Here is a 115,343-nt window from a genome sequence, read left to right on the forward strand (position 1 = left end):
AAGGGCATATGCGGATTAGCTATCACGAAACCACCGTTACCCTAGCAGACGGAACACAGGTTAACCTGCGGCAGCCCAGCTATAGCATCGATGAACTGAGCTATGGGCCACTGCATCCACAGGCAATGTTGTCGCCTAGATTAGCCCCGCCGATGCTTGGTTTAGGGCTACTGGAAGCGATTCCTGCCAGTGCCATCCTCGCCAACAGTGACCCTGATGATCTAAACGATGATGGTATCTCCGGGCGCCCCAACTGGGTCTGGGATGAACAACAACAGCAAACGGTTATCGGTCGATTTGGCTGGAAAGCAGGTAACCCAAGTGTACTGCAACAAACCGTTAGCGCCTTGAGCGGTGATATCGGCATTGCCACGCCCTATCGACCATCCCCCTTCGGCGACTGCACACAGCATCAAAGCCGGTGCTTGCAACAGGCCGATGGTAATACTCCACAGCAGGATAATAGCGAAGCCTCAGCCGAACTGGTACAACACTTGGTGTTCTACACCCGTAACCTCGCACCACCGGTTCGCCCTACGGCCAAACAGCCTGAAATACTCAGGGGAAAAGCGATCTTTCAACGTAGCGGCTGCAGCAGCTGTCACCAGCCTCACTTTAATACCGGCCATCGAAGCGATCTTCAAGAACAATCTAATCAGCTTATCTGGCCTTACACCGACCTACTGTTACACGATATGGGTGAAGGTTTAGCCGATCACCGACCGGAATATAAAGCCACCGGACAAGAATGGAAAACCCCGCCTTTATGGGGCCTAGGACTGACAAAAGCCGTCAATGGCCATCGTTTCCTGCTCCATGACGGCCGCGCCCGGTCACTGCTGGAGGCCATTCTTTGGCACGGCGGCGAAGCCAGCCCCGCGCGACAGCAGGTCATTAATTTAGCAACATCAGAGCGACATGCGCTTATCACTTTTTTGGAGTCATTATGAACCAAGCCTCTTCTCCTTTGTGGCCAACCCTTTTAGGTGCTGCCGTTTTGCTAACATTTACCGGCGTACTGCACGCGGCACCGACCGAGCAACAGTGGCAAACGGTTAACCATGCGCTAGTCGATGAGCATATTATCCCTCGTTATCAACACCTCGCAGAGAGCAGCGCAGCACTGGCCACCCGTACTGAGCAACTGTGCCAACAACCGGATCAAGCGCACCTCAACGCCGCACAACAAGCCTTTCATCACACCATGGATGATTGGCAAGCTGTACAACATATTCAATTTGGCCCGATAGAAAACCTGATGCGTAATTTCAGTATGCAGTTCTGGCCGGATAAGAAAAACCTGATCGGCAAACAGTTAAACATACTCCTCGCCGAGCAAGATCCAGCCACTCTGAAAACCGATGCCCTATACAAAGCCAGTATCGGTGTTAAGGGGCTTCCGGCACTGGAACGCTTACTCTTTACGGGCCAACTGAGTGAGCTTGAGAACAACAGTTATCGCTGTCAGTTGACCAGCACCATTGCCGCCTATGTCGCAGAAAATAGCGCCGCGACAGTGACCGAATGGCAACAAGAGTACAGTGCTTCGGTGTTTAATGCCGGCAGTGAAGACAGCTACTATGACAACCATCAAGAAGCCGCCGTTGATATGCTCAAATCATTGGTTGAGCCGGTTGAAGCGATCCGCGACCAGAAAATACTTCGGCCACTGGATAACGGCGAAAAAGTGCGTCCCCGCCGCAGTGAATCTTGGCGCAGTGAACGTTCAATACGCAATATTCAGCTGAATATGGCTAGCCTGCAAAACCTCTATGCGGGTAACTCCCATAGCGTCGATAGCTTATTGCGCGAACAGGGTGCCGCCGCACAAGCCGACCAGATTAGCGCCCTATTTAGCCATATCATCGGCCAACTGAAGAACGTTAAGGGGCCTTTAGCCACCAGCCTTTACCAAGCGGAAACCGTCACCCAGCTGCAACAGATCAGCACCGCTTTGAAACAACTGGATGCAGAGCTGAATGCCGCTATGCAAACACTCGATATTCAACTGGGATTCAATAGCCGTGATGGAGACTAATCGTCGTCGTTTCTGCCAACTGCTCGGCAGTGCGCTGTTATTGCCGTCACTACTACCGGCCGCGGCGCTGGCCGGTAATGCTGCGCCAACGGCCAAACCACTGTTCGCCTCAGCGGCACAAGACCCTGCCGGTGAATATCATCTTTATCTGATAAGCGAGCAGGGCGAAGTGCTATTCGACCATCTGCTACCGGGACGTGCACATCATACCGAAGCACACCCGAATCAGCCTTTGCTGGCCAGCATCGCCCGTCGCCCCGGCCGCTTTATCGATATTATCGATTATCAACAGCAGCGCTTGGTAAAACGTATTCTGGCAGAAGAGGGTCGACACTTTTTCGGCCACGGTATTTTCTCAGAAGATGGCCGCTGGTTAATCACCACCGAGAACGAGCTAAGTACAGGACAGGGTAGGGTGGTGATCCGCTCTTTAGTAGACGATTATGCCGTGATTGCCGACTATCCCAGCCACGGAATCGGCCCCCATGAACTCGTTCAGCAACCTGGCAGCTCGGTATTGGTCGTTGCCAACGGCGGCATCTTGACCCACCCGGATCATGGCCGAGAAAAGCTTAATCTCGACAGCATGCAGCCCTCACTCGTGCGCCTAAACCTCAATACCGGCGAATTACTGGAACAACAGATGTTACCAGCCCAGCAGCATCAATTGAGTATCCGCCATATCGATACCACGGCACAGGGAAGCACCGCCATTGCGCTGCAATATCAAGGTAATATCGGCGATAACCCAGCGTTGGTGGCGATTCATCATCCGAACCAACCCATAACTCTGCTGCAAGCACCGGACGCGATCAATATAGCGATGAAAGGCTACTGTGGCAGCGTCCGCTGTGATCTTAGCGGTCGTTATGCGGCGGTATCCGCGCCACGGGGCGATCTGATTTCATTCTGGGATCTAGATCAACAAACATTTATCTCCTCGGTCAAGAGTCGAGATGGTTGTGGTCTGACCGCTACCACCAACCCGGCTGAGTTCATTATCAGTGCGGGTACCGGCCGCTGCATCCGCCATAACCTTGAAACCGGGAGTACCACCCGTATGCCACAGACCCTCAAGACCGCTTGGGATAATCACCTGACGACCGTGCAGCTCTGACGCTCCAGCACTAGCTAAACAAACCCAACTAACGCCTGCAAACAGACCAGAACTCAGCTTCTGTGTCTGTCTGCGGGTGCCTTTTAGCGCGCTGAATAAAGGAAACACCATGAAAAAGACATTACTAGCCTCACTAATCACCGTCGCAATCGCCACGGCTCCCAACGCACAGGCCGATGATATGCAGGCGGAACTAGCCATACTGAAACAACGTATTGCTCAACTGGAATCCCAATTGAGTAACACCATGGCCGAGCAAGCGACGGTCAAAAAAACCGTCCAGCAAGCTAGCGACAGCCCTATCACGGTCAGCGGAAGCGCCGAGTTTCTCGCCACCGGCTCTAACCTGCCTGATGACAGTACCGAAAGTGATCTGGATGTCGACAGTGTCGAACTGACCATCAATGCGGCAGTGAATGAATATATGACCTTGTCTACCACCCTGAAGTATGAAGATGACGGTGAAGATCAGGATTTTTTTGTCGATGAAGCGATTATCTCCATCAGCACTGCCGATAACCCTTGGTCACTGATCGCAGGACGTACCGCCACCCCATTCGCCGTAGTCAACGGCAATGCTTGGACAGACCCGCTGACAGATGATCTGACCGACAACACTGACGATTTGCTTTATATTGGCTTCGGTCAAGGTATTTTCAGTGCCGGCGGCTATCTGTTTAAAGGGCAGAGTGATGAAAGCAATGTCGAGAACCTAGGCCTAAACGCCGCCCTAACACTCGATAACGGCCTTGCCGTGGGTGTGGGCTACCTGAACAATATCCGCAACACCGACCCGTTCCAAGCAGATAGCTTAACCGATGGCGACAAAGTCAGCGCTTCACGTATTAACCTAAGTTATGAAATCGAAACCTTAGCGCTGTCTGCTGAATACCTAAAAACTGAGAGTTTTAAAGAGCTAGCAGGGCGCCCACAGGTGGCTGTTTGGCACCTCAGTGCCGATTATGGCACTCATATATTCGGTGCGCCGGGTAATCTATCATTGGGGTACAGTAAAACAGACGATGCCGAGCTATTGACCGACGGAGGGGACGCCCTCTTTGCCCAATCAAGAGTGACCTTGGGCGCATCCCGCGAGCTACACGAGAATGCCGAACTGATTGTCGAGTTGGTTAAAGAAGAGGATTACGCCGGTGACGATATCGATACACTGAACTTAGTGTTATCCACAAGCTTCTAAACATTATTAATCAACCTATCGCCCGGTGACATCAGCACCGGGCTTTTAGAGCCGGCCCCTACTTTTAGAAGGCGTCCTCGGTTAGCTCCATCACCTCAAGTAACCATTCGCGAAACATCCGCATTCCATAGGTTAATTGACGATCTTTCGGATATACCAGATAAAACGCCTTACCAGTCAATAATTCAATATCCACCGGCGCCACTAGCTGGCCATACTGCAGTTCACGGGTGATCAACGCCTTATCCGACAAGGCAATGCCTAATCCTTCCAACGCCGCGCCGAGAGCTAGCTGAGTACTGGAGAATGACAAGCCTTTCTCCTCCCCAGTCATGGCAATACCGGCCTTCTGCAATAGGCGCTGCCACTCATTCCTGCGACTGGTCACATGAATCAGGGTCTGCTTTTTCAAATCCGCGAGGGTCTCTATCTGATGCTCTTCCAACTTTCGAGGACTACAGACCGGCACCACAATCGAGCGATGTACTAGATGAACTTCAATATCGTCATCATCCGGTGGATCACCAAAGTAGACCGCCATATCCAGATCGGTATGGTCAAAATCGATACGGTTAACTGCGCCGGTACTCAGGCGCAACTCTACGTCGGGGTAAAGGGCTTGAAAGTCCTTAATACGGGGCATCAACCAACGGCTTAAAAAGGCCGGCGGGGCTTCAAAGGTGAGCGAACTGGTATTCGGCGCCGAGATTAAGCGTCGGGTGGCGGCATCCAATTCATCCAATGCGTGGGACACGGCGACCAAATATTTCTCACCGGCAACCGTAATCTGTACCTGACGTTTTTCACGCTGAAACAGCTTTAATCCAAGAAACTCTTCTAAGGATTTTATCTGATGACTAACCGCCGATGGCGTGACAAATAACTCATCAGCAGCCTTATTAAAACTGCCTAAACGCGCGGCAGACTCAAAACTACGTAAAGCATTTAAAGGGGGCAAGCGTCTGATAGGCACCTCAATAGGTGAATTTAATTCACACTTAAGCTGAAAAACTGTCGTTTGTTCTTTGGTCACTGCGACCTTAGTATAACCATCAACGCAATGATGATCCAACCGCAACACACTATATACATTGAATACGGATAAATACGAAAGCCTATTCAACAATGTCCAAGGTTGGAAAATCGAGTCACCAAGGTGACACATAAATGAATTTTATTGGTGATAATATGAAGACGACAGAATACGGTTTTAAAGTTGATACATTAGGTGATGTCGATACTGCATACTACATCCAGCAGGGTCGTGATGCTCGCAATGAATACATTGCTGAGCGTATGAACGCTTTGACTACTTGGCTAAAAAGCCTGAAGCCAGCGCGTCAGCAAAAGAGTTTTAACAGCACTCGTTCATTCGGGACCGTCTAGGTCTAAACGAGACTCCTTTGGGGCCACTTTATGTGGCCTTTTTTTATACCTGCCAAATAGCCCCTCAATCTGATCGAATCCAATCGTAAATTACGATCACCTCCTATCGAGGCACTTACGCAAAACCAGCGCGAGCAGCAATAAGCCATCAGCTAACAACAGAGCAATAGCGTTATACACATCGCGATTATGTGCGCCTTAGGCACGTTAACGCCAAGGGGGGACAAGACAAAAATAGAAATAGAGATAGCATTAATAACGTATAGCAGATATGTCTTTAATGACTGGATGAAGAACGATTGAAAGATAAAAAGAACAACATAAGGAAGGTCATACGTTGGTGCAGATGGGGAGACTCGAACTCCCACGCCCTTTCGAGCACTAGCACCTGAAGCTAGCGTGTCTACCAATTCCACCACATCTGCAAATCAACTTACTACGTATAAGAGCGCCCTCTTGCTATGTGTATAGCAATCTCTTTCGAAGCTCAACTGCCCAAAGCAATTGGTGCAGATGGGGAGACTCGAACTCCCACGCCCTTGCGAGCACTAGCACCTGAAGCTAGCGTGTCTACCAATTCCACCACATCTGCTCCGAAAGAGGAGCGCATTATAAAGATGCCTTTTTCATTTGTGAAGTGCTCAACCCCACTTTTTTATGTTTTTATTGCTCTGACAGGCAGTTAGAGAAGCTATCCGCTAATGAATGCAGGTAATCGATGTATCCACCATGCTGTACTTCAATATCTATCGCCAAAGGATCGAGACGACCTACACGAATATCCAAGCCACGAATCAGGCTATCTACCACGGGGGCTTTAAACTGCGGCTCAACAAAAATACAACGGCCTTTGTCTGTTTCCAACGCTGAGCGAATCTCCGCCAACCGCCGAGCACCGGGCTTACGACCAGGATCAACGGTAAAATAGCCTAATTGGTTCAGATCATAGTGCTCGACGAACCCCGAAAAGGCATCATGAAAAACATAGAAACCAGCGTTATAAACGGGCTTAAGCTGCTGCTGTAATTGCTCATCAGCCTGCGCCAGACGGGCGGCAAAATCCTGATAAGCCTGCTCAAACAGCTCCGCTTTCTGTGGATACAGCACAGCTAATCGATCTTTAATTTTTTCCGCCGCTTCCAAGGCCAACTCCGGTGTCATCCAGAAATGCGGATCACCATCATGATGATGTTCATGCTCATCAGCGTGCTCACCTTCATGCTCATGAGCATCGTCATGGCTGTCTTCGTGTTCGTGCTCTTTCCCATGTTCATCATGCTCACTCGGTTCTAGCAATGCGAGGGCAGGGCGTTCAAGCTGACTAACGGTTTTGGTTAAAAACAACTCCAGATCTTCACCACCCCAGATAAAGAGATCAGCCTCATGGATATCGGAGACGGAAGAGGGTTTTAAAGAGTAGTGATGTGGTGAACTACCCGGTGGCAAGAGCACACCAACTTCAGCCAAATCGCCTAACATATCCACGGCAATTAACTGAATCGGTTTAATGCTGGCGAGTACCTTGACTGGCTTAGCCTGTAGGGCAGGCATCCAACCAATTAAAAAACTGAATAAAAAGAGTGAGCTATAGCGAGCTAATCGGCTAAACAAAGAGGCCATGTGAATGCATTCCGGTTATAAAATTAAGCTGTCATTTAATGAGCGCAAAGTTATAATATAACAATTAATAGATCAACTGGTATTTTTATGGCGTCTCAACACAGCCCCAATGTTGCCTATCAAACCAATCATGACCATAACCACTGCATCACAACAGCCCTCGAACACGCCCAGCAGGTGTGTAAGAACAATGGTCAACGGCTGACAAAAATTCGTGAACTGGTGCTGAAGCTAATCTGGCAAAGCCACAAGCCTCTGGGGGCATATGACCTTTTGCCGGCACTGGCCAAAGCGGGCTTTAACTCTGCACCACCCACGGTTTACCGTGCCCTCGATTTTCTACAGGAGCAGGGGTTAGTTCACCGGCTAGCATCATTGAACAGCTTTATCGGCTGTACTCACCCAGGTCAGCAGCATCATGGTTACTTCCTCATCTGTTCCCTATGTGGCAATACCGCTGAAATGGAATCCCAAGAGTTACAGAGTAGTATTCTGCACTGCGCTAACGCGGCTGGCTTTTCAGTAGAACAAGAACAGGTCGAAATTTTAGGGCGCTGCCCCAACTGTCAGGAGTCCGCATGAGTCTGGTTGATGTCAACAACCTCAGTATTATCTACGGCGAGAATAGCGTTGTTAGCAATGTTTCCATGCAGCTAAGGCGTGGCGAGATCACCACCTTGATCGGCCCTAACGGCGCCGGTAAAACCACCTTAATCAAAGCTATTTTGGGATTAATTACCCCGAGTTCAGGTCAGATTACCCGTTCCGAAAGTTTGCAGATCGGTTATATGCCCCAGAAGCTACATATCGACCCAACCTTTCCGTTAACAGTAGAACGCTTCTTGAAAACCGCCGCGTTTTCCAGCACTCAAGACCGTTTACAAGCCCTAAAAGCGGTCGGTGCAGAGAAGTTACTAAAACAATCGGTACACAGCCTGTCCGGCGGAGAAACTCAACGTGTCATGTTGGCCCGCTCACTGCTACGCAAGCCAGACCTACTCGTACTCGACGAACCCGCACAGGGTGTCGATGTTAACGGGCAGATAGAGCTATATAACCTAATCGCTCAGATCCGTGATCGGTATGGCTGTGCCGTGCTGATGATCTCCCACGACCTGCATTTGGTTATGGCAGCCACCGATCAAGTGGTCTGTCTCAATCATCATATCTGCTGTTCAGGCCACCCGGCACAGGTCAGTAACGACCCCTCCTATATTGAGTTATTTGGCATCCCCGGCGCTGAAAATTTAGCGTTTTATAGCCATCACCATAACCACCAGCATGATCGACGCGGTGAAATCATTAATGCTAAAACCGACATCTCAGAAATACCCGGAGAAAACCATTCGAGCCACTGCGGAGGTGATCACTGATGCCTGATTTTCTGCTCTTTGCTCTCGTTGGCGGCCTAGGTGTGGCTATGATTGCCGGCCCCCTCGGCGCATTTGTGGTTTGGCGCAGGATGGCCTATTTCGGCGATACCTTGGCGCATTCCGCACTGCTCGGCGTTGCCATGGGCGTTCTATTTGATCTTAATGTGAACCTTGCCGTGGTCAGTTGCTGCCTGCTGCTAGCCTTGATTCTTGTCAGCCTGCAACGACAGCATCTAGTGGCCACCGATACCCTGCTGGGTATTATGGCCCACAGCAGCCTATCTCTCGGTTTAGTGGCGATTGCATTGTTGGATGATGTGCGAGTGGACCTGATGGACTATCTGTTTGGTGACTTGCTCGCCATTTCACCGACCGATCTGTACTGGATCTACGGCGGGGGCTGTATCGTATTATTGCTGATCTGGCGACTCTGGAACTCACTCTTAGCCATCACCATCAATGAAGAGCTCGCTCAGGTCGAGGGGGTTCCCGTAGCACGCGTACGGCTGACCTTGATGCTCCTAATCGGCGTCGTCATTGCTATCGCCATGAAGGTCGTCGGGATTCTGCTGATCACATCGTTGCTGATTATTCCGGCGGCGAGCGCCAGACGGCTAGCTAACTCTCCGGAACAGATGGCCATCATTGCCAGCTTGCTAGGGATGGTTGCCGTGGTGCTGGGGCTATACGCGTCTTATCAATTTGATACCCCAGCAGGCCCCTCAGTGGTAGTCGCAGCACTGATTCAGTTTCTGCTGCTGTATTCGTTACCTTTTCGCCGTACCGTATGATTCACTACCTACAACGGGCACGCAAACAGGATCATCAACAGGTGTGGGCACTTGCCTGGCCGATGATTCTGTCCAACATTACCGTTCCCTTGCTTGGGTTAGTAGATACCGCCGTGATCGGCCATCTACCCGATCCGAAATATCTCGCCGCCGTGGCCGTTGGAGCGATGATCTTCTCGATTCTTTACTGGTCATTCGGTTTCCTACGGATGGGCACCACGGGGCTTACTGCTCAGGCTCTAGGTAATGAAGCACATGATCAAAGCCGGCTAGTATTGGCTCAATCGCTGGTGCTCGCAGGCCTAATCGGCCTAACCATTTTCATCCTGCAATATCCGCTGCTGGAAATTGCCCTTAATCTAATCGGCGCAGAACCTGCGGTCACCGTAGAAGCCCGTCTCTATGCTGAAATCAGAATCTTCGGTGCGCCCGCTGTTCTGGCTAATTACGCCTTATTAGGCTGGTTTTTAGGCAATCAAAACACCCGCATCCCGTTAATACTGCTCGTCATCACCAATCTGCTCAATATGTTGTTGGATCTGATTGCCGTCTACGGACTTGATATGCATACCGACGGGGTCGCCCTGGCCACGGTTATCTCTGAATATGCCAGTCTACTGCTAGGCTGCTTTTTTATGCTGCGAATGCAGGCCCGATTGCCCGGCAAAACACCTTGGCTAAAGCTCAAGTTTGTTAGCAATTACTATCGCCTTATCAGCCTTAATCGCTATCTTTTTGTACGGACGCTAGCACTGTTATTAACTTTAGCGTTCTTTACCTCTCAAGGCGCGAAGCAGGGCAGCACCATACTCTCAGCTAACGCGGTATTACTGAACTTCTTTATGCTTATTTCGAATGGGCTGGATGGCTTTGCCCACGCAGCCGAAGCGCTCAGCGGTAAGTTTTATGGCGCCAAAGATAACCGCGGCTTTCACCGGATTATCTCGGCAACCCTTAGCTGGTCGCTGATCACGGCGCTACTGTTCACGCTGTTCTTTTGGGTCGGCGGCAATTTTATTATCGCCTTACTAACGGATATTCCAGAGGTTAGGCAAACAGCCGCCATCTACCTACCCTGGGTGATCATACTCCCCTTGGTCGCGGTATGGAGCTTTCTGATCGATGGTGTATTTGTCGGCACCACTCAGGTTAAAGCAATGCAAAATACCATGTTAATCTCAGTGCTGGCGGTCTTCGCTCCGGTCTGGTATTTCTCTCAATCCTGGGGTAACAACGGCCTATGGCTAGCGTTTCTAAGCTTATTTGTGGCCAGAGGCGTAACCGGTGGCTATGTCTTTTTTAAAGAGTTTAAACCTGAGGATAAATAATGAAAGGCTGAACCGCTCGATACCTGTCATACATTATGATATACCTCCTTCTATCCCGTTCCTCTAATACCACCGAGTAACAAAGGTAAACATTCGACCTGAAGAACGGAATGATAAAAATGATCTTTCTAATAGGAAGATGTTGACCATCTGCCTTTACGACTCTGATAAAGATGGCTAACGCCCTAATCCACGACTATGTTTTCTTTGATGGATTAAACCTTCAAGGACTCATACCATGCGTCAGCTCGTCTCACTAGGCAGTCTAATACTCAGCCTAACGCTCTCTGCACCCAGCACTGCACTTCCTCTCGACCGCCTCAAGCTCGCCGAAGGCTATCAGCTGTCGGTCGTCGCAAAGATAAGTAACGCACGCCAGATGGCACTGGGAGAGCCTGGCAGTCTATTTGTGGGCAGTCGCCAAGCGGGCAAGGTTTACCGGCTGCGTGATACCGATGGGGATGGCATCTATGAGCAACGAGACGTTCTGCTGCAGGGCTTAAATATGCCCAGCGGCATCGCTTATCGTGACAGTCGCTTGTACATTGCCGCGGTTAACCAGTTATTACGCTTAAATAATGCCGATCGCGTCACGGCGCAAACGGCCAACACCGAGCTGATCACTAATCAATTACCCAACATTAGCCATCACGGCTGGAAATACCTCAAGTTTGGCCCTGACGGCGATCTCTACTTCAATCTGGGCGCCCCCTGTAATATCTGTCTCAGTGACGATCCGCGCTTTGCCTCCATTATGAAACTTAACCTCAGTAACAACACTCAAGCTATCGTCGCCCATGGCGTGCGTAATTCGGTTGGTTTTGCTTGGCACCCTGATACCCAGGAACTCTGGTTTACTGACAATGGTCGAGATAATCTCGGAGATGACCGCCCGGATGATGAGCTGAATCGGCTGACCGCACTTGGGCAGCATTTTGGCTACCCCTTTATCCATGCGGGAGACATTCCCGACCCTGACCTCTATCAGCAACAATCATTCAGTGCTTTTCAGCCGCCAGCATTAAAGCTCGGGGCACATGTTGCGCCCCTTGGTTTGACATTCTACCAAGGCGATCAATTTCCAAATAGCGATCAGAATACTCTATTTATCGCACAACACGGCTCATGGAACCGTAGCCAAAAAGTCGGTTACCGAGTGATAAAAGTGGATACATCGGTGACACCGCCCACTCAACAGGTCTTTATTGATGGTTGGCTAAACGGAGAGCAGGCTTGGGGGCGACCGGTCGATGTTCTGACCGATCGAGACGGCAGTCTATTGATTTCAGATGATGCTGCCGGGGTGATCTACCGGGTCAAATATCAACCCGAATGAGTCTCAATTTTAGAGTGAAAAGCCTTCCGCTAGCTCGCGGCAAGGCTGATAACGTAAGCAGTCGACCTCATGGTCATTGACCATCCCGGTCGCCTGCATATAGGCATAACAGATCGTCGGCCCAACAAATTTCATACCCGCTTTTTTTAGCGCTTTGCTCATCGCGCGTGACTGGTCAGTTTCTGCGGGCACCTCGGCATGACTGCGCCAGCTGTTCTGCAGCGGTTTGCCGTCAACAAACTGCCAAATGTAATTGGCAAAACTGCCATGCTTGGCGACCAGTTCAACAAACACCTGCGCGCTTTTGATAGAAGCCTCAACCTTCAAGCGATTACGTACAATACTAGGATCGAGCAACATCTGGTCGATCTTCGCCGCGGAAAATGCCGCCACCGTAGCGGGATCAAAGCCCTCATACTGACGACTATAACCCTCACGTTTTTGTAGAATGGTGCGCCAGCTTAAACCCGCCTGTGCGCCTTCGAGCACCAAAAACTCAAACAACGACTGATCATCGGTCTGTGGCACACCCCAGACTTCATCATGATAATGTTTTTCTAACTCGGTGGATGTTGCCCATGCACAGCGGTGACACATACCCACCTCCTTAGCTAATAACAAACGATTTAATGTTTAGTGGAACTCGGGTTCGATACGAAATTTAGCGGTTGTGCAGGTTCAAGCTCAACCTTACCACCCCGATTAACCCGGGTATCCAACTCACCTTTCGGCTGATCGGACCCATCCAGTGCCATCGTATCGCTAAAATCACACTGTACACATTCACGGTATTCATGGCTGTCATCGCGATACATTTTCAGCGTATCCATCTTGCCACAACGGGGACAAACCGCACCGGCAATAAAGCGTTTTACAATCGTCATATTTTTCTCACAGACTGGCTTAGCACAAAGGCATAGGGACGCCCCTATGCCTTGCATTATGGCCTTGATTATACCCTAAACGACAGCAGCGTCAGCCAAGTGCACTCACAACCCATTTATGGTTCACGGATCTAAGCGGTAATGCCCGAATGACGCAACAACGCCTCGACACTAGGCTCGCGCCCACGGAAGGCGACAAATAGCGCCATTGGTTCTTTAGAGCCGCCCATTTCGAGAATGTTTTCACGGAATGACTGACCCGTTTGCGGGTTAAAGACCCCTTCTTCCTCAAAGCGAGAGAACGCATCGGCAGACAAAACCTCCGCCCATTTATAACTGTAGTAGCCCGCCGCATAACCACCGGCAAAGATATGGCTAAAGCTATGCTGGAAGCGATTAAATTCAGGCGGTGTCACCACCGCCACTTGGCGGCGAATACGATCGAGTACGGTCTGAACTTTAGTGACACCCGCTTTATATTCCCGGTGTAGCTCAAAATCAAACAGTGACAGTTCAAGCTGTCGGACCATCATCATGCCCGATTGAAAGTTTTTCGCGGCCAGCATTTTATCCAACAATGCCTTAGGTAGGGTGTCGCCGGTCTTATAATGCCCGGAAATTAACGCCAACGCTTCAGGCTCATAACACCAGTTTTCGAGGAACTGACTAGGCAGCTCGACCGCATCCCAAGCAACCCCATTAATACCGCTCACATCGGCGTACTCGATGCGGGTAAGCATATGGTGCAAACCATGACCAAACTCGTGGAAGAGGGTAGTCACCTCATTATGCGTTAACAGTGCTGGCTCATCACCCACCGGTGGATTGAAGTTACATACCAGATAAGCGACCGGCAGCTGTAAGACACCCTGATCGATCCGCCGCACACGGCAATCATCCATCCAAGCACCACCGCGCTTTTTCGCCCGGGCGAATGGATCCAAGAAGAAGCGAGCGATCACCTCACCTGCACGACTCACACTGAATAAGCGAGCATCTTTATGCCAACGGTCAAACTCTGTTACTTCTTCAATCTCGATATCAAACAATTTACCAGTGATCTGGAACAGCCCTTCTAGCACCTTCGGCATCGGGAAGTAGGGACGCAACTCCTCCTGCGAAATCGCATAACGGGCCTGTTTTAGCTTCTCGCCATAGTAGGTAAGATCCCAAGATTGCAGCTCCGGCTCACCGAACTCTTCTAGGGCAAAATCCTGTAGTTCTTGATACTCTTTTTCCGCCTGCGGTTTACTCATCTGAGCAAGATCATTCAAGAAGCTAACCACCTGCTCCGGCGTATCGGCCATTTTGGTTGCCAGGCTGTAAGCTGCATAGTTATCAAAACCAAGCAACTGGGCCAACTCAGCCCGCAATGCCAAAATGTCCGTCATTATCTGGCTATTATCCCACTGACCCGCATTGGGCCCTCTGTCAGATGCGCGGGTGGCGAAGGCTTCATACAACTCACGGCGCAGCTCACGGTTATCCGCGTAGGTAATCACGGCAAAATAGGAGGGGAAATCTAAAGTGACCAACCAACCCTCTTCACCTTTCGTCTGGGCTAACTGCTTAGCCGCCGCTAAGGCACTATCGGGTAATCCGGCCAACTCTGTCTCATCACTGATCAATTTACTCCAGCCATCGGTAGCATCCATGACGTTTTCAGAGAACTTCGTGGTCAGCTCGGACAATTTTTGCTGCAACTCGCCATACCGCTGCTTCTCGTCCGCGCCAAGCGCGATACCCGACAGACGAAAGTCCCTCAGAGTATTGTCGATAACCTTGCGTTGAGCCTCATCCAAATCACCATACGCATCACTGTTCGCTAGGGCTTCATAGGCTTCAAATAGCCCCTGATGCTGACCCATTTCGGTCCAGAACTGAGATAGCTTCGGCAAACAGGCATTGTAAGCGTCACGCAGCTCATCACTGTTGACCACCGCATTCAAATGGGACACGGGCGACCACGCTTTAGCCAGCCGATCATGGCTTTCTTCCAATGGCACCACTAAATTATTCCAATCGGGTGCGCCCTGATTGTCCAACACCTCGGCTACCACCGCGCGACAATCGGCCAATAACTGATCGACTGCGGGCTCAACATGTTCCGGCTTTATCTCAGAAAATGGCGGCAACAGATGGTTTTGCAGCAACGGGTTAGACATAGAAAACTCCTGTACAGGGATATAAATAACAACACTAGTTACTAAATGGGGGAGCAATGAGCTATTTTCAATCACTCAACAGTGTTTATTATATAAGCCACACAACGCATCCGACGGAGAGAAGCAGATGAGTATCCGAAGCTATCAGGGCATCACCCCACAACTGGGTCATAACACCTTTGTCGATCCAACGGCAATCGTACTCGGGGATGTCGTGCTCGGTGATGATGTTTCAGTCTGGCCCTTAACGGTGATTCGCGGAGATATGCACCGTATTCGCATCGGCGATCGCACCAGTGTTCAAGACGGTTCGGTGCTACATATTACCCATGCGGGCCCCTTTAACCCTGATGGTTTCCCGCTACTGATTGGCGATGATGTCACCATCGGCCATCAGGCGATGCTTCACGGCTGCACCATCGGCAACCGTGTTCTGGTTGGCATGGGCGCGATGGTCATGGACGGCGCGATCGTCGAAGATGAGGTCATCATTGGGGCGGGCAGCCTAGTGCCGCCAGGTAAAACCCTCAAAAGTGGTCATCTGTATGTTGGCCGCCCCGTCAAAGAGGTGAGACCGCTCACCGAAAAAGAGCTGAGTTTCTTTACCTATACCGCGGGGAACTATGTAAAACTTAAAGATAAACATCTGGCAGAAAAGTATTAACTGGGAACTCGGTTGCCTTGCTCGAAAAAGATAGGCGGGGTATCTGCTTTTCTTTTTCGAGCCACGCCTGTAAGCCTTAGCCTACTTATTGATCCGGGCGATGCGCCGCACTTTTTAACTGTTCATAATCAAGCCCATAAATAATACGCGGCCTAGGCTTATATTGATCAGAGAAAAGGCTTTTCGTGTTATCGATAAGATCACTCTCAATGCCCATCATATCGAGGGCAAAATAAAAGAAACTATCCAGCATTGCCGGCGCAGATTCATTCTGTTTGAGCTGATTCACTCGGCCGCTACGGCTAGAGCTAAAATGATCTGACAGCCATATAACGAACGGTACTTCCACCATGTTCGAGGTGACATTATCAGGGCCGTGGCCTTTGAAGTCGGTAGTGTCAAACACCTCTTCACCATGATCCGCCGTGTACGTCAGGCTATAAAACCCGTTCTCAAGCTGTGCTTGCTCGGTAAGCTTCTCGATAGCGGAATCGATAATCCAATCATTGAATAGAATGGAGTTATCGTAACTGTCGATATAACCTTTCTGGGCGTCAGAAAGCGCATCTTGATAGCCAAAATAGGGGGCGCTATTAAATAGGGAAAAACCTTCAGGGTAGCGTTTGTCATATCTTAAATGGCTACCCATCAGATGAATAAATATGGCTTTTTTCGGTGCTTTTGACGCAATAGCCTGATCGAGCTTGGGCAATACATGGCTATCGAAGCGGTCGATTTCATTGCCATAAAACTCATTACTGATAAATATCGTATGTTTAGCCTGGTGCCCAATGGCCGAGTATGTGCCTCTAAGGGGCTGTTGGTTTGAGATCCACCAAGTTTCGAACCCAGCCAGATTTGCGGCATCAACCACACTCAGAGAGTCAGTATAATCTTGATGATCTAAGCTATCGGCGCTGGTAAGCGTCATTCTTAATGAGGGCAGCGTCTGGGCATAATTAGACACCACATTATCGAAGAGAAGCAGATCGTCTCTTCGGCCCAGCGCGGGGTTTGTTTCCCTTGGATAGCCATAGAGAGACATATGGGTACGACTAGCAGATTCGCCAATAATAAACACATAGGTCTGCGGCAGATCTTCATTATTGGTAAAGGTATATGGCGTATCCTTAGCTAACTGCTCACGCTGCTTAATTTCGTTGTCTAGCGACAAACTGCCCTTCAAAAACTCAGGATAGGCCCCGACAATACCGGGTAAACGCTTAGAATACTTATGCTTTATAACGATGCCATCAACAATCAAAACGCCAAACAGAATAAAAAAACCAACGGCTAGCAACTTATGTTTTTTCTTCTCGCTTAAACCAGGAGCGATAAAATATTTTAGCAGCAAAAAACTAATGACCAGATAAGCAAGAATGATCACCAGTGAAAAGATCGAGAAGTATGACTGGATAAATTCAAACGCTTCTGAGGCATTCGTTTGGGCTATTGCCTCTACCGAAGTTGTGGTGAATATACCTTTAAATTCAATAGCATAAGAAATATCAACGATTCCGGTGAGAGTAAATAAACCACCCAATAAGATAAACGGAAGGCGAAAAGTGATCAGGTACGCCAGCGCCCACAGCATGATTAGCCAACCAACACGGTTTATTAGCTCTCTTTCACTGTATTCGACAAAGATAAATTCGATGACAAACGGAAAAACCAGAATAAAAAGAAAAGTAATCGCGGGATGCGAAGACCACCCTTTTAACTTTACGTCCATGAGTTAAAGCCTAGAGAATATATGTGCGAGGGGTCGTATTCTAATAACGTAGAGTTGGCCCATAATGGGCTGATTTTATTTTGATTACAGAAATATTACAACATCGTTAAGGAACGATATTCATCGTTTATGCGCGAAAACGCAGGCTTCATTAACTAAGTCGCTATGGACTATTTCGCTTAGTCACACCATTCACACCGAGGAATTGGGTAGCGCGACGGCTGGCCATCAACGCCCCCTTTACCGAAGTTACGCCTTAGCTTTGGCGATCTCACGAAGGCGTTTAACCACCTGAGCATTAACCGAACGCTGGGTGAACGAGCCATCTTCTTTCAATTGACCCGCCTTGCGGCCCATAAGTAGTTCTAAGCATTGATCCACCGTGGCAACCCCGTGAATACAGAATTGACCTTCCGCCACCGCATCAACGACTTCACGCTTAAGCATCAGGTTGCGAATGTTGGCTTTGGGAATAATAACCCCTTGAGTACCACTGAGACCTCGGGTTTTACATAGATTGAAAAAGCCCTCAATCTTTTCGTTTACACCACCGATGGCTTGTACTTCACCGTATTGGTTGATCGAGCCGGTAATGGCGAACTGTTGTTTGATAGGAATATCAGTAAGCGCAGAGATCAGTGTACAAACCTCGGCCATTGAAGCGCTGTCGCCATCAACATAACCATAGGACTGTTCCAATGCGATACTCGCAGACAAAGTTAACGGAAAATCTTTGGCGTATTTATGCCCCAAATAACCGGACAGAATCAGCACTCCTTTTGAGTGTATCGGCTGGCCCAGCGTGACTTCCCGTTCAATATCAACAATCCCCCGATTGCCCGGATGTACGGTAACGGTAATCCGCGCCGGAAAACCGAATGACACATCACCCACGCCCAGTACCGTCAAACCGTTGGTGCGACCGGAAGCCTCACCATCGGTATCGATCAAGACCGTTTTATTAAGAATGCTGTCGAGAATCTTCGATGAGATACGGCTGGTACGGCGCTCTTTCGCCTGCAACGCCATTTCTACGTGCTGGTCATTGATGATATCGTCTCGATTGCGAATACGCTTGTAATCCGCCTCACAGAGCAGGTCCACCAGCTCGCCAACGTGAGCCGATAACAGTTCCTGATCTTCAGTCAATCGCGAGCTATGCTCCACCAAGCGGGCGACCGCCTGCCGATTCAACGGTGCCAACCCCTCTTCATCCGCGAGGGTTTTCATCAACCGAGCATAATTACGGATAGTCGCGGGTTCACGTTTTACATCCTCATCGAAATCCACCACCACCCGGAACATTTTCTCAAAATCGTGATCCAGTTCCTGCAACAGGTAGTAGGTTTCCCGAGTACCGATCAACACCACTTTAACGTTCAAAGGAATCGGCTGGGGCGCCAGTGTAATAGTGCCCATACCGGTCATCTCTGACATCGGGTTTTCAATGCGGATCTCATGGGATTTTAACGCCCGCTTGAGGGCCCCGTAGACAAAGGGCTGTTCCAGAAGTTTTTCTGACTCCAACACCAGGTAGCCGCCATTGGCATGGTGCAGAGCACCGGCACGAATCAACTGAAAGTTTGTGCTTAATGCCCCCATCTCAGAGTTGTATTCGATACGGCCAAACAGATTATCGTAGGTCGGATGGGTTTCATAAACCACCGGAGCGCCTTTGGTTTTCTGGTTGTCCACCAGCATATTAACGCCAAAGGTATTTTCCATATATTGCCGTCGGGCAAGATCGGTGCGCGCCTCATTAGGCTTATCTTCTTCGATAATATCCAGGGCATTTTTTACTAAATTAGATTCCAACTGACTTAGATAATCAGGCACCCCAGAAAAATTATGGTATTTCTCACGTAATGGCTGAATCAGAGGGGCCACTGCATTACGGGCAGTTTCACGGTCTAATACCTTCATTTTATCACCGGCTTCGCGACGCCATTTCGGCATGCTTGCCAGCTCTTCATTGAGGTATTCTTCTAGCTTGGCGATATTACGAGTAAATTCATCACGAATATCTTCCGGCAATTGAGAAAAAGCCGCTTCATCCATCCCTTGGCCTTCAGACACCGGCGTGAAGCCGATGCTACCCGCATCCCGATACACGGCGATACTGTGTTCGCGGGCTTGGCTATCGACCTTTTCTATTGCTTGATCATAGAGACGATTAAAATCACGCTCGACCTTACTTTTCTTACGCTGATAGGCAGGGCTTTCAAAGGCCGCAGGCAGCTCAGTGAGAATACCTTCAATAAGATGTTTGATATCCCGCTTAATGATCCAACCCTTACCTGCAGGTAGCTGAATCACCAGTGGATTACGGTTTTCTTCAAAATTATTGAGATAGCACCAATCACTGGTTTTTTTCACTTCTTTTTTAGCAATCGCACGGATGCTTTCGATAGCAAAGGAAAACCGGCCGGTATGAGGATTGCCCATGACAAACATATTATAACCGGGGCGCTTCATGCCGATGCCGAACTCCATCGCTTCGACGGCACGTTCTTGGCCAAAAAAGCCAGCATAGGGTTCAAGGGTTTCAGTTGTTTTGAAAGGCAGCAACTCAGTGTTGCAGTGCCGATACAGCTGGTCGGGGGAGAGGCGGGTCTCTTTTTCCATAACGGATCATTCCTGCGACTGGAGTTGACACCTCTGTTATAACCCGATGAGAAACTCCGCGCAAGGAACGATTGTCATACGACTTACTTCGCTAGGAGCTGATGTCTAAGCTCTTGAATTAATTCGGAAGTATCAGGACGTACACCGCGCCATATGGAAAATGACTCGGCCGCTTGCTCTACCAGCATCCCCAAACCGTCGATCGCTTTTGCCGCGCCATGGGCCTTAGCCCAACGATTGAAAGGGGTAATCTCCGCGCCGTACATCATATCGTAGCACCAAGCACCATCACGTAGCAGATCATCAGGCAACGGAGGCACTTCACCCTGTAAGCTAGCCGCGGTACCGTTAATAACGAGATCAAACTGCTGCCCCTGTAATTCGGCAAAGCTGCACACCTCGATATGACCTAGAGCGCCAAACAGTTCAGCTAATGCCTCTGCCCGGGCAACGGTGCGGTTGGCGATAACTAATCGTGCGGGTTGATGAGCAAGAATAGGCTCTAAGACACCCCGTACAGCCCCACCAGCGCCGAGGATCAGTAGGTCTTTGCCACGAATCTCGCCACCGTTATTACGCCTGATATCCGCAACTAAACCAAGCCCGTCAGTGTTATCACCACACAATTGACCAGCAGCATTACGGTAAAGTGTATTAACAGCACCCGCCAATTTGGCCCGCTCAGAATGCCACTCGGCTTTTTGCCAAGCCTGCTCCTTAAATGGGACGGTGATATTCAAGCCTTTGCCATCACTTTCTGGTGATAAAAAGTTATCCACAGCCTGATTGAAGCCATCTTCCGGCACCAGCACAGAGTGGTACTCTAAATCCTGATCCAGCTGTTGCGCAAAAGCCTTGTGGATAAGTGGCGACTTAGAGTGTTTGATCGGATTACCAAATACCGCATAACGATCCGTCATATTAATCCTCCAACCAGTTCTGCGGTTTAAGGTAATAGGTATAGAGTTCTGCTTCTTCGGAGTCAGGCTCCGGTTTCCAATCATAACCCCAACGCACTTCGGGAGGCATCGACATCAGAATAGACTCCGTCCGCCCACCGGATTGCAGACCGAACAGTGTTCCGCGGTCAAAGACCAAATTGAATTCAACATAACGACCCCGACGGTGCAGCTGAAAGTCTCGCTGAGGTTCGCCATAAGGTATATTTTTACGTTTTTCGACAATCGGACAATAGGCAGGAGCGTAAGCATCGCCAATCGAGCGCATCAACGCAAAGCAGGTGTCAAAATCCGGCTCGCTCAGATCATCAAAGAATAAACCGCCAATACCGCGGGGCTCATCACGGTGCTTAAGATAGAAATAGTCATCGCACCATGCTTTATAACGGGGATAAACATCTGCGCCAAAGGGATCACAGGCATCTTTGGCGGCCTGATGCCAAGCGCGACAATCTTCTTTATAACCGTAATAGGGGGTTAAATCAAAACCGCCACCAAACCACCAAACCGGCTCTTCGCCCTCTTTTTCAGCAATAAAAAAGCGCACATTAGCGTGTGATGTTGGTACATAGGGATTATGAGGATGAATAACGAGGGAAACGCCCATCGCCTGAAAAGTACGACCCGCTAATTCAGGACGGTGTGCCGTCGCAGAACCGGGAAGTTTATCGCCAAACACATGAGAGAAGTTAACACCGCCTTTTTCAACAACAGCACCATCCACCATCACCCGTGTCCGACCACCGCCGCCAGCTTCACGCTGCCAACTATCTTCGACAAAGCTAGCCAGACCATCGACTTTTTCTAGCTGCGCACAAATGTTATCCTGCAGGTTCAGCAGATACTCTTTTACCGCACTGATATCAGGTGCTGACATACTCTCTCCTTTTACTTAACAACAGAGTTAGTCATCACCTACTGCTGCTCGAATTAACGTCTTACGGGCTTATCGCTGTCCAAACGGAAAATCTTTGTTGGCCGGCTGAGGGCACCAAGTTTACCTGGCACGATAACATCCACTTTATCTTTAAAGTGAATACTCACTTTTATTTTATCCCTTGCAGGATCTCGATCTGAATAATTTGCCGATGTCGACACAATAACTGATCCGAAGGCATCACAAAGATTTTTCACTTGATAGTGATCACTTACTCTCACGGCAACTGAGGCATGATCACCCTTAACCCAGTAGGGAATAAGATTATCAGGGTCGGGCAAAATCCACGTCACCGGGCCAGGCCAAGAAGCCACCACGCGCGCGTGCTCTTCTGGCGTAAGATTGTCCAGCAAAGGCTTAATCTGATCAACCGTAGAGGCGACCAAAATTAAGCCTTTCTGAACGGGCCGACGTTTAATTGCCAGTAACCGATACACGGCCGACTCATTGAAAGGGTCACAACCGAGCCCCCAAACCGCTTCGGTCGGGTAGGCGATAACACCTCCTTGATGCATCGCCCTGACGGCCTGACGAATATGCCACCAGCCCATATCGATCAGATCTCGCCGTTAGCCAGTCTTTCTTGCAACGCCTTATCTTTTGCAATGACGGCATCGGTATTAGCTTGACGATCGGCTTTAATTCGCTCGGCCAGCGCGGGATCTTGCACCGCAACGATCTGAGACGCCAAATAAGCTGCATTTTTAGCGCCCGCTTTACCGATTGCTACGGTTGCAACGGGAATGCCACCTGGCATCTGTACCGTCGACAACAGCGCATCGAGACCGTCGAGTGAAGATTCAATTGGCACACCAATAACAGGCTTGGTGGTATTCGCCGCAACCGCACCGGCGAGGTGAGCAGCCATACCGGCAGCGCAGATAAAGGCAACCGCGCCACGTTGATCAGCATCCTTGACATAATCATGGGTTTGTATTGGTGTACGGTGAGCTGAGCTTACCTTCATTTCAAAGGGAACTTCCAGCGCACGCAGCACATCAGCCGCAGCCTTCATAGTTGGTAGATCGGAGTCAGACCCCATTAAAATAGCAACAAATGGTTTAGTCATGATTACCTTCGGAATTTATTAAATTAGTCGGGAAACGTGGCAAATTACGCTAAAAGTTTAGAACATTCAACCACGTAAAAAGACAGGTTTTACGTAGCTAACGGGGATTCAGATCAACCGTTGATAACCATCAGGGGTATTTTCAATATAACCCACTAATTCCATGGCCACCAGCTGTGGTAATAGGGTCGCTGCAGGTATTCCCGTGATACCGATTAACTGCTCCAGCGACACTAACTGATAACCCATTTGATCCAATAACTTAGCCTCGCTATCATTCAATTTTATCGACTCAGCCTCCGGCCGTTTTTCAGCATAACAGTAGCTACCTAGCAGGCTCGCCAGTGGCTCAATAATCTGCGCACTGGTTTCAACCAACGTAGCGCCTTCACGAATTAAATCGTGGCAACCGTGGCTCTGAGGGTTATTCAACGCCCCCGGAAGGGCAAATACTTCCCGCCCTTGCTCTAGCGCCAACCGGGCGGTAATCAACGAGCCACTACGACGAGCGGCCTCAATGACTAACACGCCGGCACTCAGACCACTAATAATGCGATTGCGGCGGGGGAAATTATGCGCCAATGGAGGCATCTCTAAAGGGTATTCTGAGACCAGTGCGCCCCCTTGCTTAACAAGGTCCATCGCTAAGGCTTGATGCTGGCGTGGATAGATATTACTTAACCCTGAACCGAGTACCGCCACCGTTGGTTTTGCTAAATCGACCGCCGCTTGGTGGGCCGCCCCATCAATACCCCGAGCCAGACCACTGGTAATGGTAATACCCGCCGCGGTTAAATCCCGAGCGAAAGCACCACTCAACGCTATGCCATTACGGCTAGCAGAACGGCTGCCGACAATTGCTAACTGAGGAAGGTGTAAAACGGTTGGATCACCGCTGACATAAAGTAGTAACGGCGGGTCTGCAATCTCTTTAAGCAGTTGAGGGTAATTCTCACAACGATAACTGATTACGTGGTTTTCGGATGGCTCCAACCAGCGATCGATGCTCTGTAGATATTCAGGATCGGGCCAGTCACCTGCCTGGAAGGCTTTGATATGTTGGAAGGTTTTGGCGGGTAATTTTAATGATCTTAGCTGCTCATGCGGCCAATACAGCAGTGAGCGATCGCCTGCTGCACACTCAGGCGTACGTTGCTGTAACAACCGATGCAAAACCCCGGCACCAACGCCGGGAAGTTCTGCTAAGGCAATCCACTCTCTAAAATATTCCTGCATGGACACTCCTTGTCCAGCGGCACATCTACGATGTTAACGGCCTAGAATTACTCTGGGCTGTGAACCTCGTCACCGATAGAGACCACATCGGTCGCTTTCAGTATCAGTGCATAGCTGACCTTGTCATACGCTTTGAAAATCATCATCAAGCCTGATTTTTCCGATGGCAGGGTGATCACCTCTTTGGTGAGCGGGTCTTTCAACACCTCACCAGCACGGAAAATAGTTAACACATGGCCTGGGGAAAGCCCTTCACGAGCCCCTTGGTTAATAGCAACCACATCAAATTGTCCCGCCTGACGCACACCGCGTAACACGGCAAGAATACGTCCATTGATATCTTCTTCAGGGGCTTTAGGGTAGAAGATCGACTGAATCGATTCTTTCGGGCTAGGGTAAACACGATCCAATGCTGAAACTTCTTCTCTGGTTTTACGCAGATCCAGCGTGATGATGTCGGCTTTCTTGTTCGCCACCACCGCATCGCCAATTTTAAACATCTCGTATCCTAGGTGCTCTTGCGTCACAGGATCGATATATTCCTTGGCTGGGCGATAAATATTCTGACGCGTATAATCACCGACGAGCGCTCCTCGAGCATACACCCGATCGCCTGCACCGGCGACAATACGCTGCGTTGTGCCACCCACAATATAGGGTGCCGCCGTCAGCTCATCACTATCCATCACGATATTATCGGACAGAAAGCTAATGATGTCTTTAAGGGGAATTGCCGGAATCGCGTCTTTGAGGCGGGTCACCTTAGCTTTAGGGCTCAACCGGGTGATGCCATCATTAATGACGAGGCGGGGCTGTCCATCAACCCATTTCAGGGTTAGCACATCGCCAGGGTAGATAAGGTGTGGATTCTCAATCTGCTGATTGTAACCCCACAGCTGGGGCCACTTCCAAGGAGTCTTCAGGAACATCCCTGAAATATCCCAAAGCGTATCACCCTTAACGACCACATAAGTTTTCGGATAATTGTCCTGCAACGCTAGGGTATCTTTACGAACCTCGGCCTGAACCGGGGTTACTAATGCAATACATACCACCAGAGCGCCCAGAAAACCTGCTACCAGTTGTTTCATTATTTAATCCTTGTCTCCAGACCGCCATGTTTTTGAAAGTCTATAACAGTATCGGCAATACATTGTGTATCTATATCAGTATAATAGGAAGATTATTGATTCTAGCGCTCTTTTTTTTCAACCTTTTTGTTTTCAAGCGACCATGTCATTACTTCCAATACTCGAATTTCCTGATCCACGCCTGCGCACAATTGCTGAGCCGGTTACCGAATTTAACGATGAACTGCGCATACTGGTCAAAGATATGTTTGAAACCATGTATGACGCACCCGGTATCGGCCTAGCTGCAACGCAGGTTAACGTTCACCAGCGTATCATTACTATAGATACCTCTGAAGAGAAAGATAACCCTCTGGTGGTTATTAATCCGCAAATAGAGGTGCTGGCTGAAGAAACAGAACGCATGCAAGAGGGCTGCCTATCAGTGCCAGGCTTCTATGAAGATGTTGTTCGGCCTAATAAAATTCGTCTGATTGCTCAGAACGAGTTCGGTGAAGAATACACCCTCGAAGCCGATGATTTGCTGGCGGTCTGTATTCAACACGAGATAGACCACCTTGAAGGCAAGCTGTTTGTCGATTACCTCTCTCCCTTGAAACGTAATCGAATCCGCAGCAAACTGGATAAACTTCACCGTCAGAAGGTCTGAAGTATGTCAGATACAGCCAAACCACTGCGTATCCTGTTTGCCGGTACGCCAGATTTCGCCGCGTCAAGTTTACAGGCACTACTCGATGCCGGTCATAACGTCATCGGCGTCTACACCCAGCCCGACAGACCTGCCGGACGTGGCCGAAAGCTAACCCCTAGCCCGGTAAAAAAAGTCGCGCTCGAAAATAATCTTCCTGTTTATCAACCACTTAATTTCAAACAAGAAGATGACCGACAACAGCTGGCCTCATTGCAGGCCGACCTAATGGTGGTTGTGGCTTACGGGCTATTACTACCTAAAGCAGTGCTTGAAGCGCCCTCGCTAGGCTGTATCAACGTACACGCATCATTGCTGCCGCGCTGGCGGGGCGCCGCACCTATTCACCGCGCACTCTTGGCGGGCGATCAGGAAACAGGCGTCACCATTATGCAGATGGATGAAGGACTGGATACCGGTGCGATGCTCCTGAAACGCACCTGCCCAATCCATTCAACCGACACCAGCGGTGAACTACATGACCGTTTGGCCAACATCGGTGCACAGGCTTTATTAGAAAGCCTGCCGAGTATTGCTGACCGCACTATCGAGCATGAAGTGCAGGATAATAGCCTGGCCTGCTATGCCCATAAGCTGGAAAAAGCCGAAGGGCTGATCGACTGGCAGAAACCGGCCAGCGAGATCGCCCGACAGGTGAAGGGGCTTTCTCCATGGCCCGTTGCGTTCACCACCCTAAACGGTGAGACGCTGCGCGTTTGGTATGCCGAAACCAGTGAAGCAACCAGCGACGCCCCCCCCGGCACAGTGGTTGGCTGTGATAAAAAAGCGATTATGGTCGCCTGCGGTAACGGCATTGTACGACTACTAAAGATCCAACTACCCGGCAGTAAAGCGATGGACACCAGCGCTGTACTGAACTCGAAGAAAGAACTCTTCAGTAACGGAACGGCGCTAGGTCTCAGCGAATGAACATCCGTGCCATTGCTGCTCGCGCCCTAGGGCCTGTTATCGGCCGTAAAGAGTCGCTGAATACTGCACTCCCCAGAGCACTACAGCAGTGCTTAGAGGGCGATAGAGCGCTACTACAACAGATCTGTTATGGCACAATGCGCTCACTCCCTCGACTATCCTGCTTCGCCCAGCAACTGCTCAAGAAACCTTTCAAACCTCAAGATCAAGATCTTCACGCGTTGGTATTACTGGGTTTCTATCAGCTACTCGAGATGCGGGTACCGGCCCATGCCGCGATCAGCGAAACCGTGGAAGCCGCAGCGCAGCTCAACAAAGGCTGGGCAAAAGGGTTGCTAAATGCACTACTGCGCAACCTACAACGGGAACAGGAAACGCTTTTTGAACAATTAGCCGAGCAGCCTGAATTTCATTACAACCACCCCCAGTGGATGATCTCCAAGCTAGAGCATAATTGGCCGGACAATTGGCAAGATATTCTGATTCAGAATAACCAACAGCCACCGATGACGCTCAGGGTTAATCAGCAGAAAACCAGCCGCGACGCCTATCTTCAAGAGCTGCATGATGCCGATATAACCGCATCCGCCACCCCTTATTCTGCAGTTGGCATACAGTTGGATAGCCCGGTTGATGTCGCCATACTCCCAGGCTTTGCCTACGGCTATGTCAGCGTTCAGGATGAAGCCGCGCAGCTCAGTAGCGCACTGCTGGACCTGCAACCCGGTCAACGGGTTCTAGACGCCTGCGCCGCACCAGGCGGGAAACTTTGCCATATTCTTGAGCACCAAGCATCGCTCGAACAGGTTACTGCGATCGAACTGGAGGCCAACAGAGCCACGCGTATCGAAGAAAACCTCAGCCGTCTTAATCTTGATGCTCAGGTGATTATTGCAGATGCTGCTACCAATTCATGGTGGGATGGGATTCAATATGACCGCATACTGGTTGATGCCCCTTGCTCAGCAGCGGGCGTCATCCGTCGCAACCCAGATATCAAGCACTTACGTCAAAGCGAAGATATTAAAGCGCTGGCGGAGATACAGTTATCGATTTTAAAAAACTGCTGGCAGCTACTAAAACCCGGTGGTCGACTACTGTATGCTACGTGCTCAGTCTTTCCTCAGGAAAATGAACGGGTCGTGGAACGTTTTAGCAAGATACACATGGATGCACGCCACCTTCCGATTGATGCGGAATGGGGCACCGAGCGGCCATTTGGCCGCCAGCTTTTCCCACAGCCGCAAGGACATGATGGCTTTTATTATGCAGTACTGTTAAAAGATCAGAATTAGGACGGGCGATCCCTGCCATCTGATCGGAGAGTTATTAATATATGAAAATTATTATTCTTGGAGCAGGGCAGGTCGGCGGCACACTCGCCGAAAATCTTGCCAGTGAAGCGAACGACATAACGATTGTCGATACTGACTTTACCCGGCTAAGGGAACTCCAAGACCGCTTGGATATCCGCACGGTCGAAGGCAAAGCCTCACACCCCTCTATTCTTGAGCAGGCTGGGGCGCGCGATGCCGATATGCTGATCGCAGTGACCAATAGCGATGAAGTCAATATGATCGCCTGCCAAATAGCCCAAACCCTTTATAACACACCGACTAAAATAGCCCGTGTTCGAGAGCATGATTATCTGCTTAAAAACAAAGCAATCTTCACGGACAAATCGATCCCTATCGATGTTTTGATTAGTCCGGAAGAACTCGTCACCAAACATGTACGTCGCCTAATCGAACACCCAGGCGCACTACAGGTGCTCGACTTCACCGACGGTATCGCTCAGCTCGTGGCGGTTAAAGCCTATTACGGTGGCCCACTGGTTGGTCGGGAAATATCTTATCTTCGCTCCCATATGCCCGCCGTAGAAACCCGTGTAGCAGCAATCTTCCGCAAAGATAGGCCGATCATTCCGAAGGGCGAAACCGTTATTGAGGCGGATGATGAGGTCTTCTTTATCGCCGCTAAGAAAGATATTCGTTCCGTGATGAGCGAGCTACGCCGACTCGATCGCCCCTATAAACGGATCATCATTGCCGGCGGCGGTAATATTGGCGCACGGTTAGCGCAAAACATCGAAGATAAATATCAGGTTAAAATCATTGAGCGTGATATTCGCCGTTGCAACAGCCTAGCCAAACGATTGGATAACACCATCGTGCTGCAAGGTAGCGCTTCTGATAAAGAACTGTTGCTGGAAGAGAATATCGAAGACACCGATGTATTCTGCGCACTAACCAATGATGATGAAGCCAACATCATGGCATCAATGCTCGCCAAACGACTTGGCGCACGCACCGTCATGACCCTGATTAACAATCCAGCCTATGTCGACCTTGTGCAGGGCGGGGTAATTGATATCGCCATATCTCCCCAACAAACCACCATCGGCAGCCTACTCACCCACGTTCGCCGAGGCGATGTCGCAGCGGTTCACTCATTGCGACGCGGTGCTGCAGAGGCTCTTGAAGCGGTTGCTCATGGCGATAAGCGCACCTCAAAAGTTGTCGGCAAAACGATCGAAGAAATCGATCTTCCTGCCGGCACCACCATCGGCGCCATCGTCCGTAACGATGAGTTCCTTATCGCCCACGACGATATTGTCGTTGAAAATGGCGACCACGTGATTCTATTCCTAGTTGATAAACGTAAGATTAGTGAAGTCGAGCGCCTGTTCCAGGTTGGCCTTGGCTTCTTCTGATCGGAGACAATCATGCATTACCGGGTAATCCTCCGAATCCTCGGCCTGCTGCTGATGATATTCAGCATCACCATGCTGCCACCGCTAGCCATCTCTTATGGCTATCAGGACGGCTCTCACACGGCCTTTATCTTCGGTTTTATCATCACACTACTCACCGGCTTCATCATTTGGGCGCCGGTTTATCGGGTGCGAGAAGACCTCAGAACCCGTGACGGCTTTCTCATCACGGTATTATTCTGGGTGGTGCTCGGGCTCTTTGGTGCGATTCCTTTTATGCTCTCGGAAGACCCAGGGCTATCGGTGGTCGATTCGGTCTTTGAATCACTTTCGGGGTTAACGACCACCGGGGCGACGGTGATGACCGGTATTGATGCGCTGCCAAAATCGATCCTATTTTATCGCCAACAACTGCAGTGGCTTGGTGGTATGGGGATTATCGTCTTAGCAGTGGCCATTCTGCCAATGCTCGGCATCGGCGGCATGCAGCTCTACCGCGCCGAAACACCAGGCCCGGTAAAAGACCGCAAGCTCACCCCGCGGATCACAGAAACCGCCAAAGCGCTCTGGTATATCTATCTCTCACTTACCGTCGCTTGCGCACTGGGATATTGGCTGGCGGGTATGACCCTCTTTGATGCGGTGGCCCATAGCTTCTCCACCGTCGCTATCGGAGGCTTCTCGACCCATGATGCCAGCATCGGCTATTTTGACAGCCCCCTAATAGAGGCTATCTGTACCTTCTTTATGGTGATGTCTGCAGTTAACTTCGGACTGCATTTCTTTGCTTGGCGACAACGCTCGATCAGTCACTACTTCCAAGATCCGGAGTTCAAACTCTACCTCACCATCCTCTTTAGCATTACCTGCCTATCGGCCATCGTGTTAATAACAACCCAAACTTATCCGCCCGGCGAGTCAATTCGCAAAGCGATATTTGAGGTTGTTTCGATTGCTACCACCACCGGATTTGCTACAGCAGACTTTGCTAAATGGCCCGTCATGTTACCATTCTTACTCTTTATGGCAGCTTTCGCGGGCGGCTGTGCAGCCTCCACCGGCGGCGGCATGAAGGTAATACGAGTGTTACTGATTCTGAAACAGGGCCAACGAGAGATACGCCGCCTCATACATCCAAATGCGGTGATCCCGGTTAAGCTCGGCCGCGAACCGATTCCCGATAGAATCCTTGAAGCCGTATGGGGGTTCTTTTCGGTGTATATGATAGTCTTCGTGTTAATGCTGATCATCCTGCTCGGCACAGGTCTCGATCAGGTAACCGCATGGTCAGCGGTAGGCGCCACACTGAATAACTTAGGCCCAGGACTGGGTGAAGTAGAAACCCATTACGGCGATATCAATGAGCCCGCCAAGTGGGTGCTGACCTTTGCCATGCTGCTGGGTCGACTAGAAGTATTCACCTTACTCGTACTCTTCACGCCCGCTTTCTGGAAACGTTAGCGGTTGATAACTTAAATTAACGCAACAAAAAAGGGGCTTTCAATACGCCCCTTTTTTACACTCCACGCTCTATCAATAGCGCCTAGAACCATCAGCACAATGCTGGAAGCGTTTATATTCCCACTGATACTGCTCGGGTATTTGACGCACACAGGACTCAACAGCTGCATTCATTGCCGTCGCGGAAACCAATAGATCCTTATCACTTATCTGTTCCGGGGCGCGCTGGAAAAAGATCTCGAAGCCCTCACCATTCGGCAATCGTTTAGCATAGGCCGAGATCACAACGGCACCTGTCTGTGCTGCCAGTTGCGGCAACAATTTCATTGAGTAAGCCTCTTGACCAAAGAAGGGGGCAAATACTCCACTACCGCTATCAGCTTCTTGGTCTGGGAGTACGCCCAGTAACTCACCCGCCTTTAATGCTTTCATCGCCATACGCACGCCACGAACATTGGCAGGGGCAAGCTTTGAGCCTACCCGCGCACGCTTCTTCTTAATCAACCGATCCATCAACTCAATTTTAGGTGGGCGATACATCGATGTCATCGGTGATTGAGTGCTCAGATAAAGCCCTAGCACTTCCCAGTTACCCAGATGAGGCGCAATCAGAATAACGCCTTTACCTGTCGCCAACGCCTCCGTCAAAATCTCTTTATCATGTATCTTACGAATTTTCTTAATGACACGATCAGGGCTCCAGATCCAAGCCATTCCCATCTCACCCGCAAGCCGACCGGTTTCGATAAGGCTCTGCTCCACCAAAGCATTTTTAGCCGCACTGTCTAATTCAGGAAAGCAGAGATCAATATTCGTTTGAGTAATTTTATAACTCTTACCCTGCTTGCTATAGGCTCGCCGCCCCAGCCATTTACCAATCTTTTGCGCTAACGAGAAGGGCAGAACAGCAAGCAGATATAACACAGCAACAGAGAGCCAACCTTTAAGATGTTTCACGTGGAACCCTTCTATACATCAAAACAACAGACACACCCCAAAGCAGAGCACCTAACGCTGCAATTATATAATAGCGCCTCGACAAATGACCAACCCTGAGAGCAACGCAAGACAGATACCCGCAAACTTACTCACATGAAAGATAAAGATTCACTCAAGGCCCGCTGAGGACTCCACAATAAGGCAGAAAAACAGCCCCATTGTTACATGCGCCCGATCCTACTGCCGCTATTTCGTGTATAATTCCGCTCTATTTTTGTACAAACAGATTCATAATGGTGATCTCAGTGACAGATAAAGCGAGACCGGATGCCAGCACCTTTCAAGGGCTGATCCTGGCACTGCAAGAGTATTGGTCAGAGCAGGGCTGTGTAATAGTGCAACCACTGGATATGGAAGTTGGCGCAGGCACCTTCCATCCATCAACTTTTCTGCGCGCTATCGGTCCCGAAACTTGGAACTCCGCATACGTGCAACCAAGTCGCCGTCCTACCGATGGCCGCTATGGCGAAAACCCAAACAGACTACAGCACTACTATCAATTCCAAGTAGTCATGAAACCCTCTCCCGACAACATCCAGGAACTATACCTTGGCTCGCTCGAGCGCATGGGTCTGGACCTGAATGTCCACGATGTTCGTTTCGTCGAAGACAACTGGGAATCACCAACACTGGGCGCTTGGGGTCTAGGCTGGGAAGTATGGCTCAACGGCATGGAAGTGACACAGTTCACTTACTTCCAACAGGCGGGTGGTATTGAATGCTACCCAGTCACCGGCGAAATCACTTACGGCCTAGAACGTATCGCGATGTACCTTCAGGATGTCGAAAGCGTTTACGATCTGGTCTGGTCTTACAATCCTGATGGCACGCCTGTTACCTACGGCGATGTTTTCCATCAGAATGAAGTTGAGCAATCCACCTACAACTTTGAACACGCCTATGTGCCCCAGCTATTCAAAAGCTTTGATCACCACGAAGCTGAATGCAATAAGTTACTGGCGCTGGGCACACCACTGCCACTGCCTGCCTATGAGCAGGTACTGAAGGCATCCCACACCTTTAACCTGCTAGATGCACGACACGCCATCTCAGTCACCGAACGTCAGCGTTACATCCTTCGGGTACGCACACTGGCACGCGGCGTTGCACTGGCGTATTTCAATACTCGAAAAGGGCTTGGCTTCCCGCTGGCCGAAGAGAGCATCCGCAACGAAGTATTAGCTGCCTGCGAAGAGGAGAGCAAGTAATGACTGATTCCGTTAACCGTCAGGATTTTCTGTTCGAACTCGGCACCGAAGAGCTTCCACCGAAGGCGCTGAAAACCCTTTCAGCCGCCTTAGAAAAAGAAGTGGTCGCTGGCATTAAAGAGCTATTTGGCAAACAAGCCGGAACACTTTTTACCGATACTCGAGTCAATTCCTACGCAGCACCACGCCGCCTTGCATTGCTGATCAACAACCTGGCCGACGAAATCCCTAGCAGCACTTTTCAGATGCAAGGACCGCCAGCACGTATCGCCTTTGACGAGCAGGGCGCTCCATCAAAAGCGCTGTTAGGCTTCGCGCGCAAGTGTGGCACTGAGGTCGAAAACCTAAAAGAGGTCGACGGCAAAATGTGCTTCAGCCAATCCTTACCGGCCAAAGCCATTGCCAACGAACTGCCTGCGATCATCGAAACCGCGCTCGGCAAGCTACCAATTCCAAAACGGATGCGCTGGGGTGCTTCACGCACAGAATTCGTTCGCCCTGTTAAATGGCTAGTTATGCTCATGGGCGATCAGGTAATTGAGTGTGAGATTCTCGGGCTCAAAGCAGATCGCAATACTCGCGGCCATCGCTTCCATCACAACCACCAAATCGAACTCAATCAAGCCAACGAATATCTAGAAAATCTAGAAAGCGTGGGCATGGTGATTGCTGACTTCCAAGAGCGTCGCGAAAAAATTCGCGCCCAAGTCGAAGCAGAAGGTGCCTCCGTGCATGGTATCGCTCAGATTGATGAAGACCTTCTGGACGAAGTTACTGCGCTTAATGAGTGGCCTGTTGCACTGACAGGGCGCTTCGACGAACGCTTCCTAGAAGTGCCCGCCGAAGCACTGATTTCATCCATGAAAGAGCATCAAAAATATTTCCACCTGACCGACAACAACGGTCAACTGATGCCATTCTTCATTACCATAGCCAACATCGAATCCACCGATCCAGCGCAAGTAATCTCGGGTAACGAGAAGGTTATTCGACCTCGTCTTGCCGACGCAGCCTTCTTCTTTGAAACCGATAAGAAGCGCACCCTCGAGTCACGCATCGAAGATCTGAAGTCTATCGTCTTCCAAAAAGAGCTTGGTACACTGCATGACAAAGCGGTTCGCGTTGCCGTGCTCGCCAAACATATTGCCGCTCAGCTTGGGCAAGATGAAGCCAAAGCAGAACGTGCCGCGATGCTGGCGAAGACCGATCTGATGACCGACATGGTCTATGAGTTCACCGATCTTCAGGGGTTAATGGGTTATCACTACGCCCTAAACGATGGCGAAGACGAGGGCGTTGCTCTGGCACAAAACGAGCAATATATGCCTCGCTTTGCTGGCGACGAACTGCCACAAAGCGAGCCAGGCATCGCCGTTGCGTTAGCCGATCGCCTAGATACGCTAACCGGCTTGTTCGGTGTTAACCAACCACCGACAGGATCAAAAGACCCCTTTGCACTGCGTCGCGCATCACTGGGTGTCTTGCGTATTATTGTCGAACGCCAACTAAATCTGGATCTAGAAGATCTGATTCAAGTAGCCGCCAACAACTATCAAAACCTGCCTGCAGAAGAAGGGCTGGTCACGCGCATCACCGACTTTATGTTGGAACGCTTCCGTGCTTGGTATGACGATGAAGGCATCGCCATTGAAGCCTACTTGGCCGTTCATGCTCTACGCCCAACTCGACCACTAGAGTTTAATCAGCGGGTACAGGCTGTTAGTCACTTCCGCACGCTAAGCGAAGCTGACGCCCTTGCAGCCGCCAACAAACGCGTCTCCAACATCTTGAGCAAGCAAGACGCTAGCGTCGCTGACAAAGTGTCTGATGCGCTGCTACAGGAAGATGCCGAGAAAGCATTGGCTAAAGCCGTAGCTGAAAAGACCGTTCAATTGGCGCCGTTGTTTGCACAAGGCAACTTCAAAGAAGTGCTTGAGCAACTGGCGGAGCTACGTCCCGTTGTCGATAAGTTCTTTGACGAAGTGATGGTAATGGCGGATGATGAAGCAGTCAGAAATAACCGCCTGGCTCTGCTTAAGCAGCTACGCAATCTGTTCCTCGGGGTTGCCGATATATCTGCCCTTAGCTAAACACTAAGGATCGTTTAGCGCAGCCAGAAAAGCCGGTTATCAAACCGGCTTTTTTATATCTGATATTTATCAATCTAAGCAACGAGATTACTCAGCCAGTGAACAAGTTAGTCATCTTAGATCGCGACGGCGTGATCAACTACGATTCCGATAACTACATCAAAACAGCCGGAGAGTGGCGACCACTTCCCGGTAGCATCGAAGCTATCGCCAGACTCACCAAAGCCGGATTCGATGTCTGTATAGCCACAAACCAGTCCGGCCTTGCCCGGGGATATTTTGATATTACTGAGCTCCATAAGATGCATCGCAAGATGACTCAGTTAGTAGAAGAGCAGGGCGGGCGCATCATTAAGATTGAGTTTTGCCCGCACTCGCCAGAAGACAATTGCTATTGCCGCAAACCCAAGCCTGGCCTTTATCAGCATATCCTTAGCTGCTATCCCGATATTAACCCCGCCCATGTTTTTACGGTAGGGGATTCTCTACGCGATTTGCAGGCATCGATAGAAGCGGGCTGCCCACCCATTTTAGTACGTACCGGCAAAGGCGAACGCACAATTAGCAAGGGCGGAATTCCAGACAACACGATCATCGTGGATGATCTGGAAGCCGCTGCACTCCATATTATCTACTCAAAAAACGCCATTGCAGACTAAAACGTTTCACGTGGAACATTGAGATATGGCAAACAAACCTGACGCTCAAACAGCAATGCGCATACTGATTTCGGACATCCGTGCAGGCATCCCTTTCGATACTCCAATGGAAGAACTATGTAATGGCCCCTGCACGGGCTGCTCGAAAAAGTTGCTAGATTTTCTCGATACCCAACTCGAAGAAAAAGAAACCGAGATCAACAGCGGACATATTCCAGCCCTCGGGGAGCTCAATCGACTGAAGAAAACCGCGCTAAAGGTGCGCACAACGCTGATTAAAAACGGACTGATAAAGGACGTTATCATCGACACCAAGCAGACATGAAATTGGCGCAAGAGGCTGCTCATCCATTAGAGCATGGCTGAACAATCCGCCTCGCCAATCTGACAGACAAGTGTAATTAAGCATCACGCACTAAGCGATAAGGGACCGCTTAAACATACCAGCCTGCCATACTCGTCGACACTGAGATCAAGTTTGCTGGGATGGCTTTAACGCGAATATCAGACAATTCCCAACCCGTTAGCGAGGAACCTAGGAGAACGGCCGAATGGGACGTGAGCGGCTTGTGATGTTGCTGAAACGATGCAGTTCATACACCAAGTCAATGCATCAATCCGAACAACAGTGCCAAGCTAACATAGCCCAGCATTGCCCCCTAAAAAAGCGCCTAACCAACCCGGTGCTTTAATAACGAAATCGTTTATGCCGCCGCCATCTATAGTGATTTTTAGCAAGCCCCTTAACCTGAGCGGGAAGGGCATGCCCTCGGAGAACTGAGATCGAGGCAAGCAATATTATATTACTGCTCTCTGAAACCACCTTGGTGGTGCTATGCTGTTAACGGTCGGGCTAACCGATTTTTTATCACAGTTAAGGGCCTATATAGATATGGGATGTTCCGGATTAGTTTATGGTTATTGTTTGGATGGTCAGGGTGGCGGCCAGGTTATTAAGCCGGAAGATGTGGCCGATACCTTACCGACAGATCAGCTAACATGGCTTCATTTTGATTACACCCACGCGGATACCCAACAATGGATAACCGAACACAGCCAGCTCGATCAGGTGGTCATTGATGCCCTGCTAACCGAGGAGAGTCGGCCACGTTCAACACAGGTAGGTGACGGGCTGCTAATCGCGTTACGAGGAGTCAACGTTAGCCCCGATTCCGACCCTGAAGACATGGTCGGCATTCGCATCTGGATCGATAAACAGCGCATTATCAGCACCCGCCGTCGTCATATGCTGGCGGCAAAAGATATGGTTGAAGCGTTGGCCGCAGGTATTGGCCCAACCAGCCCCGGTGATTTTCTGGCGATGCTTTCAGCCGCGCTCATGGTGCGTATGCAGGACACGATTAACGACACTGAAGACGCCGTCGACTCCATCGAAGAAGAGCTAGTTAGCTCCAGTAGCTATGACCTAAGAAACAAAATTTCGGCTGTACGGCGAGTAGTCATCTCGTTGCGTCGCTATCTTGCACCACAAAGAGATGCGCTATTACAGATGCATCAAACTCGAGTACCCTGGATAACCGAGGGAGACCGACAGCAATTACGAGAAGTCACCGATACGCTTATCCGCTATATCGAAGATCTCGATTCAGCTCGGGATCGTGCGGCGGTGGCTCAAGAAGAACTATCCAACCGCCTGGCGGAACAGATGAATAGTCGTATGTATCTGCTGTCGTTAGTGGCAGCGGTATTTCTACCGCTGGGATTCTTCACCGGCTTACTGGGGATCAATGTTGGAGGCATGCCCGGAGCAGAAAACCCCTGGGCTTTCTGGATCGTCAGCGGCTTTATGTCAATCACCGTGGCGATTCAGGTTTGGCTCTTTAAACGTAAAAATTGGTTTTAAACGGCTACTCTAGCCAGCCTAGCGCTAAGGGCTTTCTTTAGCATCTTAGCCGCTAGGGCATAACCACCATCCGTCCCATCAACAAAATGTAGATGGCCACCATCAGTCATACTTTCAACATAACAGGTCATCTGCGCAGCGTCAGAAACCTGTATGCCATAGAAAACCTGGCCTGCTAGACTAGCCGAATGCAAATACTGCTCTATTGCCTGATACTCATCCATGGAACAGTTCAGCACCATTCTCAACGTGTCATCAAACTTTTTGAAATCACAATGCAGCGGCGTGTGTTCGATATATTGCTTGGCGCTGGGTATCAGCTTAAATAGACCCAAATTGAAGAATGGCACCGCCATAAAGATGGCTAAAACCTCTTTAATAAAAGCGCGGTTAAAGCCAACATCAGAGATCTTAATCTGCCGTTTTAGGTTTGCTAGCACAGAATAGTAACGGGCATTTTCCATCCGTACTGGGTTCGCATTTTCAAAAGAACCGAGAATACGCTTAAGCTGAGTAATGACTTCAGGCAGCACCCGATTATCGTCCTCAACCGGCTGGATCAAGATCGACAACGTCACCCCCTTACCCGAAGGAATCGGTTTCCAACGACAGGTCAAACCCGAAAAAACCTCCGCACTCTCAAACCGTGCTGCCGGCTCACAACGAAACTCAAGCTCCGTTTTCACCAAGGTCTCGGCCAAGGAAATACCACCCCCTTTAAACATGGCCTGTGCAAACCCAATGCCCGACACATACTTAGCAACCTGTAACTCTTTACCCCTCGAACGCAGCTCTTTTACCGACACCATCCCCGTATGAAGTTCTAAATTAAAAATCTCTTTGGCGTAATAACTCAGTGACTGCAACACCTTAAGTGTTGCCTCGCGCAGGCTTTTGTTAATTAACACCACCGCGCCATCACCGCCAAAAATAAACGGCAGGTCATGATCAACTAAATTGAGATGAGCCGTAATCGCCGCCGCACCAATAAAATTAACATCGCGATAATTACCTTGCTCTATCGCTTCGGTTGACCCGCGCACATCGACTACTGATACATACCAATCATCGGGCACAGAACAATAGACGCTGTCATCAACAAGCTGAGAGATATCCGTAAAGCCGGATAACTGACAATAAAAGTCTTCCATCGGTGAGCGCCATTACATCATGAGAAGGCACCATCTTCGGTGAGAAGAGCAGGGTAGACAAGCGCTATACCCACCACTTTGTTGATTGCCGATAACAAATTGATAAAGAGCTTAGATTAGATGGGAATAACTTGAGGGGTATAAATGCAGCTAAATGAATCGCCGACTGACATACGCGTAACGAAAAAACGCATACTCAAGCTACTAGACTAGGTATGCGCTTAGGTACATTTAATCGATAATTAGCAGTTTTCAATCGCGCTAGTTAGCTGCTGAATGACCTTTTTAATATCACCCGCTTTCGTATATAGCACCATCTTCGCACCACCCACTCCCGTAATGGTGAGTGCAGCCTTACGAGATAAAAAGCCGAAACACAGCAGTGCGCCTCCGACGATATAGAGTACAGGAACGTTGTACTGATCTGCTGCCACAAGCGCGCCGACGCCAATTAAATAGAGCCATATGTGGCTGAAATATGACGCTTGGCTAAACTCAGCAATCCTTACTGGGTTAATAGAGAAGTGCATATCCTGGAAAAAATTGCGGCCTTGATACACCACTAATTTGTTAGGATCGACGACCTGATGATAACGCTGAGTCACCTTATCCATATCTTCATCAACGTCTGTTACATTACCCGTGCTCGCAATTCTTCCGGCATCCGTGTGAATAAAGGCCAGCACAAAGAAACCCACAACGGTAACCCCAACAGCTAAAGGCCACTCCATCTTTAACCAAGCATAAACAACCACAGCGAGTATCGGTACGCCAATTAAAAGATAAACCCAGTTACGGGTTTTTAAACAAGAGAGTGCAGCAATTTCAGCCAGCACTAAATTAGCGCCACCGGCTTTAAAGATCTCCGCTTTTTCTGTTTTAACCGCTTCAGTAACAACAGCCTGAGTGGCCGTTAGCGGATGACCGCAGGATGGACACGCAACAGCAGCATCTGAAATCTGTTTACCGCACTCGTAACAAGCGACTAAAGCCATAACTTTTCCTTAAAATAATGTTACCCAATGATGGGGATATAAACCTCATCAACGTAGCAGTTTGTGCACTGCGGAACAATATCCCATGAAGGGGAGAACAAGATAAATTAGGAAGACTTACGCCTACTTGCGTTACGTCACTGTTTTTATAAGATCAAACCAAACAGGAGCAAAGGATAGCAGCAATAGCTGCCAACGATTAAGTCATAACTTAACCGGACCGGCAGCCACCAATCTATGTTCGTTATTGCAATCAAAGCACCGATAGCGATAATCAAGTACAGATCTGACTGACTTAGGGCGGCCTCGATCTGCAGCTAAGTGCCTCTTTTCCTAATAGCCTCACCCATATAATTTCATAAACAGAAAAACAGATGACCAAGCAATCAGGATCAAACATACCGAATAGTTTCAGTCTACTGGTGCTAGGCGTTGCCGGCGGGGCAGGCCATGTTTACAACGGCAGTTGCAGCAGTAGTTTTGTTATTCTAAAAAATAACCAGCCTATCTGCCTTGTCGATCTAGGCTTGGGGGTTACCCGCACACTCAGTAGCTATGGCTACACACTGCCCGACACTCTCATTATCACCCATAACCACACCGACCATGCCGGTGAGTTACCCGTGGTTCTGCGAGTTGAAGCGGCACAACAACGACTACTTAATATTGTCGCCGCCGCGCCGGTATCAGAAAGACTTCAACAGCACCGTATGGCCGAACACGCCGAACTTTTTCAATCGGTCGAGCTGGCCAACTGGTTAACGGCTCAAGTCGATACCCCGATGCCACTGACCGATGAACTGGATATCACCTTTCATACCGCCAAGCACTCGGAGCTCTGTTATGGTTTCGTGATCTATCGTGATGGCGCTCCGCTAATCGGCTATACCGGCGACAGTGGTTATTGCGCCGAGCTATATGAAACAGTGGCGGGTTGTCGCGTTTCAATCTTTGATGCTCGCCCCAAAGGAAATCCCTGGCACGCAGGCCTTGATGAGGTAGCACCTTTTTTGACCGAACAGGCTTATATTATCGGCCATGATCTCGATGCCGAGCAGATCCCAACAGACAGTCAACTGTTAAAGCCAGGCCAGCTAATTACAATCCCAGAGAGCGATTAAGATGCCATTTGCAGAGCTTGTTAAGCTAATTATTCAAGGCATCTATATGTTGTCTCCTTATTGTTGGGCCGACAGTTATCTCAAAAAGCGGGAGTTCCGTTTTCAGCAGGGCAGCGAAGAACAGAAAAAGTGGCGCAGTTGGCGGTTATTGATATCTGAAAAATACATTGTCTACTGGTTATTCGCCGCCATCGCACTGTTTATTTTAACCCCGATATTGCCTCAGTGGACGGCGGGGTTATTGCTGCTCAGAGCCTTGGGCATCATCAACAAGGAGCTCGGCGTAATTCTATTTGGCACCTGTAAGATAACCGAAGGCACAATGGTGGCTGCCTCGGGCAGAGTGATCGTGCTGGGATTGGTCAACTTTCTAACCGGCATGTTCCTCTTTGTTAGCGCCTATGCGCTGATCTGTTCCTTTGAAGCGATACCTGCCTACACCGAACGCAGTCTGCCTCTGTGGGCATTGATACAGGGAATGAGTGTGCAATTTACCCTCTCCAACGCCTTCCCACCGGCCGATCTATTAACCTGGTTTATCACCTTATTTCACAGCGGTTTCTGCTTTATGTTTGGCACCATCGTAATCTCGATGTTTGTTTCACTGCTAAATATTCAGCCGTTGCACAAATAAACATACGGTCTAGAGTTAGCCAAGGAATTAGTCGCTAGCGATGTAAGAAAACATCGGTAAGCTGCTTAAACACGGCAGGTACAAAAAAGCAGCCATTTGGCTGCTTTTTTATTACGCTAAATCAGAAACCCATCCATCAAATATCCAGATTGGACACGTTCAGGGCGTTGGTTTCGATGAAATCACGACGCGGTTCTACTTCATCGCCCATCAGGGTAGTGAAGAGTAGGTCGGCGGCGATAGCATCATCGATGGTAACCCGCAGCATACGACGCTGCTCAGGGTCCATGGTGGTTTCCCAAAGCTGTTCCGGGTTCATTTCACCCAGTCCTTTATAACGCTGGATGTAGTAGCCACGCTTAGACTGTTCCATCAGCCAGTTAAGGCCGGCGGTGAACTCAGTGGTAGCCAGTGTCCGTTCGCCACGTTTAAAGTAGGCGGTTTCTTCTAGCAGACCGTCGAGCGTGTCACCTAGGTTAGTCAGCGCAGCATAGTCTTTCGATTCAAAGAAAGACTGATCGAAGGTGTAGTTATGGCTCACACCGTGCTGAACTACGTTGACGTTCGGCAGATAGATACCTTGGCGCTCCGGATCTTCCGCGGCGGAAGAGGTGAACACATCACCACCGTCGAGGGTGTCTCCTAGGCCATCACAGACCTTATCGATCCACTCGGCAACGGTTTGTTCATCACTTAGATCAGCTAAAGATAGACGCGGGGTATAAACCATCTGACGCAGAATCTGTTCTGGATAGAGACGTGACAAGCGCGCCAGCATCTTATCGACGGCACGATAGCGATTGACGATCTCTTCAAGGCCCGTACCGCTAATGGGGGGAGCATCGGCATTGACGTGCATGGAAGCGCCTTCTAGCGCGCCCTGAAGCAGGTAGTTTTCCAGTGCATCATCATCTTTCAGATATTGCTCTTGCTTACCTTTCTTGATCTTGTAGAGCGGTGGCTGAGCAATAAATACATGCCCACGTTCGATGATCTCAGGCATCTGCCGGAAGAAGAAGGTCAGCAGCAGGGTACGGATGTGTGATCCATCTACGTCGGCATCGGTCATGATGATAATAGAATGATAACGCAGCTTATCCGGATTGAACTCTTCTCGGCCAATACCCGTGCCGAGCGCCGTGATCAGGGTGCCAACTTCGGCAGACGCCAGCATCTTATCGAAGCGGGCTTTTTCGACGTTGAGGATTTTACCTTTGAGCGGCAGAATCGCTTGAGATTTACGGTTACGACCTTGCTTGGCAGAACCGCCAGCGGAGTCACCCTCCACCAAGTATATTTCAGAAAGCGCGGGGTCTTTCTCTTGGCAATCGGCGAGTTTTCCGGGTAAGCCGGCAATATCCAGCGCGCCTTTACGGCGGGTCATTTCACGGGCTTTACGGGCCGCTTCACGGGCGCGGGCGGCATCGATCATCTTCGAGACAACCGCTTTAGCATCCTGTGGGTTTTCTTGCAGGTAGTCGTTTAACTGCTCATACATCGCTTGCTCAACCGCGGTTTTCACCTCGGATGACACCAATTTATCCTTGGTTTGCGATGAGAACTTAGGATCGGGTACTTTTACTGAAACGATCGCGGTCAAACCTTCACGGCAGTCATCGCCGGTGGTTGACGCTTTACCGTTTTTATTGAGCTTTTCCGCTTCAATATAGTTGTTCAACGCACGGGTAAGGGCGGTTCGGAAACCCGCCAAGTGAGTACCACCATCCCGTTGGGGAATATTGTTGGTAAAGGCGTGGATACTTTCTTGATAGCTATCATTCCACTGCATCGCCACTTCAACGCCGACACCATTGTCGTGCATAACGTTAACGTGGAACATCTTGTTCGCTGGGGTTTTGTTGGTATTCAGGTAATCAACAAATGAACTCAGGCCGCCTTCATAGGCAAACAGCTCTTCATCACCGCTGCGCTCATCCTTCAAGCGAATAGCAACACCGGAGTTGAGGAAGGAGAGTTCCCGCAGGCGTTTCGCGAGAATATCGAACTTAAATTCTAACTGGTTGTGGAAGGTATCTTCAGACGGCCAAAAACGCACTGAGGTACCGGAGGTTTCGGTTTGACCAACAACTTTCAACGGCTCATCTGGCACACCGTGACGGTAGGTTTGTTCAAACATTTCACCACGACGGCGAATCGTCAACCTAAGTTCAGCGGAGAGGGCGTTAACCACCGATACACCCACACCGTGCAAACCACCGGATACTTTGTAGGAATTATCATCAAACTTACCGCCGGCATGCAAGACGGTCATGATCACTTCGGCAGCGGAAACGCCTTCCTCTTCGTGCAGCTCGGTGGGAATACCCCGGCCATTATCCGAAACCGTCACACTGTTATCCGGGTGGATAACGACTTTGATTTCGCTACAGTGGCCAGCCAGGGCTTCATCGATTGAGTTATCCACAATCTCGAAAACCATATGATGCAGACCAGTACCATCGTCGGTGTCGCCTATATACATTCCCGGGCGTTTACGAACCGCATCCAGCCCTTTTAGGACTTTAATACTGGAAGAATCGTATTCCTGATTTTCGCCGCTCATTCAGATCTCCTGGCTGTATTACTGAGTGCTAAACGCACCCTCTTGTATATTGAAAAAACGTAACTCGGCCTGGTCTGACCAGTAACCGGTGAGCGCATCTTTATCAACACTGGTGATAAAACATTGGCTCGACGTCTTTTCTAAATAATTACAGAACAATCGGCTATGTTGCTGATCAAGCTCTGACGGAAGGTCATCAATCAGATAGATGCAGGCACGACTGTTCAACTTGTAAAATAAAACGCCCTGCGCCAACTTGAGGCTGCTCACCACTATTTTCTTTTGGCCCCGTGAGAGGCGTTCTGAAGCGGTGTGGCCATCAACTTTAAGACGCAGGTCAGCCCGTTGTGGTCCGGCACTGGTATAACCCTGACGCAGGTCGCGTTCAAAATTATCATCCAACACCTGATCCAGGCCGCGTTTTTTATCCCATCCGGGACTAAAACTTAGATCGATGCTGACGCCTTCAAGCAGGTCAGCAAGGATCAGATCAAATTCAGGTTTTAACGCTTCAATATACAGTTCGCGAAGCGTATTTAACTGTTCGGCATAGGTTATAAATTCTTGGTCCCAAACCGCCCGAATGCGTTGCTCGATTTTACCATATTTCAGCAAAGAATTTCGTTGTTTTAATACCCGCCTAAATCCCCGCCAAAGCCTTATAAATTCTGGATTTGAATGGAACGAGCCCCAGTCTAAAAACTGCCGTCTAACGGCGGGGCTACCCTCCAAAATCATAAAGGTTTCGGCGTTAATCACTTGGATCGGTAATAGCTCTGCCAAGGTGGTGATATCGATGTTATTTCCGGCATAACGGATACGACAATCACTCTCTAGATTGCGTTCGACACCTAACGGCTGACTGGCACCACTGCCCATCGCATCCACCTGAGCAAACACGGTACATTGCTGCTCACCACTCTGAATTAGGTGGTTTAGCTTATTGGTACGAAATGAACGGCATAGCCCGAGCATATGGATCGCTTCAAGCACACTGCTTTTGCCGCTGCCATTGGGGCCGTGAATGATATTAATACCGGATGACGGGCGCAGGCTAAGCTCGCTCAGGTTGCGAACCGCGCGAATATTCAGTTGGGTTATTGGCATATAAGGAGGGTATAAGAAGGGGCCTGAGGCCCCCTGACAGGATTACATCCGCATCGGCATAACAACATAGAGAGAGTTGGCATCATCGAGCCCCTCAATCAACGCGCTGCTGTTTGAGTCGGCTAGGGTGAAACGTACCACCTCAGAGCTAACGATCGATAACACATCCAACAGATAGTTAACGTTAAAACCAATTTCCAGAGTATCGCCTTCATAATCGACGGCAACGGTTTCTTCCGCTTCTTCCTGTTCTGGGTTATTCGCCATCACCTGGAGGTAGCCGTTGGTCAGCGATAAACGCACACCACGGTATTTCTCATTGGATAGAATCGCGATACGGCTAAAGACCTGACGCAGTTCTTGACGGGTGCCCAACATAAACTTGTCGCCACCTTGAGGAATAACCCGCTGATAATCCGGAAACTTGCCGTCAACCAGCTTAGAGGTAAAGGTAAAATCACCAGCATGGGCACGGATATGATTAGCACCCACCACCAATTTTACCTGATCATCACCACTCTGCAGCAGGCGAGCCAGCTCAAGGATACCTTTACGTGGCACGATAAACTGATGATTCGCCGGACCGTTAGTGTCGACTTCAGCCACACTGGTCGCCAGACGGTGACCATCGGTTGAAACCGCCCGCAGGCTATTCTCGGTAATCTCTAGCAACATACCGTTAAGGTAGTAACGTACGTCCTGCTGCGCCATCGAGAAGCCGGTCTGGTCAATCAGATGACGTAACTGGCTTTGCAGTACATTAAGCTCGAATGACTCAGGGCTATCCTCAACATTCGGAAACTCAGCCGCGGGCAGGGTAGAGAGAGTAAAACGGCTGCGTCCCGCCTTGATGACCATTTTCTGGCCTGTCAGTGTCAGCTCTATTTGGGCTGAATCTGGCAGAGATTTACAGATATCCATCAGCTTGCGGGCTGGAACGGTGATTGAACCCGCTTCAGCTGGCTCATCCAACTGTACCCGGCCAACCAGCTCAACTTCCAGATCGGTACCGGTCATCGACAACTGATCACCTTCAGCGACCAGCAGGATATTGGAAAGCACTGGCAGAGTCTGACGACGTTCCACAACCCCTGCAACCAACTGCAACGGCTTAATTAGCGCTTCTCGCGAAATAACAAATTTCATCTTTTGCTACCCTTAATTGATCAGACTGTTTACGCCGTCAGATGACGCAATAAGTTCTGATAATCCTCTCTTATATCCGTATCGGTCTCACGCAGCGAAGCTACTTTACGACAACCATGCAGAACTGTTGTGTGATCTCGCCCACCAAAAGCGTCGCCAATCTCAGGTAAACTGTGATTGGTCAGCTCTTTCGACAGGGTCATAGCAACCTGCCTTGGCCGGGCCACAGAACGACTACGTCGCTTCGAAAGCAGGTCCGATACTTTGATCTTATAATAATCGGCGACAACCCGCTGAATATTATCAATACTAACCTGTTTATCCTGCAATGCCAGCAGGTCTTTCAGTGATTCTTTAATAAAAGGCGTGGTTATTGCGTTTCCGGTGAAGTGAGCATTCGCAATCACTCGCTTCAGCGCCCCTTCAAGCTCCCGCACGTTGGAGCGAATCTTTTGTGCCAAGAAGAAAGCCGCATCATCCGGTAAACGCACCTGAGCTTCTTCGGCTTTTTTCATCAAAATCGCCACCCGGGTTTCCAGCTCCGGTGGTTCAATCGCCACCGTTAAGCCCCAACCAAAGCGGGATTTAAGCCGTTCTTCAACACCGTTAATCTCTTTCGGATAACGGTCACTGGTCAGGATCATCTGCTGACCACCCTCTAACAGTGCGTTAAAGGTGTGGAAAAACTCTTCTTGCGAACGCTCTTTACCGGCAAAGAACTGAATATCATCGATCAATAATGCATCGACCGAGCGGTAATAACGTTTAAAGTCATTGATAGCGTTCAACTGCAACGCCTTCACCATATCGGCAACAAAACGTTCAGAGTGTAGATAAACGATCTTCGCCTTAGGATTACGCTGCAACATCTCCATACCCACCGCATGCATCAAGTGGGTTTTACCCAAACCAACGCCACCGTAGATAAACAGTGGGTTATAAGAACCACCAGGGTTATCCGCCACCTGTTGCGCCGCCGCCAGTGCTAACTGGTTCGACTTACCCTGAACAAAGGAGTTAAAGGTAAATGACTGATTAAGATTTGATTGGTGACGCACACTGCCTTCAACGTCCACATTACGTGAAGGTGAGCCAGACATAGTCGTCGGCGCAACCGGTTCACGGTGGTTAATCGGTTGAAAGCTGCTGTCATCTATCGCCAGCTGATAGGGTGGGTTTTCTTCGATCGGTGCAGGGTTGGCCGGTTGAGCCGCGCGGGTATTGCGGGCCGGAGGCGCTGATGAGAAAGATTCTGCATCGGCAAAATGACTATCAGCACGACGCGCTGGCGCTGGCGGCGGTGCAGGGCGAACCGGTCGTTGTGAAAAACCACCGGCGCGACCAGCAATATCAATACTGACCGAGCCAGCAATATCACCACTAACCGCATTGACTACTTCAGTGATCCGTTTAAGGTATTTATCGCTCACCCAATCTTTAACAAAACGATTAGGCGCCAGCAGTATCAAACCGGTCTCAGACTCTGAAGACACCTTCAGCGGTCTAATCCAAGTATTGTATTGTTGTGAGGGGAACTCAGCCTGTAGATTTTGAAGACACTGTTCCCACAACTCAGCCGGCATAGCTAGTCCTTAAACATTCTCTAGTTTCACCCGATGAGAGTGAACGAGAATAAGATCGAATACGTAAAAAATATCAGCAGATAATACCTTGTAACAGCCCGCTTATCCACAGTTAGAATCAATCTGTTGCTAATTCTTTTTTCGTCTGTTTTTCAATCAGTTAGCCTACAATCCAGATATTATGCGGGAAACAGAGCGATCGTTTAAAAACTATCCAGATCTTAAATACAGTTAATATTCAGACCTATCAACAAGCTATATGTTTAATTTAAAACAACTTTATCGACTTAATCACAAATTATTGTGCATATCTGAATAAATTCATAAGCCGCTTATAACCCCCTATGCCTACTTATATATAGATAACTTCTATTTAGCCTTGGAAGCGATTTAGATCAGCTTTTTTAACTTTATTGCCAGTTATGGTTTGCAATGCAGAAATGTTTTCCCTATAATTTCGCGTCTGTTTTTGACCGTGGGATTCAGCCAACCTTACTGATACCACCACACTGTATGTTAGTAGGACTGACCAATGAAAAGAACATTTCAACCAAGTAACCTTAAGCGTAAACGCACTCACGGTTTTCGTGCTCGTATGGCAACTAAAAACGGCCGCGCTGTGATTAACCGTCGTCGTGCAAAAGGCCGTAAGCGTCTGTCAGCATAATTTTTGCCTGTCAGGCTCTCTGAATGAATGAATTCAGCTATCCCCGCCAGTTGAGACTTTTGACTGGTGGGGATTTTAAACAGGTATTCAGCCGAGCCAGCCTCAAGGTGTCAGATAAGCATCTGTTGATCCTTGCACGTCCAAACGAGCTAGAGCATTCCCGCGTTGGCTTTGTCTTCTCCAAAAAAAATATCCGTTTAGCTGTTAATCGTAACCGCGTTCGGCGTATTATTCGCGAGTCTTTCCGTCTTAATCAGCATAAGCTACCCAATGTTGATATCGTCATCCTGGCCAGACCAGGTCTTGGAGATATTGATAACAGCGAAGTTCAAGCGCTTATTACACGCAGCTGGAACAGACTGATTGGCCGGGCCAAGGCAAAATCCGATAAAACAAAATCAAACTCATAACTGAATGGTCCAGAAACCATGGATGTACAGCGCATTATATTGATCGCAGCACTGGCAATAATCTCTTATATGCTAGTGCTTCAGTGGAACCAGGACTACGGGGTTAAACCTGTACCGGTTGCTCAGGCCGAATCTGTTTCAGCTTACCAATCAAAAGCTGAAACAGTCGCCAGTAATGAAGGCAGTGATCTGCCAACAACAGAAAGTGCAGTGTCTGCCAATACTGATCTGCCCGAAGCAAAAGCGCTCGCAACCACAGCACAACAGCAACTGGTTTCTATTAAGACCGATGTGCTTGAACTGCTGATCGATACCAAAGGTGGCGACATCATTGAACTGGCTCTGCCAAAACACAAAGCAGCGCTGGATAATGATCAACCGTTTGTCTTGCTAGAGCAGAACGGTAACCGTACCTATGTTTCTCAAAGCGGCTTGATTGGTAAGAATGGCCTCGATGCTAGCCCTGAGGGTCGCCCACAGTACACTACCGCGGAAAACAGTTATCAACTTGATGGTGAAGAACTGGTTGTTGATCTGGTGCATACCGGTGATGATGGCGTTGTGGTCACTAAGCGCTTCCGTTTCACTGCGGGTAGCTACAAGATTGAACAGGATTTTCTGGTCACCAACGGCTCTAGCGAAAGCTGGCAGGCAAAACTGTTTGGCCAGATCAAACGCGACGGTTCAAAAGACCCTTCTCAAACTACCAGTATGGGTATGCAAGCCTTCCTCGGTGCTGTTTTCTCAACCGCTGATGAGCATTATGAGAAAGTAACTTTCGATGATATGCAGGAAGCCAACATCAAGAAAGTCAGCCAAGATGGTTGGGTCGCCATGTCACAGCATTACTTCCTGAGTGCTTGGATTCCAGATGCTGGTGCTGAATACAGCTATAGTAGCCGCGTTAGTAACGGTAACTATATTGCCGGTTTTGTTTCACCTGAGTTTAGCGTTGCACCAGGCGAAAGCAAAACAGTTAAAGCCAACTTTTATGCCGGTCCTAAAGATACTGACCTATTAGAACAGGCCGCTCCTAACCTAGAGTTGACCGTTGATTATGGCATTCTCTGGTTTATCGCTACACCGCTAGCCTGGTTGCTAAAAGCCATTCATGGGTTTGTAGGCAACTGGGGTGTCGCCATCATCTTTATCACTATCGTTGTTAAAGCGCTGTTGTTCCAAGTGAACGCCAAAGCCTTTAAATCGATGGCGAAGATGCGTAAGTTTGGTCCAGAGATGACCCGTCTGAAAGAGCTTCACGGTGATGACCGTCAGAAGATGTCTCAGGCGATGATGGAGCTATACAAGAAAGAGAAGATCAACCCGCTTGGCGGCTGTCTTCCTATCGTGGCGCAGATGCCGGTGTTTATCGCTCTGTATTGGGTATTGATGGAATCGGTTGAGCTACGTCATGCGCCATTCGCATTGTGGATCAATGACCTGTCGGTAATGGACCCTTACTTCATGCTGCCTATCCTGATGGGGGCGACTATGTTTATTCAGCAGTTGCTGAACCCAACGCCTCCGGACCCTATGCAGGCGAAGATTATGAAGATGCTACCGATCGTCTTTACCTTCTTCTTCCTATGGTTCCCAGCAGGTTTGGTTCTGTACTGGTTGGTAAACAACATTCTGTCGATCACTCAGCAGTATATAATCAACAAGCAAATTGAAGGTGAAGGCACTAAGTAAGTCTTCACTAACAAATAGAAAAGGTCTCTTCGGAGGCCTTTTTTTATGCTCGTCGCTGACGATTATTGCTGCTATCAAACCACTAAGCTGGCTTTTTCGAGCTACACAAGTCACATTTTTGTGACGTTCGAGCCAGGGCGCTTATATGCTAAAATCCCTAGCTGCGAATATACTGCTTAATCATTTTTCCGAGGTTCCGATGACGCTGATTAACCAAGACACCATTGCCGCTCAGGCGACTCCTCCCGGACGCGGAGGCGTGGGTATTGTGCGCGTCTCAGGCAAACTGGCCGCGACAATTGCAGAGCAGGTAGTCGGCTTCATCCCCAAACCTCGATATGCCCATTACGGGCCATTTTATGATGCCGATAAGCATGAGTTGGATCAGGGCCTAGCGCTCTATTTTCCCGGACCTAACTCCTTTACGGGGGAAGATGTACTTGAACTACAGGGCCATGGCGGCCCGATTATTATGGATTTTATCCTCCGTCGCGTCGTCGAATGTGGTGCCCGACTAGCCAATCCCGGTGAGTTTTCCGAACGTGCCTTCCTCAATGACAAACTCGACCTCACTCAGGCGGAAGCGATCGCCGATTTGATCGATTCGAGCTCAGAACAGGCCGCCCGTTGTGCCCTTAAATCACTTCAGGGAGCCTTCTCCGAGCGTATTCACCAGCTAGTTGAAGCACTCACACGGCTGCGAATCTATGTTGAAGCGGCGATTGATTTCCCCGAAGAGGAGATCGACTTTCTCGCGGATGGCAAAGTAGCCGGAGATCTACAACAGATCATCGATAAGCTATTTGAAGTCAAGCAGGAAGCTCGCCAGGGCAGCCTGATTCGTGAAGGAATGAACGTCGTGATTGCTGGCCGTCCCAATGCAGGTAAATCCAGTTTATTGAATGCCTTAGCCGGTAAAGAGTCGGCTATCGTTACCGATATTGCCGGCACCACCCGAGACGTCTTGCGAGAGCATATCCATATCGATGGTATGCCGCTGCATATCATCGATACCGCCGGTTTACGGGATGCTCCCGATGAAGTCGAGCGTATCGGTATCAGCCGTGCTTGGGATGAAATTCAAAAGGCCGATAGGGTACTACTGATGGTCGATGGCAGCACTACCGCCACCGACGACCCGCAACAGATCTGGCCTGAGTTCGTTAGCCGCTTAGAAGATAAGAGCAAGATCACGGTTATCCGTAACAAGTGTGACCTCACCTCAGAACAACCGATTATCGGTGAGCATGATGGCCATACGTTGATATCCCTATCTGCCAAAGCTGATATTGGCGTCGATAATCTACGTCAACACCTAAAAGATTGCATGGGTTTTGCCAGCACCACCGAAGGTGGCTTCCTTGCCAGACGCCGTCATATCGATGCACTTAACCGAGCAGAAAGTCTGCTATTAACCGGCCAAGAACAACTGATCTATGGCGGTGCAGGGGAGTTATTAGCGGAAGATCTGCGTCAAGCACAACAGCATCTGAGTGAGATTACCGGCGAGTTTAGCTCTGATGATCTATTAGGAAGGATTTTTAGTTCGTTCTGTATCGGTAAATAGTTCGCTTCAATAGCCGTACCGAATAGCCGACATAAAAAAGGGCTTGTTCTCAATGATAGAGAACAAGCCCTTTTTAGTCTTTAAACAGTGCTCAAACGGCTTAACTCTGTTACAAAAGCTAAGCCAAATAACCGAAAAATTAACTTAAAATCACCAGTGGAAGCTCGGTTTTTTCAATCATTTTGAGTGTATTACTGCCCAAAAAAGCATGGGCAAATTTAGAGTGAGAAAACGCTCCCATAACCAACATATCAACCTCATGATTGGCTTTATAATCCATTAATGAGGCGAAAATATTGCCGTCTAAAAAGCTCGATTTCACCTCAAAACCATGCTCAATAAGCAGCTTTTCGGTCAGCTGAAACTTGTCCTTCAAGGCCGTTTGATTGTTCTTCACAGTGACTAAGTGACAGGTCATCTTGTGCAATAACCCCCCCTCGATAATCCGTTTAACCGCCTTATCTGCCGTTTCCCGTCCATCATAGGCCAACATAAAACTGCTCGGCTCGCGGAACGTTTTATTCGTAATCAGTACCGGGGTATGGACCTGCCGCAGTATTTGCTCAATATGCGAACCAAGGGCTTTAAAATCTTGCCCATGACTTTCCCCAGAACGCCCTATCACGATCAAGCGGGCGCTTGCCTCTAGGTCATCGACCGCCTCAGCAATATCACTATGACGCTGGGTCTTTTCAACCTGTTCACAGCCCTGCTGCTGAGCTAATTGGTAAGCATCTTCGAGTATCTCTTTACCAATCTTTGATGCCAGTTTACTGCGCTGTTCATCCAGTGATGCCATCTCATTTAACAGCGAAGAGCGGGCGCCAAGACCGATAGCCCCACTAAGATCTTCAACCTTAGCGCTGTTATTCTTTTCGATCGCGTGCAGAAACAGAATCACTTTATCGAGTTTTTTCGCCGCCCAAATACCCGCTCGACAAACCGCCTCGGAGTAAACAGAACCATCCACACATGTAATAATCTTATTCATTGTTATCTCCTAGTGACCCGCCATTAGCTTTTCAACTTCTTGAGGGTCTGTGTGGACGCCAAATTTATCAACAATGGTTGCTGTCGCGTCACTCATACCAATAATCTCAACCTCGGCGCCTTCTCGCTTAAATTTAATCACCACTTTATCAAGCGAAGAGACCGCCGTAATATCCCAAAAGTGGGCGTGAGTCAGGTCAATGACGACTTTATCAACCGCTTCCTTAAAGTCAAATGACTCGATAAATTGCTCTGCCGAAGCAAAAAACACCTGACCTGCGACCTGATAAACACGTTCATCATCGCTCTCTTGAGCCGACTTGACGACCATAAAGCGACCAATTTTGTTAGCAAAAAACAGCGTCGCCAACAGTACACCGACCAATACACCTAAGGCTAAATTATGGGTCGCCACCACCACGATTACTGTTGCAATCATGACAATATTGGTTGAAAGAGGGTGCTTTTTCAGGTCTCTAATTGAGCTCCAAGAGAAGGTACCAATAGATACCATAATCATCACTGCCACGAGAGCAGCCATCGGAATTTGCTTAAGCCATTCATCCAGAAAAACGATCATAATGATCAGAAATAGGCCCGCCGTAAAAGTCGACAGTCGTCCACGACCACCGGATTTGACATTGATAATGGACTGTCCAATCATGGCACAACCGGCCATACCGCCCATTAAACCAGCACCAATATTCGCCATGCCTTGCCCTTTACACTCTTTATTCCGGTCACTTTTAGTGTCCGTTAAGTCATCAACAATGGTCGCGGTCATCATCGATTCCAGTAAACCAACCACCGCTAGGCCAACAGAATAGGGCAATATAATCATCAATGTTTCCATATTAAGAGGAACATCCGGCCATAAAAATATAGGTAATGTATCAGGTAATTCGCCCATATCCCCAACCGTACGAATATCCAATCCTAGGGTAATGGCAACAGCGGTTAAGACCACGATACACACCAGCGGTGAGGGGATCGTTTTACCGATAACCGGTAGATAAGGAAACAGATAGATAATAGCCAAACCAGCCAAGGTCATAGCATAAACGTGCCAGGTAACATCGGTAAGCTCGGGTAACTGGGCCATAAAAATAAGAATAGCTAAAGCATTTACGAACCCAGTCACCACCGAGCGGGACACGAAACGCATCAAACTCCCCAGCTTTAGAAAGCCAGCAAGGATTTGAAACAGCCCGGTCAATAAGGTCGAGGCAAGTAGATATTCGAGCCCATAGTCTTTGACTAAGGTCACCATCAACAGTGCCATCGCACCGGTGGCTGCCGAAATCATACCCGGCCGGCCACCGACAATGGCAATAATAACAGCGATACAGAACGACGCGTATAAGCCAACCTTAGGGTCAACCCCGGCAATAATCGAGAACGCAATCGCTTCGGGGATCAGCGCCAATGCAACCACAATACCGGCAAGCAGGTCGCCCCGAATATTGCAGAGCCACTCATGTTTCATTTTTTCCAGCATAAAAAAACCTTATTAGATGTTAAGCACACACCGGCATTCAGCAGAGAACAGACGTGTCATGTCCCCAATGAAAGTGACGGCATGCAGATAAATAGGTGTTTAGATAGCAACAAATCAACCGTTGAGACGGCATCGAGGTGTCACGAGAGTGTGTAACCTTAAGAGGGAAAGCCTATGGCGGGGTAAGACGCAAAACAGATTACCTTATGATAAGTCATTAAATAGTGGTCAAAAACTATACCGTCAATCCAACATAGAGGCAAGGAATCGCCCTGTTAGCGAGTCGTTTAATAACTAATATATCGACTTCAATTTGCCGTTAACAACCCTATCTTGACGACTCATTTGAGCGTAAAGTCTGATATTACAATACGCCAATAAGCGTATATATTAGTTGTTTTATGCTGCAATAAGCTGGCTATTTAAGCCCATAACAAGCCGCATAACATCTGTTTAGTAAGTAAGGATTCACTATGACAACCCGTATTTGTTGCCCTCATTGTTCGGCAACCAACAACGTACCAACCGCTCGGCTGGCTGATAAACCTAACTGTGGTAAGTGTAAACAACCGCTGTTTAAAGGAGCCACCACGGCGCTAACCGCCGCTAATTATCAAAGCATGATTAGCCGTAATGATATCCCTGTTTTAGTCGATTGCTGGGCCAGTTGGTGTGGACCCTGTCAGCAATTTGGACCGGTATTTGAACAGGCGGCAGGGCAGTTTGAACCTAAACTGAGGCTCGTTAAACTCGATACCGAAGCCGAGCAAAGCATCGGTGCTCAACTACAGATTCGTTCGATCCCGACCCTAATCCTGTTTCGCCAGGGTAAAGAGGTCGCTAGAGTCAGTGGCGCACTCCCGTTAGGGCAGCTTAAACAGTGGTTAATACAAAATGGGGTCGATCTTTGATCGCCCCTAAAAAAAAATCCACTTATCCACCATAAATCCGGCGCAACCAGATTCACTTCGTACACGGCTAGTTACCCACAGCTTATAGCCATCTTCATCCCGGCACTCGTCTAAGCACCTTCCCCTAAAGTTACAAACAGTTCTAAAAAACAGAATATTGACTATTTATCTATATTTATCAATAAGTTACATATAACGCTTTATTAACACCTTATAATTACTCACAGCGAGCTGTGGATAGCCTATGGATTAAGGGTCAATAAAGTGTGCAGATCCGGTGCTTATCTAATAACAATATTCACAATACTTTTTATACTGAATCGATCAAGCCTAAGTGCCGATACCTAGATTCAAGTATCAAGATCAAAGTAAGCTATTGTTACTAAAGATATTTATCTTCTAAAAGGGCAAGTTAATGTCATTGATCTACTTTAAGAAGCTTTATTAGTTATCCGCAACAAAGATATCCTTACTTAAGAAGTTAACAGTGGATCTGATGGATTTAACAGCCCCTCAATTTTATCCACTAAACCCTGTGTGTAATCTGTATAACTACCGGGGAGTAACCGGTTGATGAAGCTGTGTATAATAACCCCTGTGCATAAAGAGCCTAGTTACGCACAGCTCTGTGACACCCTATCCAGCGGTTAATCGCAGTTATACAACAGGGTTTTATTGACTTTAAGTATTTGAAATATATATAGATATACTGGTTATCAACTGAAAGTAGCCTGCTTAATAATAACCATAAAAATAAAAAACATATCTTAAGAACATATTTAATTAATATATAAAAAATCGTTAAAAAAGAAACTGATTAAAAGGTGTTCAAAGTTTAACCATTTCTATATTGACCCCTTAGGTTTATACTTAGCGCCTTTTTCTGAGCCACTGCCTATCGGCATAAAAATTCAGGCTCTCTTTAATTAAATGATGAGGTTAAGCAGTGGACTATCCTGACCACTTTGATGTGATTGTAATTGGTGGTGGCCATGCCGGAACGGAGGCCGCTCTCGCAGCTGCACGCACAGGTGTTAAAACACTTCTGTTAACCCACAACATAGAAACCCTGGGACAGATGTCTTGTAATCCAGCCATTGGTGGCATTGGTAAAAGTCATCTGGTTAAAGAGATTGATGCGTTAGGTGGAGCGATGGCCATCGCCACTGACAAAGGTGGCATTCAATTTCGGACCCTTAACTCCCGTAAAGGACCAGCCGTACGAGCGACCCGTGCTCAAGCTGACCGTATTCTGTATAAAGCCGCGATTCGCGAGATTCTCGAAAATCAGCCCAATCTGCAATTGTTCCAACAAGCAGCGGATGATCTGATTGTCGAAGGTGATACAGTCAAAGGGGTTGTCACTCAAGCGGGGCTGCGTTTCTTTGCCAAAAGCATTGTTTTAACCGTGGGTACCTTCCTCGGTGGTAAAATTCATATCGGCTTAGATAATTACTCCGGTGGTCGGGCAGGTGATCCACCATCAATTGCCTTAGCAGATCGTTTACGAGAACTGCCTTTACGGGTTGACCGATTAAAAACCGGAACGCCACCACGTATTGATGCTCGCAGTGTTGATTTTAGTTTGTTGCAAGAGCAGCCCGGCGATACACCCACACCGGTTATGTCGTTTATGGGATCACTGGCGGATCATCCACGGCAAATTAGCTGTTTTATTACTCACACCAATGAACGCACTCATGACATTCTGCGTTCAGGATTAGATCGCTCACCGATGTACACCGGTGTTATCGACGGGGTCGGCCCACGTTACTGTCCATCGGTTGAAGATAAGATTGTTCGGTTTGCAGATAAAACCAGCCATCAGGTGTTTGTCGAACCAGAAGGTTTGACCACCCATGAGCTTTATCCCAATGGTATTTCGACCAGCTTGCCGTTTGATATTCAACTAGCGGCGGTGCGATCCATCAAAGGTTTTGAAAACGCCTTCATCACTCGACCAGGCTATGCGATTGAATATGATTTCTTTAATCCGCAGGATCTAAAGCACACCTTAGAGACCAAAGTGATCAATGGTCTCTATTTTGCCGGTCAGATCAACGGTACAACCGGTTATGAAGAAGCCGGTGCTCAGGGGTTACTCGCGGGTGTTAACGCCTCCCTGCGTGCTCAGGAGAAGGACCAGTGGTATCCACGACGTGATGAAGCCTATCTCGGTGTGCTGGTTGATGATCTGATTACCATGGGCACCTCAGAACCTTATCGTATGTTCACCAGCCGAGCGGAATACCGTTTGATTTTGCGGGAAGACAATGCGGATTTACGCTTGACCGAAAAAGGCCGCGAATTGGGCTTGGTCAATGATGAGCGCTGGCAGCGTTTCTGCGATAAGCGTGAAGCGGTTGAATTGGAGAACCAGCGTCTCAAGGAGACGTGGATACAACCAGGCACTCCCGAAGCGGCAGTGTTGAATGCCAAGTTACAGCAGCCGATTAACCGTGAATATAATCTTAAAGACTTGGTTAAGCGTCCAGAGCTGAACTATGCCTCGGTAGCAGGTTTAAAAGGCACACCGGTAGCGGATCCTCAAGTGGCTGAGCAGGTTGAGATTCAGATCAAGTATGCCGGCTACATTGATCGACAAAAAGAGGACATCGAAAAGGTACGGCGTCAGGAAGATACGCTGTTGCCGGTCGATTTTGATTATGCCTCGGTTGGTGGTTTGTCCAATGAACTGACCTCTAAACTGGAACAGGTTAGACCTGAAAGTATTGCGCAAGCAGCACGGATTCAGGGTATGACACCTGCAGCGATCTCGTTGTTATTGATTCACTTGAAGAAAAAGCAGATGACCCAGAAGAAGGCGCTGAATTGATGCCGCAGTACCGTAATCTACTCGAACAACAGTGCCAACAGATCGATCTTCAACTCAGCGATGAGCAATACGAGCAATTGCTGAAATACCATGCGTTGCTGGTTAAATGGAATAAAACCTTTAACCTTACGGCGGTGCGTTCACCTGAAGAGATGATTAGCCGACATCTGATCGATAGTCTCAGTGTGTTGCCCTATATCGATGTTGAACGTTTGATTGATGTTGGCAGTGGACCTGGCTTGCCGGGAATTCCGTTGGCGATTTGTCGTCCCGATCTACCGATTACACTGCTTGACAGTAATATCAAAAAAAGTCGGTTTCAATTTCAGGCCAAAGCCGAACTCGGTTTAGACAATGTCGATGTAATTCATGAACGGGTTGAAAAATATACGCCAGATGTTCTCTTTGACGGGGTGATATCAAGGGCGTTTGCGTCATTGCAGGATATGCTGCATTGGACCTCACATCTATGTGCCAGTGAAGGTGTTTTTCTTGCAATGAAAGGGATGTATCCTGTTGAGGAGATCGAGTTATTACCCGAGTCTATTAATCTGCGTCAGAGTGTACGGCTGAATGTGCCGGGTACCGAAGGCGAGCGACATCTGCTGATGTTAGGGAGAACTTGAACGTGACCAAAATATTAACCATCACCAACCAAAAAGGTGGCGTGGGCAAAACGACGACCTGCGTTAACTTGGCCGCTTCGTTAGCGGTCACCAAGAAACGGGTGCTGATGATTGATATGGACCCTCAGGGTAACGCGACAATGGGGAGCGGTGTCGATAAGCATAATCTGAAAAATTCAGTTTATGAGGTGCTTATCGGTGAAGCGACCATGGAAGAATCCATTATCAAGGGCGCACCCGCCGGCTATGACTTGGTCGGCGCGAATGGCGATCTGACGGCCGCTGAAGTGGAACTGTTACAGTTACCACGGCGTGAATTCAGAATGAAGATGGCGTTAGAAAAAGTTAAAGCGAATTACGATTTTATTCTGATTGATAATCCGCCTTCGCTTAATCTACTCACCGTTAACGCGTTGGCAGCATCGAGTGGCGTAATTATTCCGATGCAATGTGAATATTATGCCCTGGAAGGTATCAGTTCGTTGGTCGGCACCATCAATAAGATTAATAAACGCTTAAACCCCTCATTGAAAATCGAGGGCATTCTACGCACCATGTTCGACCCGCGGATGAGTCTGACTAAAGATGTTTCTGATCACTTGGTCGAATATTTTGGTGATCAGGTTTACCGCACGGTTATTCCCCGTAACGTTCGCTTGGCCGAAGCCCCCAGCCATGGGTTGCCGGCGTTGATGTACGATAAAAACTCGCGGGGCTCAATCGCCTATCTGGCATTGGCGGGTGAACTGATTCGTAAATCGAATCAGAATGATAAAAAACAGGCAGATACACAGGAACAGGAAGACTGATTGATGGCGGCTAAAAAGCGTGGTTTAGGACGGGGGCTGGATGCTCTGTTATCAACCGGTACTAATTATGCAGAGGAAGCTGTAACAGAGGCCACACAGAACGGTACCGATGGTTATTGCTTGATGTCGGTTGATCAGATTCAGCGGGGTAAATATCAACCGCGTCGAGATCTAGAACCTCAGGCACTGGAAGAGTTGGCGAATTCTATTCGTGCCCAAGGGGTTATGCAGCCGATAGTGGTGCGTCCTATCGCCGATAACCTCTATGAAATTATTGCGGGCGAACGTCGCTGGCGTGCGAGTCAGATGGCTGGCTTAGAGACGATTCCTGCGATTATTCGTGATGTGCCTGATGAAGCGGCGATTGCGATGGCGCTGATTGAAAACATTCAGCGGGAAAATCTGAATCCCATGGAAGAAGCGATCGCCCTCGATCGCCTGAAAATGGAATTTGAACTGACCCAGCAAGAAGTCGCGGATGCGGTTGGTAAATCCCGTTCGTCGGTGACTAACCTGTTACGTTTGATGCATCTCACCGATGAGGTGAAGAAGATGCTAGAGTACGGTGATCTGGAAATGGGTCATGCGCGTGCGCTGTTGGGTATGGATGGCGAAGATCAAATTGTGGCGGCCAAAGAAGTCGTTGGTAAAAATATGTCGGTTCGGCAGACGGAAGATCTGGTGCGCAAGCTGCAGCAGAAGAAAACCGAACCAGCCCAAACACCCAAAAAACCAGATCCTCTGCTGAAAGACCTATCAGATTCTCTTTCGAGTCGACTGAACAGCAAAGTTTCCATCAGTGAGAACGCGGCAGGCAAAGGTAAAATTACCATCGCTTATGAAAACCGTGAAAAATTTGATGCCATCATGAAAGCCCTTAAATAAAAAAGGTTTTTTTGACCGGCATTGTGCCTAGAGATACCGATATTAGGGTATTTACTTAGTTCTTCGTCTCTGCCGGTCTAATACAAAAGTGCAAATCGAGCTGAATCGTGTTGAAGCAGAGGCATTAAGCCCCTATAATGCGCTGGCTGTTGAGGGTATCTATCAAGGCCCTGAACTGCAGATGACGGAAACTGAGGTTGTATCGATATGAGAAACGGGCACCGGAAACCTGGCGTTCATGCTCGTATCGCCTTGCAACAATTTAGAAAAGTCTTCTTGATTCAAGTAGTTAGTATGATAGTGATTGCTGGAGTATCACTATCGCATAGCGTGAGTGCAGCATACTCATCCCTTTGTGGAGGTATGATCTTTTTACTGCCCAGTTATGTGTTCGCTTGGCGAGCACTGATTGCGAAACAAGCAAAAAATACTCCTGGCGCTGTTATTGCACAGCTATATACGAGTGAAATATGGAAAATGGGCTTATCCATCGCACTCTTCTCTGCGGTGTTTATCCTGATTCAACCTCTGAATCCATTTTCCTTATTTGGCACTTATATATGGCTTCAGCTGGCCGGTTTTGTCGCCCAGTTGAAGTTAAATAACAGATTCTTAAAACTTTGAATGAGAGAGATAGTAATGGCTAGTGAAATGACTTCCTCAGCCTATATTTCCCACCACCTGACGAACTGGACGTTTGGTGTGCACCCTGAAAGTGGTTTGGGCTTTGCTCATACTGCTCAGGAAGCAGCAGAAATGGGATTTTGGGCAATTCACGTAGATACAATGCTGTGGTCTGTAGGTTTGGGCCTGTTTTTTATCTGGATGTTCCGCAAAGTTGCTAAAACAGTAACCTCCGGTGTTCCAGGCAGCACACAGAACTTCGTTGAAGTGATCATCGAGTTCGTTGAAGATAATGTAAGCAGTATTTTCCACTACAAAAATGCGTTAATTGCCCCGTTGGCACTGACTATTTTTGTTTGGGTCTTCCTGATGAATACCATGGATTTGATCCCCGTTGACTGGATTCCTTTCCTGACTCAGAAGATCGGTGAAGCGTTTGGCGCGGATCCACATCACGTCTATATGAAGGTCGTACCGACTACGGACATCAACGCTACCTTAGGTATGGCGATTGCAGTGTTCGGTTTGATTCTGTTCTACAGTATCAAAATGAAGGGTTTAGGTGGTTTCCTTGGCGAACTGGCTTTCCAGCCGCTGGGTAAATGGATGCTACCTTTCAACTTGTTCCTGGAGATCGTAGGCCTGTTGGCTAAGCCAGTATCACTGGCGCTGCGACTGTTCGGTAACATGTATGCAGGTGAGATGATCTTTATCCTGATCGCTCTGCTGCCGTTCTGGGCGCAATGGCTGCTGTCTGTGCCATGGGCGATCTTCCACATTCTGGTAATTACGCTGCAGGCGTTCATCTTCATGGTTCTGACGATTGTCTATCTGGCCATGGCGCATGAAGACCACTAAGTAGTTGTAATAACTGAATAATTAAACGATTTCTTTTTAAATATTAACTTAAACTTTAGCAATTAAAAATCGGAGAAAAACTGATGGAAATGGCATTGCTGTACATCGCTGGTGCACTGATGATGGGTCTGGGGGCTGTAGGCGCCGCTGTAGGTATCGGCATCTTAGGTGGTAAGTTCCTTGAAGGTGCTGCTCGTCAGCCTGAACTGATCCCACTGTTACGTACTCAATTCTTCATCGTAATGGGTCTGGTTGATGCCGTACCTATGATCGGTGTTGGTCTGGGTCTGTACGTACTGTTCGCTGTTGCATAAGTAGAGCTACATACGTCCCTTTATGGGTAACTACTTTTTAAGACAACCGCGAGAGGTAATGGCGTGAATATCAATCTAACCATCTTTGGTCAGATCATTGCATTTGCCTTCTTCGTTGTATTTTGTATGAAATACGTTTGGCCACCAATTACTGGTGCGCTGGCAGAACGTAAGAAGAAAATTGCAGAAGGTCTGGACGCTGCCGACCGCGCTCAACGTGATTTAGAACTGGCTCAAGAAAAAGCCATGTCTGATATGCGTAAGAGCAAGGAAGAAGCAGCCGCCATCATTGAACAGGCTAATAAGCGAGCTAACCAGATCGTTGATGAAGCTAAAGAGAAAGCACGTGAAGAGGCAGCTCGCCTTGTCACAGCTGCTCAAGCTGAAATCGATCAGGAAGCAAATCGTGCCAAAGAAGTTCTACGTGCTGAGGTTGCTGCTCTTGTAGTAGCTGGTGCTGAGAAAATTCTTGAAGCGTCTGTTGACGCTAATGCGCACGCACAGCTTGTTGAAAAACTAGCTGCTGAGCTTTAAGCGAGGTTTACGATGGCTGAACTCAATACAGTCGCTCGGCCTTATACCAAAGCCGCTTTCGAGTACGCTGTGGATAAGGGTAATCTTGACCTGTGGTCTACCATGCTGGCAACTGCTTCTGCAGTCGCTCAGCATGAGACGATGAAACTGGTTCTGGGTAACCCTGGTCTTACTAGCGAACAGAAAGCTGAAGCAATGAACTCTGTCTGCGAAGAGCAGATGGATCAGTCAACGAAGAACTTTATCTCTTTGTTGGCCGAAAATCAGCGCTTGGCTTTGTTACCAGAGATCTCTGCGCAGTTTGAACAGTTGAAAGCTAATCAACAGCATTCTGTTGAAGTAAGCGTGACAACTGCCTTTGATCTGGGCGAGCAGCAGCAACAAAAATTAACTCAGGCACTGAGCTCCAAGCTGGGCCGCGAAGTGAGTCTGACTTCCGAAGTGGACAAGTCCATTATCGGTGGTGTGATCGTTCGAACCGATGATATGGTTATCGACGGCTCTATTCGTGCTCGACTGGCTAAGCTAGCCGAAGCAATGAACTCCTGAGTGTGAGGATTAAACATGCAGCAACTGAATCCATCTGAGATCAGCGAGATTCTTAAGAGCCGCATCGAGAAACTTGATGTCTCTTCTGAAGCCCGTAATGAAGGTACTATCGTCAGCGTTTCTGACGGTATTATCTTGATTCACGGCCTGGCTGACGTAATGTACGGGGAAATGATCGAATTCCCTGGCGGTATCTACGGTATGGCGCTCAACCTTGAGCGTGACTCTGTAGGTGCTGTAGTACTGGGTGACTATCAGGGTCTGGTAGAAGGTATGACCGCGCGTTGTACTGGCCGTATCCTGGAAGTACCTGTTGGTCCGGAACTGCAGGGTCGTGTAGTAGACGCCCTGGGTAACCCGATCGACGGTAAAGGCCCAATTGAAACTAAACTGACTGAGCCTGTAGAAAAGGTTGCACCTGGTGTAATCGAACGTCAATCAGTTGATCAGCCAGTGCAAACTGGTCTGAAATCTATTGATGCCATGGTGCCAATCGGCCGTGGTCAGCGTGAGCTGATCATCGGTGACCGTCAGATTGGTAAATCTGCGATCGCGATTGACGCTATCATCAACCAAAAAGGCACTGGCGTTAAATGTGTCTACGTTGCGATCGGACAGAAGCAGTCCACTATTGCCAACGTAGTACGTAAGCTGGAAGAGCACGGCGCAATGGAACATACCATTGTTGTTGCTGCTGGTGCATCTGATCCTGCAGCAATGCAGTTTCTGGCGCCTTATGCTGGTTGTTCTATGGGTGAATATTACCGTGACCGCGGTGAAGACGCTCTGATCGTATACGATGATTTGACTAAACAAGCTTGGGCTTACCGTCAAATCTCCCTGCTGCTGCGCCGCCCACCAGGCCGTGAAGCATACCCAGGTGACGTATTCTATCTTCACTCCCGTTTGCTGGAACGTGCTGCGCGCGTTAACCCAACTTATGTTGAGAAATTTACCAACGGTGAAGTTAAGGGCAAAACTGGTTCCTTGACTGCACTGCCAGTAATCGAGACACAAGGTGGTGACGTATCTGCATTCGTACCAACTAACGTTATCTCCATCACTGATGGTCAGATCTTCCTGGAAGCGGACCTGTTTAACTCAGGTGTTCGTCCAGCGATCAACGCTGGTCTGTCTGTATCCCGTGTAGGTGGTGCAGCTCAGACTAAGATCATCAAGAAGCTGGGTGGTGGTGTTCGTTTGGCTCTGGCTCAGTATCGTGAGCTGGCGGCATTCGCTCAGTTTGCATCGGATCTGGATGATGCGACCCGTGCTCAACTTGAGCATGGTCAGCGCGTAACCGAGCTGATGAAGCAGATGCAGTACTCCCCAATGTCAGTTGCTGACATGGGTCTGAGTCTGTTCGCTGCGAACGAAGGCTTCCTGAACGATATCGACCTGAACAAGATCCTTGATTTTGAAGCGTCCCTGATCGCTTATTTCAACAGCGAGTATGCTGATGTAATGGGTAAGATCAACGAAAGTGGCGATTACAATGATGAGATCGCGTCTCAGTTCAAGGCTGGTATCGAAAAGTTCAAATCTACCCAAACTTGGTAATAGCTCATTAGAGTGGGGGTCTGTGTAAGCAATTATGCAGGCCTGAACTAAGTAAAGGTTTAATAGGTGGAACTATGGCAGCCGGAAAAGAGATAAAGACGCAGATAAGCAGTATTCAGGGCACACGTAAGATTACCAGCGCTATGGAAATGGTGGCTGCATCTAAAATGCGTAAAGCTCAGGATCGCATGCAGGAAAGCCGTCCTTACGCCCGGAATATCCGCAGCGTAATTCAGCACCTGGCGAAATCCAATCCTGAATATAAGCATCTGTATCTGCAACAGCGCGAAGTAAAGCGTGTCGGTTTCATTGTTGTAGCAACCGACCGTGGTCTCTGCGGTGGCTTGAACATTAATGCGTTCAAAGCAGCGATTGCCAAGATGCAAGAGTTCAAAAACCAGAATGTCGAAATGGACATCTGTGCATTGGGCTCTAAGTCTGTAAGCTTCTTTAAAACCTATGGCGGTAATGTAACCGCAGCGAAATCTGGATTGGGTGATAAGCCTGAAATAGCTGAGCTGATTGGTACCGTCAAAGTGATGCTAGATGCTTACGACGAAGGCAAGCTGGATATGCTGTTTGTTGTATCTAACGAATTCGTTAATACGATGACACAGCAGCCACAAGTAGAGCAGATTCTTCCGCTGAAAGCAGAAGACGATGATGACCGTCTTAACCATCACTGGGATTACATCTACGAACCTGATGCACGCGAGTTGTTGAACGGCTTGCTGGTTCGTTATATTGAGTCCCTGGTCTATCAGGCGGTGGTTGAGAACAATGCCTGTGAACAGGCAGCACGAATGCTGGCGATGAAGAATGCAACCGACAACGCCGGTGACCTAATCGATGAGCTGCAAATGGTTTATAACAAGGCTCGTCAAGCGGCGATTACTCAGGAAATCTCTGAAATCGTAAGTGGTGCTGCTGCTGTATAAGGCAGTTAACAGGTTTAAATGTTAAGAGGATCCGAACATGAGTAGCGGACGTATTGTTCAGATTATCGGCGCAGTTGTCGACGTGGAATTCCCACGTGACAGCGTACCGAAAATCTATGATGCACTGACTGTTGAGTCTAAAGGACTCACACTTGAAGTTCAGCAGCAGCTGGGTGATGGTGTTGTACGTGCAATCGCTATGGGTCAGACGGAAGGCGTGAGCCGTGGTCTGGACGTAGTTAACACTGGTGCGCCAGTTTCTGTACCTGTTGGTACAGCAACACTGGGTCGTATCATGGATGTATTGGGTAACCCAATCGATGAGTGTGGACCTATTGGTGAAGAAGAGCGTATGCCTATTCACCGTAAGGCACCTTCTTATGCTGACCAAGCTGCTTCTAACGAGCTGCTGGAAACCGGCATCAAGGTAATCGATCTGGTATGCCCATTTGCGAAGGGCGGTAAAGTTGGTCTGTTTGGTGGTGCCGGTGTAGGTAAAACCGTAAACATGATGGAACTGATCCGTAACATCGCGATCGAGCACTCTGGCTTCTCCGTATTTGCGGGTGTAGGTGAGCGTACTCGTGAAGGTAACGATTTCTACTACGAGATGAAAGAATCCAACGTATTGGATAAAGTATCTCTGGTATATGGTCAGATGAATGAGCCTCCAGGTAACCGTCTGCGTGTAGCGCTGACAGGCCTGACAATGGCAGAGAAATTCCGTGACGAAGGTCGTGACGTACTGTTGTTTGTTGACAACATCTACCGTTACACACTGGCAGGAACAGAAGTATCTGCACTGCTGGGTCGTATGCCTTCAGCGGTAGGTTATCAGCCAACACTGGCGGAAGAGATGGGTGTTCTTCAGGAACGTATCACCTCGACTAAGACGGGTTCTATCACGTCTATCCAAGCGGTATACGTACCTGCGGATGACTTGACCGATCCATCACCAGCAACGACGTTCTCACACCTTGATGCAACAGTTGTACTGTCTCGTCAAATTGCTGAGCTGGGTATCTATCCTGCGGTTGATCCATTGGATTCTACCTCACGTCAGCTGGATCCACTGGTTATCGGCCAAGAGCATTATGATACTGCTCGTCAGGTTCAGGGTGTACTGCAGCGCTATAAAGAGCTGAAAGACATCATTGCGATCCTGGGTATGGACGAACTGTCTGAAGAAGATAAGCAGGTAGTAACGCGCGCTCGTAAGATTCAGCGCTTCCTGTCTCAGCCATTCTTCGTAGCTGAAGTATTCACCGGTTCTCCAGGTAAGTACGTTTCCCTGAAAGACACCATCAGCGCGTTCAAGGGCATCCTTGCAGGCGACTATGATAGTCTGCCAGAGCAAGCGTTCTACATGGTTGGCGGAATCGACGAAGTGGTTGAAAAAGCTAAGAGCATGTAAATGCGCTTAGTTAACCTTTTAAAAGGATAACAACATGGCTATGACTGTTCATTGTGACATCGTAAGTGCTGAAGAAGAGATCTTCTCTGGTCTTATCGAGTTCGTTTCAGTGACAGGTAGCCTGGGTGATCTGGGTATTTACCCAGGTCACGCTCCGCTTCTGTCGGAACTGAAACCAGGTCCTGTAGAGCTAAGGAAACAGGGTGGTGAGCAGGAGATTTTCTACGTTTCTGGTGGGTTCATCGAAGTTCAGCCACACAAAGTCTCTGTCCTAGCGGACGTTGCACTGCGTGCGGGTGACATCAATGAAGCTGCTGCAGAAGAAGCGAAGAAACATGCTGAACATGTGATGGCTGATAAGAGTAGCGAACTGGATTATTCCCGTGCGACTGCTCAGTTGGCCGAAGCTGCAGCTCAACTGCGTACTATTCAGCAGATTCGTAAGAAGATGGGTAAATAACCCAGCCTTACTTAACTGCTACTCGAATAAAAAAGCGACCTTAGGGTCGCTTTTTTTTTGCCAAGAATAGAGTACCGTAGCTCATCGCTTGAACGCCACACAACAGTGTTAATAAGCACAGATTTTGCACTATCCCTTAAAGTAGACTCCACAAGGTATCAAAGATAATCTTTTGGGCGGTGGCTACCTCTTTGGATTCAATCACCACGGCAGTGGGGTAGTTCGCTGAAGCTAGGGAAATAATCGCACACTTGGGCGGATAAACAGCGATATAAGCCGCATCGACTTTACCCTCAGTTTTAATCCACTTTCGTTCACTCAGTTCAGCATCTTCGCCACCTTCGCCAATGGCGATCACTTTTACCTCGATACCTTTCAAAATTCGTTGAGAGGTAAAGTTAGGGAAAGGCCGGTACAGGTGATTACGAATAGGCTTTGACGAAAACACGGAATAGCGTTTGGGTTGCTGAGTTTCAACGGTATTGAGAATATCCCGGAGTACCTGTTCGATACCACTATCGCCTTCATAATAACTAACATTAGCGGTGTTAAAGTCAGGCATCAGATGATGCAACTCAGGCACAACCTTGGTTTTCAACTGATCAATCGCTGAATTTAGGGAATAACGGCGCTCTTCCGCTAATTGTAATAGCACCTCGGGCTCTCGAGCGCTGAATAAGCGACGTTTACCTTTGGGGAGGTAGGTGACAATACCTTTCTGCTGCATCTCTTTCAGGCAGTCGTAGGAGGTGCCTCGGTTGATGCCTGCTTTTTCGGCTATTGTCCGGATGGCACTTGGCCCAAGCGAGAGCAATGCTCGGTAAAGAGTGATTTCGCGCTTACTCAGACCAAGCAATTCAAACAGTTCATCATTCATAATTGTCAATTATTCTCTGACATTTTATATTGCATATAAGACCAGTTAGATTAAAGTTCTGTTAAATCACCTTTTGTGTCAACAGTTACAGAGCATCATATTGGATTGCGGCTGTAATTAACTAGGGAAGTCACCGCTTTGAACACCCTTGATATCGTTATTCTGGCTGCAGGTCAGGGAAGCCGGATGAAGTCATCTTTACCGAAAGTACTACATAGCATTGGTGGAAAGTCGATGTTACAGCATGTGATCGATAATAGTCGTTCATTGGATAATGCCAATATTCATGTTGTAGTCGGACATGGTGCAGAGCACGTTAAGACTGCTTTGTTAGGTCAAAATGTACAGTTTGCCTTGCAGGCAGAACAGCTAGGCACGGGACATGCGGTCGCTCAAGCGATGCCTAATATCACCGATGATGGGGTAGTGCTGGTGCTTTACGGTGATGTGCCACTTACTCAAACTGAAACCATGGCTGAGTTGGTTAAGATTGCTGAACGTGGTCAGTTTGGTTTATTGACAGTTAATCTCGATGATCCGACCGGTTATGGTCGTATTGTGCGCAGTGATGCTGGCGATGTGGTTGCCATTGTTGAGCATAAGGATGCCAGTGAAGCACAACGGGCCATCCGTGAAGTGAATACTGGAATTTTGGCGTTACCAGCAGCGTTGCTGAACGACTGGATACCTCAATTGTCCTCTAATAATGCTCAAGGGGAGTACTACCTAACCGATATTATTGCGATGGCTGCTGAACAAGGCGTGCGCATTCAGGCGATTCAACCGGCGACCGAGCAAGAGGTTCAAGGGGTTAATAACCGCCTGCAACAGGCTGCACTTGAGCGTTGGTACCAGCGGGGCCGGGCTGAAGCGCTAATGCTAGAAGGGGTTTCTCTGGCAGATCCGGCGCGGCTTGATGTGCGTGGTGAAGTGAGTGTTGGCCATGATGTAACTATCGATATCAATGTCATTCTCGAAGGCAAAGTGGCTGTTGGCGATAAAGTCACCATTGAAGCTAACTGCATCATAAAAGATTCCATTATTGGCTCCGGTAGCCATATCAAAGCGAACTCAATGCTGGAGCAAGCGGTGGTTGCTGATCACTGTGATATAGGCCCTTATGCTCGGTTACGGCCCGGTAGTCAGCTAGCAAATTACGCTAAAGTGGGTAATTTTGTTGAAACCAAAAAAGCCTTTATCGGCGAAGGCAGTAAAGTGAGTCATCTGAGCTATATCGGTGATGCGCAAATTGGAGCCGAGGTGAATATTGGTGCGGGCACGATTACCTGTAACTATGACGGGGTGAATAAGTCGATTACCGAGATTGGCGATGGGGCTTTTGTCGGTTCAAATAGCGCATTAGTTGCGCCGGTTAAAATTGGCGCAGGTGCTACGGTGGGCGCTGGATCTACTATCACCAAAACGGTCGAAGCTGACCAGTTGGCTCTGACCCGGGCAAAACAGTCAAATCTGAATAACTGGCAGCGTCCGGTTAAAAAGGCGTAAGGAAGCAGAATTATGTGTGGAATAGTAGGGGCTATCGCTGGCCGGAACATTTCAGCGATTCTGCTGGAAGGTCTTAAACGACTAGAATATCGGGGTTATGATTCTGCCGGTATGGCGGTATTAAACAGTACAACGGGACAGCTCGATCACCTCAAACGGGTGGGCAAAGTTGCACAGTTGGAAGCTGCGTTAGCGACTTCATCATTGCCGGGCTATCTGGGAATAGCCCATACTCGCTGGGCAACTCATGGCAAACCCGAGCAGCGCAATGCCCATCCACACTTGTCTGACAATCGTATCGCGGTGGTTCATAACGGTATTATCGAAAACTATACGGCACTGAAAGATGAGCTGAGTGCAGCCGGCTATGAGTTTCTGTCTGATACCGATACTGAGGTGGTCACCCATCTGATTCATCGAGAAGTCGCCGCTGGTAAAGCGCTAAAAGAAGCGTTACAGATAAGCTTAACTCGTTTAGATGGCGCCTATGCCCTCGCGGTGATTGACCAACAGCAACCGGATCTATTATTGGCAACTCGTATGGGCAGCCCACTGGTCATTGGCGTGGGTGTTGAGGAAAACTTTATCGCTTCGGATCCTTTAGCATTATTGCAGGTGACGGATCGCTTTATTTATCTGGAAGAGGGTGATCTAGCTGTTATCAGCCGTTCAGAAGTCGATATTGAGAATGCGGCCGGTGAAGTGGTACAGCGAGATATACAGCGCTTTGAACACGGCCATGACGCTGCCGATAAAGGTGAATATCGTCACTATATGCTCAAAGAGATCTATGAGCAGCCTAAAGTCATCCGCAATGCTCTTGAAGGGCGTATCCACCAAGGGCATGTGTTGGAGCAGGTGTTTGGTAGTGATGCTTCAGCATTATTTGATCAGGTGAAAATGGTACAGATCGTCGCTTGCGGCACCAGTTATAACGCTGGTGTTGTCGCGCGTTACTGGATCGAAAAATTGGTCGGTATTCCCTGCATGGTCGAGGTTGCCAGTGAATTTCGTTATCGTAAAACTGTCTGCATGCCCGGCACACTATTTATTACGATCTCCCAGTCCGGCGAAACGGCCGATACACTGTCAGCTTTAAGAGAAGCAAAAGAACAGGATTATGTTGGCTTTCTGGCTATTTGTAATGTTGCTGGTAGCTCTTTGGTGCGCGAATCCGATCTGGCGATTATGACCAATGCGGGCCCTGAGATTGGCGTGGCCTCAACCAAAGCCTTCACCAGTCAGTTAGTGGTGTTGATGCTGACGACCTTAGTCTTGGGACGTCGCTATGGCTTAGAGGGGGAAGCCGATTTTGTAACGCAACTGGAGCAGTTGGCCGGATTGACAGAACAGGTGCTAGCGCTAGATGGACAGATCCAGAAGATGGCTGAGCACTTTGTCGATAAACACCATGCCCTGTTTTTAGGGCGCGGCACTATCTATCCTGTGGCAGTTGAAGGCGCTCTAAAGCTTAAAGAGATCTCCTATATTCATGCCGAAGCTTATCCTGCGGGTGAGCTAAAACACGGCCCTCTGGCGCTGGTAGACGAAGATATGCCGGTGGTTGCTGTCGCTCCGAATAACTCTTTACTCGAAAAACTGCAGGCGAACCTAGAAGAGGTACGCGCACGGGGTGGCAAATTGTTCCTCTTTGCCGATTCTAAAGCCCAGGTAAAACCGGGGAATGATCTTGAATTAATCACCCTGCCGGATGTTCCGACCGTCATGGCACCGATCATCTATTCAATCCCGTTGCAGTTACTGGCATACTATGTTGCCGTGCTGAAAGGCACCGATGTGGATCAGCCTCGAAACTTGGCTAAGTCAGTAACGGTGGAGTAAGAACAAGCGTGATGGTTTGTTAGCGAAAACCTGTGACAGTCATCAGGCATCTGTTTATGTATCAACTAACACCTTCACACCCTGACCATCACCTAAGGTGACTTAAGCCGAAGTGTCTATCTGCTCTTATCAATCAACGCCAAAAGAGCTAAAAGTTAGCGAGATGTCAATTTAATGAGCAATAGCTGTGTTTTCTGTGGCTAAATTTTGTTTAAATTAGCATCATATAGTCTAAATTTTGGCAGCAGGCTTTTTTGAACCGTCGTACTTAATCTAAGCTATGTGGTACGAGTTAGGTGTTTCTTTTACTGTAAAGTTTATTACTGACATCAATAGTCGGGTTAAATCATCGCCGATGTGAATGAAAAATACAGTTTTTCGTTTTCTTGTATACAGGGCAGTATAGAGGCAGCTAAGCCTTTTAGTTTGATTAATGTAGGAAGCAATAGATGAAAGAACTGGTTTTAAACACGATTAGTACCCTCCATTACGAAATGCTGGCACAAGCTTTTAGTTCTCAGGGCCTTACAGTTGTTGAACGTGATAACAAACGTTCCCGAACGAAAGAATTAGTGTTCTATTGCTCACCTGAAGCCTACCTCTTAGCGTCTAAGCTCAGCGTGGCTGAACCAAAGTCTGATGATGAGCTTCTAGCTGAATGGCAAGAGCAAACAGAAGAGCAGATGGACTATGTTCTATCTAACTCTAAAGAATGCTATTTGATTGATTTCGACTACGCTCTGAGTGATCAAGACTCATTTATTCAGTTTTTAAAATGCAGTGTAGATATTGAGATTTCAGATTTTTCTGCTTTAGTTACAGACAAGCCTGCACTTGTAGAGCAGTGCTTGCTGTTGATTGATGACGATATACAGCAAGAAACGTACGAAGATATAATTTCCGCAGCTGATTTCTACAAAAAAACTGAAGATTCAACTCCTAAAGCTAGATTGCATGCGCTCATTGGCGAGTTACAGCAGCAAAACGAAGATGTTTTATTAAAAAATAAAGAGCACATAGCAGTAAGCCATCTTCTTCAAGAAGAAAATGCAAAGCTGCACGAGGAGTTGGAAACAAGTGTTGAGCGCATAACAGAATTAGATAGAGATAAAATAGCACTGCTAGCTGAAAATGAAGCGTTGTTATCACAGTATGAAAGTCTTAAAAATCAATACGATCAACAAGAAAAAGATAACGCCAAGCTGCAAGCACTGCATCAACAGCTAGAAAGTAATACTGAATTGAGCTTATTACAGATAGCGCAATTGCAAGAGGAGTTGGAAGCAAGCTTCATTAACAATACAGAACTAAAGGGCGTCAATGAAAGAGTGCTGGCAAAGAAAGCAGCGCTGTTATCTCAGTATGAAAGCCTTAAAGAGCAACACGCCCAGCAACAAACGGAAATCAAAAAGCTCAATGAGTTGCGGCAACAACTTAAAGATGATAATGAGTTGGGGTTGTTGCAGATAGCGCAACTGCAAAAAGAGTTGGAAGCAGGTTTCATTAACAATACAGAATTAAAGGGTGCCAACGAAAGAGCGTTGGCTGAGAAAGCCACGCTGTTATCTCAGTATGAAAGCCTTAAAGAGCAACACGCCCAGCAACAAACGGAAATCAAAAAGCTTCACGACCTGCAGCAACAACTTGAAAGTGATAATGAGTTGGGGTTGTTGCAGATAACACAACTACAAGAAGAACTGGAAATAAGCTTTGTCAGTAATAAAGGGTTGGAAGAGCAGAATAAAGCGCTATTGTCAGAAAAAGAAAAGCTTGAAACTCAGCTTCATCAACAAAAAGAAAACAACAGTCGTTTAGATAAAGAATTAAAAACGATCGCTTCTAATAATGCCGATTTAAAAGGTATCAATGAAATAGCGTTGTCCGAGAAAGCGTCGCTGTTATCTCAGTATGAGAGTCTTAAAAAACAATACGATCAGCAACAGGCGAACAATACTAAGCTGCAAATTCTGCAGCAACAGCTTGAAAGTGATACTGAGTTGCAGATAAAGCAGCTGGAAAAAGAGTTAGAAGCTTATGTGACTAAAGATTCAGAGGTTAGGGCGAGCAATAAAGAGCTTGTTATTGAAAAAGAACAGATAAAAGCAGCGCTAGATCAAAAGCAAGATGAATTAACGCAGCTATATAATAAATACGCTGCGCTGGAAACAGATAATGAACTAGGATTGCTACAAATAGCGCAACTGCAAGAAGAGCTCGAATTTTATTATATGAAACTACAAGGAGGCGGTACTGCTAAATTTAAAGAAAAAAGTGCTGAGCCACATCTATTTGTGATACAGCAAAGCCTTCAGTTAGCGCAGCACTTAAAAAATAGATGTGCATAATGTTGACGAGCACAGATGTTAAGCAAGAGCTGATTATTCTTGATCCAGGCTTAAGAGAGTTTGGTGGCCATCATCCTGCTATGATAGAAGAGCTAGGATGTTCTTCTGTGATAGCACAAAAAAATATAAAAGTTACCATATATGCGAATCAAGACTGCGGTGAGGATTTGCGCGTTAGCCTGTCTAAAAATGATATTAATATAATTCCCCATTTTAAAAGTGACTTTTATTGTTATTTTTATAGCAATGAAAAACTTTCATATTACAGTCATTATATAAAGATATTAGCAAGCGAATACTATCAAGCACTGTGTTTTTTTGAAAACAAAAAAGTCATTTTTTTATATCACACACTAAATTGGGAACATGCTTCAGCACTTTCTTTAGCTATCGGTTTATATCAAAAAAGAGGTGGTCAGAATCATCAACATCTCGTTTGCTTAATGTATAACCCTTCCTTTATGGGTGATTATGGTGATATAGATAAAAGTCGATACTTGAAATTCCACCTTGGTTTTAGCGCATTATCTAAACTTTCTAATGTGTCATTACATGCGGCTGAATATGAGCTGACAAAAAATTATCAAGCGATGCTTGGACAAGTGATAGATTGGCATCCTTGTGGTTTACTATCAGCTCAATATATTGAAGAGATTAACGATAATAGAAATACTAAAAATAAAATCTTAATTTATATTGGTGATGCAAAGAAAAATAAAGGTTTTTTAGTGCTGCCTAACTTACTTAAACAATTGATGGAAACCATCTCTGATCCTAATATCCGGTTTGTAATGCAATATACTATTACGAATGATAGCAAAGAGTTAGCAGACGTTGATGCAGCACTTTTAAAACTGCAGAGAAAAGACAGTAGAGTTGTTTTATATAGGCACTTTTTAAGTGGCGAAGAGATGCATCAGTTATGGCTCAATACAACTCATATCGTTTTTAATTATGATGAATCAGCCTATCAAAATCAAAGCTCGGGCGTATTATGGTTAGCGGCTGCATATAAAGTTAATTTATATTTAATGACTGATACCTGGTTAAACAGAGAAGCCAAAAGGTTAGATTGTAATTACTACGAATGTAAAAATATGAAGCAATTAACGCAATGTTTAAGCGATAACATTAAATATGTTAAACATAAAAATATTGAAATACATGATGGTAGTGAATATTCACAGAGATTATTTTCAGATTTAGGTGAGTGGTTAGTAGAGAAATTGACCACTACGAGAGGCAGCTAACGTGAAACAGCTAATCAATACATATTTAAACGGTACACTAGGGCAAATTATCTATGCTGGGGTGGGTAAAGCCTCGACATTAGAATGCTTGCTGGCGCTAGATTTCAAGTCACTTAAGTTGATAGAGCCCATAGCGACCACTGCGAAGAGGCGTGAAAAAAGGTATGGCGGTGAAAAAGTAGAAGTAATGCATGCCGCTTTAAGTTCAGTAACAGGTAACGATGATTTCACTGTTATGCAGCCTGAAAAATATAGTTCGTTAAAACAAGAGATAAATCTTCGGCATATATTAAAAAATAGTCAAGTTAAAGCGGTTGAACCAATTAAAACAATCGGATTATCTGACCTTATCGAAGAGGCTAAACTGTCTAAGGATGAGAATAATGTCTTGATTCTAAACGTTAACGGCCTAGAGCGCGAATGTATAGAAAATACTCCTATAGAGTCCATTACACAGTTTTCTACATTGATTGTTCAAATAGAAACACAAGGAATATATACACAAGATAGTCATATTGATAGGCAGTTAAAAGCTTTGTTGAAGCCGTTAGGATTTTATTTTGAAGATATTAAGCCAGAAAATACAATTTTTGCAAACTTAGTATTTAAAAGAGATGATGCTGCTTTGGCGCAGATAGCTAATCTTCATCAGGTTGTAAGCGCTAATCAAGAGTTAAAAAACCAGTTAGAGCAAATTGGCGCTGAACGTGAATCGCTAGCAAACAGATTTAATACCAGAGAACAAGAGTTAGAAGAAAGTAAAACTAAACTAACTCAGCAGCAAGAAGATGCCGATAAGCAAAAAGCTGAACTGTCAGCACAGGTTGCTGAAGCAGGTGCTAAGGCTAAGCAGTTGGAAGCTCAGTTAGCAGAACGCACTCAGCAGCGTGATGAGCAAAACAAACACCATCAAGAGCATAAGAAGCGAGCAGAAAGCTTTAAGTCTCAGTTAGAGCAGGTGAGCGCTGAACGTGAATCGTTTACAGCCAGGCTTGAATCAAGCCAACAAGCGCTAGAAGAAAGCCAAAATAGGCTAATAGAGCAAGAAGACGAAGCAGATAAGCTAATAAAACAAAGTAATGTAGAGAATAGTAGCTTGTTGAAAAGGCTAGCTGCTCTTGTCACAGATAAAAGCGAACTCGAAAAAGAATTATTAGAAGTCAAACGTTCAGCAAGTTTAGGGCAAAAAATGCTCGCAAAGTCTCAAATTGATTTAGATAATTTGCGAGATTCGTATAATAAAAAAGCAAATTCAGAAAAAGACCTTGTTGAGTTAGTAAGAGAATTAAAAGAAAAGTTAACCTTAGCATCTAAGTATTATTATCAATTGCAAAAAGAGCATCCAGAGCTGCTTTCCTCAGTAAGTAATACGGAGGAGAGATAGTATGGCATCAAACATTGAACTTTTTATAGAACAGTTGAATAAAGCTGTTGAACTTATAGATGAAACAAAATCTGCAGAACTTGATAGCCATCTCGTAGAAATACCATTGTCAGGTAAAGAGGACCTAGATACTCAATCATTACTAGCAAGGTGTGAAAACGTATGTAATGTTTATGATTCGGATAAACCAACAATTAGAATTATACATACTTTAGTATGTAATAGTGGTGAGATAGTTACTAAATGCCTATCAGCTATGCCAAATACTTTTCTGTTAAATAATGTACATCCTTATTGTCATGAATTTAATAAAGAAAATAAAAATTATAGTTCATCAGATATATCTTTGCTAAGTAAACATGCTGGAATACCTAAACAAAAAGAATTAGCAGATAGGTTGTTTAAAAAATCTATAGATGAATTGTATCAACATGTTGAAAATATTGGCGGGGTTTTGGTTTTATGTGATTATAGCTATGGTGACTTTAATCCTAAAACATTTGCGGTTAAAAAAAATAGTTTAGTTAGGTTGTTAGAAGACAGTTATACAATAAAAAATGTACTTTTAGTAAGTAACCCTTTAAATTATTATGCTTCACTTAAAGAGAATGATGTATTATTAGCTGAGCAAGTAAATCTTGATAATTTTTTTAAAGTGTATCTTGACGTATTAGAACAGTTCGAAGATAAAAAAATATATTCATTTGAAAAATTCATTTCAAATCCAACTGAAGAATTGGAAACTATTACAAAGTATTTAGGCATTAATTACAGTGATTTTTTTGAAGATATTTATGGGCCATTTTCGAATGATTGTGAAAATGTCGCTTTGGACAGCGTAAAAGAAAATACAATAAATGCCAATAACATACGAAAGATAAATGATTTTTTTAAAAAATCTGGTATAGATTATTATCCTTCAAATACAAACGCTATTAAGAATTGCAATCAAGAGAGTAAAACAAAAAATTATAATATACCTGAATATATAGAGAAAAAAGGTCATCTTTGTATTACCGTCGCGGGGATGAGGCACTCAGGATCAACCGCTTTATTTAATATACTGCGCTTAGCTATTCAGAGTTTGGGGGTTTCAATCGAGAGTGGTTATTCCGAACATTTAAAATTTGATGAAAAATTAAATAGTAAAAAAGAAGTGTTTTTAATAAAAACTCATGAAATAAGAGACGATATAAGAGATATCTCTAATATTGTTATTACTACTGTTCGAGATTTAAGAGATTCAGTTGCATCCGCACAACGTCGTGATTTTGATTTGCTTAATGATGTTGGTGGCGTTGTTGCATATGCTAAGTATAATCGTTCATTACATGACAGTTGGGAACAATATAGTGATTACATATTTAATTATGAAAGCTTCATGCGGGCGCCAAGAGAAGAAATTAGAAAATTATTGAGCTTTTTAGGATTGGCTGATGTTAGTGTTGAATATATCCATAATAGTATTATGAATTTGCCTATAGATAAATATGAAATTACACTTTTGAGTCCAGAGCATATTACAGACCCCGAACGTTTAGAGAATTATAAAACAACCTTGTCAGTAAAGGAAATAAATATTATTAATAAACAAAATTTTTCTTGGTTAAAAAGGTTTGGTTATAAATAATTATGTTAGATATTTATAAAGATAGACATAAAGGTGAGCGTTGTATAATAATATGTAATGGGCCTTCTTTGAATAAAATGGATCTTTCGTTTTTAAAACATGAGATTTGTTTTGGTCTTAATAAAATATATCTTGGTTTTCGTAAGTTTGATTTTTACCCTAAGTATTATGTGTCAGTTAATGAAAAAGTGTTACGTCAAAGTGAAGCAGAAATAAAAGAGTTAACAAGTATTAAGTTTTTGAGTAATCGATGCCCAGATATTTTTAAGAATAATAGTCTAACTCATATTTTGGATACATCTAATCCACAGCATCGTTTTTGTAAAGACATTTCATCGGGTATAGAAGAGGGATGGACTGTTACATATGCAGCATTACAAATAGCCTATTATATGGGCTTTACTAATGTAATCATAATAGGTATGGACCATCGATTTTCTTTTACTGGTAATGCAAATGAAGAAAATATCTTGATAGGTGAAGATGTTAATCATTTCTCGAATGAATATTTTGCAAATAGTGCGTGGGATAACCCTGATTTATTGAATTCAGAAGAGTCTTACCGAATTGCGAAAGATGTATATGAATCAGAAGGGCGCCATATATACGATGCAACGGTTAATGGAAACTGCAATATTTTCAATAAAATTGATTATTTAAAGCTATTTGAGGGTAAGGTATGATTAAAATCTTTTCTGAACTGCGATGTAGTTTAGGTGAAGGCCCTATATGGCATAGAAGTCGAAATAGTATTTTTTGGGTTGATATTAATAATAAAAAAGTTTACGAAAAAAATATTGATAGTGACAACAAGTATTATGATAACTTATGGGAATTTGATTTAATGGTCTCAGCACTTGCTGTAGATGCTAAATCGAGTAATAAGTTATGGTTGATTGCTGAAAACTCTATAATACACTTTGACCTTGTATTTTCTAGTTCTAAAGTGATAAAGAATATACCAATTCCCATAGATTGTAGAACAAATGATGCAAGTGTTAGCCCTGACGGAAAGATATGGTTTGGAACTATGGAGAAAGCTCCTACAGGTCTAAATGGTAGTATATACTCCTTTGATAAAAATGGTTTTTTAACAAAAGAAATAGCAGGAGTTGGGATACCTAATACTATGAGTTGGTTAGAAGAGGATACTTTGTATTTTTCAGACTCATATGAACAAAAAATGTATCGTTATAATATCAAGAGCAAAGAAAAAAATGTTTTCATAGATTTAACAAAAGGATATGCCACTCCAGATGGCGGTGCATTCAATAACACCGGTGATCTTTGGAATGCACAATGGGATGGTCAGCGAGTAGCCTGTTATAATCAAGAAGGCTCTTTATTAAAGGCGATTGAGCTTTTAGTTGATAGACCAACAAGCTGTTGTTATGGCGGTAAAAATATGGATAAGTTGTTTGTCACTTCTGCACGAGAAGGGTTGAGTAATAAGCAACTTGAAAAGCACCCATATTCTGGTTGTTTATTTGTTTTAGATATTGGTGATATTGGAAAAGAAGTTCCGAGTTTTTGTCATAGTGAGGATTTATGCTAGCTAGTGTAATAATAAGAACGTTAAATGAAGAGAAATATTTACATGAATTACTCACGGCAATCTATGCTCAAAAATGTGATAGAGTTGGATTAGAGGTTGTTATTGTAGACTCGGGCTCCACTGATAATACATTACATATTGCGGAGGAGTTCGGATGTAGAATAACGTATATAGATAAATCAGAATTTACATTCGGTCGTTCATTAAATATCGGTTGCGAGTTCTCGACGGGTGATTTTTTAGTGTTTATCAGTGGGCATTGTATCCCCACTTCTACTGAATGGTTAGATAATCTATGTTCGCCATTAATCGATCATGAGTGCTCTTACAGCTATGGGCGGCAAGTGGGTCGTGATACCACTAAGTACTCTGAGCAATGTCATTTTAATAAATGGTTTCCTGAATATAACAAAATTCCTCAAAAAGGCTTTTTTTGTAATAATGCAAATGCCGCTGTCACTCGGTCTGCTTGGGAATTACTTAGATTCGATGAAGCTCTCACCGGCTTAGAAGATATGCATCTAGCAAAACGATTGATTACTCAGGGATATTCTATTGCATATATATCGGAAGCACCGGTCTATCATATACATGATGAAACATGGAAACATGTCAGAATTCGTTATGAACGTGAAGCGTATGCTCTAAAAGAAATAATGCCTGAAGTTCATTTTTCTTTTCCAGATTTTTTAAGATATTATATCTCAAGTATTATGTCTGATAGCGCTTCAGCAATTAGAGATAAAACATTACTGACAAATTTTAAAGATATATTATTTTTTAGGTTTAATCACTATTGGGGAACCTACAAAGGTAACCATGAAGTTAGATCGCTATCAAAAGCACAGAAAAAAAATTACTTCTATCCAAAAGATTTAGAAAGAGATCACTATAATGAGAAATAAAGTTGTAGCATTACTGCCAATGAAGGCAAACAGTTCGCGAGTAAAGGGGAAGAATTTTAGAGATTTTTGCGGTAAACCTTTATTCAGGTGGATATTAGATAGTTTGTTAGCGGTAGACGAAATAGATCAAATTATTATTAATACTGATGCTCGAGCTATCTTATCTGAAAATGGTTTAGTCGATACTGATCGAATTGTTATTCGTGATCGAAAGCCTGAAATATGCGGCGATGATGTTTCCATGAATTTAGTATTAGCAGACGATGTCGATAATGTAGAATCTGATGTATATTTAATGACTCATACGACAAACCCACTATTGTCTTCAGCGACAATAAAAAAAGCGATAGCGCAATACTCTGAAGCTCTTAATGCTGGCGCTGCAGACTCATTATTCACTGTTAATAAAATACAAACGAGATTTTATACAGAAAGTTGCAAGGCTGTAAATCACGACCCTGATAACCTTATACCTACTCAGGATCTCGAACCATGGTATGAAGAAAACTCAAATTTATATCTATTTAATAAAGAGAGTTTTGCTAAGACAGAGGCTCGTATTGGAGCTTGTCCTACTATGATGGTGTCACCTGCTTTGGAATGCTCTGATATAGATACGCCCGATGATTGGGACAGGGCTGTTGTTATGACCCATTACATGCTGGATAAAGGCTTAATTGAAGTATAAGGAAAGTATAATGCAAAAAGTATTAGTAACTTGCCCACCTATGTTGGGAATGTTTGATGAGTTTGTTGATCCAGCCAAAGCATTAGGTATTGAACTAGTTGCAGCTAAAACAACTCAAGTATTAACTGAAGATGAGTTAATGGAGCTTCTGCCTCATTACGATGGCTGGATAATCGGCGATGACCCAGCGACAAAACAGGTATTTGAAGCTGGGATAAAAGGCAAATTAAAAGCTGCTGTTAAGTGGGGTATTGGTGTTGATAATGTCGACTTTGCCGCCTGTAAAGAACTGAATATCCCGATCATTAATACGCCAAATATGTTTGGTGGTGAAGTTGCCGATGTGGCTATGGCTTTTTTGCTAGGTTTAGCAAGAGAAACTTATTATATTGATAGAGAAATACGTTGTAATAATGGCTGGCCAAAGCCTGCAGGAATGAGTGTCGCGGGTAAAACTGTTGGCGTTGTGGGTTTTGGTGATATAGGTAAGCACACGGTTAAACGGCTCAGCGGCTTTGATGTTAATGTTGTTGTATATGACCCAGGTGTTGATGGAAATCAAGGTTTTGACTTTGTTTCGCGTGAAAACTTTCCAAATGGATTAGAGCAGTTAGATTTTCTTATTTTTACATGTGCACTTAACAAACATAATTTTCATATGTTAGATGAAAATGCACTTTCAAAAATGAAAGTAGGTTCAAAAGTAATAAATGTTGCGCGAGGCCCATTAATCGATGAAAAAGCGTTAATCTCAGCTTTAGAATCGGGTCATATATCAGCTGCGGCGCTTGATGTATTCGAAGAAGAGCCTTTACCTAAAACTTCTCCATTGCGTGATATGCCTCAATGTATTTTTGGCTCACATAATGGTTCTAATACTAAAGAAGGTGTAAGGCGGGCAACTAATGAAGCTATAAAAAAAATAGCAGGTTTTCTTTATGCCTGATAAAAAAAAGCCTTGGGTTCTTATTACTGGTGCTAACGGTGGTATAGGCAAGGCATTGGTTTCTGAATTTTGTGAAGAAGGCTACAATGTTTTAGCGACAGATATTTCTCAGGTAAATTATGTGTCGAAAAATAATGTCGCTTTTCTTCCTTTAGACCTGCAAGAGTTTGTAGTTAACGAAGAGTATGCGAATTCATTTGCTAAACAAGTAAGTCAAATAACAGACTCTACGGGACTCACGGCATTAGTAAACAATGCAGCGGTACAAATACTAAACAGAACAGAAGACTTCACTAGAGAAAAATGGCAAAAAAGCTTCGATGTAAACCTATCCGCCCCTTTTTTCCTGATACAATTATTTCTAGTAGACCTGTCCAAAAACAAAGGCTCAGTAGTGAATATTAGTAGTATTCACGCTACTCAAACTAAAAAAGAATTCGTTGCTTATGCTACGACCAAAGCAGGTTTAAGTTCACTAAGCAGAAACTTAGCCTTAGATTTAGGTAGTAGTATTAGAGTAAATGCAATAGAGCCTGCTGCTGTTGCAACGGATATGCTTAAAGCTGGTTTTGAAGGAAATGAAGAGCAGTATAAAAAGCTGAATGAATTTCATCCTATAGGGCGTATTGCATTATCAAAAGAGATTGCGGAATTAGCTGTTTTTCTATGCTCAAAAAAAGCACAATTTGTGCAGGGTGCTTGTATAAGTGCTAGTGGTGGTATTCAGGGTTGCTTAAGTGATCCATAAGTTAAAGGTGGTATCTTGAAAATTCTAATATATGGTGCTTCCGTTGTACAGCAAGGCGTTACTCATGACGGTAAGTTAGTTGGATTTGTTAATAATTTACGTGAATTATTTAAAGAAAGTCCCGGTCTCGAGAATGTGCTAGTGCATAAAAGAGGATATGGTTCGAATCACCTCAATGATGCTGGTTTGCTATATTTGGAGGAAGCCTTAACTGAAAAACCCGACATAGTTGTTCTTGATTGGCATAGTACCTATATAGAGGAATTTGAACCCGATAAATATGACTATATTATTAATAAATTATTAAATAATAATATTAAAGTTGTTAATCTAGTATTGCCTCAGAAGTCTCGAGTAGGAGAACCAGAACAGCGAAAGATATTGCAAGCTAGAGGGTATCAAAAAGTTGGTGTCGGTTTTTTGAATTTCTATGAGTTTGTAAATAATGGAAGGATTGACCTAGATGAATGCTTAAGGGATGATGTTCATACGAATGAGTTTGGTGGTAAAGTATATGCAGAAATATTATTTCCTTACTTACAAAGTGTCATTCGGGGAGAAAGTTTAGAATATGATTATGGAAAATCAATTGAGCCTATTAATAAGTATAGTGAAATATTAATTACAAAACATACAGTTGATTTTGAGGTAACTAAAAACACTAATATAATATGTAAAGTCGATCCTAAAAATCAACTTTTTCGTCTTTACGCAACAGTTATGGTTGGCCCCTTTAGTCCTATACTAAGTATAGATTTTGAAGGGGGAAGTCGTATGGTTAATATATTAGACCAATCTTGCTTTTATGAAAGGAAAGTCTTAAAACCAATAACTCCATGGCTGAATTCAAAGAGTGGTACTGTAAAGATATCTTTATCAGAGAGGGAAAACGATTTGAGTATTTTGAAATCTCCTCCCGTTACAATGCCTGAATATTCGCGTTTACCTATTGTTGGTGATCTATTTTGTGTTGGTAGTGATTCACTAAAGGTTGAGTTTAATGTCAATTAAAAAAATTGTTTTTGTTCCAGCAGTCAATAATTTAACTGAGCTTTCTGATATAGTCAGTCGTTCTGCATGGCACTTGAGTATGCTTGATGAATTCGAGATAGTTATCTACGCAAGATCTGAAAACCTATCTTTGACTGATGTAGTTGTTCCAGATAGTTTTTCTGATGAGATTTCAAAAAAGCTGGAATTATTTTTCAACCAAGCTTCAGTTGTTATTTCGGAGAAGCCTTATTCCGAAGAAATGATTGACGATGCTACCGCTATTTTAAAATGGAAAGAGAATGATTCAGAATTAAATAATTTTCTAAAGTCCAATTGTTCATGTTCCATATATAGAGTAGATTCTGAAGTTGTTAGGCAAGAAGGGTCGTTTTATATTCAGTGTGCATTTGATTTACTATCGAATAAAGAATCACTTATCGATGATTCTAGAAATAAATTCAATATGCTTTTTGATAAACTGGGCTTATACCCAGAATCTTGGGTTTTAGCAACAGGTCCTAGTGTCGAACATTATAAAGATCATGACTTTAGTAGTTCATTGACAATAGCTTGTAATAGTACAATTCTAGATAATGACTTGATGGAAATATGTCATCCTAAGATAGTTGTATTTGCGGATCCAATTTTTCATTTTGGGGTGTCTCAATATGCAGAAGAGTTCAGGAGATCGGTTAGGAATAGATTTGAAACAACTGACATAACAGTAATTTTACCATTTAAATATTATGCTCTTTTTTTGTCAATATTCCCAGAATATGCAGATAGAATAATTGGTGTGCCTTTAGAAAAGGACATGGATTTTAATTCTGATATACAAAATGACTTTCGAGTTAAAAGTACCGCAAATATCCTCACATTACTTCTTCTTCCTGTGGCATCAACATTTTCGGACTCTATAAACATTCTAGGGTGTGATGGACGTTCTTTTGATGATGACGATTATTTTTGGGGCCATGGTAAGACTGTTCAAATCAACAGTAAAATGACTAATATCCAGGATGTTCACCCTGGCTTTTTTAAGATTGATTATAATGAGTATTACTTTGAGCATTGCCATACACTAGATGTGCTAATGACCAAAGGGGAATTGGAAAATAAGGTTTATACGCATCATGCCAATTCTTTTATTCCTGCTTTTCGTGATAGAAATGAGCAGTTTAAAGTACAAAAAGACCTTAAGGAAAAACATGTTATTTTAATTGAGCCAGATGGTGTCGGTGTTAATGGACATTATGTTCCTTGGTATAACCAGCTCATCCGAGAGCTTGGAAAGCAAACAGATAATGTCCAGGTTTTCATTAACCTTAAGCAAAACCCAGAGTTGTATCTTGCATCTGCAAAAAAAATATTTACTTCCCACTCTTGGGGTATATCTAGAGGTGATTGGTGTTTTAAAAAAGGTTTTGAAAAGCACTCGTCATTTATAAAGTTTTTTGATGAGCTTGAATCTGGAATACTTGAGTATTGTAATAATAAAAAAAATCAAGAAATCACCATTTTTATGTATTATGGTTCAGTGCAGATTTTATCTGGTTTTCACCATCTAAAGAAAAAATTAAAAACTCAAAACATAAATATTAGTCTTTCTATTTGTTTGTTTCATGAATCAGTTATATTGGACTCTAAAGTTAAATTTCCAAGACTTCCGCCAAATGCAAGAACAATTCTTATGGAAGGTCTAGCTCAGTCTGATTCTTACAACATTGCTAGTGTGACTAAAAGTCTACAAAATTTTATTTATGATAAAACAGAGACTTTAACTCATGTTATGCCTAATCCAATACCTAATGCTGCAACTACAAAAGAATCATTAGCAATTAGGGGGGGGGACACTGATGATGGGCCGTATAAAGTAGTTTTTCCTTGCGCTTTACGAGAAGAAAAGGGAGGTGAGTTAGTCAAATGTTTTATTCGTGATGTTGCGTCTTTAGCTATTGATACAAAGGGTTTTGTTTTTTTTGTTAGAACGTTTGACGATGTTGATTGTAGTAATGTTAATAATGTATTTTTTATAGAAAATAATATTAGCGATGAGGAGTATAACTCTCTTTTAAGTACTGCAGATGCGATAGTTATTCCATATCTATCACCACAGTTTACTTATAGAACATCAGGTATCATTGTTGATTCGATGAAATTTAAAAAGCCTATAGTTGTTATTAATGATACATGGCTTGGAGATGTTGTTAAAGAATACAAAGCTGGGATTTCAATTAAATACTATTCTTCTAATAGTTTTCTTAGTTCATTTAAGGTTTTCAAAGATAATAAAAAAACATTGAATAAGTACTCGTCAATAAGTTTTGATAATTATCAGGTTAGTAATAGTTGGGAGGCTTTATGTAAAATAATGTTTTTATGATTTTGTTAAATTCATGATTTTATATTTGAATTAATAATAGCCTTTTTATTAAACCATAGAGCATATGAAATGAAAAAAGCACTTATTACCGGTGTAACCGGCCAGGATGGCTCCTATTTAGCGGAGCTTTTGTTAGAAAAAGGGTATGAGGTTCATGGTATTAAGCGTCGAGCTTCCTCATTCAACACACAACGTGTCGATCATATCTACGAAGATGTTCATATCGAGAATGCACGTTTTAAATTGCACTATGGCGATTTAACGGATTCGTCTAACCTGATTCGTATTATGCGTGAAGTTGAGCCCGATGAGGTTTATAACCTAGGAGCGCAGTCTCATGTTGCCGTTTCTTTTGAAGCGCCTGAGTATACGGCTGATGTCGATGCGATGGGGACGTTACGCTTATTAGAAGCGATTCGTTTTTTAGGTTTAGAGAAAAAAACCAAGTTTTATCAAGCGTCTACCTCAGAACTTTACGGAGAAGTGCAGGAGATTCCGCAAAAAGAAACCACGCCTTTCCACCCACGTTCCCCTTATGCGGTGGCTAAAATGTATGCTTACTGGATTGCGGTTAACTACCGCGAATCTTATGGCATCTATGCCTGTAACGGTATTTTGTTTAACCATGAATCTCCTCGTCGTGGTGAAACATTCGTAACTCGTAAGATCACCCGCGCGATTGCCAATATTGCTCAAGGTATCGAAAGCTGCCTTTACTTAGGCAACATGGATGCTCTGCGTGACTGGGGCCATGCGAAGGACTATGTCCGTATGCAATGGTTGATGTTACAACAGGATCAGCCTGAAGATTTTGTTATTGCGACCGGCAAGCAGATCTCTGTACGTGAATTTGTGCGTATGTCTGCAGCAGAAGCGGGTATTACCCTTGAATTCTCTGGCGAAGGAATTGACGAAATCGCTACGGTTACCGCTGTGTCAGGTGATAACGCGCCGGGTGTGACTGTTGGTGATGCTATCGTTAAGGTTGACCCTCGTTACTTCCGTCCTGCAGAGGTTGAAACGCTGCTAGGTGACCCTACTAAGGCAAAAGAAAAGCTTGGTTGGGTACCCGAAATTACGGTTGAAGAGATGTGTGCTGAAATGGTTCAACATGACCTTGGTAAAGCTAAGCAGCACGCTTTGCTTAAGAAACACGGATTTGATGTTGCTTTAGCGAAAGAGTGATTCCGTGTTAGGTTTTCACTGGTATTGCACATAGCTGAATAGGTTATGTGCTTTTTTGCATTCTGTTGTAGTGCAACTCTTTGCTGTAATAAGCGTTTTTAGAGGTTTTTATGAAGAAAATATTTGTCGCTGGCCATCGTGGTATGGTCGGTTCTGCCATTGTTCGACAGTTACAAGCCCGCGGTGATGTAACAGTGGTTACTCGTACGCGTTCTGAGCTTGATTTAACCTCTCAGGCCGATGTCGCAGCGTTTTTTTCCGAGGAGAGTATCGATCAGGTGTACCTTGCTGCGGCTAAGGTGGGTGGTATCCATGCGAATAACACTTATCCTGCCGAGTTTATTTATGAAAACCTGATGATGGAGTGCAATATTATTAACTCCGCGTATCAGGCTGGGGTTAAGAAATTGCTGTTTTTAGGGTCGAGCTGTATTTATCCTAAATTAGCTGAGCAACCGATGCGCGAGACAGCGTTACTAACGGGCACCTTGGAAGAAACCAATGAACCCTATGCTATTGCTAAAATTGCCGGTATTAAGTTGTGTGAATCCTACAACCGTCAGTATGGTGTTGATTATCGTAGTGTGATGCCGACTAATTTGTATGGTCCACAAGATAATTTCCACCCCGAAAACTCCCATGTTATTCCTGCTTTATTGCGCCGTTTTCATGAAGCTAAATTGCGTGGTGATAGCGAAGTGGTTGCATGGGGTAGTGGTAAGCCAATGCGAGAGTTTTTGCATGTCGATGATATGGCGGCGGCGTCTATTCATGTGATGGAGCTGGATAAAACGACCTACGATGCGAATACTGAGCCGATGTTGAGTCATATCAATGTGGGAACAGGTGTTGACTGTACTATTCGTGAGTTGGTTGAAACCGTTGCCAAGGTTACCGGTTTTAGTGGTGCTATTACCTTTGACGCCACTAAACCTGATGGTGCTCCACGTAAACTGATGAATGTTGATCGTCTGGCATCCCTAGGTTGGAAGTATAGCTATAACCTTGAAGATGGCTTAACAGATGCCTATCAATGGTTTTTAGATAATCAAGATAACTTCCGCGGCTAGTTGTTTTCTCGCTAGCTCATGTATTCGTTTACTTAGGCGTGTTATGTATTTAGATCAAGCAACTTTTACGACTATTATTGAATCTACCCCGTTAATTTCTATCGATTTAGTTGTGGAAAATGCGGCTGGCGAGGTGCTTCTTGGGTTACGTAATAACAAGCCTGCTCAGGGGTTTTGGTTCGTTCCTGGTGGACGCGTCCTGAAGAATGAAACCCTAGACTGTGCGTTTCACCGGCTGTGCCAAGAAGAGCTGGGTATTGAGCTAGCGCGTCAGCAAGCCGATTTTTTAGGCCCATTTGAGCATTTTTACGATGATTGTGTGTTTGATGACGCGATATCGACTCATTATGTGGTACTAGGTTACAGGTTACACTTAGATCTTGTTATCGATTTTTTGCCGCAACAGCAGCATAATCAGTATGCTTGGTTTGCTCAGGATGAGATGCTGCAGAGTGATAAAGTACATGTGCACAGCAAATGGTACTTGGATAAATAAAGAGTAAAACTATAGAGAGTTTTATTAAAGCTCTTCTTTTATTGATATTATAGTGCCTATAGAGTGATTTAAGGTAGGGATAGACCGGAACTGTTATGTTAAAGAAATTCGCAAAGAAAATAGTCAACAATCGAGATGTACTTGAAGGTTACCGTTACCACTTTGATATGGTCAGTCCCGATCTTATTTCTGGTTGGGCATTTAAAGTAGGCAGTGAGAACCATACACCTGCGATTGAAGTGCGTTCCGGAAAGACTGTTTTATGGACGGCGGAAGCTAATACCTTTCGAGAAGACCTTCTTCAAGCGGGCTTTGGCTCTGGGCAGTATGGTTTTTCTATTGTACCTAACTTATCCGCTGTTTCGTCATCGGTGACGAGTGTTGATCTGTATATTGATGGCCATTGCGTTCACAAGGGGGTTCCTTTAGAGGTAGCTTTTAGCGGATTAGAGCGTTATCAAGTCAGTCTCGATGAGGCTTCGGTTGACGAGATTCGAGGCTGGGTGTTTAAAGAAGGTGAGCAGAACTACCGGGCAAAGGTTGAGGCACGTTGTGGTGATGTGGTGGTGGCTTCTGGTTTGGCGGGTGATTTTCGTCAGGACCTTTTAGATGCCAACATCGGCGATGGCCATTATGCTTTCTCGCTTATTCCTCGTTTAGATAAGTTTCCAAGTGCCGAGTGTGAGTGCAGGCTCTTTATCGATGGGGAGAAAGCGAAAGTTGAACCCTTTAGCTTGTCAGCAGACCCTGATGTCATTGCTGAAGCGTTACATAAAGCCAAGTTTGCTGATGAAATCACCGACTTCACTCATAATGTTGACGCAACACTGGTTAAGTTAAAACAGGACGTTATTGCGATTAATCATGCTGCTGAAAATGATGATTTCGCTGTTAGTGGGCAGCTGCAGGTTGCGATGCAGAGTATTGCAGAGCTCTCGGTGAGAGTTAAAACGATTGAGCAAGTGCTGATTAAACACTTTCCTGCAAAATAACGGGCTTGATCAGCCGCTATATGGATATTGCCTGTGCCTTCTCCTCAGGAACACCAAGCAACAATAACAGGGGCTATCGATGATTTCACATCGGGCATCTTATCGGGTTGGGTATTAGACTCCTCTTCTCCGTTACAGCCACAGCCTTTTTTTGTTGAAGTTGATGGCCAGATTGTCACCGATGCGATAGCACACTGCCATCGTGCAGATCTTATTGATCAGGGCTTTGAGAGTGGTAAGCATGGTTTTTCGATTGACCTGGAACTTACTTATGATCAAGTAAGCGGTAAGTTAATTCGGTTATTAGATAAAAACCATCAGCCGGTGAGTGGTGCTGAGTATCAGGTTACTCAAGGGGGCCTGGTCACTTTTGAGTTTATCTCACTGCATGCACACTGCTTTGAATACCGCGTCAGTTGTGAACAGGACATCCCTGAAACGCAACTGTCTCTTCGCTATGGTGATTCCTGTATTGCACTAATGACTGTTACTTTATGTAAAGGTAGCAATTCAATACAGCTATCCGCTCCTTTAGGGGTCCTTGACGGCTTTAATGACAGTTTTTCTATAGAGCTTGCCGGCTTTCCTGCACCGGTTTGGCGGGCGAAACGGTTAGAACCATTAATAGAACCTCATGTACCATCCGTTTCCCACGTCGACTCATCGGCGTCTTCTTTTCTCGAGCGAATGCGGCATGAAGCATTATATTTACACTGTAAAAATAGCACCGACAAAAATCGTTTAAATAGCGCTTTATCGGCATATCGTTTCTTGCTCGGTGAAGTTGCTGATATTTGTTTGAGCCATTCCCGTCAGGCAAATATTGACGTGAGTGTCTTTATTGTTGCTGCCGACGGTTCAAGTGTTGACCGTATTCTTCACTCCCTTGCGTCAATGATATTTTCATACAGCGAATGTGCATTCGAGTTTGTTTTTGTTACGACTGCAAAGCAGAAAACAGTGCTCGTTGATCGCTTGGCGTGCCATCAGGTTGAGTGCAGTTACCTGTGCGTGACAGATTTTAAGTCATTTGGTGCGTTATATTCGCGCCTCGGCTGTCTGGCGCGTGGTAAGTATTCAGTGATAGTGAACCAACCAGTAGAAGCTCTTTCTTCTTGGCTTAATGAGTTAATCGAGCCTTTTGAGCAGCCAACAAGTTCGCCTGATGTGACGACGGTTCAGACTATTTCAGCCACTGGTGATGTATTAATACCGGCCTCTTTTTTGGATATCAATGGTCAATATTGGAGTACCGAACAGCGGGTTAGTTTTTCCCATCCTGCGGTCAGTTTTCGCCGTAAAATGAGCAGTAACGTCGCGTCCGTTTGGTGTGTGAGGTCATCTCTTTTAGCTGATGCGGATTGTTCGTCCAATGAGACTAGTGCATTGACATCATTGGATGTTAATAGCTTATCCTCGACGAGGAGTAGGGGCTTAAATATTGCTTATATTCCTCAGTCGAAGGTGATATCAATTGCACCGTTAGATAAAACAAAATCTGTTATGGGCTCTAAGCAGGAGGAGAAAAAAAAAAGAGTTTTATTGATTGATCATGCACTGCCTTCAGTCAACGAAGATGCTGGCTCTTATGCTGCGGTTCAAGAGATAAAGCTGATTCAGTCATTAGGCTATGAGGTGATCTTTGCTGTTGCTAAGACGGCCTCTTACAATGATAAAGCATCGTCTTTGCAGCGTTTAGGGGTGGAGGTTGTTTACCGTCCATTCTTCACTACCTTCGAGGCTGTTCTCCATCATTATGTGGATGATATCTGTGCTGTTTATATTACTCGATATAGTGTGGCAGAGCAGGTTCTACCGCTGATTAAACGAATCAACGCCTTACTACCGGTCATCTTTAATAATGCAGATCTACACTTTTTGCGTGAGCTGCGTGAAGCATTGAACCTGAGTGACCCACAAAAGATTCAGCAAGCAATGTTAACTCGGGATGCTGAATTAGCGGTCATGGATAAAGTAGATGCCATACTGTCTTATAATGATACCGAGCATGCGGTAATTACTTCCCACCTTTTAGAGTCTCAAAAAATACATACCTGCCCTTGGGTGTTAGAAGAGAAAAGTGAAGGCTTACCTTTTGCAAGCAGGCAAGGGATCGCGTTTCTTGGCGGCTATCGGCATACCCCTAATGTTGAAGCCGTTACTTTCTTTGTCGAAAAAGTCATACCCTTGTTAGCAAAAAAAGCCCCAGATATAGTTTTTTATGTGTATGGCAGTCATATGCCAGAAGGTTTTGAGCCGTTGGCGTGCGCTAATGTTCGGTTGATTGGTTTTGTTGAGAATCTCGATGATCTATATCACCAGCATCGAATTTTTGTCGCGCCACTACTATCCGGAGCAGGCATTAAAGGTAAAGTGTTAGAGTCTTTAGCTTATGGCTTGCCAACGGTCTTATCTTCCGTGGCTGCCGAGGGAATAGGTTTAACGCATAATATAACCACGCTATTGGCTGAAACGGCCGAAGAGTGGTGCGATGAAATTATTCGGTTATATCATGACGAGCCCCTGTGGCAGCGTATCTCAGCAAACCAGAAAATAGTCGCACAGGATCAGTTTTCATTTTCAGCGGGGCAAAAGAAAATGCAGTCGATCTTTTCGTCCGTCGGATTGGTATAACCGTGGTTAACGCATCCGACTAAAACCTGCATTCTCTCCTTCTATATCTTAGCTAACTACTTTGAGTTGTGGCTGCTGCATGGGGTCTTGTGCCTTGAGCATCCATAAAAGTAGGCTGCCAAATGCCATAATCAGTGCCGCTAAATACACCGCGTGGGTATAGTCTCCACTTTGCTCCGCTAAGATGCCGGCCATTGCGGGGGCGATGATCTGTGCACTACCGAAGGATAGCGTCATCTTGCCCATCATTTTTGCCGGTTGGGTGGGGTAATAGCGCCCGGCCATGGTGAGTACGAGACAGACCATGCCGACAAAGGTGCCACCAAACAGCACTGCACCAATCATGGTGAAGAGTAAGTTGGCTTCGATGACGGGCAGCAATATACCAATGACTTGAAGTATGCTGGCGCAGACCAGCGCATTTAATATGCCGATCCGCCGTGCCAGCATATCCCAGGCGATGGCGCTGGGGGTCGCCGCTAGCCCTATGACAAGGAAAGCCCCGGTTCCTTGACCTTCTAGACCGGGTAAGCGATTGATAATGGCGACGATAAAGGTCGCGCTGATCACATAGCCAACACCGGCACAAAAGTAGGCGATCTGAAATAAGCGCATAAATGATTGACTAGGTGGTGTATCGACCAGTGCTTGGCCACTATTGGTTTGCGTGGTTTGGTCCGCAGGAGGTAACCAAAGCCATGCGGGTATGATGACCAGTGTGCCGATCAGTGTTAGCAGGAGCCACTGTTGGCTCCAGTCGAAGTAGGGATGCATCAGTTCGACCGCGATTGAGCAGAGAACGATGCCTAGACCGACGCCGCAAAACTGGATGCCGAGCTCGCTACGATGATTGTGGCGCATTAACCAGTTGAGGATCAGTCCGGCACTGAGCAGTATGCCACCAGCGCAACTTAATCCGGCAATAAACCTAAATAGCGCCCAGAGCCAGATATTTTCAGTTAAGCCCATACCCGCCGTTGTGATTAAGGCGACCACTAAGCTGATGCGGTAGAGGCGATCCCTTAACACTAAGTTGCTGATCATTGCGGTGACGAGGGCGCCACATAGATACCCCAAGTAATTGACCGCCGCTAACCAGCCACCAGCCGCTATTCCAAGCCCGGCTTGTTCCTGCATGAGAGGGAGCAGCGGAGTAAATGAGAAGCGGCCTATCCCCATGGTCAGTATCAGGCCGAGGATGCCGGCACAGAGTACTTTGATACGTTGTGTTTGGGTGCTCATGATACTTCCTTAGGGATAATGGCGCTGTTTAGTGGTGCGATTAAGAGAGGGCTTTTTCGACCCATTCGAGCCGGTCTTGGCCGAAAAACAGCTCATCTTCAACATATAGGCTGGGTGCGCCAAAGACGCCGCGATCGGTTGCTGCGCTAGTGGCGTCGATTAAGGCTGTTTTGCATGTCGGTTCGGCAATCGCTGCCATGACGACGGAGGCATCAAAACCGGCGCTGCTTAATACCTCTGCTAGCACCTCCTTAGAGGATAAATCTTTACCTTCCACCCAGGCGGCGGTAAACATCGCCTGGTTGTACGCTTCAATAGCGTTATTGGCGAGCGCCCAGAAGGCACCGCGCATTGCATTCACGGTGCTGAACGGGAAATGAGGATTGAGTTGATAGGGCACCTGATAATGATCGGCATAGCGTTGCATATCTTTTTTCACCCAAGCCCACTTAGCGGGGATAGTGATTGGGCTGATATTCTCGCTGGTTTTAAAGACGCCGCCTAAGAGGATGGGCTTGTAATTAACCTGGGCGCCGGTGCGTTCACAGAGTCCTTCAAGCTGGCTCCAAGCAAGGTAGGAGGCTACGCTGATATAGTCATAATAAAAATCGATGGTTTTAGTCATGTTGTCTACCTTTTTAGTTTAGTGTGCTTACCAGGATTCAGCGAACGGACGAGCATCCTGTTCGAAAGTCCAAGCGCTAGGTGGTTGGTTGTGTAGTTGCCAGTATATTTCTGCTAAATCATCTGGTTGGATGATGCCGTCATCGCCTTTACTGGCATAGAGGTCCGGCAAGTATTGCGCCGTGGCTGGATTTTTTATCAGGCCGTCGATAATGATATGGGCGACATGGATCCCCTGAGGCCCCAGTTCTCTGGCCATACTCTGTGCGAGGGCGCGCAGTGCATGTTTGCCTCCGGCAAAGGCCGCAAAACCACTGTTACCACGAACGCTGGCGGATGCGCCGGTGAATAGAATCGTACCCTGTTGGTGGAGCAGCATTTTTTTCGCCAGTTCACGGCCGAAAAGAAAACCGGCAAAGGCGCACATCTCCCACACTTTGCGATAGATACGGCTGCTAGTTTCGGTAATTCCATAACGCACATTACCGCCAACATTAAACACGGCAACCCGAATTGGACCGAGTTCAGACTCTATTTGCTCGACGAGCGCGATAACCTGTTGCTCGTCGCGGGCATCGGAATGGAATGCGGTGGCGCTACTACCCAGAGCCTCAAGCTCGGCGAGTAAAGGGTTTAGATCACCTCGACGACGGGTCACGACTAGGTGAAAGCCTTCTCGGGCAAAGCGTCGGGCAATTGCTGACCCTAAATGATCGCCGGCACCCACAATCAGTGCGATAGGTCTGTCGGTTGTGGTCATCGTTAGCCTCTGATGAGTGTGATGATGGGATAGTAAAAGCCTAGTCGTTCTCGTATGATAAATAAAATCGATTATATCTATAGTTATCATAATTAGAGGTTATGTTATGGGGCTGCAACAGCTGCGCTGTTTTCTTGCGGTAGCCGAGTTAGAGAGTTTTACTCGTGGGGCAAAACGGGCTTTTGTGTCTCAACCGGCGCTATCCGCTTCGATTTCAAAGTTAGAAGCAGAGTTGGGGTTGAAGTTATTTACCCGAAATAAGCGCAATGTGGTGTTAACACCGGCGGGCCATGTATTGTTGAAACGGGCGAAGCGCATTGTCGAGGAGTGTGCCCGGGCGAAAGATGAGTTAAAACACCATGATGTGCAACGGATGTTGCGATTAGGTGTGGTGAATACCTTATCGATCAGCCATGTTGCCCGTTTAATCGAACAATACCGCCGGCAAAACCCCAATTTACGATTGACGGTGTTTGATGCTACCGATGTCGAGATGGAGCAGTTAGCGCAGGCTGGGCGTATCGATATGGCGCTGACATTGTTACAGGAGCGGCCTGATAGTCGGCCAATATTTAAGTATTCGACGGCTTTGTTTTCCGAGCCTTACCGGGTAGCGATGGCGAGTGACCATCACCTGAGCCAATCACCTTCGATTAGCTTCGCCGATTTAGAGAATGAACCCTTTATTGCACGCTCTCATTGTGAGTATCGGCGGATTTTTCAACAACTGATTAAAGCCAGTGGTGTACGCTTGAGTATTGCTTATGTGACCAATCAGGATGATCGGGCGCTAAAGCTGGTGGAAGAGGGGGTGGGTGTAGCGCTAATCCCTGAGCACTATAGCTCCCCCGGTATTGTTAAACGGCCCTTGAGTGATGTCGCGGAGCTAAGGACCGTTGGTTTTGAGTGGGGAGAGTCCGATAATCTCGATGAAGTTGATCAGTTGGTTGCATTTGCGAGTACGGCGCGCTGGCCATGAACGATCGCTCAGATTGTTTTGAACGACCGCTCAGGTTATAATCGACAACATACTCAACAGAGGTCGTAACCCCGGTGACAAACTTAAAATATGATCGTCAGGACGCTATCGAAAAAGCGACTGATCTGTTTTGGGCAAAAGGTTTTCATGCCACGTCTATGCGTAATATCCAGCAAGCGATCGATATGCGGCCGGGCAGCATTTACGCCTGCTTCGGCAGTAAAGAAGGTTTGTTTAAGGATACTCTGCACCACTATGCACAGATGAGCCGACAGCGACTGCAAGAGTGCGTTGCGGCGTCCTCCTCACCCTTGGAGGGCTTGAAACGCTTTGTTCGGGATGCAGTCACCGGGTGTAATATCTCGGCCCCAAGCGGCATGTGTATGTTGGCGAAAACGATCTCGGAGCTGTCCAGTGATAACGCTGAATTGCTGCTCGAGGCAAAACAGTTGCTGCAGAGCGTTGAAGCGGCTTTAGCCGCGCTATTGCGAGAGGCTCAAGTTCAGGGCGAAGTTAGTCGTTTGAAAACCCCTGAGAGTATGGCTCGTTACCTGCAAGTGCAATTGATGGGCTTACGGGTTTATAGCAGTGCCAACAAGGATCAGCAGCAGATAGAAATACTTATCGAGGATGTATTTGATAGTCTGCGTTAAACCCCGTTAGCAATGACTAGCCTGAATTAGGCAAATTCAGGCCATTTATCAAAGTGTTGTTTTTCCAGCTGCATTTCACCTTTATCGTCTTTATAAAGATTGATCCAAGCTTGCCAATGCTCGTTATCAATTTCAGGATAGTCCAGCCGGTAATGGCTACAGCGGCTTTCGGTGCGCATGAGTGATGCTTTCAGCTTCATCTCCGCCGTGATGATCATATTCATGGTTTCATGGGCAAGGCGTAGATGATGTCGGTCAGCGGCCATCAGCATTGGGCCGTGATGTTCTTTCAGTTCTTCAATATAAGCCAGCGCTGCCTGCATCATGCGCTCTTTTTTAATGTACAACACAAAGTTAGGAATCATCACGCTTTGTAGCACTTGAGTTACCCATGCTGGGCTATAACCACTGTCGCGTTTTAACGGTGCGAGAATCTCGGTTTTGGTTTGCGCTATTTTGTCTGCCGGTATTGAGACCCGTGTCATCGGCTGACTGGCCTTCGCCGCCGCTTCACCCGCGATTGCCCCTTGGATAGCCGAGCCTGCCATCGAACTACCGATTTGCGTATAGATACCGCCGGACATATAGGAGCCTAAGGCATCGCCTGCCGCCCATAAACCGGGAATAGAGCTTAAGCCAGTTGCATCGATCGGCACGAGACCTTCAGATTTGTGAATCGCCATCCCTGCTGTTGAGCCACCTACCGATTCACTCCCCATGCCGGGCGGGCCCTTGGGTTTATCACTACCGAATAGGGCTGACAGGCCTCTGGTTTTTGGCGCTTCAGGCGGCGGACCTGCTTGGCGGAAGGCTTCGGGTACGTATGGGCCTGCAGGAACATTCGTTGTTTTTTCTTCTGATTTATTCCCAGGCCCCATACTCACCGGCCCACCATTAACATGGGCGCTGTAGTTCATATCGACGCCTAGGTGGTGATTAACCTGTTCTGAAGTGGTGCTGGGTAACTCTTCTATCTGCCCATGCCAATTATCATAAGAAGAGCCTGAGTTTTTAGCCGAGGCGGGGTGACCATCATTCCACTCCTTCCCAGTGATCCTCGCGCCAATGTTGTAAGCCATAATAGTGCCATCATGGGTGAGATCACATAAAGGGAAACCGTTGGCCTTAAAGCCGCCAGAACCGGTGCAGAGCACGATGGTCTTGGCGGAAAAAGTGAAAATCTTATTTTCATCCAGACTAAACCCGGATGCACCAACAACCCGGCCCTGCTGTTTGTGCAGGTGGGTCATCATGATGCGTTCCATGGTTGGAATCTGGCGTTCACGCATGGGTTTGGAAAAACTTTCAAAACATAGCGGTGAGTCGAAGAAGCCCCACTCTTTTAGCTCGGCGACCCGGTCGGCTGAATGTTCTAAAAGCTGACGAGTAAAGACCGGATTATTGGTACCAATCGCTGAATCAGCTACTTTAGCGAGGTATTCATCCGGCGTCATGGTGGCGTTATCTTTATCATAACTAAAAACGCCTTTACCGAAAGGAGTGAGTCCTGAGCTACCTAAACGGCCTTTTGAAACCATTAACACTCGGGCACCGGCATCATGGGCTTTAACCGCCGCAAAGAGCCCAGCAATACCGCTGCCAATGACTAACACATCGGTTTCTAGTTGCTCTTCTGTAAAGCTGTCGGCATCAATGTTGGGCTGATTTCTGGTGGGAGGTTCCAGCGGTGGCATGCTGGGTATATTACCCGCGAAAGCTGCAGCACCAAGCGTCGTGCCGGCGATACCGATAAATGCTCGGCGGCTAAGTTGAGTCGTATCTGACACGGGGTTACCTCCAAGAAACAACGACAGGGATCGATTTTTCCGGTGTAATGCTAATCGCATCGACCGGGCAGTAAAGGCGGCATAAATGACAGATCTGACAATCTTCAGGGTAAGCGATGTAAGCCTTTTGCTGTTCATGATCGAGCTGTATAACGTCGGTTGGACAGGTCTGAACACAGGTCTTACAGCCTATGCAGCCTGCTATTTCACTAATGGGCATATTGGTGCGCTCCTAAACCTATGGTTAAAACGACAGCTGCTCGTAATGGATATTGGCGCGGGGTATCTGTAATGCCTTGAGGCTCTTATTGACCGCGGTAATCATCGGTTTTGGCCCGCATAAATAGACGCCCCAGTCGCGCGGCACTGCGATATTGATGACTTGTTCAATACAGGCCTGATCGATAAAGCCTTGGTAGAGATCACCGTCACCTGTTGTTGTGGCACAAGCTAACTGTTGTTTGAAGTTAGGCATGGTTTGTTCTAAGCGTTTGATCTCGTTCTGTAGCACCATTTGATCCGGGCGGTTATTGCCGTAGATTAATCGAATCGGTCGCGGATCGTTTGCTTGGGCTAAACCGCGTAACAGGCTTAACATGGGACCGATACCCGCACCGCCTGCGATTAATACGATCGCTTTTGCGTTAGCTGATTCTGCCAAACTAATGCTGCCGTAAGGGCCATCGACATAGACATCTTGGCCCACCTTGAGGGTATTCAGTTTTGAGGTGTAGTCACCTAAATTACGAATAATAAAGGAGACTTTCGGTAGATCTGCCTGACATGAAGCAATCGAAAATGGATGCTCATTGACGCCGCCACTGTGCTGGCTGGTGTTTAACCAAACAAATTGACCCGGGGAAAAGCTAAAATCTGCCGCACCTTTTTTCTCGATGGTGACCTGCCAATCGGTACGGCTAAGCTGAGTGACATCAAGTAGTTTAAAAGGCTGAGCCCGCAGTGCTAAGGGTTTAATAAAATAGTTGTGCAATACCATCACCACCGATAGACCACAGAGCACCCACCAAATAAGTTTAAAACTTGCCTGAAACTGACCATGACTGCCGATGGTTGTTACATGCAGTGTGGCGAGTATGGCGATGGCCACAAAACCTAACATATGGGTAAAACGCCAAGTTTCGTAACGCATCTGCAGGCTATCTTTACAGATTGCGGTCAGTATCCAGATAAGCAGACCGACCCAAGCAATAATGCCGGTTAGCATGGCGGGCGCAGTGACAACGGAAATAAGGCTGTGCATGCCATCAGCGAAAGACAGGCTAAAGCGGGGCGCCAGAATCAGTATTGGATGCAGCAGAAAAATAATGCCCAGCCATTGGCCGACCTGTTTATGCCGCGAGATGTTCCAGTCAATATTTGTAAACAGGGTTATTTGCTTTAGGCGGCTGGCTAACGGAAATTGCAGATAAAAGGCCATCATCGCCAACATATTGATGACCATCAGTGTGGTCGCATAGATCCCTTGCTGCGCCATATTCAGGCTGAAGGTGGCTAAAAATGGCAGGGACATTAAGCAAAGGTAGCCTAAGGCTAGCCGACGCTGACGGCTCAATTTTAAGGGTAGCCGTTGGCTAGGCTTGCCGAGTAGGGTTGATTGAAGGCTCATAATGGTTATCCAACGGATGATCAGGACGTCTATTAAGTGTTACACCGGGTTGTTGTTCGCATTGGGTGCTGTTGCTGTACTGCTTTATCTTGATGGTAAGGTGCAAAAGCGCTAAAACCATGCACATAATGTGGATAAAGTAAGGATGTTGGCAGCGCCAAGCGTTTGTTCGCATTAGAAAATGCCCGTTGCTGCCATAGGCAATGCCGGCGGAACAGGATAGGATTGGCGCGGTGGCATCTCGGTATGCCGACAGAGACTAACAAGGAGTGCAAACATGATTGATCCCGTCAGTAGCTTTGCGATTAATTTCGTAGCAATTCTGGGCGGCATCCTGCTGTTGATTGTCGTTGGAGGGCTGATTACAGGGCTGGTTATTTATCAGATTGATAAAAATCAGACGAAGCAGACCATCCGCCGAAACTATCCGCTGTTTGGCCGTTTCCGTTATGTATTTGAACATCTAGGCGAGTTCTTTCGGCAGTATTTCTTTGCGATGGATCGCGAAGAGATGCCATTTAATCGGGCGCAGCGCAGCTGGTGTTACCGGGCGGCGAAGAATATTGATAACACCATCGCCTTTGGTTCTAGTCGTGATTTGCGCACTCCCGGAACGTACTACTTTCTTAACTGTCCATTTCCGACCTTGGAAGAGGATGCCGTCAAGAACCAGCCATTGCAGATCGGGCCTTTTTGTCGCGAACCATACGATGCCAAGTCCTTCTTTAATATTTCCGGGATGAGCTTTGGGGCGATTTCTAAGCCTGCGATTCAGGCGCTTTCGAATGGCGCGCGGGAAGCCGGCTGCTGGATGAACACCGGCGAAGGAGGCTTGTCGCCTTACCACCTCGAAGGAGGCTGTGACATCGTCTGTCAGATTGGTACCGCTAAATATGGTATGCGTGATGATAAAGGCTTTTTGAGCGACGAAAAGCTCAGAGAGAAGGCCGCCTATAAGCAGGTGCGGATGTTTGAGATTAAGCTCAGCCAAGGCGCTAAACCCGGTAAAGGCGGAATGCTACCGGGGGCCAAAGTCACGGCTGAAATCGGTGCTATTCGCGGCATACCCGAAGGGGTCGCTTCGATCAGCCCGAACCGTCATGTCGAGGTTGATTCCGCCGATGACCTGCTGGATATGGTGAGCCATATTCGCGAAGTCACCGGTAAACCGGTCGGCTTTAAGTTAGTGCTAGGGTCGACTGATTGGTTGGATGAGTTTTGTCAGCGGGTGGTTGCCCGGGGGCTGGAGCAAGCGCCGGATTTTATCACTCTCGATAGCAGTGATGGTGGCACCGGTGCGGCACCGATGCCGTTGATGGACAGTGTTGGTCTGCCATTACGAGAGAGTCTGCCAATTTTGGTGGATAAATTGGTTAAGTATGGCTTGCGTGAACGTGTGCGAGTGATCGCGTCAGGTAAGTGTATTAACCCGACAGATGTGGCCGCGGCCCTATGTATGGGCGCGGATTTCTGTGTCAGTGCCCGAGGCTTTATGTTTGCCCTCGGTTGTATTCAAGCATTACAGTGTAATAAAAATACCTGCCCGACAGGGATCACCACCCATAATAAAGATCTGCAGCGGGGCTTAGTGCCCGAAGATAAAGCGGTGCGAGTGACTCACTATCATAATAATATGGTTAAAGAGTTGGAGATGATCGCGCACTCCTGTGGCGTGCCAGAGCCGCGCAAGCTAAAACGTAAGCATGCCGCGATGGTGGTCGACAGTGGCCGGTCAGTACCGTTAGATGTTCTCTACCCGGAGATCTAAATCTCAAGCGCAAGCGCTTAAAAAAGCCTGCACTCATGTTGCGGGCTTTTTTATAGCGTGTCTATGTGAGGTTAGCGCTCGTCAAATCCTAGGTCATCAAACCAACGTTCGTCGTTAATTTGATATTCGAGTTCTTTTCGTTGTTTGCGTTCTTCGATGGCGCGTCTAACGGATAAGCTTTTTTCGCTGGCTTTTTTTTGTTGAGCTTGTCGCTCTGTTTCTTCAATACCGACGATGATATCGAAGATTTTAGTTTGAATTTCGTTTAAGTCCTGATCTTTTCGTATAAGCATCGCAATGACTCCTACACCTTCTGCAAAGCTTACCTGAAAGCCGTTTAAGCAAAGAGGCTAACAGGCCTTTGAGCAATTCTGATTAACAGGGAATCTCTTTTTTATAACACTGAAAAGAGAATATCAATAAATTATAGGCCTAAGGGTAGGCACTAACGGATACTGATTTTGCCGTACAACTGTTACAGAAATAGGAAAAAGCGGGCCGATTTATTCTTCAGGTTTGCGCAGTGGCAGGCGTTTATCGTTCTGGCGCAGGCTTTTAAGGCTGCGTTTGATGGTCTTGAGGTGATCCAGCAAGCCCGGTCCGAGCTTCATCGCAACACCGACGGCCAGCACATCAATGACCACTAGATGAACCACGCGGGATGACATCAGAGTACTGAGGTCTTTATCCTCTTCCAGGTCTATATGGATGGCGATGCTGGCTAAGTCAGACAGCGGGGTGTTACTCGGGCAGAGGGTGATGACGGTGACGCCAGCATCTTTGACGAGTTTGACCGCGTGCAGTAGATCTTTTGTCCGACCCGTTTGGGAGATGGCGATTACCACATCACTTTCGGTCAGTGTTGTGGCTGAGATCATCTGCATATGCGGATCTGAATAGGCGGATGCGGCAATTTTTAATCGGTGAAACTTATGTTGTGCATCATTACAGACTGGGGCCGAGGCGCCGAAGCCGTAGAGTTCTAACCGGTTAGTGCTGGCAATAGCGTTAATAGCTTCTTCTAGGGTGTTCGCATCGAGTTCTTCTCTGACCCGCATCATATTGCCGACGGTCGAGTCGAAAATCTTCTGCTTAAACTCACTGACCGTATCTTTCGTATTAAGAGAGAATTGCTCAAAGTTAGCGTTGCTCGCAAGCCCCTGGGCCAGAGTCAGTTTGAAATCCTGAAAACCGTCGTAATTCAGCGCACGACAAAAACGTACCACGGTCGGCTCACTCACATTCGCTTCTGAGGCTAGATCGACAATCCGCATATGAATAACGTCGGAAGGGTTCTCCAAGACGTAATCAGCAACTTTTTGTTCTGATTTTCGCAGGCTGGATTTAGCATCAGCGATAGATTTAAGTAGATTAAGCGACTGCAAGCTGGTTTCCGTTTTCTGGTTAGGCATAACGGCACGAGTATATCAGTAAATCCGTTCAATAGAATAAATGCTGTTGTCATTCGTACAGCATTTTGAATTTGGTAAACATTTACAGGGGGTTGCTTACTATTTGAAATTGCAGCAGATATCACTTGATGCTATGTTCAGTGGGTTATAAATATAAATACAATAATTATCGACAGCTATATAGCTACAATGACGAATAGGGAGAAGCCTTGTGAAACGTCGTGAGATTGTCAAAGTCCTCGGTCTTGGGGTTGCTGCTGCAGGCCTAGCCGCGTGCACGGAAGAGAAAAAAACGGAGGCTGCGGATTGTGCTCAGCCGGCAGCGTCAGCTGCACCGGAAAAGCCGGAAACCATTGAGTGGAAAATGGTAACGACTTGGCCGAAAAACTTCCCAGGTTTGGGAACAGGCGCTAATTACCTCGCTGATCTGATTGATCAGATGAGTGGCGGCCGGATTAAAGTTAAAGTTTATGGCGCCAAAGAGCTGGTGGGCGCACTGGAAATCTTCGATGCGGTTTCCCGTGGTACGGCAGAGATGGGCCACGGTGCTTCCTATTATTGGAAAGGTAAGACACGTGCCGCGCAATTCTTTGCGGCGGTACCTTTCGGCCTGACTGCTCAAGAGATGAACTCTTGGTTGTATCATGGCGGCGGTATGGAACTCTGGGAAGAAGTCTATGCTGAGTTTGGCCTGATTCCGGGTGCTGCGGGTAATACTGGGGTACAGATGGGTGGCTGGTTTAACCGTGAGATCAATGGTGTAGAAGATCTGAAAGGTCTGAAAATGCGGATGCCAGGTCTTGGTGGTGAAGTGCTTAAGCGTGCTGGTGGTACACCAGTACTGCTACCCGGTGGCGAGATTTTCCCATCGCTGCAATCGGGTGCGATTGATGCAACTGAGTGGGTAGGCCCTTACAACGATTTGGCCTTCGGTTTGCACAAAGCAGCTAAGTATTACTACTATCCTGGCTGGCATGAGCCTGGCACCACATTGGAGTGCTTCCTTAATAAAGAAGCCTTTGAAAAACTGCCAGCCGATCTGCAGGTTATTGTACGTAATGCGCTGCGGATTGCTAACCAAGATATGCTGGCTGACTTCACGGCCAAGAACAACCAAGCCTTGCAGCAGTTGGTCAATGAACACGGTGTTGAACTGCGTCAGTTCCCTGACGACGTGCTTAAAGAGATCAGAGCGCTATCTGATCAGGTTGTCTCTGAAGAAGCCGCTAAAGATCCGATGTCACAGAAAGTATTCGACTCTTTCGTTAAGTTCCGTGAACAGGCGATTAAGTGGCATGCAGTATCTGAGCAGTCTTACCTGAACGCCCGTACGTTGTAACTATTGGGTAAAGGTTAGGTAATAAAAAAACCCGCAATTTGCGGGTTTTTTTTGGTTTTGAATTTACGGTTTAACCGTAAACCAGCGTTGGCAACCAAGTTGCGAGGGCTGGCCATTGCGCCAGTGCCATCAAGGCCACCAGTTGGATCATGATAAAGGGTATAACCCCTTTGTAGATCTGCATGGTTGAAATGCTTTCTGGTGCGACTCCTCGGAGGTAGAACAGAGCAAAACCAAACGGCGGCGTCAGGAATGACGTTTGCAGGTTAAGCGCGATCATTACGCCGAGCCAGACAGGATCGAGTCCCATAGCTAGCAGGATAGGAGCCACGATAGGCACAACCACGAAGGTGATCTCGATAAAGTCGAGGAAGAAACCTAGTAGGAAGATAACCAACATCACCAGTGCGACTGCGCCAAATATGCCACCCGGCAAGTCGGTTAGGAAGTCACGCACTAGGTCGTCACCGCCAAAACCACGGAATACCAGCGAAAAGATCGAAGCACCGACCAAGATGATAAACACCATGGAGCTCACTTGAGTGGTGGTGCGCATCACTTGCTTTAAAATTGATAGCGTAAAGCAGCGTCGTGCCATCGCCAGCAGTATGGCACCTAGTGCCCCCACGGAAGCGGCTTCTGTTGGCGTCGCCCAACCACCAAGAATCGATCCCAGCACTAAGCCAACGAGGAACACGGGTGGCAGTAGCGCAAAGATGACTCGCTGAAACATGTTGTCGACTTTATCCCGTTCTTCTTTTGGAATAGCGGGGACGGTTTCAGGGTGAAAGATCGCTTTGAAGACCAGATACGCAATATAAGCACAGACCAGTAAAAGGCCGGGGATCAGCGCACCGAGGAACAGATCGCCGACCGTAACGGTCTTGGGTGAGTAAATACCTTGCTCTAGCTGTGCCTGTTGGTAAGCCGAGGAGATAACATCACCTAACAGCACCAGCACGATAGAAGGGGGGATTATCTGCCCAAGCGTACCAGAGGCGCAGATAGTGCCGGTAGCGACACCGGGATCATATCCACGGCGGAGCATGGTCGGCAACGAGAGCAGCCCCATTGTTACCACGGTTGCACCGACAATACCGGTACTGGCAGCGAGCAACATGCCAACAACGGTCACGGAGATGCCTAAGCCGCCACGAATAGGGCCAAACAATGTGGCCATGGTATCGAGTAAGTCTTCTGCGATTTTAGATTTCTCTAGCATCACGCCCATGAAGACAAACAGTGGCACGGCGATCAGCACCGAGTTATTCATAATGCCGAACAGACGGTTAGGTACCGCCTCTAGGAAGCTGGCTTCGAAGTGGCCGGTCATAATGCCGATCGCCGCAAAGATCAGACCGGTGCCGGCGAGTGAATAGGCAACGGAGTAGCCAAGTAGCAAAACAAAGATTGCGCCTAAAAACAGCAGTAATGGCAGAAATTCAATCATATTGGATGCTCCTGAGAATCCACTTCGGTCAGATGTGCTTGTCCGGTCAGTACCAGAATATTACGCCCGAGTTCAGCGGTTCCTTGTAGGATCATCAGTACAGGCATGAGGAGTAGGGTTGTTTTCAGAAGGTATACCGCTTCAATACCCCCCGCTTCTTGTGAGCCTTCGAGGGTATGCCAAGAGAACGTTACGTAATCCCAGGAGATCCAGAAGATAAACACCGAAACCGGCAAGAGCAGCACGAGAACGCCGATAATATTGATCACTGCTTTGCCACGTTCACCCAATGGCCGATAGAAAATATCGACACGAACATGTCCATCATGTTTGAGGGTGTAGCCTGCCCCGAGCAGAAAAACGAGGCTGTGCATGTAGATGATTGATTCTTGTAACGGGATGTTGCCAACATTTAAAACATAACGCATCACCACGACGATGAAGGTCACCAGGACCATCAGCAATGTTAGCCAGGCAATACTGCGCCCGGTCCATTCGCTGAAACAGTCTAGGCCCTTGACGAGGGTCGCGAGAGGATTCTTATTATTCATGGTTTGTCTTCCACTAAGAACTTGCTTTTCAGGAGTGAGTATACAATAAAAAAACGAATTGAATCAGAGGATTAATATTTGTTCGTTGGAATAAAATCTCCATGCCTCTGCGGAGGGGGAATCCTGCATAACTGCTGCAAAATGATTTCGGCGCTGTACAATAGGAAGAAATTTAGTTCTGGAGTTTATCTGATGTCACAATGGTCACTGGAAAATGAGCTTAAAGCACTCGACGGTTGGCAGTTGAGCGCTTTTTCGGTTGCTGTCACAGAGCGCATGTTTCCTAACTTTGCGCTGTTTTCAACCTTGCTTGATTTTGGTGATCGTCATCAGGTGCGTAGCATCCTCGATGGGGTGTGGAATAAGCTGGGTAATACCGGTGCGGCGATGAATTTTGAGGTTCAGCAGAGCAATGTTGAAGCCAATATGCCGGATCTCGATGTCTTTGATATGTATGGCGCCTCACCGGCATTGGATGCGATGGTGGCCTTGTATTCCACGATTAACTGTTTGTTAGAACCTAATCGCACTGAAGCGGCTAACGTAGGTAATTTGTCACTGGAATGTGTTGCTACCTTTATTGAGGTGACTGCCGATGCGGATATGTCCGATGAAGAGTTGCTTCGGTATATCAGCCATCACGATATGATGCTGCAGGAAGAGAGCTTTCAAGAAGATGTGATTAACCGTCTTAGCGCCGCTAAAAATGCGAATGCGGGATTGATCAGCGAGTTGAAAAAACTTGCGGCGAATGACGGCGTTAGTAACATTGGGGTCAGTGAAGAATAATGCTGCGCTTGGGTTTATTGCTATTGATTCTGCCGGGGGTGGTGTTGATGGGGGTTTTTTGGTCGGAGCTGAGCGAGGTTAATGCTTGTTTATCCGCCGGAGGTTCCTATGATTATTTGGCCGCTGTCTGCGATATGAGTCATCAACATCCGTTTGTCCCTTTTGCTGCTCGTAACCCTCTGTTTGTTAATTTAACCATGCTGGCTTCGGCGGCCGGTTTTTGTTGCTGTCTGTTTGGGCTATATGTCCGGGGCCGCTAAATAAAAGGATTTTCCGATGATGCGACGTTTTTGGTTAGGCCTGTTGCTGGCCATTATTGTGGGTATTTTCTATAGCTGGCTGAATGCACCTGAATGGCTAGAAGGCTGGAACCAAGAGCATCAAGAGATGGTCAATCAACAGCGTCAGGCAGGCATCGCGGCCAGTGAGCAGACCGATCAGCAGGGCTGTGTTGAAAAAGCTCTGCAGCGGGTTGAGCATTGTGATGATTCTGAATACCGCTGTACTGTTGGCGGCGGTACCTTCTTTAAAGCTTGCTGGCAAAACAGTCAGCCTTCGGCGGTTGTTTGCGAGGGCATCCCTCCTTACCACGAAAAGGCCACTGAGGATGATAAAGCCTGGGTAAAAGACCGCTGTATAGAACAGGGTTTGTTAGCGAAGGGTTGTCGGTTGATCTTGCGTCAGCAACAGCAGCTTTGTAGTGCTCAACAATAGTGCCAAGGCGGGGTAAACCGCCTTAGCCTAGCATACCTTAGAAGGTTAGAATCAGCTTGCCGCACACATGGCCGCTTTGACTCAGGGCAAAGGCTTCGGCGGCTTTTTCCAGTGGAAAACTTTCACCGATGTGCAACTTGAGGTGTTCATCGGCCACCAGCTCCCCAATTTTAGTCAACTGTTCAGCGGACGGCTCGCAGCGGATCGGTTCAACTCGACGTCGTTGTGCAGTGCCTGCTGCGATCACTTGATCTTTAGTGACTGAAGGCAGGGTTACCAGTACCCCATCGGGCTTGAGACAGGGCAGGGCTTCAATACCCGTTTCTCCGCCAACACAGTCGATAATCAAATCCATACTGTTGGTATAGTCACTCAGGCTTTGATGATGGTAATCAATGGCCCGCCCGCAGCCCAGTGCCGCGAGAAATTCATGATTACGTAAGGACGCCGTGCCGGACACATGAGCGCCGGCCCACTTAGCCAACTGTACTGCGAGATGGCCAACGCCTCCGGCGGCGCCTAATATCAATACCTGCTGGCCCGCTTTTAGGTCGCCTTTATCAAACAGTGCTTGCCATGCGGTTAGGCTGGCGGTTGGCAAACCTCCTGCGGTTGTGAGATCAACGGCATCGGGCAGCCTCGCTATCTGCTCTGCCGGGGCGGCAATATATTCGGCATAGCAGCCGGCCGGTTGCGGGAAACGGATCATGCCAAACACCGCTTCACCCTCTTTGAAATCAGTATCGCCAGGGTCTGCGATAACGCCCGAGAACTCCCAGCCGGGAATAAAGGGCAACTCCCCAATAAAACTACTGGCACCGCCACCGGAGCAGGTTTTCCAGTCAATTGGGTTAACGCCAGCCGCTGCTGTTTTAATCAGTACTTCGCCAGTAGCGGGCTGTGGTCGGGATTGTTTACTGTAAATAAGCTCATCAAGGCCGCCAAACTGATGTATTGAGATCGTATGCATAAGGTCTCCGGTGAGTGTTAGGTATTCAATGCTTACAGCAGGTTTTTGTATTCACATAAAGTTATAGGCTAAAGCCGCCACTAATGCAGTCTATTTCTGTTAATCTTAGCGCCTCGGATAGCAATTTATGGTGATAAGAAAATGACTCTGGCGGTGTTGGAACAGCTGTTAATGATGGTTGGTCTTGGTGTGTTTCTGGTGTCACTGATACTCTATGTACTGCGAACCAGCGATATTAAATCGATACTGGTGTTCTGGCAGGCAACCATCAAGTTTACTAAACGAGAGTTTATGATTAACCGTATCGGTTTATCATTGATGTTGCTGGCGGTGATTGTGCGTTTTTATAACCACTTTTTTGCCTGATTCGGATGTTTAAGTCATAGAGGAAAAGATGAAAGGAAATCCGTTACGTGGCGCAAACTTTTTATTGCGTGGGTTGGCGATGTTGCCACAAAAGGGGATTCGACACTTTGTCCTGATCCCTTTATTAATCAATATTTTTCTTTTTACCGGCGCGATCTGGCTGTTATTTGATCAGATGGGCTATTGGATCGATTATCTGCTCAGTGCGATCTTACCGGATTGGGATTGGCTGCAGTTTTTGCGCTATTTGTTATGGCCATTGATTGCCGGGCTGGTACTGATTTTGGTGTATTACAGCTTTAGCGTGGTGGCGAATATTATAGCGGCACCGTTTAATGGCATCTTGTCAGAGAAGGTCGAGCAACAGCTACGCGGTGTGACCGTGACTGACTCAGGGTGGCAAGAGATCTTAGCGCTAATACCGCGCACGGTTGCCCGAGAACTTTCTAAGCTACTCTATTACCTGCCGCGGTTACTGTTTTTGATTATCTTGGCCTTTATTCCCGTACTGGGTATGGTTGCGCCTATTTTGTTATTTTTGTTTGGCTGCTGGATGATGGCGATTCAGTATTGCGATTACCCGATGGATAACAATAAAGTGAGCTTTCGGGCGATGAAAGATTCCCTTAAACAGCGTCGTCTAACGTCAGTAGGATTCGGTGGATTGGTTTCTTTTGGCATGATGATCCCTCTGCTTAACTTGCTGATTATGCCTGCGGCGGTGGTGGGTGCGACTATTTTCTGGGTTGAAGAATATACCAACGGTAGTGAAATAGACCTGAGTGGTCTGACGGGCCAAGAGCGATTAGGTAAACGCTAATCCGTTGGGTTGATGACTGCTTTTAACTGGGGCTGAAGCACTTATCTTGGGTGCTGAAGTCGACGGATGCTTTAACAAAAAACGCACTTCATTTTGAAGTGCGTTTTTTGTTTCTGGCAGATAAATGGAGTGTTAATCGGTTTCAACTGCTTCAGCATTAGCGGGAATGATCAGTTCGTTCGGGAAGTGGCAAGTGAAGGTGCTGCCTTTACCTAATTGGCTGCTAATGGTGAGCTTGCCACCATGCCTAAGCATCACGTGTTTGACGATCGCGAGGCCTAAGCCGGTGCCGCCACTGTCGGATGAGCGACTTTCATCTACCCGGTAAAAGCGTTCCTGTAATCGAGGCAGGTGGATGCTGTCGATACCGGGGCCATTATCCTGCACGGTGAAGTGGCCACCCTCTTTATCGGTCCACCAGCGCAGTTTAATCGCGCCTTTCGCCGGAGTGTAGCGCACCGCATTGAAGACCAAATTAGAGATCGCGCTATAAACCTCGGACTCCTGACCTAACAGTGTGCTGCTGTGTTCTAACTCCAGAGTGATGGATTGATCTTTCTCCTGTCCGAGGGCCAGCGCATCTTCCCGAATACGGGTGACGATAGCATGGAGAGGGATCGGTAATTCATCGGCTACATGGGCGCTAGTTTCCAAGCGCGATAACAGCAGCAGATCCGCGACGAGGTTTTCCATCCGCCGAGATTGGCTCTCCATCTGGCTCAGGCCGCGCTGTAGTGGGCGTGGTAGGTCTTGATCGAGAAAGGTCTCAAGATAGCCACGGATAACAGTGAGGGGTGTGCGCAGCTCGTGAGAGGCGTTGGCGACGAAATCTTGACGGGTTTGTTCCAGCTGTTTAAGGCGGGTGATATCCCGAGCAACGAGTATACGATCCCCGGCACCGAAACGAGTAATGCGATATTCGAGCACCATATCTTTCTGAATCGGCGACGTTAGCTGCAGCGGATCGTCGTACATGTTTTTACGGTAATAACGCACAAAACGCGGATCGCGTAATAGGTTCATCACCGAGCGGCCCCGATCGGTTTGAGCTTTCATACCGAGTAGCTTTTCGGCGGCTCGGTTCCACCATTCTAAGTGGTTTTGCGCATCGATAATCACGATGGCATCACTCAGGGCGGCGGATGATTGTTGGAAGCGGTGGATGACGTTGCGTAGCGCTTGGGTCCGTGACAGCTGACGCTTTTGGTCTCTGGACAGCTCATCGAACAGTTCGCCCCAGTAACCTCGGCTTTCGGGGACATCGGTATGGTCGATGCGCATGAGCCACTGCTGTAGGCGATTAAACTGTTTAACCTGATAGAGGCCCCAGCCTAGCAGCGCCACTGCGAGTGTCCATCCTGGGTAACCGATAACAAAGCCAACCACTAAGCTAACCGTTGCGGTGAGCGCAAGATTGCTGGCTATTGAATGGCTGGAATTGTACATCAGTCAGTCTCAGGCGGTCTGTGATGAAAAACGATAACCCGTGCCGCGAACGGTTTGGATTAGATAATCATGGCGTTCGCTGAGCGCCTTACGCAGCCGACGGATATGAACATCAACGGTACGCTCTTCGACATAGACGTTGCCACCCCACACCAGATCTAGTAGTTGGCTACGAGTGTAGGCGCGATCTTGATGGGTCATGAAAAACTGTAGTAAACGGAATTCCGTTGGCCCAAGTTCCAGTGGTTTAAGTTCGGAGCTGACGCGATGGGACACCGGATCTAGGGTGAGATCATCAACCGTAATCGGCTCTTCGATACCTTTTGGCGTGGTGCGGCGCAGGACGGTTTTTAGCCGGGCAACCAGTTCCCGGGGAGAGAACGGCTTGGTGATATAGTCATCGATGCCGGTTTCCAGTCCTTGGATCTTATTATCTTCATCGGTTTTAGCGGTCAGCATGATAATGGGAATATCCGCCGTCATCTCATCTTTACGCAGTCGCCGTGCGAATTCGATCCCGCTAATACCGGGCATCATCCAATCCAGCAATACCATATCTGGCTTACAATCGACGATCATTGGATGCGCGGCTTGCGCAGAATCCGCTTCGACACAATCGTATCCAGCCATTTCGAGTGCAACAGCGATCATCTCGCGAATCGGAGCCTCGTCATCAACAATCAGAACGCGTTTACCCGACGTCATGACCAATCACCTCATTTATTTATAATGTATTAAGACGGTCATTAGATTATGAAACTGTTACAGAAATATGACAAAGTCGCCTAGGTGGCAAGAGTATTTGTTTTTAAATGGTTAGATAATGCAGAAATAGACCGATAAAAACCGCCATCCCAGCGTAATTATTGTTGAGAAAGGCGGTAAAACAAGCTTCCCGCTGACGCTCTCTGATGAGGTATTGTTGATAGACAAATAGTCCCGCCATCACCATCACTCCGAGATAAAACCAGATCGATAGCTGTAATTGCGCCCCTAGCATAAGTAAAATAGTGAGGGTGAGTAGCTGCAATATGCCGATAATCACTTTATCCATATCACCGAATAAGACGGCGGTGGATTTAACCCCGATACGAACATCATCGTCCCTATCGACCATGGCATACATGGTGTCATAGACCACGGTCCAGATAACCGCTGCGGTATAAATCAGCCAACTGATAACGGGTACTTCTCCGAGGGTCGCGCTAAAGGCCATGGGCACCGCCCACGAAAACGCCATACCCAAAACCACCTGCGGTAGATGAGTATAACGTTTCATAAAGGGATAGCAAAACGCTAGAAAAACGGCGCCTACCGATAGATAGATCGTGATGGTATTGGTAAACAGCACCAGTGCAAAAGACGCCAGCAGTAGCGCGACAAACAGTATCAAGGCTTCTTTGGCAGAGATTCGCCCGGCAGGTAGCGGGCGTTGTGCGGTACGCTTTACGTGAGCATCAATATTGCGGTCGGCAAAATCATTAATGACACAGCCTGCTGAACGCATCAGGAAGGTTCCCAAGATAAAAATAAACAGCAAACTGTATGAAGGAACCCCCTCAGCGGCAATCCACAGAGCCCAGAGAGCCGGCCACAGCAGCAGAAAGCTGCCGATCGGTTTGCTAATTCGCATAAGGTCGCCACAGGCTTTCAGCTTCTGCCAAGTGTGGCGGGTGTTTTGAGTACCGGGTTGCATCGTTAATGATCCATCGTTATTTGTGCTGATAGTTTACCTGTTGTAGGGCGGGCAGGAAAACCTCGGCCACCAGAAGTGGCTTATTTGACAGATAAAACACTGAACGGCGTGCCCAAGCTATTTCGCCATCACTGAGTTGTAGGCGACTGATCTCCAAAGGATCTCGTTTCATGGTGGGGTCACGAAATAAGACGCTACCCAACGACCGAGACCCCAGGGTGTGAAGTTTGCGCTGTTTACCGGTGAGAGTGGAGGCCGGGATAATCGTGCGGGCAAACACCCAGGGGTGGTTATGACCGAGTAATTGCACTTCGCGAA

General features: G+C 46.9%; 107 protein-coding genes and 2 tRNA genes (2 of these 109 cut by a window edge). 69 read left to right on the plus strand and 40 right to left on the minus strand.

Translation table 11 applies throughout. The features are described 5' to 3' along the window. The 4 genes from ACN0T0_RS10225 to ACN0T0_RS10240 all read left to right on the plus strand — a co-directional run. Positions 1-950, plus strand: the 3' portion of a protein-coding gene (locus ACN0T0_RS10225) for a di-heme oxidoredictase family protein (RefSeq protein WP_417225718.1). 547 nt of this gene lie to the left of the window's left edge; 950 of the gene's 1,497 nt are visible here — the last part of the coding sequence; its start codon lies beyond the left edge, outside the window; the stop codon is at positions 948-950. After that, positions 947-2,038, plus strand: coding sequence for an imelysin family protein (locus ACN0T0_RS10230; protein WP_417225720.1), 1,092 nt, complete (start codon positions 947-949; stop codon positions 2,036-2,038). Before ACN0T0_RS10225 ends, ACN0T0_RS10230 begins: the two co-directional genes overlap by 4 nt. Further along, the gene (locus ACN0T0_RS10235) at positions 2,028-3,155 is read left to right on the plus strand and encodes a DUF1513 domain-containing protein (RefSeq protein ID WP_417225722.1); all 1,128 of its coding nucleotides are present in this window, start codon (positions 2,028-2,030) and stop codon (positions 3,153-3,155) included. Before ACN0T0_RS10230 ends, ACN0T0_RS10235 begins: the two co-directional genes overlap by 11 nt. Positions 3,156-3,264: 109 nt before the next feature. Continuing rightward, on the plus strand, positions 3,265-4,353 hold the full coding sequence (locus tag ACN0T0_RS10240) for an LbtU family siderophore porin (protein WP_417225724.1): 1,089 nt from the start codon (positions 3,265-3,267) through the stop codon (positions 4,351-4,353). 64 nt (positions 4,354-4,417) lie between these two features. Here the strand turns inward: ACN0T0_RS10240 and gcvA are convergent, their stop codons facing one another. After that, entirely contained in the window at positions 4,418-5,311 is an 894-nt protein-coding gene (gene gcvA, locus ACN0T0_RS10245; protein WP_417225726.1) for a transcriptional regulator GcvA, read from the minus strand. Positions 5,312-5,520: 209 nt separating this feature from the next. On the opposite strand from gcvA, the gene ACN0T0_RS10250 reads away from it, so the two are divergent. Next, positions 5,521-5,739 carry an RSP_7527 family protein gene (locus ACN0T0_RS10250; RefSeq protein ID WP_417225728.1) on the plus strand — a complete coding sequence of 73 codons (219 nt, stop codon included), beginning with the start codon at positions 5,521-5,523 and terminating at the stop codon, positions 5,737-5,739. A 338-nt stretch (positions 5,740-6,077) separates the two neighbouring features. On the opposite strand, the gene ACN0T0_RS10255 is transcribed toward ACN0T0_RS10250, so the two are convergent. The 3 genes from ACN0T0_RS10255 to znuA all read right to left on the minus strand — a co-directional run bounded on the left by ACN0T0_RS10255 (position 6,078) and on the right by znuA (position 7,359). Further along, positions 6,078-6,164: transfer RNA gene (locus ACN0T0_RS10255), tRNA-Leu, on the minus strand. 80 nt (positions 6,165-6,244) lie between these two features. Then, positions 6,245-6,331 (minus strand) — tRNA-Leu (locus ACN0T0_RS10260). Positions 6,332-6,402: 71 nt separating this feature from the next. Further along, positions 6,403-7,359 (minus strand): zinc ABC transporter substrate-binding protein ZnuA, encoded by a 957-nt coding sequence (gene znuA / locus ACN0T0_RS10265; protein ID WP_417225730.1) that lies wholly within the window; start codon positions 7,357-7,359, stop codon positions 6,403-6,405. Between the two features lie 87 nt (positions 7,360-7,446). On the opposite strand from znuA, the gene ACN0T0_RS10270 reads away from it, so the two are divergent. The 5 genes from ACN0T0_RS10270 to ACN0T0_RS10290 all read left to right on the plus strand — a co-directional run bounded on the left by ACN0T0_RS10270 (position 7,447) and on the right by ACN0T0_RS10290 (position 12,187). Further along, positions 7,447-7,941, plus strand: a complete 495-nt coding sequence (locus ACN0T0_RS10270) for a Fur family transcriptional regulator (protein WP_417225731.1) — start codon at positions 7,447-7,449, stop codon at positions 7,939-7,941. After that, positions 7,938-8,732 (plus strand): zinc ABC transporter ATP-binding protein ZnuC, encoded by a 795-nt coding sequence (gene znuC / locus ACN0T0_RS10275; RefSeq protein ID WP_417225733.1) that lies wholly within the window; start codon positions 7,938-7,940, stop codon positions 8,730-8,732. The genes ACN0T0_RS10270 and znuC overlap by 4 nt, the downstream gene beginning before the upstream one ends. Then, entirely contained in the window at positions 8,732-9,523 is a 792-nt protein-coding gene (gene znuB, locus ACN0T0_RS10280; protein WP_417225735.1) for a zinc ABC transporter permease subunit ZnuB, read from the plus strand. The genes znuC and znuB overlap by 1 nt, the downstream gene beginning before the upstream one ends. 41 nt (positions 9,524-9,564) lie before the next feature. Continuing rightward, positions 9,565-10,851, plus strand: coding sequence for an MATE family efflux transporter (locus ACN0T0_RS10285; protein WP_417225737.1), 1,287 nt, complete (start codon positions 9,565-9,567; stop codon positions 10,849-10,851). 238 nt (positions 10,852-11,089) lie between these two features. Next, positions 11,090-12,187 carry a PQQ-dependent sugar dehydrogenase gene (locus tag ACN0T0_RS10290; RefSeq protein WP_417225739.1) on the plus strand — a complete coding sequence of 366 codons (1,098 nt, stop codon included), beginning with the start codon at positions 11,090-11,092 and terminating at the stop codon, positions 12,185-12,187. A gap of 9 nt (positions 12,188-12,196) precedes the next feature. Here the strand turns inward: ACN0T0_RS10290 and ACN0T0_RS10295 are convergent, their stop codons facing one another. The 3 genes from ACN0T0_RS10295 to prlC all read right to left on the minus strand — a co-directional run bounded on the left by ACN0T0_RS10295 (position 12,197) and on the right by prlC (position 15,236). Continuing rightward, positions 12,197-12,784, minus strand: a complete 588-nt coding sequence (locus tag ACN0T0_RS10295; protein ID WP_417225741.1) for a DNA-3-methyladenine glycosylase I — start codon at positions 12,782-12,784, stop codon at positions 12,197-12,199. Positions 12,785-12,813: 29 nt separating this feature from the next. Then, entirely contained in the window at positions 12,814-13,071 is a 258-nt protein-coding gene (locus ACN0T0_RS10300; protein WP_417225743.1) for a YheV family putative zinc ribbon protein, read from the minus strand. Between the two features lie 131 nt (positions 13,072-13,202). Beyond that, complete coding sequence (gene prlC, locus ACN0T0_RS10305) at positions 13,203-15,236, minus strand: oligopeptidase A (protein ID WP_417225745.1); 2,034 nt, start codon at positions 15,234-15,236, stop codon at positions 13,203-13,205. Between the two features lie 127 nt (positions 15,237-15,363). Here prlC and ACN0T0_RS10310 point away from each other — a divergent pair, with 127 nt between their 5' ends. Then, on the plus strand, positions 15,364-15,900 hold the full coding sequence (locus ACN0T0_RS10310; protein WP_417225747.1) for a gamma carbonic anhydrase family protein: 537 nt from the start codon (positions 15,364-15,366) through the stop codon (positions 15,898-15,900). A gap of 85 nt (positions 15,901-15,985) precedes the next feature. Here ACN0T0_RS10310 and ACN0T0_RS10315 read toward each other — a convergent pair whose 3' ends face one another. From ACN0T0_RS10315 to ACN0T0_RS10350, 8 genes are all read right to left on the minus strand, one after another. Continuing rightward, entirely contained in the window at positions 15,986-17,632 is a 1,647-nt protein-coding gene (locus ACN0T0_RS10315; protein ID WP_417225749.1) for a sulfatase-like hydrolase/transferase, read from the minus strand. Positions 17,633-17,881: 249 nt separating this feature from the next. Next, positions 17,882-20,257, minus strand: a complete 2,376-nt coding sequence (locus ACN0T0_RS10320; RefSeq protein WP_417225751.1) for a Lon protease family protein — start codon at positions 20,255-20,257, stop codon at positions 17,882-17,884. Between the two features lie 83 nt (positions 20,258-20,340). Next, positions 20,341-21,177, minus strand: a complete 837-nt coding sequence (gene aroE, locus ACN0T0_RS10325; RefSeq protein WP_417225753.1) for a shikimate dehydrogenase — start codon at positions 21,175-21,177, stop codon at positions 20,341-20,343. 1 nt (position 21,178) lies between these two features. Beyond that, on the minus strand, positions 21,179-22,093 hold the full coding sequence (gene hemF / locus ACN0T0_RS10330) for an oxygen-dependent coproporphyrinogen oxidase (protein WP_417225755.1): 915 nt from the start codon (positions 22,091-22,093) through the stop codon (positions 21,179-21,181). 53 nt (positions 22,094-22,146) lie between these two features. Continuing rightward, positions 22,147-22,704 carry an L-threonylcarbamoyladenylate synthase gene (locus ACN0T0_RS10335; protein WP_417225757.1) on the minus strand — a complete coding sequence of 186 codons (558 nt, stop codon included), beginning with the start codon at positions 22,702-22,704 and terminating at the stop codon, positions 22,147-22,149. Positions 22,705-22,709: 5 nt separating this feature from the next. Then, positions 22,710-23,222 carry a 5-(carboxyamino)imidazole ribonucleotide mutase gene (gene purE, locus ACN0T0_RS10340; RefSeq protein ID WP_417225759.1) on the minus strand — a complete coding sequence of 171 codons (513 nt, stop codon included), beginning with the start codon at positions 23,220-23,222 and terminating at the stop codon, positions 22,710-22,712. 108 nt (positions 23,223-23,330) lie between these two features. Further along, positions 23,331-24,458, minus strand: coding sequence for a DNA-processing protein DprA (dprA, locus tag ACN0T0_RS10345; RefSeq protein ID WP_417225761.1), 1,128 nt, complete (start codon positions 24,456-24,458; stop codon positions 23,331-23,333). Between the two features lie 47 nt (positions 24,459-24,505). Continuing rightward, on the minus strand, positions 24,506-25,549 hold the full coding sequence (locus tag ACN0T0_RS10350) for a LysM peptidoglycan-binding domain-containing protein (RefSeq protein ID WP_417225763.1): 1,044 nt from the start codon (positions 25,547-25,549) through the stop codon (positions 24,506-24,508). Positions 25,550-25,691: 142 nt separating this feature from the next. Here ACN0T0_RS10350 and def point away from each other — a divergent pair, with 142 nt between their 5' ends. The 5 genes from def to ACN0T0_RS10375 are packed head-to-tail and all read left to right on the plus strand — an operon-like array spanning position 25,692 to position 31,341. Further along, a complete protein-coding gene (gene def, locus ACN0T0_RS10355) occupies positions 25,692-26,198 on the plus strand; it encodes a peptide deformylase (protein WP_417225765.1) in 507 nt (168 codons plus the stop codon). A gap of 3 nt (positions 26,199-26,201) precedes the next feature. After that, entirely contained in the window at positions 26,202-27,167 is a 966-nt protein-coding gene (gene fmt / locus ACN0T0_RS10360; RefSeq protein ID WP_417225767.1) for a methionyl-tRNA formyltransferase, read from the plus strand. Continuing rightward, positions 27,164-28,462: a 16S rRNA (cytosine(967)-C(5))-methyltransferase RsmB gene (gene rsmB / locus ACN0T0_RS10365; RefSeq protein WP_417225768.1), complete on the plus strand. Its 1,299-nt coding sequence runs from the start codon at positions 27,164-27,166 to the stop codon at positions 28,460-28,462. Before fmt ends, rsmB begins: the two co-directional genes overlap by 4 nt. Before the next feature lie 41 nt (positions 28,463-28,503). Beyond that, complete coding sequence (trkA, locus tag ACN0T0_RS10370) at positions 28,504-29,880, plus strand: Trk system potassium transporter TrkA (protein ID WP_417225770.1); 1,377 nt, start codon at positions 28,504-28,506, stop codon at positions 29,878-29,880. Between the two features lie 12 nt (positions 29,881-29,892). Next, positions 29,893-31,341, plus strand: a complete 1,449-nt coding sequence (locus ACN0T0_RS10375; protein ID WP_417225772.1) for a TrkH family potassium uptake protein — start codon at positions 29,893-29,895, stop codon at positions 31,339-31,341. A gap of 72 nt (positions 31,342-31,413) precedes the next feature. Here ACN0T0_RS10375 and ACN0T0_RS10380 read toward each other — a convergent pair whose 3' ends face one another. Beyond that, a complete protein-coding gene (locus ACN0T0_RS10380) occupies positions 31,414-32,298 on the minus strand; it encodes a lysophospholipid acyltransferase family protein (protein ID WP_417225774.1) in 885 nt (294 codons plus the stop codon). A 275-nt stretch (positions 32,299-32,573) separates the two neighbouring features. Here ACN0T0_RS10380 and glyQ point away from each other — a divergent pair, with 275 nt between their 5' ends. The 5 genes from glyQ to ACN0T0_RS10405 all read left to right on the plus strand — a co-directional run bounded on the left by glyQ (position 32,574) and on the right by ACN0T0_RS10405 (position 38,161). Beyond that, positions 32,574-33,548, plus strand: a complete 975-nt coding sequence (gene glyQ / locus ACN0T0_RS10385; RefSeq protein WP_417225776.1) for a glycine--tRNA ligase subunit alpha — start codon at positions 32,574-32,576, stop codon at positions 33,546-33,548. Next, positions 33,548-35,638: a glycine--tRNA ligase subunit beta gene (gene glyS / locus ACN0T0_RS10390; protein WP_417225778.1), complete on the plus strand. Its 2,091-nt coding sequence runs from the start codon at positions 33,548-33,550 to the stop codon at positions 35,636-35,638. Before glyQ ends, glyS begins: the two co-directional genes overlap by 1 nt. A 98-nt stretch (positions 35,639-35,736) precedes the next feature. Further along, positions 35,737-36,297, plus strand: a complete 561-nt coding sequence (gene gmhB / locus ACN0T0_RS10395) for a D-glycero-beta-D-manno-heptose 1,7-bisphosphate 7-phosphatase (RefSeq protein ID WP_417225780.1) — start codon at positions 35,737-35,739, stop codon at positions 36,295-36,297. Positions 36,298-36,322: 25 nt separating this feature from the next. Then, entirely contained in the window at positions 36,323-36,622 is a 300-nt protein-coding gene (locus tag ACN0T0_RS10400; RefSeq protein WP_417225782.1) for a hypothetical protein, read from the plus strand. A 510-nt stretch (positions 36,623-37,132) separates the two neighbouring features. After that, on the plus strand, positions 37,133-38,161 hold the full coding sequence (locus ACN0T0_RS10405; RefSeq protein WP_417225784.1) for a zinc transporter ZntB: 1,029 nt from the start codon (positions 37,133-37,135) through the stop codon (positions 38,159-38,161). Here ACN0T0_RS10405 and ACN0T0_RS10410 read toward each other — a convergent pair. After that, positions 38,158-39,312, minus strand: coding sequence for a DUF3095 family protein (locus tag ACN0T0_RS10410; RefSeq protein WP_417225786.1), 1,155 nt, complete (start codon positions 39,310-39,312; stop codon positions 38,158-38,160). The two genes, ACN0T0_RS10405 and ACN0T0_RS10410, sit on opposite strands and share 4 nt — an antisense overlap. A 242-nt stretch (positions 39,313-39,554) precedes the next feature. Further along, positions 39,555-40,307, minus strand: coding sequence for a zinc ribbon domain-containing protein (locus tag ACN0T0_RS10415; protein WP_417225788.1), 753 nt, complete (start codon positions 40,305-40,307; stop codon positions 39,555-39,557). A 374-nt stretch (positions 40,308-40,681) separates the two neighbouring features. Between ACN0T0_RS10415 and ACN0T0_RS10420 the strand changes: the two genes are divergently transcribed. Together ACN0T0_RS10420 and ACN0T0_RS10425 are read left to right on the plus strand one after the other, a co-directional pair. Then, a complete protein-coding gene (locus ACN0T0_RS10420) occupies positions 40,682-41,428 on the plus strand; it encodes an MBL fold metallo-hydrolase (protein ID WP_417225790.1) in 747 nt (248 codons plus the stop codon). 1 nt (position 41,429) lies between these two features. Further along, entirely contained in the window at positions 41,430-42,062 is a 633-nt protein-coding gene (locus ACN0T0_RS10425; protein WP_417225791.1) for a hypothetical protein, read from the plus strand. 136 nt (positions 42,063-42,198) lie between these two features. On the opposite strand, the gene gyrB is transcribed toward ACN0T0_RS10425, so the two are convergent. Genes gyrB through dnaA form a run of 4 tightly spaced genes read right to left on the minus strand, consistent with a single transcriptional unit; the run spans position 42,199 to position 48,461 of the window. Next, on the minus strand, positions 42,199-44,625 hold the full coding sequence (gyrB, locus tag ACN0T0_RS10430) for a DNA topoisomerase (ATP-hydrolyzing) subunit B (protein WP_417225793.1): 2,427 nt from the start codon (positions 44,623-44,625) through the stop codon (positions 42,199-42,201). An 18-nt stretch (positions 44,626-44,643) separates the two neighbouring features. After that, on the minus strand, positions 44,644-45,732 hold the full coding sequence (gene recF, locus ACN0T0_RS10435) for a DNA replication/repair protein RecF (RefSeq protein ID WP_417225794.1): 1,089 nt from the start codon (positions 45,730-45,732) through the stop codon (positions 44,644-44,646). A 42-nt stretch (positions 45,733-45,774) separates the two neighbouring features. Then, the gene (gene dnaN, locus ACN0T0_RS10440) at positions 45,775-46,878 is read right to left on the minus strand and encodes a DNA polymerase III subunit beta (protein ID WP_417225796.1); all 1,104 of its coding nucleotides are present in this window, start codon (positions 46,876-46,878) and stop codon (positions 45,775-45,777) included. A 29-nt stretch (positions 46,879-46,907) separates the two neighbouring features. Beyond that, positions 46,908-48,461 (minus strand): chromosomal replication initiator protein DnaA, encoded by a 1,554-nt coding sequence (gene dnaA, locus ACN0T0_RS10445; protein ID WP_417225798.1) that lies wholly within the window; start codon positions 48,459-48,461, stop codon positions 46,908-46,910. A 532-nt stretch (positions 48,462-48,993) separates the two neighbouring features. Between dnaA and rpmH the strand changes: the two genes are divergently transcribed. The 4 genes from rpmH to mnmE all read left to right on the plus strand — a co-directional run bounded on the left by rpmH (position 48,994) and on the right by mnmE (position 52,797). Beyond that, positions 48,994-49,128 (plus strand): 50S ribosomal protein L34, encoded by a 135-nt coding sequence (gene rpmH, locus ACN0T0_RS10450; protein WP_091354204.1) that lies wholly within the window; start codon positions 48,994-48,996, stop codon positions 49,126-49,128. Between the two features lie 23 nt (positions 49,129-49,151). Further along, the gene (rnpA, locus tag ACN0T0_RS10455) at positions 49,152-49,538 is read left to right on the plus strand and encodes a ribonuclease P protein component (protein ID WP_417225800.1); all 387 of its coding nucleotides are present in this window, start codon (positions 49,152-49,154) and stop codon (positions 49,536-49,538) included. Between the two features lie 18 nt (positions 49,539-49,556). Beyond that, positions 49,557-51,230 (plus strand): membrane protein insertase YidC, encoded by a 1,674-nt coding sequence (yidC, locus tag ACN0T0_RS10460; RefSeq protein ID WP_417225802.1) that lies wholly within the window; start codon positions 49,557-49,559, stop codon positions 51,228-51,230. Between the two features lie 199 nt (positions 51,231-51,429). Beyond that, the gene (gene mnmE / locus ACN0T0_RS10465) at positions 51,430-52,797 is read left to right on the plus strand and encodes a tRNA uridine-5-carboxymethylaminomethyl(34) synthesis GTPase MnmE (RefSeq protein ID WP_417225966.1); all 1,368 of its coding nucleotides are present in this window, start codon (positions 51,430-51,432) and stop codon (positions 52,795-52,797) included. 139 nt (positions 52,798-52,936) lie between these two features. Here mnmE and ACN0T0_RS10470 read toward each other — a convergent pair whose 3' ends face one another. Continuing rightward, entirely contained in the window at positions 52,937-53,788 is an 852-nt protein-coding gene (locus ACN0T0_RS10470; protein ID WP_417225804.1) for a universal stress protein, read from the minus strand. A gap of 9 nt (positions 53,789-53,797) precedes the next feature. Continuing rightward, positions 53,798-55,285 carry a SulP family inorganic anion transporter gene (locus tag ACN0T0_RS10475; protein WP_417225806.1) on the minus strand — a complete coding sequence of 496 codons (1,488 nt, stop codon included), beginning with the start codon at positions 55,283-55,285 and terminating at the stop codon, positions 53,798-53,800. Between the two features lie 473 nt (positions 55,286-55,758). Between ACN0T0_RS10475 and trxC the strand changes: the two genes are divergently transcribed. The 14 genes from trxC to ACN0T0_RS10545 all read left to right on the plus strand — a co-directional run bounded on the left by trxC (position 55,759) and on the right by ACN0T0_RS10545 (position 68,603). After that, positions 55,759-56,196: a thioredoxin TrxC gene (trxC, locus tag ACN0T0_RS10480; protein ID WP_417225808.1), complete on the plus strand. Its 438-nt coding sequence runs from the start codon at positions 55,759-55,761 to the stop codon at positions 56,194-56,196. A 946-nt stretch (positions 56,197-57,142) separates the two neighbouring features. Continuing rightward, entirely contained in the window at positions 57,143-59,032 is a 1,890-nt protein-coding gene (gene mnmG, locus ACN0T0_RS10485; RefSeq protein WP_417225810.1) for a tRNA uridine-5-carboxymethylaminomethyl(34) synthesis enzyme MnmG, read from the plus strand. Next, positions 59,032-59,658, plus strand: coding sequence for a 16S rRNA (guanine(527)-N(7))-methyltransferase RsmG (gene rsmG / locus ACN0T0_RS10490; RefSeq protein ID WP_417225812.1), 627 nt, complete (start codon positions 59,032-59,034; stop codon positions 59,656-59,658). The genes mnmG and rsmG overlap by 1 nt, the downstream gene beginning before the upstream one ends. A 2-nt stretch (positions 59,659-59,660) precedes the next feature. Further along, positions 59,661-60,467 carry a ParA family protein gene (locus ACN0T0_RS10495; protein WP_417225814.1) on the plus strand — a complete coding sequence of 269 codons (807 nt, stop codon included), beginning with the start codon at positions 59,661-59,663 and terminating at the stop codon, positions 60,465-60,467. Positions 60,468-60,470: 3 nt separating this feature from the next. Then, the gene (locus ACN0T0_RS10500) at positions 60,471-61,352 is read left to right on the plus strand and encodes a ParB/RepB/Spo0J family partition protein (RefSeq protein ID WP_417225816.1); all 882 of its coding nucleotides are present in this window, start codon (positions 60,471-60,473) and stop codon (positions 61,350-61,352) included. 207 nt (positions 61,353-61,559) lie between these two features. Further along, complete coding sequence (locus tag ACN0T0_RS10505) at positions 61,560-61,976, plus strand: ATP synthase subunit I (protein WP_417225818.1); 417 nt, start codon at positions 61,560-61,562, stop codon at positions 61,974-61,976. Between the two features lie 15 nt (positions 61,977-61,991). Then, positions 61,992-62,834 carry a F0F1 ATP synthase subunit A gene (gene atpB / locus ACN0T0_RS10510; protein ID WP_417225820.1) on the plus strand — a complete coding sequence of 281 codons (843 nt, stop codon included), beginning with the start codon at positions 61,992-61,994 and terminating at the stop codon, positions 62,832-62,834. A gap of 83 nt (positions 62,835-62,917) precedes the next feature. Continuing rightward, positions 62,918-63,148 carry a F0F1 ATP synthase subunit C gene (gene atpE, locus ACN0T0_RS10515; protein ID WP_091354170.1) on the plus strand — a complete coding sequence of 77 codons (231 nt, stop codon included), beginning with the start codon at positions 62,918-62,920 and terminating at the stop codon, positions 63,146-63,148. Positions 63,149-63,211: 63 nt separating this feature from the next. Then, a complete protein-coding gene (locus tag ACN0T0_RS10520) occupies positions 63,212-63,682 on the plus strand; it encodes a F0F1 ATP synthase subunit B (RefSeq protein ID WP_417225823.1) in 471 nt (156 codons plus the stop codon). 12 nt (positions 63,683-63,694) lie between these two features. Further along, positions 63,695-64,231: a F0F1 ATP synthase subunit delta gene (locus tag ACN0T0_RS10525; RefSeq protein ID WP_417225825.1), complete on the plus strand. Its 537-nt coding sequence runs from the start codon at positions 63,695-63,697 to the stop codon at positions 64,229-64,231. A 15-nt stretch (positions 64,232-64,246) separates the two neighbouring features. Then, a complete protein-coding gene (atpA, locus tag ACN0T0_RS10530) occupies positions 64,247-65,791 on the plus strand; it encodes a F0F1 ATP synthase subunit alpha (protein ID WP_417225827.1) in 1,545 nt (514 codons plus the stop codon). 74 nt (positions 65,792-65,865) lie between these two features. Beyond that, positions 65,866-66,729 carry a F0F1 ATP synthase subunit gamma gene (gene atpG, locus ACN0T0_RS10535; protein ID WP_417225829.1) on the plus strand — a complete coding sequence of 288 codons (864 nt, stop codon included), beginning with the start codon at positions 65,866-65,868 and terminating at the stop codon, positions 66,727-66,729. A 37-nt stretch (positions 66,730-66,766) separates the two neighbouring features. Next, a complete protein-coding gene (atpD, locus tag ACN0T0_RS10540) occupies positions 66,767-68,143 on the plus strand; it encodes a F0F1 ATP synthase subunit beta (RefSeq protein ID WP_417225831.1) in 1,377 nt (458 codons plus the stop codon). Between the two features lie 34 nt (positions 68,144-68,177). Next, positions 68,178-68,603, plus strand: a complete 426-nt coding sequence (locus ACN0T0_RS10545; RefSeq protein WP_417225832.1) for a F0F1 ATP synthase subunit epsilon — start codon at positions 68,178-68,180, stop codon at positions 68,601-68,603. A 136-nt stretch (positions 68,604-68,739) separates the two neighbouring features. Here the strand turns inward: ACN0T0_RS10545 and ACN0T0_RS10550 are convergent, their stop codons facing one another. After that, positions 68,740-69,480, minus strand: a complete 741-nt coding sequence (locus ACN0T0_RS10550; RefSeq protein WP_417225834.1) for a TrmB family transcriptional regulator — start codon at positions 69,478-69,480, stop codon at positions 68,740-68,742. Between the two features lie 138 nt (positions 69,481-69,618). Between ACN0T0_RS10550 and glmU the strand changes: the two genes are divergently transcribed. The 19 genes from glmU (at position 69,619) to ACN0T0_RS10645 (ending at position 94,032) form a co-directional block, all read left to right on the plus strand. After that, on the plus strand, positions 69,619-70,986 hold the full coding sequence (gene glmU, locus ACN0T0_RS10555) for a bifunctional UDP-N-acetylglucosamine diphosphorylase/glucosamine-1-phosphate N-acetyltransferase GlmU (RefSeq protein ID WP_417225836.1): 1,368 nt from the start codon (positions 69,619-69,621) through the stop codon (positions 70,984-70,986). Positions 70,987-70,998: 12 nt separating this feature from the next. Beyond that, positions 70,999-72,828 (plus strand): glutamine--fructose-6-phosphate transaminase (isomerizing), encoded by a 1,830-nt coding sequence (glmS, locus tag ACN0T0_RS10560; protein WP_417225838.1) that lies wholly within the window; start codon positions 70,999-71,001, stop codon positions 72,826-72,828. A gap of 449 nt (positions 72,829-73,277) precedes the next feature. Next, positions 73,278-75,173 (plus strand): hypothetical protein, encoded by a 1,896-nt coding sequence (locus tag ACN0T0_RS10565; RefSeq protein ID WP_417225840.1) that lies wholly within the window; start codon positions 73,278-73,280, stop codon positions 75,171-75,173. Next, on the plus strand, positions 75,173-76,423 hold the full coding sequence (locus ACN0T0_RS10570) for a hypothetical protein (RefSeq protein WP_417225842.1): 1,251 nt from the start codon (positions 75,173-75,175) through the stop codon (positions 76,421-76,423). Before ACN0T0_RS10565 ends, ACN0T0_RS10570 begins: the two co-directional genes overlap by 1 nt. Position 76,424: 1 nt before the next feature. Then, positions 76,425-77,807: a hypothetical protein gene (locus ACN0T0_RS10575; protein WP_417225844.1), complete on the plus strand. Its 1,383-nt coding sequence runs from the start codon at positions 76,425-76,427 to the stop codon at positions 77,805-77,807. Position 77,808: 1 nt separating this feature from the next. Next, a complete protein-coding gene (locus ACN0T0_RS10580; RefSeq protein ID WP_417225846.1) occupies positions 77,809-79,437 on the plus strand; it encodes a hypothetical protein in 1,629 nt (542 codons plus the stop codon). Positions 79,438-79,439: 2 nt separating this feature from the next. Continuing rightward, positions 79,440-80,120, plus strand: a complete 681-nt coding sequence (locus tag ACN0T0_RS10585; protein ID WP_417225848.1) for a 6-hydroxymethylpterin diphosphokinase MptE-like protein — start codon at positions 79,440-79,442, stop codon at positions 80,118-80,120. After that, entirely contained in the window at positions 80,117-80,992 is an 876-nt protein-coding gene (locus ACN0T0_RS10590; protein ID WP_417225850.1) for an SMP-30/gluconolactonase/LRE family protein, read from the plus strand. Before ACN0T0_RS10585 ends, ACN0T0_RS10590 begins: the two co-directional genes overlap by 4 nt. After that, positions 80,986-81,897: a glycosyltransferase gene (locus tag ACN0T0_RS10595; RefSeq protein ID WP_417225852.1), complete on the plus strand. Its 912-nt coding sequence runs from the start codon at positions 80,986-80,988 to the stop codon at positions 81,895-81,897. The genes ACN0T0_RS10590 and ACN0T0_RS10595 overlap by 7 nt, the downstream gene beginning before the upstream one ends. Then, positions 81,887-82,585 (plus strand): acylneuraminate cytidylyltransferase family protein, encoded by a 699-nt coding sequence (locus ACN0T0_RS10600; protein WP_417225854.1) that lies wholly within the window; start codon positions 81,887-81,889, stop codon positions 82,583-82,585. The genes ACN0T0_RS10595 and ACN0T0_RS10600 overlap by 11 nt, the downstream gene beginning before the upstream one ends. Before the next feature lie 10 nt (positions 82,586-82,595). Beyond that, a complete protein-coding gene (locus tag ACN0T0_RS10605; protein WP_417225855.1) occupies positions 82,596-83,531 on the plus strand; it encodes a phosphoglycerate dehydrogenase in 936 nt (311 codons plus the stop codon). Next, a complete protein-coding gene (locus tag ACN0T0_RS10610) occupies positions 83,524-84,279 on the plus strand; it encodes an SDR family NAD(P)-dependent oxidoreductase (RefSeq protein ID WP_417225857.1) in 756 nt (251 codons plus the stop codon). The genes ACN0T0_RS10605 and ACN0T0_RS10610 overlap by 8 nt, the downstream gene beginning before the upstream one ends. A 15-nt stretch (positions 84,280-84,294) precedes the next feature. Beyond that, positions 84,295-85,290, plus strand: a complete 996-nt coding sequence (locus ACN0T0_RS10615) for an SGNH/GDSL hydrolase family protein (protein ID WP_417225859.1) — start codon at positions 84,295-84,297, stop codon at positions 85,288-85,290. Then, a complete protein-coding gene (locus tag ACN0T0_RS10620) occupies positions 85,280-87,655 on the plus strand; it encodes a hypothetical protein (RefSeq protein WP_417225861.1) in 2,376 nt (791 codons plus the stop codon). The genes ACN0T0_RS10615 and ACN0T0_RS10620 overlap by 11 nt, the downstream gene beginning before the upstream one ends. A 69-nt stretch (positions 87,656-87,724) precedes the next feature. Further along, entirely contained in the window at positions 87,725-88,840 is a 1,116-nt protein-coding gene (gene gmd / locus ACN0T0_RS10625; RefSeq protein WP_417225862.1) for a GDP-mannose 4,6-dehydratase, read from the plus strand. A gap of 110 nt (positions 88,841-88,950) precedes the next feature. Next, complete coding sequence (gene fcl / locus ACN0T0_RS10630; protein WP_417225864.1) at positions 88,951-89,910, plus strand: GDP-L-fucose synthase; 960 nt, start codon at positions 88,951-88,953, stop codon at positions 89,908-89,910. A gap of 43 nt (positions 89,911-89,953) precedes the next feature. After that, positions 89,954-90,406, plus strand: coding sequence for a GDP-mannose mannosyl hydrolase (locus ACN0T0_RS10635; RefSeq protein ID WP_417225866.1), 453 nt, complete (start codon positions 89,954-89,956; stop codon positions 90,404-90,406). 95 nt (positions 90,407-90,501) lie between these two features. Then, positions 90,502-91,398, plus strand: a complete 897-nt coding sequence (locus ACN0T0_RS10640; protein WP_417225868.1) for a hypothetical protein — start codon at positions 90,502-90,504, stop codon at positions 91,396-91,398. A gap of 324 nt (positions 91,399-91,722) precedes the next feature. Further along, on the plus strand, positions 91,723-94,032 hold the full coding sequence (locus ACN0T0_RS10645; protein WP_417225870.1) for a glycosyltransferase: 2,310 nt from the start codon (positions 91,723-91,725) through the stop codon (positions 94,030-94,032). 48 nt (positions 94,033-94,080) lie between these two features. Here the strand turns inward: ACN0T0_RS10645 and ACN0T0_RS10650 are convergent, their stop codons facing one another. The 3 genes from ACN0T0_RS10650 to ACN0T0_RS10660 are packed head-to-tail and all read right to left on the minus strand — an operon-like array spanning position 94,081 to position 96,658. Next, positions 94,081-95,274: a YbfB/YjiJ family MFS transporter gene (locus tag ACN0T0_RS10650; RefSeq protein ID WP_417225871.1), complete on the minus strand. Its 1,194-nt coding sequence runs from the start codon at positions 95,272-95,274 to the stop codon at positions 94,081-94,083. A 40-nt stretch (positions 95,275-95,314) separates the two neighbouring features. After that, a complete protein-coding gene (locus tag ACN0T0_RS10655; RefSeq protein WP_417225873.1) occupies positions 95,315-95,899 on the minus strand; it encodes a 2-hydroxychromene-2-carboxylate isomerase in 585 nt (194 codons plus the stop codon). Positions 95,900-95,926: 27 nt separating this feature from the next. Beyond that, positions 95,927-96,658, minus strand: a complete 732-nt coding sequence (locus ACN0T0_RS10660) for an SDR family oxidoreductase (RefSeq protein ID WP_417225875.1) — start codon at positions 96,656-96,658, stop codon at positions 95,927-95,929. 106 nt (positions 96,659-96,764) lie between these two features. On the opposite strand from ACN0T0_RS10660, the gene ACN0T0_RS10665 reads away from it, so the two are divergent. Together ACN0T0_RS10665 and ACN0T0_RS10670 are read left to right on the plus strand one after the other, a co-directional pair. Next, on the plus strand, positions 96,765-97,637 hold the full coding sequence (locus ACN0T0_RS10665) for a LysR family transcriptional regulator (RefSeq protein WP_417225877.1): 873 nt from the start codon (positions 96,765-96,767) through the stop codon (positions 97,635-97,637). A 74-nt stretch (positions 97,638-97,711) separates the two neighbouring features. Then, positions 97,712-98,290 (plus strand): TetR/AcrR family transcriptional regulator, encoded by a 579-nt coding sequence (locus ACN0T0_RS10670; protein ID WP_417225879.1) that lies wholly within the window; start codon positions 97,712-97,714, stop codon positions 98,288-98,290. A 26-nt stretch (positions 98,291-98,316) separates the two neighbouring features. Here the strand turns inward: ACN0T0_RS10670 and ACN0T0_RS10675 are convergent, their stop codons facing one another. The 3 genes from ACN0T0_RS10675 to ACN0T0_RS10685 are packed head-to-tail and all read right to left on the minus strand — an operon-like array spanning position 98,317 to position 101,704. Further along, the gene (locus tag ACN0T0_RS10675) at positions 98,317-100,077 is read right to left on the minus strand and encodes an FAD-binding protein (protein ID WP_417225881.1); all 1,761 of its coding nucleotides are present in this window, start codon (positions 100,075-100,077) and stop codon (positions 98,317-98,319) included. Positions 100,078-100,081: 4 nt separating this feature from the next. Beyond that, positions 100,082-100,297, minus strand: a complete 216-nt coding sequence (locus ACN0T0_RS10680) for a 4Fe-4S dicluster domain-containing protein (RefSeq protein ID WP_417225883.1) — start codon at positions 100,295-100,297, stop codon at positions 100,082-100,084. A 24-nt stretch (positions 100,298-100,321) separates the two neighbouring features. Further along, complete coding sequence (locus ACN0T0_RS10685; RefSeq protein WP_417225885.1) at positions 100,322-101,704, minus strand: ferric reductase-like transmembrane domain-containing protein; 1,383 nt, start codon at positions 101,702-101,704, stop codon at positions 100,322-100,324. A gap of 277 nt (positions 101,705-101,981) precedes the next feature. Here ACN0T0_RS10685 and ACN0T0_RS10690 point away from each other — a divergent pair, with 277 nt between their 5' ends. Continuing rightward, positions 101,982-103,472, plus strand: coding sequence for an FMN-binding glutamate synthase family protein (locus tag ACN0T0_RS10690; protein ID WP_417225887.1), 1,491 nt, complete (start codon positions 101,982-101,984; stop codon positions 103,470-103,472). A gap of 71 nt (positions 103,473-103,543) precedes the next feature. On the opposite strand, the gene ACN0T0_RS10695 is transcribed toward ACN0T0_RS10690, so the two are convergent. Together ACN0T0_RS10695 and ACN0T0_RS10700 are read right to left on the minus strand one after the other, a co-directional pair. Then, positions 103,544-103,765 (minus strand): PA3496 family putative envelope integrity protein, encoded by a 222-nt coding sequence (locus ACN0T0_RS10695; protein WP_417225889.1) that lies wholly within the window; start codon positions 103,763-103,765, stop codon positions 103,544-103,546. 210 nt (positions 103,766-103,975) lie between these two features. Beyond that, complete coding sequence (locus tag ACN0T0_RS10700; protein WP_417225967.1) at positions 103,976-104,857, minus strand: MurR/RpiR family transcriptional regulator; 882 nt, start codon at positions 104,855-104,857, stop codon at positions 103,976-103,978. Positions 104,858-105,095: 238 nt separating this feature from the next. On the opposite strand from ACN0T0_RS10700, the gene ACN0T0_RS10705 reads away from it, so the two are divergent. Beyond that, complete coding sequence (locus tag ACN0T0_RS10705) at positions 105,096-106,223, plus strand: TRAP transporter substrate-binding protein (RefSeq protein WP_417225891.1); 1,128 nt, start codon at positions 105,096-105,098, stop codon at positions 106,221-106,223. A 70-nt stretch (positions 106,224-106,293) separates the two neighbouring features. Here ACN0T0_RS10705 and ACN0T0_RS10710 read toward each other — a convergent pair whose 3' ends face one another. Both ACN0T0_RS10710 and ACN0T0_RS10715 read right to left on the minus strand, forming a co-directional pair. Continuing rightward, a complete protein-coding gene (locus ACN0T0_RS10710; RefSeq protein ID WP_417225893.1) occupies positions 106,294-107,673 on the minus strand; it encodes a TRAP transporter large permease in 1,380 nt (459 codons plus the stop codon). Next, positions 107,670-108,224 carry a TRAP transporter small permease subunit gene (locus ACN0T0_RS10715; RefSeq protein ID WP_417225895.1) on the minus strand — a complete coding sequence of 185 codons (555 nt, stop codon included), beginning with the start codon at positions 108,222-108,224 and terminating at the stop codon, positions 107,670-107,672. The genes ACN0T0_RS10710 and ACN0T0_RS10715 overlap by 4 nt, the downstream gene beginning before the upstream one ends. 192 nt (positions 108,225-108,416) lie before the next feature. Here ACN0T0_RS10715 and ACN0T0_RS10720 point away from each other — a divergent pair, with 192 nt between their 5' ends. Genes ACN0T0_RS10720 through ACN0T0_RS10730 form a run of 3 tightly spaced genes read left to right on the plus strand, consistent with a single transcriptional unit; the run spans position 108,417 to position 109,727 of the window. Then, positions 108,417-109,013: a YjaG family protein gene (locus ACN0T0_RS10720; protein WP_417225897.1), complete on the plus strand. Its 597-nt coding sequence runs from the start codon at positions 108,417-108,419 to the stop codon at positions 109,011-109,013. Beyond that, positions 109,013-109,273 carry a hypothetical protein gene (locus ACN0T0_RS10725; protein ID WP_417225899.1) on the plus strand — a complete coding sequence of 87 codons (261 nt, stop codon included), beginning with the start codon at positions 109,013-109,015 and terminating at the stop codon, positions 109,271-109,273. Before ACN0T0_RS10720 ends, ACN0T0_RS10725 begins: the two co-directional genes overlap by 1 nt. A 16-nt stretch (positions 109,274-109,289) precedes the next feature. Continuing rightward, positions 109,290-109,727: a hypothetical protein gene (locus ACN0T0_RS10730; RefSeq protein ID WP_417225901.1), complete on the plus strand. Its 438-nt coding sequence runs from the start codon at positions 109,290-109,292 to the stop codon at positions 109,725-109,727. Positions 109,728-109,764: 37 nt separating this feature from the next. Here ACN0T0_RS10730 and ACN0T0_RS10735 read toward each other — a convergent pair whose 3' ends face one another. After that, complete coding sequence (locus ACN0T0_RS10735; protein WP_417225903.1) at positions 109,765-110,697, minus strand: NADP-dependent oxidoreductase; 933 nt, start codon at positions 110,695-110,697, stop codon at positions 109,765-109,767. A 141-nt stretch (positions 110,698-110,838) separates the two neighbouring features. On the opposite strand from ACN0T0_RS10735, the gene ACN0T0_RS10740 reads away from it, so the two are divergent. Next, positions 110,839-111,063: a hypothetical protein gene (locus tag ACN0T0_RS10740; protein WP_417225905.1), complete on the plus strand. Its 225-nt coding sequence runs from the start codon at positions 110,839-110,841 to the stop codon at positions 111,061-111,063. A gap of 28 nt (positions 111,064-111,091) precedes the next feature. Continuing rightward, on the plus strand, positions 111,092-111,883 hold the full coding sequence (cysZ, locus tag ACN0T0_RS10745; protein ID WP_417225907.1) for a sulfate transporter CysZ: 792 nt from the start codon (positions 111,092-111,094) through the stop codon (positions 111,881-111,883). Between the two features lie 132 nt (positions 111,884-112,015). Here the strand turns inward: cysZ and phoR are convergent, their stop codons facing one another. From phoR to ACN0T0_RS10765, 4 genes are all read right to left on the minus strand, one after another. Further along, positions 112,016-113,329 carry a phosphate regulon sensor histidine kinase PhoR gene (phoR, locus tag ACN0T0_RS10750; RefSeq protein WP_417225909.1) on the minus strand — a complete coding sequence of 438 codons (1,314 nt, stop codon included), beginning with the start codon at positions 113,327-113,329 and terminating at the stop codon, positions 112,016-112,018. Positions 113,330-113,338: 9 nt separating this feature from the next. Beyond that, positions 113,339-114,034 (minus strand): phosphate regulon transcriptional regulator PhoB, encoded by a 696-nt coding sequence (phoB, locus tag ACN0T0_RS10755; RefSeq protein WP_417225911.1) that lies wholly within the window; start codon positions 114,032-114,034, stop codon positions 113,339-113,341. A gap of 103 nt (positions 114,035-114,137) precedes the next feature. After that, positions 114,138-115,025, minus strand: a complete 888-nt coding sequence (ubiA, locus tag ACN0T0_RS10760; protein ID WP_417225913.1) for a 4-hydroxybenzoate octaprenyltransferase — start codon at positions 115,023-115,025, stop codon at positions 114,138-114,140. A 16-nt stretch (positions 115,026-115,041) separates the two neighbouring features. Further along, positions 115,042-115,343, minus strand: partial view of a chorismate--pyruvate lyase family protein gene (locus tag ACN0T0_RS10765; protein ID WP_417225915.1) — the 3' portion only. Its footprint extends 241 nt past the window's final position; the window shows 302 of its 543 coding nt (coding positions 242-543); its start codon lies off the right edge, out of view; its stop codon occupies positions 115,042-115,044.

The organism is Amphritea sp. (assembly GCF_048266285.1).
GTDB lineage: Bacteria > Pseudomonadota > Gammaproteobacteria > Pseudomonadales > Balneatricaceae > Amphritea.

What these genes read in the sequence shown, in the direction of transcription:
- ACN0T0_RS10230 (WP_417225720.1), top strand. Translation starts at nt 947, where the DNA reads ATGAACCAAGCCTCTTCTCCTTTGTGGCCAACCCTTTTAGGTGCTGCC.
- ACN0T0_RS10235 (WP_417225722.1), top strand. Translation starts at nt 2,028, where the DNA reads ATGGAGACTAATCGTCGTCGTTTCTGCCAACTGCTCGGCAGTGCGCTG.
- ACN0T0_RS10240 (WP_417225724.1), top strand. Translation starts at nt 3,265, where the DNA reads ATGAAAAAGACATTACTAGCCTCACTAATCACCGTCGCAATCGCCACG.
- ACN0T0_RS10250 (WP_417225728.1), top strand. Translation starts at nt 5,521, where the DNA reads ATGAATTTTATTGGTGATAATATGAAGACGACAGAATACGGTTTTAAA.
- znuA (WP_417225730.1), bottom strand. Translation starts at nt 7,359, where the DNA reads ATGGCCTCTTTGTTTAGCCGATTAGCTCGCTATAGCTCACTCTTTTTA.
- ACN0T0_RS10270 (WP_417225731.1), top strand. Translation starts at nt 7,447, where the DNA reads ATGGCGTCTCAACACAGCCCCAATGTTGCCTATCAAACCAATCATGAC.
- znuC (WP_417225733.1), top strand. Translation starts at nt 7,938, where the DNA reads ATGAGTCTGGTTGATGTCAACAACCTCAGTATTATCTACGGCGAGAAT.
- znuB (WP_417225735.1), top strand. Translation starts at nt 8,732, where the DNA reads ATGCCTGATTTTCTGCTCTTTGCTCTCGTTGGCGGCCTAGGTGTGGCT.
- ACN0T0_RS10290 (WP_417225739.1), top strand. Translation starts at nt 11,090, where the DNA reads ATGCGTCAGCTCGTCTCACTAGGCAGTCTAATACTCAGCCTAACGCTC.
- ACN0T0_RS10295 (WP_417225741.1), bottom strand. Translation starts at nt 12,784, where the DNA reads ATGTGTCACCGCTGTGCATGGGCAACATCCACCGAGTTAGAAAAACAT.
- ACN0T0_RS10300 (WP_417225743.1), bottom strand. Translation starts at nt 13,071, where the DNA reads ATGACGATTGTAAAACGCTTTATTGCCGGTGCGGTTTGTCCCCGTTGT.
- prlC (WP_417225745.1), bottom strand. Translation starts at nt 15,236, where the DNA reads ATGTCTAACCCGTTGCTGCAAAACCATCTGTTGCCGCCATTTTCTGAG.
- ACN0T0_RS10310 (WP_417225747.1), top strand. Translation starts at nt 15,364, where the DNA reads ATGAGTATCCGAAGCTATCAGGGCATCACCCCACAACTGGGTCATAAC.
- ACN0T0_RS10315 (WP_417225749.1), bottom strand. Translation starts at nt 17,632, where the DNA reads ATGGACGTAAAGTTAAAAGGGTGGTCTTCGCATCCCGCGATTACTTTT.
- ACN0T0_RS10320 (WP_417225751.1), bottom strand. Translation starts at nt 20,257, where the DNA reads ATGGAAAAAGAGACCCGCCTCTCCCCCGACCAGCTGTATCGGCACTGC.
- aroE (WP_417225753.1), bottom strand. Translation starts at nt 21,177, where the DNA reads ATGACGGATCGTTATGCGGTATTTGGTAATCCGATCAAACACTCTAAG.
- hemF (WP_417225755.1), bottom strand. Translation starts at nt 22,093, where the DNA reads ATGTCAGCACCTGATATCAGTGCGGTAAAAGAGTATCTGCTGAACCTG.
- ACN0T0_RS10335 (WP_417225757.1), bottom strand. Translation starts at nt 22,704, where the DNA reads ATGGGCTGGTGGCATATTCGTCAGGCCGTCAGGGCGATGCATCAAGGA.
- purE (WP_417225759.1), bottom strand. Translation starts at nt 23,222, where the DNA reads ATGACTAAACCATTTGTTGCTATTTTAATGGGGTCTGACTCCGATCTA.
- dprA (WP_417225761.1), bottom strand. Translation starts at nt 24,458, where the DNA reads ATGCAGGAATATTTTAGAGAGTGGATTGCCTTAGCAGAACTTCCCGGC.
- ACN0T0_RS10350 (WP_417225763.1), bottom strand. Translation starts at nt 25,549, where the DNA reads ATGAAACAACTGGTAGCAGGTTTTCTGGGCGCTCTGGTGGTATGTATT.
- def (WP_417225765.1), top strand. Translation starts at nt 25,692, where the DNA reads ATGTCATTACTTCCAATACTCGAATTTCCTGATCCACGCCTGCGCACA.
- fmt (WP_417225767.1), top strand. Translation starts at nt 26,202, where the DNA reads ATGTCAGATACAGCCAAACCACTGCGTATCCTGTTTGCCGGTACGCCA.
- rsmB (WP_417225768.1), top strand. Translation starts at nt 27,164, where the DNA reads ATGAACATCCGTGCCATTGCTGCTCGCGCCCTAGGGCCTGTTATCGGC.
- trkA (WP_417225770.1), top strand. Translation starts at nt 28,504, where the DNA reads ATGAAAATTATTATTCTTGGAGCAGGGCAGGTCGGCGGCACACTCGCC.
- ACN0T0_RS10375 (WP_417225772.1), top strand. Translation starts at nt 29,893, where the DNA reads ATGCATTACCGGGTAATCCTCCGAATCCTCGGCCTGCTGCTGATGATA.
- glyQ (WP_417225776.1), top strand. Translation starts at nt 32,574, where the DNA reads ATGGTGATCTCAGTGACAGATAAAGCGAGACCGGATGCCAGCACCTTT.
- glyS (WP_417225778.1), top strand. Translation starts at nt 33,548, where the DNA reads ATGACTGATTCCGTTAACCGTCAGGATTTTCTGTTCGAACTCGGCACC.
- ACN0T0_RS10400 (WP_417225782.1), top strand. Translation starts at nt 36,323, where the DNA reads ATGGCAAACAAACCTGACGCTCAAACAGCAATGCGCATACTGATTTCG.
- ACN0T0_RS10405 (WP_417225784.1), top strand. Translation starts at nt 37,133, where the DNA reads ATGCTGTTAACGGTCGGGCTAACCGATTTTTTATCACAGTTAAGGGCC.
- ACN0T0_RS10410 (WP_417225786.1), bottom strand. Translation starts at nt 39,312, where the DNA reads ATGGAAGACTTTTATTGTCAGTTATCCGGCTTTACGGATATCTCTCAG.
- ACN0T0_RS10415 (WP_417225788.1), bottom strand. Translation starts at nt 40,307, where the DNA reads ATGGCTTTAGTCGCTTGTTACGAGTGCGGTAAACAGATTTCAGATGCT.
- ACN0T0_RS10420 (WP_417225790.1), top strand. Translation starts at nt 40,682, where the DNA reads ATGACCAAGCAATCAGGATCAAACATACCGAATAGTTTCAGTCTACTG.
- ACN0T0_RS10425 (WP_417225791.1), top strand. Translation starts at nt 41,430, where the DNA reads ATGCCATTTGCAGAGCTTGTTAAGCTAATTATTCAAGGCATCTATATG.
- gyrB (WP_417225793.1), bottom strand. Translation starts at nt 44,625, where the DNA reads ATGAGCGGCGAAAATCAGGAATACGATTCTTCCAGTATTAAAGTCCTA.
- recF (WP_417225794.1), bottom strand. Translation starts at nt 45,732, where the DNA reads ATGCCAATAACCCAACTGAATATTCGCGCGGTTCGCAACCTGAGCGAG.
- dnaN (WP_417225796.1), bottom strand. Translation starts at nt 46,878, where the DNA reads ATGAAATTTGTTATTTCGCGAGAAGCGCTAATTAAGCCGTTGCAGTTG.
- dnaA (WP_417225798.1), bottom strand. Translation starts at nt 48,461, where the DNA reads ATGCCGGCTGAGTTGTGGGAACAGTGTCTTCAAAATCTACAGGCTGAG.
- rpmH (WP_091354204.1), top strand. Translation starts at nt 48,994, where the DNA reads ATGAAAAGAACATTTCAACCAAGTAACCTTAAGCGTAAACGCACTCAC.
- rnpA (WP_417225800.1), top strand. Translation starts at nt 49,152, where the DNA reads ATGAATGAATTCAGCTATCCCCGCCAGTTGAGACTTTTGACTGGTGGG.
- yidC (WP_417225802.1), top strand. Translation starts at nt 49,557, where the DNA reads ATGGATGTACAGCGCATTATATTGATCGCAGCACTGGCAATAATCTCT.
- mnmE (WP_417225966.1), top strand. Translation starts at nt 51,430, where the DNA reads ATGACGCTGATTAACCAAGACACCATTGCCGCTCAGGCGACTCCTCCC.
- ACN0T0_RS10470 (WP_417225804.1), bottom strand. Translation starts at nt 53,788, where the DNA reads ATGAATAAGATTATTACATGTGTGGATGGTTCTGTTTACTCCGAGGCG.
- ACN0T0_RS10475 (WP_417225806.1), bottom strand. Translation starts at nt 55,285, where the DNA reads ATGCTGGAAAAAATGAAACATGAGTGGCTCTGCAATATTCGGGGCGAC.
- trxC (WP_417225808.1), top strand. Translation starts at nt 55,759, where the DNA reads ATGACAACCCGTATTTGTTGCCCTCATTGTTCGGCAACCAACAACGTA.
- rsmG (WP_417225812.1), top strand. Translation starts at nt 59,032, where the DNA reads ATGCCGCAGTACCGTAATCTACTCGAACAACAGTGCCAACAGATCGAT.
- ACN0T0_RS10500 (WP_417225816.1), top strand. Translation starts at nt 60,471, where the DNA reads ATGGCGGCTAAAAAGCGTGGTTTAGGACGGGGGCTGGATGCTCTGTTA.
- ACN0T0_RS10505 (WP_417225818.1), top strand. Translation starts at nt 61,560, where the DNA reads ATGAGAAACGGGCACCGGAAACCTGGCGTTCATGCTCGTATCGCCTTG.
- atpB (WP_417225820.1), top strand. Translation starts at nt 61,992, where the DNA reads ATGGCTAGTGAAATGACTTCCTCAGCCTATATTTCCCACCACCTGACG.
- atpE (WP_091354170.1), top strand. Translation starts at nt 62,918, where the DNA reads ATGGAAATGGCATTGCTGTACATCGCTGGTGCACTGATGATGGGTCTG.
- ACN0T0_RS10525 (WP_417225825.1), top strand. Translation starts at nt 63,695, where the DNA reads ATGGCTGAACTCAATACAGTCGCTCGGCCTTATACCAAAGCCGCTTTC.
- atpA (WP_417225827.1), top strand. Translation starts at nt 64,247, where the DNA reads ATGCAGCAACTGAATCCATCTGAGATCAGCGAGATTCTTAAGAGCCGC.
- atpG (WP_417225829.1), top strand. Translation starts at nt 65,866, where the DNA reads ATGGCAGCCGGAAAAGAGATAAAGACGCAGATAAGCAGTATTCAGGGC.
- atpD (WP_417225831.1), top strand. Translation starts at nt 66,767, where the DNA reads ATGAGTAGCGGACGTATTGTTCAGATTATCGGCGCAGTTGTCGACGTG.
- ACN0T0_RS10545 (WP_417225832.1), top strand. Translation starts at nt 68,178, where the DNA reads ATGGCTATGACTGTTCATTGTGACATCGTAAGTGCTGAAGAAGAGATC.
- ACN0T0_RS10550 (WP_417225834.1), bottom strand. Translation starts at nt 69,480, where the DNA reads ATGAATGATGAACTGTTTGAATTGCTTGGTCTGAGTAAGCGCGAAATC.
- glmS (WP_417225838.1), top strand. Translation starts at nt 70,999, where the DNA reads ATGTGTGGAATAGTAGGGGCTATCGCTGGCCGGAACATTTCAGCGATT.
- ACN0T0_RS10565 (WP_417225840.1), top strand. Translation starts at nt 73,278, where the DNA reads ATGAAAGAACTGGTTTTAAACACGATTAGTACCCTCCATTACGAAATG.
- ACN0T0_RS10570 (WP_417225842.1), top strand. Translation starts at nt 75,173, where the DNA reads ATGTTGACGAGCACAGATGTTAAGCAAGAGCTGATTATTCTTGATCCA.
- ACN0T0_RS10580 (WP_417225846.1), top strand. Translation starts at nt 77,809, where the DNA reads ATGGCATCAAACATTGAACTTTTTATAGAACAGTTGAATAAAGCTGTT.
- ACN0T0_RS10585 (WP_417225848.1), top strand. Translation starts at nt 79,440, where the DNA reads ATGTTAGATATTTATAAAGATAGACATAAAGGTGAGCGTTGTATAATA.
- ACN0T0_RS10590 (WP_417225850.1), top strand. Translation starts at nt 80,117, where the DNA reads ATGATTAAAATCTTTTCTGAACTGCGATGTAGTTTAGGTGAAGGCCCT.
- ACN0T0_RS10595 (WP_417225852.1), top strand. Translation starts at nt 80,986, where the DNA reads ATGCTAGCTAGTGTAATAATAAGAACGTTAAATGAAGAGAAATATTTA.
- ACN0T0_RS10600 (WP_417225854.1), top strand. Translation starts at nt 81,887, where the DNA reads ATGAGAAATAAAGTTGTAGCATTACTGCCAATGAAGGCAAACAGTTCG.
- ACN0T0_RS10605 (WP_417225855.1), top strand. Translation starts at nt 82,596, where the DNA reads ATGCAAAAAGTATTAGTAACTTGCCCACCTATGTTGGGAATGTTTGAT.
- ACN0T0_RS10610 (WP_417225857.1), top strand. Translation starts at nt 83,524, where the DNA reads ATGCCTGATAAAAAAAAGCCTTGGGTTCTTATTACTGGTGCTAACGGT.
- ACN0T0_RS10620 (WP_417225861.1), top strand. Translation starts at nt 85,280, where the DNA reads ATGTCAATTAAAAAAATTGTTTTTGTTCCAGCAGTCAATAATTTAACT.
- gmd (WP_417225862.1), top strand. Translation starts at nt 87,725, where the DNA reads ATGAAAAAAGCACTTATTACCGGTGTAACCGGCCAGGATGGCTCCTAT.
- fcl (WP_417225864.1), top strand. Translation starts at nt 88,951, where the DNA reads ATGAAGAAAATATTTGTCGCTGGCCATCGTGGTATGGTCGGTTCTGCC.
- ACN0T0_RS10635 (WP_417225866.1), top strand. Translation starts at nt 89,954, where the DNA reads ATGTATTTAGATCAAGCAACTTTTACGACTATTATTGAATCTACCCCG.
- ACN0T0_RS10640 (WP_417225868.1), top strand. Translation starts at nt 90,502, where the DNA reads ATGTTAAAGAAATTCGCAAAGAAAATAGTCAACAATCGAGATGTACTT.
- ACN0T0_RS10650 (WP_417225871.1), bottom strand. Translation starts at nt 95,274, where the DNA reads ATGAGCACCCAAACACAACGTATCAAAGTACTCTGTGCCGGCATCCTC.
- ACN0T0_RS10655 (WP_417225873.1), bottom strand. Translation starts at nt 95,899, where the DNA reads ATGACTAAAACCATCGATTTTTATTATGACTATATCAGCGTAGCCTCC.
- ACN0T0_RS10660 (WP_417225875.1), bottom strand. Translation starts at nt 96,658, where the DNA reads ATGACCACAACCGACAGACCTATCGCACTGATTGTGGGTGCCGGCGAT.
- ACN0T0_RS10665 (WP_417225877.1), top strand. Translation starts at nt 96,765, where the DNA reads ATGGGGCTGCAACAGCTGCGCTGTTTTCTTGCGGTAGCCGAGTTAGAG.
- ACN0T0_RS10680 (WP_417225883.1), bottom strand. Translation starts at nt 100,297, where the DNA reads ATGCCCATTAGTGAAATAGCAGGCTGCATAGGCTGTAAGACCTGTGTT.
- ACN0T0_RS10685 (WP_417225885.1), bottom strand. Translation starts at nt 101,704, where the DNA reads ATGAGCCTTCAATCAACCCTACTCGGCAAGCCTAGCCAACGGCTACCC.
- ACN0T0_RS10690 (WP_417225887.1), top strand. Translation starts at nt 101,982, where the DNA reads ATGATTGATCCCGTCAGTAGCTTTGCGATTAATTTCGTAGCAATTCTG.
- ACN0T0_RS10695 (WP_417225889.1), bottom strand. Translation starts at nt 103,765, where the DNA reads ATGCTTATACGAAAAGATCAGGACTTAAACGAAATTCAAACTAAAATC.
- ACN0T0_RS10710 (WP_417225893.1), bottom strand. Translation starts at nt 107,673, where the DNA reads ATGATTGAATTTCTGCCATTACTGCTGTTTTTAGGCGCAATCTTTGTT.
- ACN0T0_RS10715 (WP_417225895.1), bottom strand. Translation starts at nt 108,224, where the DNA reads ATGAATAATAAGAATCCTCTCGCGACCCTCGTCAAGGGCCTAGACTGT.
- ACN0T0_RS10720 (WP_417225897.1), top strand. Translation starts at nt 108,417, where the DNA reads ATGTCACAATGGTCACTGGAAAATGAGCTTAAAGCACTCGACGGTTGG.
- ACN0T0_RS10725 (WP_417225899.1), top strand. Translation starts at nt 109,013, where the DNA reads ATGCTGCGCTTGGGTTTATTGCTATTGATTCTGCCGGGGGTGGTGTTG.
- ACN0T0_RS10730 (WP_417225901.1), top strand. Translation starts at nt 109,290, where the DNA reads ATGATGCGACGTTTTTGGTTAGGCCTGTTGCTGGCCATTATTGTGGGT.
- ACN0T0_RS10735 (WP_417225903.1), bottom strand. Translation starts at nt 110,697, where the DNA reads ATGCATACGATCTCAATACATCAGTTTGGCGGCCTTGATGAGCTTATT.
- ACN0T0_RS10740 (WP_417225905.1), top strand. Translation starts at nt 110,839, where the DNA reads ATGACTCTGGCGGTGTTGGAACAGCTGTTAATGATGGTTGGTCTTGGT.
- cysZ (WP_417225907.1), top strand. Translation starts at nt 111,092, where the DNA reads ATGAAAGGAAATCCGTTACGTGGCGCAAACTTTTTATTGCGTGGGTTG.
- phoR (WP_417225909.1), bottom strand. Translation starts at nt 113,329, where the DNA reads ATGTACAATTCCAGCCATTCAATAGCCAGCAATCTTGCGCTCACCGCA.
- phoB (WP_417225911.1), bottom strand. Translation starts at nt 114,034, where the DNA reads ATGACGTCGGGTAAACGCGTTCTGATTGTTGATGACGAGGCTCCGATT.
- ubiA (WP_417225913.1), bottom strand. Translation starts at nt 115,025, where the DNA reads ATGCAACCCGGTACTCAAAACACCCGCCACACTTGGCAGAAGCTGAAA.